The 115,068-nt window shown below is 70.1% G+C and carries 99 protein-coding genes, 1 pseudogene and 1 riboswitch (2 of these 101 only partly in view); of the genes and pseudogenes, 57 read left to right on the forward strand and 43 right to left on the reverse strand.

The window, feature by feature from the left end; all coding sequences use genetic code 11:
* From C5H89_RS07180 to C5H89_RS07190, 3 genes are all read left to right on the forward strand, one after another.
* Positions 1–378: the end of an ABC transporter ATP-binding protein gene (locus C5H89_RS07180; protein WP_104106356.1), read on the forward strand. 441 nt of this gene lie to the left of the window's left edge; the window shows 378 of its 819 coding nt (coding positions 442–819); its start codon lies beyond the left edge, outside the window; its stop codon occupies positions 376–378.
* Entirely contained in the window at positions 375–1,988 is a 1,614-nt protein-coding gene (locus C5H89_RS07185) for an ABC transporter permease subunit (protein ID WP_104106357.1), read from the forward strand. Before C5H89_RS07180 ends, C5H89_RS07185 begins: the two co-directional genes overlap by 4 nt.
* Positions 1,989–2,922: 934 nt before the next feature.
* On the forward strand, positions 2,923–4,275 hold the full coding sequence (locus C5H89_RS07190; RefSeq protein ID WP_104106358.1) for a carotenoid oxygenase family protein: 1,353 nt from the start codon (positions 2,923–2,925) through the stop codon (positions 4,273–4,275).
* A gap of 454 nt (positions 4,276–4,729) precedes the next feature.
* On the opposite strand, the gene C5H89_RS07200 is transcribed toward C5H89_RS07190, so the two are convergent.
* The 6 genes from C5H89_RS07200 to arsM all read right to left on the reverse strand — a co-directional run bounded on the left by C5H89_RS07200 (position 4,730) and on the right by arsM (position 14,077).
* Entirely contained in the window at positions 4,730–6,751 is a 2,022-nt protein-coding gene (locus C5H89_RS07200) for a GAF domain-containing hybrid sensor histidine kinase/response regulator (RefSeq protein WP_104106359.1), read from the reverse strand.
* Positions 6,752–6,826: 75 nt separating this feature from the next.
* Complete coding sequence (locus C5H89_RS07205) at positions 6,827–8,524, reverse strand: S8 family serine peptidase (RefSeq protein ID WP_205304910.1); 1,698 nt, start codon at positions 8,522–8,524, stop codon at positions 6,827–6,829.
* Between the two features lie 147 nt (positions 8,525–8,671).
* Entirely contained in the window at positions 8,672–11,617 is a 2,946-nt protein-coding gene (locus C5H89_RS07210; RefSeq protein ID WP_104106360.1) for a M1 family aminopeptidase, read from the reverse strand.
* Positions 11,618–11,712: 95 nt separating this feature from the next.
* Positions 11,713–12,189 carry a heat-shock protein HtpX gene (locus C5H89_RS07215; protein WP_104106361.1) on the reverse strand — a complete coding sequence of 159 codons (477 nt, stop codon included), beginning with the start codon at positions 12,187–12,189 and terminating at the stop codon, positions 11,713–11,715.
* Entirely contained in the window at positions 12,186–13,265 is a 1,080-nt protein-coding gene (gene arsB / locus C5H89_RS07220) for an ACR3 family arsenite efflux transporter (RefSeq protein WP_104106362.1), read from the reverse strand. The genes C5H89_RS07215 and arsB overlap by 4 nt, the downstream gene beginning before the upstream one ends.
* On the reverse strand, positions 13,262–14,077 hold the full coding sequence (gene arsM / locus C5H89_RS07225) for an arsenite methyltransferase (RefSeq protein ID WP_104106363.1): 816 nt from the start codon (positions 14,075–14,077) through the stop codon (positions 13,262–13,264). The genes arsB and arsM overlap by 4 nt, the downstream gene beginning before the upstream one ends.
* A gap of 94 nt (positions 14,078–14,171) precedes the next feature.
* On the opposite strand from arsM, the gene C5H89_RS07230 reads away from it, so the two are divergent.
* From C5H89_RS07230 to C5H89_RS07275, 11 genes are all read left to right on the forward strand, one after another.
* On the forward strand, positions 14,172–14,525 hold the full coding sequence (locus C5H89_RS07230; protein ID WP_205304911.1) for a metalloregulator ArsR/SmtB family transcription factor: 354 nt from the start codon (positions 14,172–14,174) through the stop codon (positions 14,523–14,525).
* 158 nt (positions 14,526–14,683) lie between these two features.
* A complete protein-coding gene (locus tag C5H89_RS18680) occupies positions 14,684–14,776 on the forward strand; it encodes a potassium-transporting ATPase subunit F (RefSeq protein WP_114149414.1) in 93 nt (30 codons plus the stop codon).
* Complete coding sequence (gene kdpA / locus C5H89_RS07235; RefSeq protein WP_104106364.1) at positions 14,773–16,431, forward strand: potassium-transporting ATPase subunit KdpA; 1,659 nt, start codon at positions 14,773–14,775, stop codon at positions 16,429–16,431. Before C5H89_RS18680 ends, kdpA begins: the two co-directional genes overlap by 4 nt.
* The gene (kdpB, locus tag C5H89_RS07240; protein ID WP_104106365.1) at positions 16,428–18,560 is read left to right on the forward strand and encodes a potassium-transporting ATPase subunit KdpB; all 2,133 of its coding nucleotides are present in this window, start codon (positions 16,428–16,430) and stop codon (positions 18,558–18,560) included. The genes kdpA and kdpB overlap by 4 nt, the downstream gene beginning before the upstream one ends.
* 5 nt (positions 18,561–18,565) lie before the next feature.
* Positions 18,566–19,141: a potassium-transporting ATPase subunit KdpC gene (gene kdpC / locus C5H89_RS07245; protein WP_104106819.1), complete on the forward strand. Its 576-nt coding sequence runs from the start codon at positions 18,566–18,568 to the stop codon at positions 19,139–19,141.
* 63 nt (positions 19,142–19,204) lie between these two features.
* Positions 19,205–21,700 (forward strand): DUF4118 domain-containing protein, encoded by a 2,496-nt coding sequence (locus tag C5H89_RS07250; protein WP_104106366.1) that lies wholly within the window; start codon positions 19,205–19,207, stop codon positions 21,698–21,700.
* Positions 21,697–22,404, forward strand: a complete 708-nt coding sequence (locus C5H89_RS07255) for a response regulator transcription factor (RefSeq protein ID WP_104106367.1) — start codon at positions 21,697–21,699, stop codon at positions 22,402–22,404. The genes C5H89_RS07250 and C5H89_RS07255 overlap by 4 nt, the downstream gene beginning before the upstream one ends.
* Before the next feature lie 105 nt (positions 22,405–22,509).
* Positions 22,510–23,871 carry a hemolysin family protein gene (locus C5H89_RS07260; RefSeq protein WP_205304912.1) on the forward strand — a complete coding sequence of 454 codons (1,362 nt, stop codon included), beginning with the start codon at positions 22,510–22,512 and terminating at the stop codon, positions 23,869–23,871.
* Complete coding sequence (locus C5H89_RS07265) at positions 23,868–24,908, forward strand: hemolysin family protein (RefSeq protein WP_104106368.1); 1,041 nt, start codon at positions 23,868–23,870, stop codon at positions 24,906–24,908. The genes C5H89_RS07260 and C5H89_RS07265 overlap by 4 nt, the downstream gene beginning before the upstream one ends.
* Before the next feature lie 121 nt (positions 24,909–25,029).
* Positions 25,030–27,489 (forward strand): phosphoketolase family protein, encoded by a 2,460-nt coding sequence (locus tag C5H89_RS07270; RefSeq protein WP_240181750.1) that lies wholly within the window; start codon positions 25,030–25,032, stop codon positions 27,487–27,489.
* 68 nt (positions 27,490–27,557) lie between these two features.
* The gene (locus C5H89_RS07275) at positions 27,558–30,338 is read left to right on the forward strand and encodes a cation-translocating P-type ATPase (protein WP_205304913.1); all 2,781 of its coding nucleotides are present in this window, start codon (positions 27,558–27,560) and stop codon (positions 30,336–30,338) included.
* A 16-nt stretch (positions 30,339–30,354) separates the two neighbouring features.
* Here the strand turns inward: C5H89_RS07275 and C5H89_RS07280 are convergent, their stop codons facing one another.
* Complete coding sequence (locus C5H89_RS07280; RefSeq protein ID WP_104106369.1) at positions 30,355–31,374, reverse strand: zinc-dependent alcohol dehydrogenase; 1,020 nt, start codon at positions 31,372–31,374, stop codon at positions 30,355–30,357.
* A gap of 275 nt (positions 31,375–31,649) precedes the next feature.
* On the opposite strand from C5H89_RS07280, the gene C5H89_RS07285 reads away from it, so the two are divergent.
* Entirely contained in the window at positions 31,650–32,150 is a 501-nt protein-coding gene (locus C5H89_RS07285) for a DUF1269 domain-containing protein (RefSeq protein ID WP_104106370.1), read from the forward strand.
* A gap of 65 nt (positions 32,151–32,215) precedes the next feature.
* Here the strand turns inward: C5H89_RS07285 and C5H89_RS07290 are convergent, their stop codons facing one another.
* From C5H89_RS07290 to C5H89_RS07300, 3 genes are all read right to left on the reverse strand, one after another.
* Positions 32,216–35,644, reverse strand: coding sequence for an FUSC family protein (locus C5H89_RS07290; protein ID WP_162799277.1), 3,429 nt, complete (start codon positions 35,642–35,644; stop codon positions 32,216–32,218).
* 117 nt (positions 35,645–35,761) lie between these two features.
* Positions 35,762–36,139, reverse strand: a complete 378-nt coding sequence (locus tag C5H89_RS07295) for a CrcB family protein (protein ID WP_104106372.1) — start codon at positions 36,137–36,139, stop codon at positions 35,762–35,764.
* Positions 36,136–36,591 carry a CrcB family protein gene (locus C5H89_RS07300; RefSeq protein ID WP_205304914.1) on the reverse strand — a complete coding sequence of 152 codons (456 nt, stop codon included), beginning with the start codon at positions 36,589–36,591 and terminating at the stop codon, positions 36,136–36,138. Before C5H89_RS07300 ends, C5H89_RS07295 begins: the two co-directional genes overlap by 4 nt.
* 298 nt (positions 36,592–36,889) lie before the next feature.
* Here C5H89_RS07300 and C5H89_RS07305 point away from each other — a divergent pair, with 298 nt between their 5' ends.
* The 11 genes and pseudogenes from C5H89_RS07305 to C5H89_RS07355 all read left to right on the forward strand — a co-directional run bounded on the left by C5H89_RS07305 (position 36,890) and on the right by C5H89_RS07355 (position 46,932).
* A complete protein-coding gene (locus C5H89_RS07305) occupies positions 36,890–37,195 on the forward strand; it encodes an urease subunit gamma (RefSeq protein ID WP_104106373.1) in 306 nt (101 codons plus the stop codon).
* The gene (locus C5H89_RS07310; RefSeq protein WP_162799278.1) at positions 37,192–38,055 is read left to right on the forward strand and encodes a cobalamin biosynthesis protein CbiX; all 864 of its coding nucleotides are present in this window, start codon (positions 37,192–37,194) and stop codon (positions 38,053–38,055) included. Before C5H89_RS07305 ends, C5H89_RS07310 begins: the two co-directional genes overlap by 4 nt.
* 36 nt (positions 38,056–38,091) lie before the next feature.
* Positions 38,092–38,397 (forward strand): annotated as a pseudogene (gene ureB / locus C5H89_RS07315) (urease subunit beta); the annotation flags it as partial.
* Positions 38,398–38,531: 134 nt separating this feature from the next.
* Positions 38,532–40,256 (forward strand): urease subunit alpha, encoded by a 1,725-nt coding sequence (ureC, locus tag C5H89_RS07320; RefSeq protein WP_104106376.1) that lies wholly within the window; start codon positions 38,532–38,534, stop codon positions 40,254–40,256.
* Positions 40,253–40,948: an urease accessory UreF family protein gene (locus C5H89_RS07325; protein WP_205304915.1), complete on the forward strand. Its 696-nt coding sequence runs from the start codon at positions 40,253–40,255 to the stop codon at positions 40,946–40,948. The genes ureC and C5H89_RS07325 overlap by 4 nt, the downstream gene beginning before the upstream one ends.
* 79 nt (positions 40,949–41,027) lie before the next feature.
* Entirely contained in the window at positions 41,028–41,663 is a 636-nt protein-coding gene (gene ureG / locus C5H89_RS07330) for an urease accessory protein UreG (protein ID WP_104106378.1), read from the forward strand.
* Positions 41,660–42,643, forward strand: a complete 984-nt coding sequence (locus tag C5H89_RS07335) for an urease accessory protein UreD (RefSeq protein WP_104106379.1) — start codon at positions 41,660–41,662, stop codon at positions 42,641–42,643. Before ureG ends, C5H89_RS07335 begins: the two co-directional genes overlap by 4 nt.
* A 37-nt stretch (positions 42,644–42,680) precedes the next feature.
* On the forward strand, positions 42,681–43,613 hold the full coding sequence (locus C5H89_RS07340) for an urea transporter (RefSeq protein WP_104106380.1): 933 nt from the start codon (positions 42,681–42,683) through the stop codon (positions 43,611–43,613).
* A complete protein-coding gene (locus C5H89_RS07345; protein ID WP_104106381.1) occupies positions 43,610–44,515 on the forward strand; it encodes an ATP-grasp domain-containing protein in 906 nt (301 codons plus the stop codon). Before C5H89_RS07340 ends, C5H89_RS07345 begins: the two co-directional genes overlap by 4 nt.
* A gap of 3 nt (positions 44,516–44,518) precedes the next feature.
* The gene (locus C5H89_RS07350; RefSeq protein WP_104106382.1) at positions 44,519–45,802 is read left to right on the forward strand and encodes a glycosyltransferase family 2 protein; all 1,284 of its coding nucleotides are present in this window, start codon (positions 44,519–44,521) and stop codon (positions 45,800–45,802) included.
* Positions 45,799–46,932 (forward strand): hypothetical protein, encoded by a 1,134-nt coding sequence (locus C5H89_RS07355; protein ID WP_205304916.1) that lies wholly within the window; start codon positions 45,799–45,801, stop codon positions 46,930–46,932. Before C5H89_RS07350 ends, C5H89_RS07355 begins: the two co-directional genes overlap by 4 nt.
* On the opposite strand, the gene C5H89_RS07360 is transcribed toward C5H89_RS07355, so the two are convergent.
* Positions 46,927–48,669, reverse strand: coding sequence for an ATP-binding protein (locus tag C5H89_RS07360; RefSeq protein WP_104106383.1), 1,743 nt, complete (start codon positions 48,667–48,669; stop codon positions 46,927–46,929). The genes C5H89_RS07355 and C5H89_RS07360 overlap by 6 nt on opposite strands.
* Entirely contained in the window at positions 48,662–49,750 is a 1,089-nt protein-coding gene (locus C5H89_RS07365) for a PIG-L family deacetylase (RefSeq protein WP_104106384.1), read from the reverse strand. The genes C5H89_RS07360 and C5H89_RS07365 overlap by 8 nt, the downstream gene beginning before the upstream one ends.
* 155 nt (positions 49,751–49,905) lie before the next feature.
* On the opposite strand from C5H89_RS07365, the gene C5H89_RS07370 reads away from it, so the two are divergent.
* A complete protein-coding gene (locus C5H89_RS07370) occupies positions 49,906–50,352 on the forward strand; it encodes an Hsp20/alpha crystallin family protein (protein WP_205304917.1) in 447 nt (148 codons plus the stop codon).
* Positions 50,353–50,432: 80 nt separating this feature from the next.
* On the opposite strand, the gene arcC is transcribed toward C5H89_RS07370, so the two are convergent.
* From arcC to arcA, 3 genes are read right to left on the reverse strand one after another with little or no spacing between them, the layout of a single operon-like run.
* Positions 50,433–51,359, reverse strand: a complete 927-nt coding sequence (gene arcC, locus C5H89_RS07375) for a carbamate kinase (RefSeq protein WP_104106385.1) — start codon at positions 51,357–51,359, stop codon at positions 50,433–50,435.
* 1 nt (position 51,360) lies between these two features.
* Positions 51,361–52,362 (reverse strand): ornithine carbamoyltransferase, encoded by a 1,002-nt coding sequence (argF, locus tag C5H89_RS07380; RefSeq protein WP_104106386.1) that lies wholly within the window; start codon positions 52,360–52,362, stop codon positions 51,361–51,363.
* Positions 52,363–52,367: 5 nt separating this feature from the next.
* Positions 52,368–53,591, reverse strand: a complete 1,224-nt coding sequence (arcA, locus tag C5H89_RS07385) for an arginine deiminase (RefSeq protein WP_104106387.1) — start codon at positions 53,589–53,591, stop codon at positions 52,368–52,370.
* 156 nt (positions 53,592–53,747) lie between these two features.
* Between arcA and C5H89_RS07390 the strand changes: the two genes are divergently transcribed.
* Positions 53,748–55,316 (forward strand): YfcC family protein, encoded by a 1,569-nt coding sequence (locus C5H89_RS07390; protein ID WP_104106388.1) that lies wholly within the window; start codon positions 53,748–53,750, stop codon positions 55,314–55,316.
* A 91-nt stretch (positions 55,317–55,407) separates the two neighbouring features.
* Positions 55,408–55,596 carry a hypothetical protein gene (locus tag C5H89_RS07395; RefSeq protein WP_104106389.1) on the forward strand — a complete coding sequence of 63 codons (189 nt, stop codon included), beginning with the start codon at positions 55,408–55,410 and terminating at the stop codon, positions 55,594–55,596.
* On the opposite strand, the gene C5H89_RS07400 is transcribed toward C5H89_RS07395, so the two are convergent.
* Positions 55,582–57,345: a GAF domain-containing protein gene (locus C5H89_RS07400; RefSeq protein ID WP_104106390.1), complete on the reverse strand. Its 1,764-nt coding sequence runs from the start codon at positions 57,343–57,345 to the stop codon at positions 55,582–55,584. The two genes, C5H89_RS07395 and C5H89_RS07400, sit on opposite strands and share 15 nt — an antisense overlap.
* Before the next feature lie 116 nt (positions 57,346–57,461).
* Positions 57,462–58,142: a response regulator transcription factor gene (locus C5H89_RS07405; RefSeq protein WP_104106391.1), complete on the reverse strand. Its 681-nt coding sequence runs from the start codon at positions 58,140–58,142 to the stop codon at positions 57,462–57,464.
* Between the two features lie 206 nt (positions 58,143–58,348).
* On the opposite strand from C5H89_RS07405, the gene C5H89_RS07410 reads away from it, so the two are divergent.
* Positions 58,349–58,627 (forward strand): hypothetical protein, encoded by a 279-nt coding sequence (locus C5H89_RS07410; RefSeq protein WP_104106392.1) that lies wholly within the window; start codon positions 58,349–58,351, stop codon positions 58,625–58,627.
* Positions 58,628–58,857: 230 nt separating this feature from the next.
* Here C5H89_RS07410 and C5H89_RS07415 read toward each other — a convergent pair whose 3' ends face one another.
* The gene (locus tag C5H89_RS07415; RefSeq protein WP_104106393.1) at positions 58,858–59,907 is read right to left on the reverse strand and encodes a CDP-glycerol glycerophosphotransferase family protein; all 1,050 of its coding nucleotides are present in this window, start codon (positions 59,905–59,907) and stop codon (positions 58,858–58,860) included.
* Positions 59,908–60,068: 161 nt separating this feature from the next.
* Between C5H89_RS07415 and C5H89_RS07420 the strand changes: the two genes are divergently transcribed.
* The 4 genes from C5H89_RS07420 to C5H89_RS07435 all read left to right on the forward strand — a co-directional run bounded on the left by C5H89_RS07420 (position 60,069) and on the right by C5H89_RS07435 (position 64,064).
* On the forward strand, positions 60,069–61,586 hold the full coding sequence (locus C5H89_RS07420) for a mannitol dehydrogenase family protein (RefSeq protein ID WP_104106394.1): 1,518 nt from the start codon (positions 60,069–60,071) through the stop codon (positions 61,584–61,586).
* Positions 61,583–62,365: an HAD family phosphatase gene (locus C5H89_RS07425; protein WP_205304918.1), complete on the forward strand. Its 783-nt coding sequence runs from the start codon at positions 61,583–61,585 to the stop codon at positions 62,363–62,365. Before C5H89_RS07420 ends, C5H89_RS07425 begins: the two co-directional genes overlap by 4 nt.
* Positions 62,362–63,093 (forward strand): hypothetical protein, encoded by a 732-nt coding sequence (locus C5H89_RS07430; protein WP_205304919.1) that lies wholly within the window; start codon positions 62,362–62,364, stop codon positions 63,091–63,093. Before C5H89_RS07425 ends, C5H89_RS07430 begins: the two co-directional genes overlap by 4 nt.
* 74 nt (positions 63,094–63,167) lie before the next feature.
* Positions 63,168–64,064, forward strand: a complete 897-nt coding sequence (locus tag C5H89_RS07435; protein WP_104106396.1) for a hypothetical protein — start codon at positions 63,168–63,170, stop codon at positions 64,062–64,064.
* Positions 64,065–64,140: 76 nt separating this feature from the next.
* Here the strand turns inward: C5H89_RS07435 and C5H89_RS07445 are convergent, their stop codons facing one another.
* Positions 64,141–65,121 (reverse strand): sulfotransferase, encoded by a 981-nt coding sequence (locus C5H89_RS07445; RefSeq protein WP_104106397.1) that lies wholly within the window; start codon positions 65,119–65,121, stop codon positions 64,141–64,143.
* A 195-nt stretch (positions 65,122–65,316) separates the two neighbouring features.
* On the opposite strand from C5H89_RS07445, the gene C5H89_RS07450 reads away from it, so the two are divergent.
* Positions 65,317–65,697, forward strand: coding sequence for an MmcQ/YjbR family DNA-binding protein (locus tag C5H89_RS07450; protein ID WP_104106827.1), 381 nt, complete (start codon positions 65,317–65,319; stop codon positions 65,695–65,697).
* A gap of 23 nt (positions 65,698–65,720) precedes the next feature.
* Here the strand turns inward: C5H89_RS07450 and C5H89_RS07455 are convergent, their stop codons facing one another.
* Positions 65,721–66,527 carry a SigB/SigF/SigG family RNA polymerase sigma factor gene (locus C5H89_RS07455; protein ID WP_240181751.1) on the reverse strand — a complete coding sequence of 269 codons (807 nt, stop codon included), beginning with the start codon at positions 66,525–66,527 and terminating at the stop codon, positions 65,721–65,723.
* Between the two features lie 158 nt (positions 66,528–66,685).
* Positions 66,686–66,982 carry a DUF4193 family protein gene (locus C5H89_RS07460; protein ID WP_101524403.1) on the reverse strand — a complete coding sequence of 99 codons (297 nt, stop codon included), beginning with the start codon at positions 66,980–66,982 and terminating at the stop codon, positions 66,686–66,688.
* Between the two features lie 185 nt (positions 66,983–67,167).
* Here C5H89_RS07460 and C5H89_RS07465 point away from each other — a divergent pair, with 185 nt between their 5' ends.
* Positions 67,168–67,797: a hypothetical protein gene (locus tag C5H89_RS07465; RefSeq protein WP_162799279.1), complete on the forward strand. Its 630-nt coding sequence runs from the start codon at positions 67,168–67,170 to the stop codon at positions 67,795–67,797.
* Here the strand turns inward: C5H89_RS07465 and C5H89_RS07470 are convergent.
* Positions 67,786–68,502, reverse strand: a complete 717-nt coding sequence (locus tag C5H89_RS07470) for a helix-turn-helix domain-containing protein (RefSeq protein WP_104106400.1) — start codon at positions 68,500–68,502, stop codon at positions 67,786–67,788. The two genes, C5H89_RS07465 and C5H89_RS07470, sit on opposite strands and share 12 nt — an antisense overlap.
* Before the next feature lie 103 nt (positions 68,503–68,605).
* Here C5H89_RS07470 and C5H89_RS07475 point away from each other — a divergent pair, with 103 nt between their 5' ends.
* Positions 68,606–69,790 carry an acyl-CoA dehydrogenase family protein gene (locus tag C5H89_RS07475; protein ID WP_104106401.1) on the forward strand — a complete coding sequence of 395 codons (1,185 nt, stop codon included), beginning with the start codon at positions 68,606–68,608 and terminating at the stop codon, positions 69,788–69,790.
* A gap of 16 nt (positions 69,791–69,806) precedes the next feature.
* Here the strand turns inward: C5H89_RS07475 and C5H89_RS07480 are convergent, their stop codons facing one another.
* Entirely contained in the window at positions 69,807–70,697 is an 891-nt protein-coding gene (locus C5H89_RS07480) for a Gfo/Idh/MocA family oxidoreductase (protein WP_104106402.1), read from the reverse strand.
* A gap of 33 nt (positions 70,698–70,730) precedes the next feature.
* Here C5H89_RS07480 and C5H89_RS19490 point away from each other — a divergent pair, with 33 nt between their 5' ends.
* A complete protein-coding gene (locus C5H89_RS19490) occupies positions 70,731–71,423 on the forward strand; it encodes an acyltransferase (RefSeq protein ID WP_275887107.1) in 693 nt (230 codons plus the stop codon).
* Positions 71,424–71,471: 48 nt separating this feature from the next.
* On the opposite strand, the gene C5H89_RS07490 is transcribed toward C5H89_RS19490, so the two are convergent.
* Together C5H89_RS07490 and C5H89_RS07495 are read right to left on the reverse strand one after the other, a co-directional pair.
* Positions 71,472–72,950 carry a gamma-glutamyltransferase gene (locus C5H89_RS07490; RefSeq protein WP_104106403.1) on the reverse strand — a complete coding sequence of 493 codons (1,479 nt, stop codon included), beginning with the start codon at positions 72,948–72,950 and terminating at the stop codon, positions 71,472–71,474.
* 10 nt (positions 72,951–72,960) lie between these two features.
* A complete protein-coding gene (locus C5H89_RS07495; RefSeq protein WP_104106404.1) occupies positions 72,961–74,433 on the reverse strand; it encodes a sulfatase in 1,473 nt (490 codons plus the stop codon).
* Between the two features lie 187 nt (positions 74,434–74,620).
* On the opposite strand from C5H89_RS07495, the gene C5H89_RS07500 reads away from it, so the two are divergent.
* The 13 genes from C5H89_RS07500 to C5H89_RS07560 all read left to right on the forward strand — a co-directional run bounded on the left by C5H89_RS07500 (position 74,621) and on the right by C5H89_RS07560 (position 87,282).
* A complete protein-coding gene (locus C5H89_RS07500; RefSeq protein WP_104106405.1) occupies positions 74,621–75,982 on the forward strand; it encodes a hemolysin family protein in 1,362 nt (453 codons plus the stop codon).
* Positions 75,979–77,028, forward strand: coding sequence for a hemolysin family protein (locus tag C5H89_RS07505; RefSeq protein WP_104106406.1), 1,050 nt, complete (start codon positions 75,979–75,981; stop codon positions 77,026–77,028). Before C5H89_RS07500 ends, C5H89_RS07505 begins: the two co-directional genes overlap by 4 nt.
* 85 nt (positions 77,029–77,113) lie before the next feature.
* Positions 77,114–77,719 (forward strand): CDP-alcohol phosphatidyltransferase family protein, encoded by a 606-nt coding sequence (locus C5H89_RS07510; protein ID WP_240181752.1) that lies wholly within the window; start codon positions 77,114–77,116, stop codon positions 77,717–77,719.
* Complete coding sequence (locus C5H89_RS07515) at positions 77,716–78,591, forward strand: DUF881 domain-containing protein (protein ID WP_104106407.1); 876 nt, start codon at positions 77,716–77,718, stop codon at positions 78,589–78,591. The genes C5H89_RS07510 and C5H89_RS07515 overlap by 4 nt, the downstream gene beginning before the upstream one ends.
* Positions 78,588–78,920: a small basic family protein gene (locus tag C5H89_RS07520; RefSeq protein ID WP_101524413.1), complete on the forward strand. Its 333-nt coding sequence runs from the start codon at positions 78,588–78,590 to the stop codon at positions 78,918–78,920. Before C5H89_RS07515 ends, C5H89_RS07520 begins: the two co-directional genes overlap by 4 nt.
* The gene (locus C5H89_RS07525; RefSeq protein ID WP_104106408.1) at positions 78,913–79,704 is read left to right on the forward strand and encodes a DUF881 domain-containing protein; all 792 of its coding nucleotides are present in this window, start codon (positions 78,913–78,915) and stop codon (positions 79,702–79,704) included. Before C5H89_RS07520 ends, C5H89_RS07525 begins: the two co-directional genes overlap by 8 nt.
* Positions 79,705–79,747: 43 nt before the next feature.
* Positions 79,748–80,134: a glycine cleavage system protein GcvH gene (gene gcvH / locus C5H89_RS07530; RefSeq protein ID WP_104106409.1), complete on the forward strand. Its 387-nt coding sequence runs from the start codon at positions 79,748–79,750 to the stop codon at positions 80,132–80,134.
* Positions 80,135–80,249: 115 nt separating this feature from the next.
* Positions 80,250–80,765: an FHA domain-containing protein gene (locus C5H89_RS07535; protein WP_104106410.1), complete on the forward strand. Its 516-nt coding sequence runs from the start codon at positions 80,250–80,252 to the stop codon at positions 80,763–80,765.
* Between the two features lie 58 nt (positions 80,766–80,823).
* Positions 80,824–81,522: a MerR family transcriptional regulator gene (locus C5H89_RS07540; RefSeq protein WP_104106411.1), complete on the forward strand. Its 699-nt coding sequence runs from the start codon at positions 80,824–80,826 to the stop codon at positions 81,520–81,522.
* A gap of 33 nt (positions 81,523–81,555) precedes the next feature.
* Positions 81,556–82,032: a bifunctional nuclease family protein gene (locus C5H89_RS07545; protein WP_104106412.1), complete on the forward strand. Its 477-nt coding sequence runs from the start codon at positions 81,556–81,558 to the stop codon at positions 82,030–82,032.
* Between the two features lie 194 nt (positions 82,033–82,226).
* The gene (locus C5H89_RS07550) at positions 82,227–82,829 is read left to right on the forward strand and encodes a MerR family transcriptional regulator (protein ID WP_240181753.1); all 603 of its coding nucleotides are present in this window, start codon (positions 82,227–82,229) and stop codon (positions 82,827–82,829) included.
* Positions 82,830–82,929: 100 nt separating this feature from the next.
* A riboswitch (glycine riboswitch) is annotated at positions 82,930–83,026 on the forward strand.
* A 96-nt stretch (positions 83,027–83,122) separates the two neighbouring features.
* Positions 83,123–85,999, forward strand: a complete 2,877-nt coding sequence (gene gcvP, locus C5H89_RS07555; protein WP_104106414.1) for an aminomethyl-transferring glycine dehydrogenase — start codon at positions 83,123–83,125, stop codon at positions 85,997–85,999.
* Positions 85,996–87,282: a serine hydrolase domain-containing protein gene (locus tag C5H89_RS07560; protein ID WP_104106415.1), complete on the forward strand. Its 1,287-nt coding sequence runs from the start codon at positions 85,996–85,998 to the stop codon at positions 87,280–87,282. The genes gcvP and C5H89_RS07560 overlap by 4 nt, the downstream gene beginning before the upstream one ends.
* On the opposite strand, the gene C5H89_RS07565 is transcribed toward C5H89_RS07560, so the two are convergent.
* On the reverse strand, positions 87,270–88,658 hold the full coding sequence (locus C5H89_RS07565) for a metallopeptidase TldD-related protein (RefSeq protein ID WP_104106416.1): 1,389 nt from the start codon (positions 88,656–88,658) through the stop codon (positions 87,270–87,272). The two genes, C5H89_RS07560 and C5H89_RS07565, sit on opposite strands and share 13 nt — an antisense overlap.
* A complete protein-coding gene (locus C5H89_RS07570; RefSeq protein ID WP_104106417.1) occupies positions 88,655–90,199 on the reverse strand; it encodes a TldD/PmbA family protein in 1,545 nt (514 codons plus the stop codon). Before C5H89_RS07570 ends, C5H89_RS07565 begins: the two co-directional genes overlap by 4 nt.
* 37 nt (positions 90,200–90,236) lie before the next feature.
* On the opposite strand from C5H89_RS07570, the gene C5H89_RS07575 reads away from it, so the two are divergent.
* Positions 90,237–90,935 carry a sulfotransferase gene (locus C5H89_RS07575; RefSeq protein ID WP_104106418.1) on the forward strand — a complete coding sequence of 233 codons (699 nt, stop codon included), beginning with the start codon at positions 90,237–90,239 and terminating at the stop codon, positions 90,933–90,935.
* Here the strand turns inward: C5H89_RS07575 and C5H89_RS07580 are convergent.
* The 3 genes from C5H89_RS07580 to pepN form a co-directional block, all read right to left on the reverse strand.
* Positions 90,925–93,948 carry an SMC family ATPase gene (locus C5H89_RS07580; RefSeq protein ID WP_104106419.1) on the reverse strand — a complete coding sequence of 1,008 codons (3,024 nt, stop codon included), beginning with the start codon at positions 93,946–93,948 and terminating at the stop codon, positions 90,925–90,927. The two genes, C5H89_RS07575 and C5H89_RS07580, sit on opposite strands and share 11 nt — an antisense overlap.
* Positions 93,948–95,126 carry an exonuclease SbcCD subunit D gene (locus tag C5H89_RS07585; RefSeq protein ID WP_104106420.1) on the reverse strand — a complete coding sequence of 393 codons (1,179 nt, stop codon included), beginning with the start codon at positions 95,124–95,126 and terminating at the stop codon, positions 93,948–93,950. Before C5H89_RS07585 ends, C5H89_RS07580 begins: the two co-directional genes overlap by 1 nt.
* 91 nt (positions 95,127–95,217) lie before the next feature.
* Positions 95,218–97,671 (reverse strand): aminopeptidase N, encoded by a 2,454-nt coding sequence (pepN, locus tag C5H89_RS07590; protein WP_104106421.1) that lies wholly within the window; start codon positions 97,669–97,671, stop codon positions 95,218–95,220.
* A gap of 55 nt (positions 97,672–97,726) precedes the next feature.
* Between pepN and C5H89_RS07595 the strand changes: the two genes are divergently transcribed.
* The gene (locus C5H89_RS07595; RefSeq protein ID WP_104106422.1) at positions 97,727–98,188 is read left to right on the forward strand and encodes an OsmC family protein; all 462 of its coding nucleotides are present in this window, start codon (positions 97,727–97,729) and stop codon (positions 98,186–98,188) included.
* Positions 98,189–98,206: 18 nt separating this feature from the next.
* Here C5H89_RS07595 and C5H89_RS07600 read toward each other — a convergent pair whose 3' ends face one another.
* The 3 genes from C5H89_RS07600 to C5H89_RS07610 all read right to left on the reverse strand — a co-directional run bounded on the left by C5H89_RS07600 (position 98,207) and on the right by C5H89_RS07610 (position 100,555).
* Positions 98,207–98,863 (reverse strand): peptidylprolyl isomerase, encoded by a 657-nt coding sequence (locus C5H89_RS07600; protein WP_104106423.1) that lies wholly within the window; start codon positions 98,861–98,863, stop codon positions 98,207–98,209.
* Positions 98,864–98,925: 62 nt separating this feature from the next.
* On the reverse strand, positions 98,926–99,903 hold the full coding sequence (locus C5H89_RS07605; RefSeq protein ID WP_104106424.1) for a matrixin family metalloprotease: 978 nt from the start codon (positions 99,901–99,903) through the stop codon (positions 98,926–98,928).
* Positions 99,904–99,988: 85 nt separating this feature from the next.
* Positions 99,989–100,555, reverse strand: coding sequence for a hypothetical protein (locus tag C5H89_RS07610; RefSeq protein ID WP_104106425.1), 567 nt, complete (start codon positions 100,553–100,555; stop codon positions 99,989–99,991).
* Between the two features lie 85 nt (positions 100,556–100,640).
* Between C5H89_RS07610 and C5H89_RS07615 the strand changes: the two genes are divergently transcribed.
* The gene (locus tag C5H89_RS07615) at positions 100,641–101,084 is read left to right on the forward strand and encodes a GNAT family N-acetyltransferase (RefSeq protein ID WP_104106426.1); all 444 of its coding nucleotides are present in this window, start codon (positions 100,641–100,643) and stop codon (positions 101,082–101,084) included.
* A 139-nt stretch (positions 101,085–101,223) separates the two neighbouring features.
* Here C5H89_RS07615 and C5H89_RS07620 read toward each other — a convergent pair whose 3' ends face one another.
* Positions 101,224–102,315 carry a hypothetical protein gene (locus C5H89_RS07620; protein WP_162799280.1) on the reverse strand — a complete coding sequence of 364 codons (1,092 nt, stop codon included), beginning with the start codon at positions 102,313–102,315 and terminating at the stop codon, positions 101,224–101,226.
* A gap of 450 nt (positions 102,316–102,765) precedes the next feature.
* Positions 102,766–103,830 (reverse strand): alpha/beta fold hydrolase, encoded by a 1,065-nt coding sequence (locus C5H89_RS07625; protein ID WP_345840640.1) that lies wholly within the window; start codon positions 103,828–103,830, stop codon positions 102,766–102,768.
* A 162-nt stretch (positions 103,831–103,992) separates the two neighbouring features.
* Between C5H89_RS07625 and C5H89_RS07630 the strand changes: the two genes are divergently transcribed.
* The gene (locus C5H89_RS07630) at positions 103,993–104,454 is read left to right on the forward strand and encodes a VanZ family protein (protein ID WP_104106428.1); all 462 of its coding nucleotides are present in this window, start codon (positions 103,993–103,995) and stop codon (positions 104,452–104,454) included.
* 16 nt (positions 104,455–104,470) lie between these two features.
* Here C5H89_RS07630 and C5H89_RS07635 read toward each other — a convergent pair whose 3' ends face one another.
* From C5H89_RS07635 to C5H89_RS07645, 3 genes are all read right to left on the reverse strand, one after another.
* Positions 104,471–105,139 carry an RES domain-containing protein gene (locus C5H89_RS07635; RefSeq protein ID WP_104106429.1) on the reverse strand — a complete coding sequence of 223 codons (669 nt, stop codon included), beginning with the start codon at positions 105,137–105,139 and terminating at the stop codon, positions 104,471–104,473.
* The gene (locus C5H89_RS07640; RefSeq protein WP_104106430.1) at positions 105,140–105,775 is read right to left on the reverse strand and encodes a hypothetical protein; all 636 of its coding nucleotides are present in this window, start codon (positions 105,773–105,775) and stop codon (positions 105,140–105,142) included.
* 96 nt (positions 105,776–105,871) lie between these two features.
* Complete coding sequence (locus C5H89_RS07645; protein ID WP_240181754.1) at positions 105,872–106,756, reverse strand: aminoglycoside phosphotransferase family protein; 885 nt, start codon at positions 106,754–106,756, stop codon at positions 105,872–105,874.
* Positions 106,757–106,914: 158 nt separating this feature from the next.
* Between C5H89_RS07645 and bsh the strand changes: the two genes are divergently transcribed.
* Positions 106,915–107,862, forward strand: coding sequence for a choloylglycine hydrolase (bsh, locus tag C5H89_RS07650; protein WP_104106431.1), 948 nt, complete (start codon positions 106,915–106,917; stop codon positions 107,860–107,862).
* 16 nt (positions 107,863–107,878) lie between these two features.
* Here bsh and C5H89_RS07655 read toward each other — a convergent pair whose 3' ends face one another.
* The 4 genes from C5H89_RS07655 to C5H89_RS07670 all read right to left on the reverse strand — a co-directional run bounded on the left by C5H89_RS07655 (position 107,879) and on the right by C5H89_RS07670 (position 113,548).
* A complete protein-coding gene (locus C5H89_RS07655; RefSeq protein WP_104106432.1) occupies positions 107,879–108,619 on the reverse strand; it encodes a GAF and ANTAR domain-containing protein in 741 nt (246 codons plus the stop codon).
* 85 nt (positions 108,620–108,704) lie between these two features.
* On the reverse strand, positions 108,705–109,715 hold the full coding sequence (locus C5H89_RS07660) for a cytochrome d ubiquinol oxidase subunit II (protein ID WP_104106433.1): 1,011 nt from the start codon (positions 109,713–109,715) through the stop codon (positions 108,705–108,707).
* Entirely contained in the window at positions 109,712–111,133 is a 1,422-nt protein-coding gene (locus C5H89_RS07665; protein WP_240181755.1) for a cytochrome ubiquinol oxidase subunit I, read from the reverse strand. Before C5H89_RS07665 ends, C5H89_RS07660 begins: the two co-directional genes overlap by 4 nt.
* 57 nt (positions 111,134–111,190) lie before the next feature.
* Positions 111,191–113,548: an excinuclease ABC subunit UvrA gene (locus C5H89_RS07670; RefSeq protein WP_240181756.1), complete on the reverse strand. Its 2,358-nt coding sequence runs from the start codon at positions 113,546–113,548 to the stop codon at positions 111,191–111,193.
* Between the two features lie 103 nt (positions 113,549–113,651).
* On the opposite strand from C5H89_RS07670, the gene C5H89_RS07675 reads away from it, so the two are divergent.
* Entirely contained in the window at positions 113,652–114,647 is a 996-nt protein-coding gene (locus tag C5H89_RS07675; RefSeq protein WP_205304920.1) for a superoxide dismutase, read from the forward strand.
* On the opposite strand, the gene C5H89_RS07680 is transcribed toward C5H89_RS07675, so the two are convergent.
* On the reverse strand, positions 114,628–115,068 hold the 3' end of the coding sequence (locus tag C5H89_RS07680) for an alkaline phosphatase D family protein (RefSeq protein WP_240181757.1). It continues 1,293 nt past the right edge of the window; the window shows 441 of its 1,734 coding nt (coding positions 1,294–1,734); the start codon falls outside the window, past its right edge — the gene reads right to left on this strand; its stop codon occupies positions 114,628–114,630. The genes C5H89_RS07675 and C5H89_RS07680 overlap by 20 nt on opposite strands.

Here is a 115,068-nt window from a genome sequence, read left to right on the forward strand (position 1 = left end):
GTGGCCATCGCTCGGGCGCTCGTCCACGAGCCCGACGTGCTGCTCCTCGATGAGCCGTTCGGAGCACTCGACGAGATGACCCGCCAGCGCATGAACCTCGAACTGCTGCGCATCTGGACGGCCCGGCGGACCACGACGATCCTAGTGACCCACTCGGTTGCGGAGGCCGTCTTCCTGTCCGACTCGGTCGCAGTGATGGCCCCACGCCCGGGCCGCGTCGTCGAGACGATCGACATCAACCTGCCCCGTCCGAGGACGCCCGAGATGCTGCTGTCGCCCGAGTTCCACCGCCTGACCGACGAGCTGAGCACCGTGCTGGCGACGTCCCAGCCTCGCTCCGCCCAGCTGGTGCCGACGGCTCGGGGGATGATCGGATGAGCGCGATTCCAGCCATCGCCGTCCGACCGCTCAGCCGGGTGCGTAGTCTTCGACTCCCCACCTTGGGGCTGACATGGCTGACCCCCGTGGCGGGACTGGCGGTCCTGCTGCTGGCCTGGGAGGTCGTGGCCCGGACAGTGGCAGCCGACAAGTTCATCGTCCCGACCATTCCCAACGTCATCAGGACGATGGTCGACGACGGCTTCTACCAGGCCGGTGTCGCCACCACGCTCAGCGAAGCCGGCCGCGGCTTCCTGTGGGGCAACCTCGCTGCACTGGCTGTCGCCGGACTCTGCCTGGTGGCTCCTCCGCTCAGGGGCTTCCTGACCAAGGTGGCGTTGGCCACCTACTGCACGCCCACCATCGCCATCGCCCCCCTACTGATCGTGCTCTTCTCACCCGACGGCGCAAAGGTGGCCATGGCCGGCCTCTCGGTGTTCTTCCCAACCTTGCTCGGCGCTCTCCTGGGGCTCGAGGGGGCTCCTCGAACGGCGCTGGAGTTCGTGCACGTGTCAGGAGGGTCGCGGGCGTTCGCGCTGGCGCGGGTCCGACTCCGCGCCTCGGTCCCGGAGATCGCTGCGGCCCTCAGCCTGGCGGCGCCCGCCGCCGTGGTCGGGGCGATGATCGGGGAGTACCTCGGTGGGGACCAGGGGCTCGGTGTCGTGCTGGTCCAGGCCCAGCAGTCGCTCAACGTGGCCCGCGCCTGGGCCGTGGCCATCGAGGCCACCGCGATCTCTGCTGCCGCCTACCTCGCGATCGGTGCGATCGCCCGCAAGCTCGCCTACACCGTGACCTCGACGGAATTCGGTGTGCTGCCGCCGAAGCCGAGGCAGCGCGGTCCGCGGCAGGTGGCGCTGGGCGCCCTGCGGCTGTTGGGGTCCGTGGCTGCGGTCCTGGCCGTATGGCACCTGACCATCCAGCTCTCCGGCATGGACACCTTCATCGCCAAGACCCCGGTCGACGTGTGGGGCTACCTGTTCACCGGCCCCGACGTCAGCGCGAACCGGGCGCTGATCGCGACCGGCCTCAAGGAGACGGTGCTCGACGCCTCGGTCGGCTACGTGGCCGGGACCGTCCTCGCCATCGTCGCCGCCCTGCTGTTCCTCAGCTCGCGCCTGCTGGAGGGCATGTTCCTCCCGGTCGTCATGACGGTGCGGGCCGTGCCGCTCGTGGCCATGACCCCGATCGTGGCACTCGTCTTTGGGCGGGGCCTCGCGACGGTGGCCGTGCTCGCCGGTGCGGTGACCTTCGTCCCGACCCTGGTGATCGTCCTCGCGGCACTGAGGTCGATTCCTCGGCCTGCGACCGAGCTGCTGCACGTCTACGCGGTCAGCCCGGTCCGCTCCCTGCTCACCGTCCGCCTCGCGTACGCGATCCCGGCCCTGGCCGCCAGCGCGAGGATCGCCATCCCCGGGTCCATCCTGGGTGCCGTGCTCGCGGAGATCCTGGTGACCGGGGACGGCATCGGCTACACCGTGGCCACCAGCATCGGACGCTCGGACTACGTCGTCCTGTGGACCGCGCTGTCCGCGCTGACAGCGGTGACCGCCACGTTCTACGTGCTGCTCTCGCGTCTCGAGAGCGCGCTGCTAAGCCGCGTGTCGCAGTGACCTGAGTCCCGCGGTCAGGCGTCCGCGGTCAGGCGTCCGCGGTCTCGCACCCCCCACGTGCACGGGCACAAGTGTCGGCCACGTCGAGGTCGTTGACGGCGCTCCGGGGGAGGGCAGCTCTAGGGCGTTGGTCCAGGTCCATGGTGCGAAGCGGAGAGACGGCAGGATCGGTCCAGAGGATTGAGTCGGTCCGGCCCGGTCCGGATTGCCGCCGCCGGCCCTGTAGCTCGTGCGAGGGTCGGGCCCGCTGGGCAGAGGTAGGCAGCTACGGCCCGCTCCGGCCGTGTGCGCGGCGGAGTCGAGGGCCTGGCTCGCCATTCGCAATCCCTGCGCGACCGGCGCGGGGAGGGGGACGGTTGGGTCTGCTGCATGATCTGGTGACAGGTGGGGGTCGACGCGCGTAGCCGGGGGGACGGCCCGGGGGAGCGGCGCATCGTCCGCGCCCCTGCACGCTCCCTATCGCGTGCTGGCGGGCGAGAGCAAGCCCCGCGTTTTGAGCGTGACGCTGCACTCTCCTCATGCTGGTCTGAGACGGCCCGTCCCCTGATGTGGTGTGCGGGTGAAGCAGGGGAGGGGACCTGGTTCAACGGGGTACCGGAACGATCACGCCCACGCTGGGACGCGGAGCGTGAGGCATTTTCACGGCTCGACGGTCATACGCGGGGATAAGACGCGATGCCCTTCGGCCCGGAAATTTGTCTGATCCTGACGTCAGGTGCATCGAGGGCCCAGTGGGGGTCGTGGGTCTCGTCGCCAGCTGGTGTGGAGAGGAGGTTCCCGATGGGCGATCCCTCACCGGGTAGTCGGTGGGGATCCGCGGTGAAGACGGCCAAGGAGCCGTGTGACGTGATCACGCCAAAACAGATTGACGCGTAGCGGCAGCGGGTGTCTATTGGTGGGGTCGACTCGGCGGCCCGATTCCAGGGAGTAGACGATGACTGCAGCGACGTACCTCGACGGCAACTTTGCGCCGGTGGCCACTGAGTTGACCGCCACGGATCTCGAGGTCACGGGCGCGGTGCCGCCGGACCTGGCGGGCAGGTACATCCGCACCGGGCCCAACCCGTTCGCAGCGCAGGCCGACACGTACCACTGGTTCGCGGGCGATGGGATGGTGCACGGCGTCGACCTGCACGGCGGCCGGCCACGCTGGTACCGCAACCGCTGGGTGCGCAGCCCCGAGGCCAGCGTGCACCTCGATGAGTCCCCTGTGCCCCACGAGGACGGCGGATGGTATTCCGGCTCGGGCAACACCAACGTGTTCGCCCACGCCGGCCGGATCCTGGCCGTGACCGAGGGCTCGCTGCCTTACGAGCTGACGGGGGACCTGGACACGGTCGCCACGCGCAATTTCGGCGGCCCTCTGCCTGCCGGCATCAACGCGCACCCCAAGTTCGACCCGAACAACGGCGAGATGCACGTGATGAGCTACGGCTTCGACAACCCCGCGTTGCGCTATCACGTGATCGACTCTTCCGGGGCGCTGGTCAGCACCGTCGACATCGACCTTCCGGCTCCGGTCATGCTCCACGACATGGGCCTGACCGGCTCCCGGGTCGTGCTCTTCGACCTGCCTGTGCTCTTCGACCTGGAGCTCGCCCTCCGCAGCGTTGCCCTGCCCTTCCGTTGGCGCCCCGACAACGGGGCCCGGGTCGGGCTCCTGCCCCGGGCCGGCACCGGGTCCGATGTCGTGTGGATCGACGTCGAGCCGTGCTTCGTCTACCACCCCCTCAACGCCTTCGACGACGGTGATCGAGTGATCATCGACCTGGTGGTGCACGACCATGCCTTCGCCGAGGACGGCGAGCCCGTGTCCGATCGTCCCCGTCTGGAGCGCTGGACGATCGACCCGCGGACACGCAAGGTCCTCACCGAGACGATCGACGATCGCGGCACGGAGTTCCCACGCGGGGACGAACGACTCACTGGCCGTCGCCACCGCTACGGCTACACGATCGGCGCATCCTCGGTCCGCGACCTGGGCGCCCTGGGCGATGACCCTCGGACCGCTGTGCGCAAGCACGACCTTGTCGGTGGCACCACCGTCGAGGTGGACCTGGGCTCTGGTCGCATCGCCAGCGAGATGGTGTTCGTCCCGGCCGGCAGCTCGGCTGGCGAGGACGACGGTTGGCTCATGGGCTACGTGTACGACGCCGAGCGCGACGCCAGCGACCTGGTGATCATCGATGCCCACGACTTCGGACATCCCGTGGCCACGATCCACCTGCCGGCCCGGGTGCCGCAGGGATTCCATGGGAACTGGATCCCCGACTCCGCCCTCGCTTGAGCATTGAGTCTCGGGATGCGAGCGGGTCGTCCGGTTGGGCCGCGGAGCGTGCGTAGTACCCCGATGGAGATGGACTCGTGGAGAGTTCCCCAAGGGCACCGCACCTGACGAACGCGCAGTTCAACGGGCCTAGCTTTCGTGACCCGAGGAGGGCGTTGGCCTTGGACTCGAAGAGCTCGACGGCGTCAGCGCCGGCAGCGAACCGCACGGAGGGCTCGTCGAGGGCGATGAGCTGGACCAGAGCCGCGGAGAGCTTTGCGGGGTCGCCGCCCTGCTTGCCGTCTCTGCCAGCTCGCGACCGTGGCGCGGGTGATCCCGAACGGGGTGACCTCAGGGGACAGCGCCTCCATGACCCCTCGACGCCGAACTTGGAGGTGGCGTAGGCGGTGAGGAAGTCAGGGGAGCATCCAGGTTGAACGCGTTGGATGGCGTTGATGACGCGGATGCCGCGCTCTCACGCCTCCCTGCTCGCGCGGTCAAGCGAGGGCGGTCTCGTCGCGAGAACAGCGGGGGGCTTCGCGGGTACTGCCAGCGGGAGCTGGAAGGTGAAGGTGCTCCCCACATCGAGCTGTCCGGTGACGGTCATGTTCCCGCCCATCAGGTCGGTCAGCTGTTTGCAGATGGCCAGTCCCAAGCCGGTTCCTGCGTAGTGTCGGGTGGCGGAGCCGTCCACTTGGCGGAAGGCCTCGAAGATGGACGCCTGGTCCTTCTCGTCGATACCGATGCCGGTGTCGGAGACTTCGAACTGGACGGCGCGGCTGCCGGCAACGACGGCGGCACCGACCTCCACGTGCACCCGTCCGTTCGCGGTGAACTTGAGCGCGTTGTCCACGAGGTTGCTGAGCACCTGGACGACCCTGGTCCGGTCACCGATAACGGTCCGAGGCACCAGGGGATCGATCACCCAGTCGAGGGTGTTGCCCCGTTGCTGCGCGCGCGGCAGGCTGGCGTCGACGATGTCCCTCACCATGGCGTGCAGGTCGAACTCCACCTGCTGCAGCGACGCGTGCCCGGCCTCGATCCGGGAAAAGTCGAGGAGGCTCTCCACCAGTGACAGCAGCAACCCGCCGGACTGACGCATCCGGTCGAGGAGCTTGGCTTGCATCTGGTCCAGCGTGGTCTCCTCCAGCAGCTCACCGGCGGCGAGCACCGTGGTGAGCGGCGTGCGGATCTCGTGACTCATGTTGGCCAGGAACATCGACTTGGCCTCCGACGCCGCCAGGGCCGCGTCGCGGGCGCCCTTCAGCTCCTCCGCAAGCTCCTCGAGGTCGTTGACGCTGCGCGCTCGCTCCACAGCCACACCTGCGTGCGCAGCGAGCGCCTCGAAGACCTGGACGTCCTCGGTCCCGAAGGTCTCCTTCTCGAAGGACCGGTCGCACACCACCAGCACGTACCTGGTCGGTTCCGCCGTACGCAAGGGGGCAGCGAGCCCGTCCCGGGGTGCAGACATCACCGCCGGCCCGACGGTCGGTGCCGGGTCCTCACGCTGTCCGTGGCCGCGGGGCGTCTCGTAGCGCACGACGCCCCTCTCGATTGCGCTCCACCACCACGTCCGCGGTTCGGGGAGCTCGAGGGACTCGGTACGCAGCGAGCCGTCGGCGTAGGCGGTGCACCGCACCTCGTGATCGCCGACGAGCTCCACGAGGTAGGCGCGCTCGGCGTGCATCAGGTCGGCTGCCTCCCTGACGACGATGCCGATGATCTCCTCCGGTGTCCCCGCCGAGGCAGTGCGGTCGACGAACCGGTACAGCAGGTGCGTGCGCGCGTGCCCGCGGGCGAGCGAGATGTAGACGCGGTAAGCCATGACGAGGAGAACGATGACGACACCCAGGAGGGGCAGGGCCGAAGGTTGGACCAGCACGAGGGTGGCGAAGAGGAGGGCCACGCAGGTGTTGATGAACGCGGCGAAGGATCCCGACCGGAGCGCCTCGTGCAGGACCTCTCCGTCGAAGACCCCCTCGGTCAGACTGATGGCCGCGGTGACCGCGCCGGCGGATATGAGGTCGGTGACCAGCACCGCCAGGAGGACCGCGAGCCACCCGGTCATCGACAGGGGGTCGCCTCCTTGCAGGATCGCGTGGTACACGAGTGCCCCGAGCGCCGCCTCGAGACTGAACATGGCCGCGTTGAACGCCAGCTTCACGCCCCGCATGCGCGCTGCGAGCACGAGCGCCAGAACCGCGCCCACGACGTAGGCCGTGACGTACTGCTGCGGCACCATGAAAGTCAGGCCGAGCACTGCCGGGATCTCACGCATGGTGTGGCCGTGGGCGTTGCGCTGGGTCGGCAGGTGGATGACCACCACCTCGGCGAGCGCGAACAGGGGCACCAGGACTAGCCACTCCAGGCCCGGCACCGCTGCCTCGGGTTCCGCCAGGATCGCCGGTGCGGCGATCAGCAGGGCCAATCCGGCCATCACCGCCGCAAGCAGCGAGATGAGCAGCGCGGGGGTACGCGCAGGACTACCGGTGTTCACGGGTTCCTATCCCTTCAAGACGCCACGCCGCAGTATCTGTTGTGCGACGAGGCGATGACCGTGGTCGACCCGTGGCTACCAGGCCGGTCCCGAGCTCGACGCGACGCCGCGCCACGACCGGGCCCCCCAGGTGTCCTGGGACCAGCTGCGGGACGCCACGCTCATGGTCGACCAGCCGTCGGAGGTCCACACGTCCCCGCGCCAGCTCCGGGCCAGCCAGTCTCCGCCGGCCCAGGAGTTGCCGGACCAGGTGGCGGAGCGCCAGGACCGTGCGGTCCAGGAGGTGCCGGACCAGTCCGAGCCCGTCCAGGTCCTGCCGTTCCAGGTGCCTGCGGACCACGCCGTGCCAGCGGCCGTGGCCTCGCGCCAGGAGCGGGCGTCCCAAGGGTTGCCCATGGCGTCGACCTCGCCGCTGAGGACGGTCCCGTTGGTGGGGTCCACGACGTGGCTGCCGCCGCGGGCAGCCTCGAGCGTGCCGGTCCCGGTGGCGGCGGGCCAGCGCTGGGCTGCCACCGTGGTGGACGGCGTCGCTGCCCGAAGCGCGGCATGGACGTCGAGGACGCCGGCCCCCTGGGCAGGGTCGTCGGTGGCGAGAGGGTCCGCGGTCGAGCGCAGCAGATACTTGACCTGGTCGGGGCTGAGCTGCGGCCTCGCCTGGAGGAGGAGTGCCGCGGCACCGCTGACCATCGCGGTGGCTTGCGAGGTGCCGCTGCCTCGGAAGAACCGACGTGCCGCGTCGCCGGTGACCAGGCCCTCGGGGTGGGTCAGGTCGGAGTACGAGCCGGGGGTGCGCAGGGAGACCACCGACTTGCCCGGCGCGATGAGGTCGGGGCGCCGGTCAGCGGTGCCTGAGTTGGTGAAGCTCTCGGTGACGTCGTCGTGGGGGGACTGCGTACCGAGGTGGTCCACCGCCCCGACCGCGAGCACGTGCGGGTTGGCCGCGGGCATGTTGAGCCGGTTGTCGGCACCGTCGTTGCCTGCCGCCACGACCACGACGATGCCCTTTCGCCAGGCGTTCTCCACGGCGTAGGCGAGCGGGTCCACGGTGTACGGCTGGGTCGAGTGCGTGCCGTAGGACAGGTTGATGACCCGGATGTTCAGGCCTGCGTCGTTGCGGTGCTGCACGACCCAGTCGATGGCAGCGATGATCTGGCTGACGTCGGCACCGCCGTCCGCGGTGGCCACCTTGACGTTGACGATCCGGGCATCTGGCGCCATGCCCACGAAGTGGTCCGGGTCGTTCTCCTTGCCGGCGACGACCTCGGCGTCCCGCCCGGCGATGATGCCGGCCATGTGGGTCCCGTGTCCGTAGCCGTCGAGGTGCCTGGTGTTGGCGTGCTGGCTCTCGAAGGACAGGTCGGGACCGTTGACCACCTTCGTGGGGTTGTTCAGTCCGGAGACCGGGGACACGCCAGTGTCGATCAACGCGACGTCGACGCCGCGACCGGTCACGCGTGCCTTCGAGGCGTCCTTCGACTTCCACACCTTCTGGGCGCCGGACCGCTTCGTTGAGGAGTACATCGAGCCCAGGTCGTGCTTCGCCTGCCAGAGCCCGGTGGCCCGCGAGGCTTGCTCGTCCTCTCGGGTGGCGTCGTCGCCCCATGCCTTGTCCAGGAACGAGGTCTGACCGGTGGCGGCTCGGGAGTCCTCGTGCGAGGAGAGGGCCGCACCGTGCCACGGCCCTGAGGTGGCGGCCACGATGGCCAACGGTCCCAGCAGCAGCCCCGCTGCCCGTTGCCAGCCGCGACTCTTCGAGCAGAAGTTGATTCCCATGTGGTCCCCTCGTGCGTTCCCGCACGTAACTGAAGCTCCGAGTTGCTTACCCAAAATTGGGGAGCAGTCAGCATGCTATGGCTTTGCCAGGGCGACCGCAGCAGTGTGACCGAGTTGTCCGCAGCAGTGTGACCCAGGCGACAGGCGTCAGCGCCTGACGCGCTTGGCCCTACTGACAGTCTTGACGCTCACGTAGCCAGCGCGCGTCACGGTGACGGTCACCTTGATGGGCTTGCCGCGAAAGGCCCTGCGCACCTTGAGCTTCGCCGTGGAGCCCACCGACTTGCCCGCCACGGTCCAGCGGTACGTGAACTTCGTGTCAGGAGCCCGTACACCCAGGATCGCCTTGAGCGTCTTGCCTACCTTAAGGGTGCCCTTCATCCTCGGCTTCTTCGGGGCGAGGGTCGCGGGGACCGCAGCCGCGGTGGCCGAGCTGATGTGGGCGAGCGCCGCGTAGCCGGGCTTGGTGCCGGTGACCCGGACCGACAGTGCGGCACCGAGGTCGGCCAGGCCGACGACGTACGTCGCCCGGTCGGCGCCGGCGATCGGGGCACCGCCCCGCAGCCACTGGTAGGAGATCGCCACCCCCTCGTCCCACGTCCCGGCCCCCACAGACAACGTGGACCCGAAGACGGGGGAACCGGCGATGGTGGGCTGTGGAGTGCGACTGAGCGTTCCCTGGTCGACGGTGACGACCGGGCTGGTGCTGGCGACGACGTCGTAGCCGGGCTTGGTGCCGGTGACGGTCACGGTCAGGTTCTTGTCGGCGTCCGCGGCGGTGGGCGTGTAGGACCTGCTGGTCGCCACCTCGACGCCGGCGACCCGCCACGCGAACGTCAGCTCGACGCCCTCGTCCCACGTCCCGGTGAGGGGCCCGACTGGTACGCCGACCTGGGCGGCGCCATCGAGGGCCGGGGAGGGGGTGCTGTCCAGGGTGCCTGCCGCGACTACAGCGGTAGCGGCACTGACTCTGGTGAAGGAGTCATGGCCCGGCTTCGTGCCGGTGACGGCGACCGTCACGGTCCTGCCGACGTCCACTGGACGCGGGGTGAAGGTGGCCTCGGTGGCGTCCGCGACCGGGACTGCGTCGACCGACCACTGCCGCGCCAGCGTGGTGCCAGCGGGCCAGGTGGCGGGGGCCACCGTGAGGGGTCGCCCCACCACGGGGTCGCCCACGATGACCGAGTCCGGCACCGGAGCCAGCGGGCTGCAGGATGCGCAGCCCCCTCCGAGGGAGGCCGGGAACGCCGTGGCCCCCATCGACGGGGAGCCGTCTACGGCGCTCGCCGTGAACGTGATGGTCGCTGCTTCACCGGCGGCCGTCTGCGGGACGGTCCAGATCAGCGTGTCCACGTCCCTGGTGAGGCCGCCCGGCAGCGGGCTGAGGGCGGCGTCGTCGGTGATGTCGTGCACGTCGACCTCGACGACGCCGTCGACGAGCGTCACCTTCCCGACATTGGCGGCACGCAGCGTGTAGGTGACGGTCGTGGAGTTTCCCAGGTACGTCGGGTCGCTCGCGGTCAGGCTCACGTCGTACTTGGCCGGCCAAGCGGGCTTGTCCCCGTCGAGGATCCAGTCCTGCCAGAACGCGTCGAGGTCGCGACCGGAGATCTCCTCGGCCAGCTCCTTGAGCCGCACAGCCGGAGGGCTGTCGCCGTTGTAGCGGGAGGTCCACTCCTGGAGGATCTCCTGGAACGCCGCGTCGCGGACGACCGTGCGGAGCGCCTCCCAGAACTGGGCACCGCGGGTGTAGGTCTGGTAGCCGTACAGGCTGCCGGGGTCGGTCTGGTTCCCCGGAGGGGTCCGCCAGCTCGCGCTGGTTGGCGCCGTGGCGTTCCAGCTGTTGAAGTAGGTGGTCTCGACCGCTGCCGGGTTCGGGGTGACCGCAGCGAGGACACTGTCGTGCCATCTCGGTCCCCAGGTGCCCATGCCCTCGTTGATCCAGATGTCGGTCCAGGTGCGAGGTGACACGGCGTCGCCGTACCACTGGTGGACGAGCTCGTGGAGAAGCGTGGTGCCGTTGATCGAGCTCGCGCTCGGAAAGAAGGGCCGGTCCTGGGTCTCGAGGGCGTAGTTCACGCTAGCGGGCACGGTGTCGACGACGACGCCGATGCTGTTGCCGGGGTAGGGGCCGTAGAGCTGCTCGAACCGGTCGATGGTGGCAGCGAGGACGGTGCGGCGGTTGTTGATGGTGGTCTTGTTCGCGGCGCTGAGGGAGGAGTCCACGAAGGACCATTCCGGCAGCACCCGGCCACTGGCCAGCGTCACCTGGCTTTCGAGGACGTCGTACTTGCCGATGGAGATCAGCGCCAGCGAGCTGGCCATCTGCTCCTGCTGCACCCAGGTCCAGGTGGTGCGCGTGCCGTCGGAGCTCGGTGTCCTCGAGTGCAGCTCGCCGTTGCTGGCCACCCCGGCGGGGCCGGTGCCGTTCGCGCTCGTGATCAGGGTGGGGGCGTCCACGGTGAAGATGTAGGTGGCCTTGTCGCCGGGCGTGTTGTTGTGCGGGAACGCCGTCATCGCACCGATCGGCTGCCCCAGGAAGATCGCCCCGTCCGTGGTGGCGCTCCAGCCCTCCCAGGACTTGTCGACGTCGACGTGGGTTTGCGGCACTCCGGAGTAGCGGACACGAGTGGTGAACTCACCGTCGACGGGCGTGGCTGGTGTGATGATCAGCTTGAACCTGATGGCGGCCGGGTCCTGCACTCGCTCGTACGTCGCGGCGACGCCGTCGACGGTGACAGACTCGACCTGGAGACCCTCGAGGTCGAGGGAGAACGAGCGCAGCGGAGCCCCCGTGGTGCGGGCCTGCATCGTGGTTGTCGCGCTGGTGAGCTCGCCCGTCATGTAGGTGCCCACCACGCCGGTGGAGGCCCACGCAAGGCCCACGTCGTAGTGGAGCGCGTCGTAGCCGCCGTTCCCCACGTGGGGGAACATCGAGTCACCCGCGGTCTGCGCGCCGTCGACCGCCTCGGGTGCGGCGTGCGCCGGCGACGTGGTCGCCAGCCCGGTCGTGCCGCCCGCTGCCAAGGCGACTGCCAGGGTCCGCGCCGCCGCTCGGTAGCGCCAGTTCTTCGGTCGTGCCGCGTTCCTCACGTGGTGCCTCTCGTCCCTGCGCCCGGTCGGACATTGGAGCACAGGAGGACCCGCCGCCGAAACGTGTCACCGGTACGCGCCGCCAGGCGCTGGAGTCAGGGGATGAGAACGCTGGGTGCGAGGGGGAAGTGGGGTGCGAGCTCGTGGAGCAGGTCGCGGACGCGGGTGTCCAGGTCGGTGATGATGCGCCGCACGGTGGCGTCGTCCTGACCGCCGGGGTCGCCCACGGGCCAGTCGCGATAGGTGACGCCGGGGACATAGGGGCATGCCTCGCCGCAGCCGAGGGTGATGGCGAGGTCGCTGGCAGCGACGATCTCGGGGGTGAGCTGCTGGGGGCGCTCGCGGGAGGTGTCGAGCCCGAGCTGCGCGAGCGCGTGGGCGACCTCGGGGTGGATGCGTTCCCCGGGCTGGGTTCCGGCTGACAGTGCGATGACCTGGCCACGGGCGTAGTGCTCGGTCAGCACGCGCGCGATCACGGAGCGACCGCCGTTGCGGACACACGCGAAGACCACCCGCGGTGTCCGGTCCTCGCGCGGCTGACCTGTGGCCGGGTCGGTCGTCTGGCCGTTCATGGTGCTGCTCCCTGCGGGACGTCGGGGAAGTAGCGGCGGGCCCAGAGGCTGACGTACACCAGAGCGACGAGCACGGGGACCTCGATGAGCGGGCCGACGACGCCCGCCAGGGCCTGGCCGCTGGTGACGCCGAACACGGCGATGGTGACGGCGATGGCAAGCTCGAAGTTGTTGCCGGCGGCGGTGAAGGCGACGGTGGTGGCGCGGGCGTAGCCCAGCCCCGCGCGGCGCGCCAGCAGCAGCGAGCCGCACCACATGAGCGCGAAGTAGATGACCAGCGGTACGGCGATGCGCGCCACGTCGAGCGGCTGGCGGGTGATCGTCTCGCCCTGGAGGGCGAAGAGGACGACGATGGTGAACAGCAGTCCGTACAGGGCCCAGGGGCCCAGGCGTGGCAGCAGGCGCTGCTCGTACCACTCGCGCCCGCGCCGTGCCTCCCCGATGCGCCGGGTGAGGTATCCGGCGGCCAGGGGAATCCCGAGGAAGACCAGGACGCTCCAGGCGATCTGCCACGCAGAGACGTCGAGGCCCGCGGTGGACAGGCCGAGCCAGCCGGGCAGCAGGTCGAGGTAGAACCAGCCGAGCACGGCGAAGGCGAGGACCTGGAAGACCGAGTTGACCGCTACCAGGACGGCGGCGGCCTCCCGGTCGCCGCAGGCCAGGTCGTTCCAGATGATGACCATCGCGATGCAGCGGGCCAGGCCGACGATGATGAGACCCGTGCGGTACTCGGGCAGGTCGGGGAGGAGTAGCCAGGCCAGGGCGAACATGAGCGCCGGCCCGACGAGCCAGTTGAGGACCAGGGAGAGGGCCACCATCCGCCGGTCGCGAGCGACGTGGCCGACCTCGTCGTAGCGGACCTTGGCCAGCACCGGGTACATCATCACGAGCAGGCCGAGCGCGATCGGGAGCGAGATCGACCCGACGGTGACGGAGTCCAGGACCTCTGAGATCCCGGGCACCCACCGGCCGGCCAGCAGTCCGGCGACCATCGCGGCCCCGATCCAGACCGGGAGGAACCGGTCGAGGGTGGAGAGCCGCTGGCCCACGGGGGCGTCGGTGAGGGCAGGGCTCATGCGGTGGGCTTGGTGGCGCGGATGATCGCGCCGTGCATGCCCGGAACGGCCTCGTGGGTGAACTCGATGGCCGCCTCGGAGAACCCGGCAGCGGCGAGGCCGTCGAGGTACTCGCTGCGCGAGAGGGCGCCGGCGATGCAGCCGACGTAGGAGCCGCGATCCGCGCGGTCCTGGACGGTGAGGTGGTCCTCGGCGACGACGTCGGAGATGCCGATCCGACCGCCCGGCGTCAGGACGCGGTACATCTCGGCGATGACCTTGGACTTGTCGGTGGAGAGGTTGATGACGCAGTTGGAGATGACCACGTCCACCGCGGCGTCAGGCAGGGGGAGGTCCTCGATGGTGCCCTTGAGGAACTCGACGTTGGTCGCGCCCGCCTTGGTGGCGTTGGCGCGAGCAAGGTCGAGCATCTCCTCGGTCATGTCGACCCCGTAGGCGAACCCGGTCTCACCCACCCGCCGCGCGGAGAGCAGCACGTCGATGCCGCCACCCGAGCCCAGGTCCAGGACCCGCTCTCCGGGGCGCAGGTCCGCGACGGCGGTGGGGTTGCCGCAGCCCAGGCTGGCCGCCACCGCTTCCGCGGGCAGTGCCTGCTGGTCGTCGCCGCTGTACAGCGCCGCCCCGAACGCCTCGACCACCGCCACGTCGTCGCCGCAGCACGACGAGGGGCCACAGCTGTCGTCGAGCTGCAGGGCGCTGTTCAGCTCGGCGTTGCCGGTGCCACGGGCCACGGACGTCGCGGCTTCGGCGTAGCGACTACGAACCTCCTCGCGGACCTGGTCCGGGGTCTGGGCGCTGCTGTCGGTGGTCATGAATGCCCATCCTTCTCGTCGTGGCGAAGACTGTTGATGCATCGATGCTGGTCGATGTATCGACGTTTGTCAATGTGTCTGGCACACTGAGCTGATGGCCACCCGCACCCCTCTCCCTGTCATCGACGCGCCGACGACGGCCTGTTGCTCGACCGTCACCGGCGGCGTGCTGGAGGCCGGGGAGGCACTGCGCCTGGCGCGAATGTTCAAGGCGCTCGGCGACCCCACGCGGGTCCGCCTGTTGTCCCTGATCGCCGCGCAGCCCGACCGCGAGGCCTGCATCTGCGACCTGACCGAGCCAGTCGGTCTGGCGCAACCGACCGTCTCCCACCACATGAAGCAACTGGTGGATGCCGGACTCGTGATCCGTGAGCAGCGCGGACGCTGGGCGTTCTACCGCCTCGTCGAGGACACGCTCACCGCCCTCAGTGACGCCCTGAAGCCCTAGGCGTCGTGCCCCCAAGTCCTCACCTGGTGGCTGGTTCGGCGTCGCGACGTGGTCTGAGGCCGATCACACGATCCTGAGGTGGCAAAACCGCGTCAACGCCCGTCAAGACGGCGACAAGATCAGGGTTCTCGTGCCGCGCGGGGTCTTGGGTTAGCGGCATGAGTGTTGAAAGTGGTCTTCTCGTCCTGGCGGTCATCGCCGTTGCCGTCTACCTGCTCGCCGCGCTGATCTGCCCGGAGCGCTTCTCATGAGCGACACCGTGGCCGGGCTGCTGCAGATCGCCGCCCTGGTCCTGCTGCTGGCCAGCGTGTACGTGCCTCTGGGCGACTACATGGCGCGGGTCTACACCGGTGCGTCGCACCTGCGGGTGGAGCGGGTGGTCTACCGGCTCTCCGGAGTGAACCCCGAATCCAGCCAGAGCCCCAAGGCGTACGCGCTGAGTGTCGTGGGCTTCTCGCTGGTGAGCATCGTCGTGCTCATGGGGATCCTGCTGGGTCAGGCCCACCTGCCGATGAGCCGTGACCTCGGCGGCATGGATCTGTGGATGTCCCTGAACACCGCGGTCTCGTTCGTGACGAACACGAACTGGCAGTCCTACGGCGGAGAGTCGACGCTGGGCTTCACGGCCCAGATGGCGGGGCTCGCGGTGCAGAACTTCCTGTCCGCCGCGGTGGGCATGGCCGTGGCGGTCGCGCTGATCCGGGGGTTCGTCCGGACGCGCAGCTCCGAGCTGGGCAACTTCTGGGTGGACCTGGTCCGCGGCACCCTGCGGATCCTGCTGCCGATGGCACTGCTGGGTGCGGTGCTGCTGATGGCCGGTGGGGTGGTGCAGACCTTCACCGACTCCACGATGAGCACGCTCGCGGGCCACGACCAGGTCCTCACCGGCGGCCCGGTCGCCAGCCAGGAGGCCATCAAGGTCCTGGGCACGAACGGCGGCGGCTTCTTCAACGCCAACTCCGCCCACCCGTTCGAGAACCCCAACGCTGTCACCAACCTGCTGCAGATCTTCCTGATGCTGGTGATCCCGATCAGCCTGACCCGGACCCTCGGCACGATGCTGGGCAACCGACGCCAGGGCCTGGCCGTGCTGGGCGCCATGGGTGCCTTGATGGCGGTCTCCCTGGCCGTCATCACCGCTGCCGAGGCAGGGGCGCGCTCCCAGGCCGCCCGGGCTGCCGGCGCCGCCATGGAGGGCAAGGAGACCAGGTTCGGTGAGTGGTCCTCGGCCCTGTTCGGCATGGTCTCCACCGGTACGTCGACCGGTGCGGTCAACGCCGCCCACGACTCCTTCACCCCGGTCGGCGGAGGCGGAGTGCTGGTCAACATGATGCTCGGGGAGATCACTCCCGGCGGCGTCGGCTCCGGGATCTACGGCATCCTGATCATGGCCATCGTGGCCGTCTTCATCGCCGGCCTCATGGTCGGTCGCACTCCGGAGCTGCTGGGGAAGAAGATCGGTGCCCGGCAGATGACCTACGTCGCCCTGTACACGCTGACCACGCCCACTCTGGTGCTGGTCGGCACCGGGGCCGCGATAGCGCTCGGCTCAACCCCCGACGCCATGGGCAATGCCGGAGGACACGGCTTCAGCGAGGTGCTCTACGCCTACACCTCCGGCGCCAACAACAACGGCAGTGCCTTCGGTGGTATCACCGTGACCTCGGCGTTCTTCCAGATCACGCTGGCCCTGGCCATGCTCCTGGGTCGCCTGGTGCCCATCGTGCTGGTCCTGCTGCTCGCCGGGTCCCTCGCCGAGCAGACGAAGGTCCCCACCAGCGCCGGGACCCTGCCCACCCACAAGCCGCTGTTCGTGGCGCTCCTGGTGGCCGTGATCTTGATCTTCGGCGGCCTCACCTACTTCCCCGCTCTTTCCCTCGGACCCATCGCGGAGGCACTCGCATGACCACCACGTCCACCCCGTCGTCCACCCAGCCGAGGCCGCCCGACCGGTCCACGCCTCCAGCGGTCCCCGAGCAGGCGCCCACGCGTCGCCACGCGCCAGGCCTGAGCCTGCGGACCCTGGCCGCACAGGGGGTCGAGCAGTTCCCGGAGGCGCTGCGCAAGCTCGACCCCCGTCACCTGTGGCGCTCGCCGGTGATGTTCCTGGTCTGGCTGGGCTCGGTGGTCACCACCATCGCCGCCATCGCCGATCCCAGCGTGTTCGCGATCCTCCTCGCGCTCTGGCTATGGCTCACGGTCATCTTCGGCAACCTTGCCGAAGCCGTGGCCGAAGGACGGGGTAAGGCCCAGGCGGCCTCCCTGCGGGCAGCCCGCAGCGACACCGTGGCCAGGCGGCTCGACCAGGCCGGCGTCGAGGCACGCGTGCCGGGCACCCAGCTCGAGGTCGGGGACCGGGTCGTGGTCGAGGCGGGAGAGGTCATTCCAGGTGACGGGGACATCGTGGAAGGCATCGCCTCGGTCGACGAGTCCGCGATCACCGGTGAATCCGCCCCCGTGATCCGAGAGGCCGGAGGAGACCGCAGCGCGGTCACCGGTGGCACCAAGGTGCTCTCGGACCGGATCGTGGTCCGGATCACCGCCGCCGCCGGCGAGACGTTCCTGGACAAGATGATCGCACTGGTCGAGGGGACCTCGCGTCGCAAGACCCCCAACGAGATCGCGTTGTCGATCCTGCTGACCAGCCTGACGCTGGTGTTCCTGGCCGCCGTGGCCACGCTCGCCCCGATGGCCGACTACGCCGGTGCGCCGCAGGACGTGGTGGTGCTCGTGGCACTGCTGGTCTGCCTGATCCCGACGACGATCGGAGCCCTGCTCTCCGCCATCGGCATCGCCGGCATGGACCGTCTGGTGCGGGTCAACGTGCTGGCCATGTCGGGTCGTGCCGTGGAGGCCGCCGGCGACGTGAGCACCCTGCTGCTGGACAAGACCGGCACCATCACCTACGGGAACCGGCGTGCCACCAGGTTCGTCGCCGCCCCCGGGGTGAGCGAGACCGAGCTGCGGGACACCGCGCGGCTCTCCAGCCTGGCCGACCAGACGCCGGAGGGACGCTCCATCGTCGAGCTGGCGCTGGCCCAGGGCGCCGACGACCGGGCACTGCCAAGTGGCGCGAGCTTCGTGGAGTTCACCGCGCAGACCCGGATGTCGGGTGTCGACCTGGCTGACGGCACCGAGATCCGCAAGGGGGCCGCCTCCGCGCTGGCGGCCTGGGGCGAGGCCACGCCCGCGCCCGAGGTCCTTGACGCCATCGACGAGATCGCGCGTCAGGGCGGGACCCCGCTGGTCATCGCGGTAAAGGACCGAGCCTCGGAGCTCGGGTCCGCGCAGCACCGGGTGCTGGGTGTCGTGCATCTCAAGGACGTGGTCAAGGAGGGCATGACCGAGCGGTTCGCCGAGCTCCGGTCGATGGGCATCCGCACGGTGATGATCACCGGGGACAACGCCCTCACCGCCAGGGCCATCGCGGAGGAGGCCGGGGTGGACGACTTCCTGGCCGAGGCCACCCCCGAGGACAAGATGGACTACATCCGCAAGGAGCAGGCCGGGGGCCGGTTGGTCGCCATGACCGGTGACGGCACCAACGATGCTCCGGCCCTGGCTGCCGCTGACGTGGGAGTCGCGATGAACAGCGGCACCGCGGCTGCCAAGGAGGCCGGCAACATGGTCGACCTCGACTCCGACCCCACCAAGCTGATCGACATCGTCGAGATCGGCAAGCAGCTGCTCATCACGCGCGGCGCGCTGACCACCTTCTCGATCGCCAACGACGTGGCGAAGTACTTCGCGATCATCCCGGCCATGTTCGTGGTGGCCTACCCGTCGCTGGACCTGCTCAACGTGATGGCGCTGGCCACGCCCGAGTCCGCGATCCTCTCCGCGGTGATCTTCAACGCCCTGGTCATCGTCGCCCTGATCCCGCTCGCCCTGCGCGGCGTGAGGTTCCGGGCGACCTCGGCCACCAGCGTCCTGCGCCGCAACATGCTCGTCTTCGGCCTCGGCGGTGTCCTCGTGCCCTTCCTCGGCATCAAGCTCCTTGACCTGCTCGTCTCCACCATCCCCGGAATCGGTTGATCATCATGCTCACAGACCTTGCCCGCCAGTCCTGGGCCGGACTTCGCGCCCTGCTCGTACTCACCGTCGTCCTCGGCGTCGGCTATCCGCTGGTCGTGTGGGGGGTCGGACAGCTCCTCGGCGACCGAGCCGCGGGGCAGCCCGTGCACCGGGACGGAGAGATCGTCGGGTCCCGGCTCCTGGGCCAGGCATTCGAGGGGGAGGAGTGGTTCCACTCCCGCCCCTCGGCCAACGACTACGACAGCCTCGCCTCGGCGCCCAGCAACCTCGGCCCCTCCAGTCCCGACCTGTTGGCGCTGATCGAGGAACGACGTGCCGAGGTCGCCGACACCGAGTCGGTGGCTGGAGCCGACGTACCCCCGGATGCGCTGACGGCGTCGGGCTCGGGGCTCGATCCACACATCTCCCCCGAGTACGCCGCGCTACAGACACCCCGGGTGGCCAGGGCGACCGGTCTGAGCCAGGAGGAGATCACGGCTCTCGTCCGGGAGCACACCTCCGGCCGCGCCCTGGGGTTCCTGGGGGAGCCTTGGGTCAACGTGCTCGAGCTCAACCTGGCCGTGCTGGCGCAGCGATCGTGACCGTGTCGCGACCTGACTGCGCGGCGGCGCGGAAGTGAGGGGATGAACAGCGAGACTGGGCCCATGGAACGTGGGCACCTCCGGGTCTACCTCGGCGCGGCGCCCGGGGTCGGGAAGACCTTCGCCATGCTCGACGAGGCGCACCGGCGGGTCGCCCGCGGCACCGACGTCGTCGTGGCCTACGTCGAGACCCACGGCCGCAGCGGCACCGAGCGAGAGCTCGAGGGTCTCGAGGTGGTGCCGCGGCGCCGGGTCCGCTACCGGGGAACGCAGCAGGAGGAGATGGACCTGGCCGCCGTGCTGGCCCGGAACCCCGCCGTGGCGCTCGTCGACGAGCTGGCGCACACCAACGTGCCCGGAAGGGGGTTCGCGAAGCGATGGCAGGACGTCGAGGCGCTGCGCGACGCGGGGATCGAGGTGATCACCACGGTCAACATCCAGCATCTCGCCTCGCTCAACGACGTCACCGAGGCCATCACGGGCGTGCGTCAGCGCGAGACCGTCCCCGATGCGGTGGTGCGGTCCGCCGACCAGATCGAGCTGGTCGACATGAGCCCCCAGGCGCTGCGCCGCCGGATGGCGCACGGCAACATCTATGCCCCCGACAAGGTCGACGCGGCCCAGTCCCAGTTCTTCCGTGAAGGCAACCTGACGGCGCTGCGCGAGCTCGCTCTGCTGTGGCTGGCCGACCGCGTCGACGAGGGGCTGGAGCGTTATCGCGACCAGCACCGCATCGCGTCCAGCTGGCCGACCCGGGAGCGGATCGTGGTGCCCGTCGCGGGTGGACCGGAGTCGGTGACCCTGATGCGTCGCGCAGCCCGGATCGCCTCACGTGGCTCGGGCACCCAGTGGCTGGCGCTCTACGTGTCACGGCACGACGGGCTGACCGCGCTGGCGCCGGACCAGCTGGCCCAGCTCCGGGACCAGACCGAGGAGCTCGGAGGCACCCTGCACACCGTCGTGGGCGACGACCCCGCGGAGGCCATCCTGGCCTTCGCCCGCGGCGAGAACGCCACCCAGCTCATCGTGGGTGCCAGCAGGCGGGGCCGCGGCTCCACCCTGCTGCGCCCGGGTGTGGGGGAGCGGGTCATCGCCGGTGCCGGGGACATCGACATCCACATCGTCACCCACGACTATGCACGCGCCGGTACGCGCTGGCGCGCAGCGGAGAGCCTCAGCAGCCATCGGCGGCGCCTGGGGTTCGTCTTCGCCGTCGTGGCTCCGGCGGTCCTCAGCGCCTTGCTGATCTGGACCGCCGACGTGCACGGGCTGCCCACCGAGTCCATGGCCCTGATGGTGGTGGTGGTGGCCACCGCCCTGATCGGGGGGCTGGTGCCCGCGGTGGTCGCGGCGCTGACCAGCGGAGTGCTGCTCAACCTGCTGTTCACCCCGCCGTTGCACACCCTGACCATCAGGGAGCCGGAGAACGCGTTCGCCATCCTGCTCTTCGTGGTGGTCGGCATCGCGGTCTCCACCGTCGTGGACACCGCTGCCCGCCGTACCGCTCAGGCGGCGCGGGCGCGGGCGGAGGCTGACGCGCTCACCGTGCTGTCGCACAGCGTGCTCAACGCCGACGACGACCTGGACGGACTGCTCGCCTCAGCCTGCGAGCTGCTGAACGCCCGCGGCGCCTCCCTGCTCCGCGCAGGATCGGGCGGGGTCGAGAAGGTCCTTGCCAGCCACGGCTCCAGCCCGGACAGCGCCGAGCAGGCAGACCTGGTGGCGACGGTCGACGCGAGGACCACACTGGCGCTCAGCGGAACCAACCTGCCCGCCTCCGACCGGGGACTGCTCAACGCGTACGCCGCCTACGCCAGGGTGATGGACGAACGGCGGACGGCCCGCGCCGCCGAGGCCGAGCGGCGGCAGCTCGCCGAGACCGATCGGACGCGCACCGCGCTGCTGGCGGCGGTCTCGCACGACCTGCGATCTCCCCTGGCCGCGGTCAAGGTCGCGGTCTCCAGCCTGCGGAGCCCCGACATCGTGTGGTCCCAGCAGGACGAGGCAGACCTGCTCGAGACGATCGAGGAGTCCACGGACAAGCTGACCGCCCTGGTGGCCAACCTGCTGGACATGAGCCGCATCAGCACCGGGACCCTGCGCGTGTCGTTGCTGAAGGTGTCGTTGGCGTCGGTGGTGCGCAACGCCGTACGGTCGCTGGAGGGTGGGGACCGGATCGAGGTGGACCTCGACGACGAGACCGACGTCATGGCCGACCCGGGGCTGCTGGACAGAGTGGTGGCCAACGTGTGCGAGAACGCCCTGAAGTACACCCCGCGCGGGGCATCCATCATGGTCGACTGCGCGGTGACGTCCCATCGCACCCTCCTGCGCATCGCGGACGGCGGGCCTGGCGTCCACGACCGCGATCGGCACCTGCTGTTCGCGCCGTTCCAGCGGCTCGGCGACGTCCCCGGTCCTGACGGTGTGGGGCTCGGGCTCGCCGTGGCGCGCGGGTTCACCGAGGCGATGGGTGGCACCATCACCACCGAGGAGACCCCCGGTGGGGGACTCACCTTCGTCCTCGAGCTGCAGTCACCCGTCCAGGAAGCCCCATGACCTTCGTCCTCGTCGTCGACGACGACCCCGCCATCCGTCGCACCCTGTCGATCAACCTCAGGGCCCGCGACTATGACGTGGAGACGGCAGGGGATGGACGCTCTGCGCTGCAGATCGTCGAGGAACGGACGCCGGACGTGATCCTGCTCGATCTCGGACTGCCCGACCTCGACGGCGTCATGCTGCTCCAACGGCTCAGGCTGATGACGCGCGCGCCCGTGATCGTGGTGTCCGCACGCACCAGCTCCGACGACAAGGTGGAGGCGCTGGACCTGGGGGCCGACGACTTCATCACCAAGCCCTTCTCGATCGAGGAGCTGCTCGCCCGGATCCGCGCCGCGGCCCGGCGTACCGCAGGCGAGCGGACGTCGGCCTGCGTCCAGGTGGCGGGGCTGGTGCTGGACGTCGGTGACTCGCGGGCCTCCCGGGAGGGGACGGAGATCCACCTGACCCCGATCGAGTGGAAGATCGTCGACCATCTCGTGCGCCGCCGGGGGCGGCTCGTCCGCCAGACCGAGCTCCTGCAATCGGTGTGGGGTCCCAGCTACGAGCGGCAGACCAACTACCTGCGGGTCCACATGTCCAGCATCCGGCGCAAGCTGGAGAGCGACCCCACCAGGCCCGTCCTGTTCGTGACCGAGCCCGGCATGGGCTACCGGTTCGCTCCCGACGCCGGGAACCAAGTCGGGGCCGGGGACGTTTGACGTCCTGACACCCCCTGCAGCGAAAAGAGTCATGGAGCTTCAAAGAACGCCGTCGCACTGTCCGCATCCGATGTCCGACAACGTCCTGAGCTCTGAGGACCGGCCATGGTGAGCGCGTTGCTGACCCTGGGCGTCGGGCTGCTGGTGGTGGTGCTGATCACCGTGGTCACGGGCTACTTCGTGGCCCAGGAGTTCGCCTACATGTCGGTGGACCGGTCCCGGCTGGGCGCGCGTGCGGCATCCGGCGACGGCGCCGCCGCCCGGGCGCTGCGCGTGACCGGTCGTACGTCGTTCATGCTCTCCGGAGCCCAGCTCGGCATCACGGTCACCGGGCTGCTCGTGGGCTATGTCGCCGAGCCGCTGATCGGGGAGTCACTGGGCACCCTGCTGGGCGGGGTGGGCGTCCCCACCGCGGTGGGCCTGGCCGTCGGGACCATCCTGGCGCTGCTCGTCTCGACCGTGGTCCAGATGGTGTTCGGCGAGCTGTTCCCCAAGAACCTCGCGATCGCCCGACCCGAGCCGCTGGCCCGGTGGCTGGCGACCTCCACCCTGGTCTACCTCAAGCTGGCAGGGTGGCTGATCGCGGTCTTCGACCAGTCCTCCAACCTGCTCCTGCGCGCGCTGCGGATCGAACCGGTGCACGACGTGGAGCACTCCGCGACCGCGCGGGACCTGGAGCACATCGTGGCGTCCTCCCGCGAGACCGGTGACCTGCCCGTCGAGCTGTCGATGCTGCTGGACCGGGTGCTGGACTTCCCGGGCGAGACGGTGGAGCACGCGATGATCCCCCGGGTGCGCGTCGACGCCGTGCTGGACAGTGTCGGCGTCGCCGAGCTGCGCCGGGTCATGGCTGGGGGACACTCCCGGTACCCCGTGCTGGACGGGGACGGCCGGGTGGTGGGCGTGGTCCACCTCGTCGACCTCCTGCACGTGGCCGAGGACAGCACAGACGTGACGGCGCGCGACCTGGCGCGCCCGGCCCTGATGCTGCCGACGCTGATGCGGTTGCCCGATGCTGTCGGGGAGCTCGCGCTGAGTCGCAACCAGCTCGCCTGCGTCCTGGACGAGCACGGCGGCTTCGCCGGTGTGCTGACGGTCGAGGACCTGGCCGAGGAGCTCGTCGGCGAGATCACCGACGAGCACGACCGGCAGCCCGCCCTGGAGGTCGCCCCCGTGCCCGGTCAGCGTGTCTGGACCGTCTCCGGGGACTCGCACGTCGACGAGGTCGAGCGGTCCCTGGGTCGCGACCTGCCCGACGGGGACTACGAGACCCTCGGTGGGCTGGTCATCGCCCACCACGGCCGCTTCCCCGAGGTCGGCGAGATCGTCCGGGTCCCGCTGCCCATCGATCCTGGCAGCTGGGCCCAGGCCGTGGACCCGGTGCCCGAGCACGCACTGCTCGAAGTGCTGGAGGTCGTGGACCACATCCCCGCACGGGTCCGCATCACGTGGGAGGAGCACCGATGACCGACAACCCCCTGATCGTAACGTGCGCGACCGCGGCGATCATCGCGCTGAGCGCCTTCTTCGTGGCGGTCGAGTTCGCTCTGATCGCGGCTCGCACCAACCGCCTCGAGGACGCCGCGGCCACCAGCCGGTCCGCGCGGGCGGCACTGCGCAGCTCCTCCGAGCTCACCCTGCTGCTGGCCGGGTCCCAGCTGGGCATCACCGTCTGCACGCTGGCCCTGGGCGCACTGACGAAGCCGGCCGTGCACCACTGGCTGACCCCGGTCTTCGAGACCTGGGGCCTGCCCGCCTGGGGTGCTGACGCCGCAGGCTTCGTGCTGGCGCTGGCGATCGTCACCTTCTTGCACCTGGTGGTGGGGGAGATGGCACCCAAGTCGTGGGCCATCGCCCACCCCGAGCGGTCGGCGATCATGCTGGCCCTGCCGATGAGGGCGTTCATGTGGGCGACCAGACCGGTCCTGCGGGCACTCAACGAGTCGGCCAACTGGTGCCTGCGCAGGGTCGGAGTCGACCCGGACGAGGATGCCTCGCCGGGACAGGACCCCGCAGCACTGCGTCATCTGGTCGAGCACTCGGTCAACGTGGGTGCCCTGGATGCCAGCTACTCCGGCCAGTTCTCCAGCGCTCTCGACCTCCAGACCATGACCTTGGACGAGCTCGTGCCACGGGTACCGCTCAGCTTCGTGAGCCAAGGCGCCACGGTCGCCGAAGTCCAGGCGGTGTCACGCGAATCGGGTCATCTGCGGATCCTGGTCCGGGACGCGGGGCCCGGGCAGGCGCACTACGGCGCGGTGATCCACGTGCGCGACACCCTGGTCCGTCCCGCGGGCGAGCGCATCGACCACCTGGTACGCCCGGTGCGCAGCCTGCCGCACAGCACCTCGATCTATGAGGCACTGGCGCACATGCGGCGCACCGGCAGCCAGCTGGTGCTCGTGACCCAGGACGGGTCCACGGTGGGTGTGATCACGATGGCGGACCTGCTGGCCCGGCTCTTCCCGCACGACCAGGGCGTGTCGGTGGCTCCGGGAGCCTGAGGGCCTGGCCGCCGGGCGCTGACCGGAACGGCTGGGAGAACTCGTCACCGCCAGCGGTCGACCTGAGGCGTTCCATGGGTGATGCTGGAGGAGCCCCTACCCCAACTCTCTGGGGGAACCCGTGAGCGATGCCCAGCAGCTCGAGACCGCCACGACCATGGAAGACGCCGAGATCCACCTCGTCGACGCGTGGTGGCGCGCTGCCAACTACCTCTCGGTGGGGCAGATCTATCTCCTCGACAACCCCAGGCTGCGCAGACCTCTGGAACCGGGCGACATCAAGCCCCGTCTGCTCGGCCACTGGGGGACCACCCCGGGACTCAACCTGGTGTGGGCACACCTCAACCGGCTGATCCGCGCGCGGGACGTCGACGCGATCTTCCTCGCCGGACCCGGTCACGGCGGGCCGGCGGTGCTGGCGAACGCGTGGCTGGAGGGCACCTACTCCGAGGTCTACCCTCACGTCGGGCAGGACGAGGCGGGTCTGAAGGCGCTGTTCCGGCAGTTCTCCTTCCCCGGCGGCGTCCCCAGCCACGCCGCCCCGGAGACTCCGGGATCGATGCACGAAGGCGGGGAGCTCGGCTACGTGCTCTCCCACGCCTACGGCGCCGCGATGGACAACCCCGGCCTGCTGGTCACGGCCGTGGTCGGCGACGGGGAGTTCGAGACCGGGCCGCTCGCGACCTCGTGGCACGCGAACAAGTTCGTCGACCCGGTCCACGACGGCGCGGTGCTGCCGGTGCTGCACCTCAACGGCTGGAAGATCGCGAACCCGACGATCCCGTCGCGCATCTCGCGTCCCGAGCTGCTGAGCCTGCTGAACGGCTACGGCCACGAGGTGCTCACCGTCGAGGGCGACGATCCCGAGGACGTGCACCGCCAGCTCGGGCGTGCGCTGGACGTCGCTCACGACCGCATCGTGGCCATCCAGCGGGCGGCGCGTGAGGACGGCGATCTGGAGCGTCGTCCGTGGCCGATGATCCTGCTCGTCACCCCCAAGGGGTGGACCGGACCGCACGAGGTCGACGGGGTGCCGGTGGAGGGGACCTGGCGTTCCCATCAGGTGCCCCTGGCCGAGACCCGGAGCAACGACGCGCACCGCGCCCAGCTGGAGGAATGGCTGCGCTCCTACCGCCCAGGCGAGCTGTTCGACGACGTCGGTCGCCCGGTGCCCGTGCTGCGGGAGATCGCGCCCCGGGGGCACCGTCGGATGAGCGACAACCCGCACGCCAACGGAGGGCTGCTGCGACGGCCGCTGGACCTGCCCGACATCCGGACGCACACCGTGGAGGTGTCCTCGCCGGGTGCCTCGATCCACGAGGCCACCCGCGTGTTCGGGAAGTACCTGGTCGAGGTGCTGCGCGAGAACCCCGACAACTTCCGCATCTTCGGCCCCGACGAGACCGCGTCCAACCGGCTGGACGCGGTCTACGCGGTGACGGACAAGGTCTTCGCCGGCGAGCTGCGGCCTGGAGACCCGCAGCTCGGGCGCTCCGGCAGGGTGGTGGAGATGCTCTCCGAGCACACGTGCCAGGGGTGGCTGGAGGGCTACCTGCTGACCGGGAGGCACGGCGTGTTCAACTGCTACGAGGCGTTCATCCACATCGTCGACTCGATGCTCAACCAGCACGCCAAGTGGCTGAAGACGACTCGGGAGATCGAGTGGCGTCCGCCCGTGGCCTCCCTCAACTACCTGCTCACCTCGCACGTGTGGCGCCAGGATCACAACGGGTTCTCCCACCAGGATCCCGGGTTCATCGACCACGTCGTCAACAAGAAGGCTGAGGTGGTCCGGGTCTACCTGCCGCCGGACACCAACACGCTGCTCTCGACGATGCGCCACTGCCTGGCCAGCACCCACTACGTCAACGTCGTCGTGTCGGGGAAGCAGCCCTCCTTCGACTGGCTCACGGCCGACGAGGCGGACCTGCACTGCGCCCGCGGTGTCGGCATCTGGGAGTGGGCGTCGAACGACGACGGCGATCCCGACGTGGTGCTCGCCAGCGCCGGTGACGTGCCGACCATCGAGGCGCTGGCTGCCGCCAGCATCCTGCGCGAGCACCTGCCCGCGCTGCGGATCCGTTTCGTCAACGTGGTGGACCTGATGAGGCTCCAGGACTCTGGCGAGCACCCGCACGGGTTGTCCGACAGCTCCTTCGACAGCATCTTCACCACCGACCGCCCGGTGATCTTCGCCTACCACGGGTATCCGTGGCTCATCCACCGCCTCACGTATCGCCGCGCCAACCACCGCAACATCCACGTACGCGGCTACAAGGAGGAGGGCACGACCACCACGCCCTTCGACATGGTGATGATGAACGACCTGGACCGCTTCCACCTGGTCCTCGACGTCATCGACCGGGTCCCGTCCCTGGCGTCGCGGGCGGCGGCCCTGCGTCAGCAGATGATCGATACCGGGCGTCGCGCCCACCTCTGGACCAGGGAGTACGGGGAGGACCTGCCGTTGGTGCGGGACTGGTCCTGGCAGTCCCAGCCCTCGCCGGGTGCGGCCGGCTCGCCCAGCACCACCGCTGACCCCGGCATGACCGGCCTCGACGCCACGGGGGGCCAAGCCTGACCGGACGGCGCAGCGTGGAGGGCGCAAGGCGAGGGCGCAGGCCGATCGGCGCGGGGACTGGAGGCTCGATGACCGACGAGGCGCTGGTCCCGGCGAGGGGCCGGGCGTGGCACGCCATGACGCCCGACGAGGTGCTGGCCGAGCTCGGCGTCCGCCCCGCCGACGGACTCGGCCTCGACGAGAGCCGACGTCGCCTGGGGGAGTGTGGTCCCAACGTGCTCGCCGACCCTGCGAGCCCACCGATGTGGCGCCGGGTCCTGTCGCTGGCGACGGAGCCGATGACGGTGGTGCTGATCGCCGCTGCCCTGGTCAGCGCGCTGGTCTCCCGCGAGGTAGGTACCTCCGCGGTGATCCTGGTGGTGGTGGTGCTCAACTCCGTCCTCAACCTGGTGCAGGAGGGGCGTGCCCGGAGCAGCCTGCAGGCGCTGCAGGAGCTCACCGTGGTCCAGGCGCGAGTACGGCGGGCAGGGCGGGTTCGGTTCGTCGATGCCGCGGAGCTCGTGCCGGGTGACGTGGTGCTGCTCGAGGCGGGTGACGTGGTGCCGGCCGACGGCCGCCTGATCGAGACCGCGGGCCTGGAGGTGCAGGAGGCCGCACTGACGGGCGAGTCGATCCCGGTGGTCAAGGAGGCCGCGGCTGTCGCGGAGACCGCTGCCGGCCTCGCGGACCGGTCCGGGATGGTCTTCACGACCACGGCGGTCACCCGAGGACGTGGCGTGCTCGTGGTCACCGCCACCGGCATGGGGACCCAGATCGGCAGCGTCGCCCGGCTGCTGCAGAAGGCAGGTGGGCAGAGCACCCCGCTGCAACGCCAGATCGCGGGTCTGGCCAGGGCGTTGGGGGCCATCGCAGCCGTCGTGGTCACAGTCGTGTTCGTGGCAGGTCTGCTGCGCGGCGTACCGCTGGGGGAGGTCGCGCTGAGCGCCGTCGCTCTGGCTGTCGCCACCATTCCGGAGGGCCTCACCGCCGTGGTCGCCTTCACCCTGGCGATGGGGGCGAGCCGGCTGGCGCGGCGCGGCGCCATCGTCAAGGACCTGTCGTCGGTGGAGACGCTCGGGGCCACCCGGCACGTCGCGACCGACAAGACGGGCACCCTGACGCTCAACGAGATGACGGCGCGTGAGCTCTGCGCCCAACTGCGCGTCTTCCAGGTGTCTGGGCACGGGTACCAGGCGGACGGCCAGATCACGGTCGTCGGTGACGAGCCGGCTCCGGACATCAGCAGTGTCCTGCTGGCCATGGCGCTGGCGGGCGACGCGGTCCTGGACGGGACGGACCTGATCGGCGACCCGACCGAGGGGGCGCTGGTGGTCCTGGCCGGCAAGGGCGGACTGGATGTCATGGCCGCACGCCACGACCTGCCCCGGGCCAGCGAGGTGCCCTTCGACTCCGACCGCAAGTACATGGCGACCGTGCACGCGATGGATGAGTGGGACCCCGAATCCGTCACCCACCGGTGGGCCCGAGGACACCGCGCGGAGCGGAGAGGGGAGGCCGGCCGGATGTACGTCAAGGGGGCGCCCGACGTGCTGCTCTCCCGGTCGACCCGGATGGAGGTCCCCCAGGGGGTGCGCAGCCTGGACGAGGAGCAGCGCGCTGCCCTCGACGCCCTCAACTCGCACCTGGGATCCCGCGGCCTGAGGGTGCTGGGTCTGGCCCAGCGCGAGCTGGACGAGGTGGAGCTGCGGGCGGCTCGCGACGCGCCGCCGGAGGAGCTGGACGCCATGGTGGCGGGACTGACGCTGCTGGGGTTGGTGGGGATCGTGGACCCGCCGCGACCGGAGGTCCGCGACGCCATCGCCGAGGCCCAGGAGGCGGGCATCGTCGTCCACATGATCACCGGCGACCACGTCGGCACTGCGGCGGCCGTCGCACGAGACCTCGGCATCGAGGGGGAGGCGCTGTCAGGTCCGGAGCTGGACGGGTTGAGTGACGAGGACCTCTCGGTCCGTGCCGCCACCGTGGGGGTGCTGGCCCGGGTGAGCCCCGAGCACAAGATCCGCATGGTGCGAGCACTCCAGGCCGACGGGTCCGTGGTGGCGATGACCGGCGACGGGGTCAACGACGCCCCGGCCCTGAAGGAGGCCGACATCGGCATCGCCATGGGCGTCACCGGGACGGAGGTCTCCAAGGGTGCGGCGCGGATGGTCCTGACCGACGACAACTTCGCGACCATCATCGCGGCGGTGCGCGAGGGCCGCGGCATCTATGACAACGTGGTCAAGTTCGTCCGGTTCCAGATCGCCACAGCCTGGGGCTTCGTGCTCATCTTCCTCGCCTCTGCGGGGGTGGGCGTGGCATCGGGGGCACCCTTCACCCCGCTGCAGGTGCTCTGGGTCAACATCATCATGGACGGCCCCCCGGCGATGACCCTGGGCTTCGACCGGCCCGACGACGAGGTGATGAGCCGGCCGCCGCGCCGCGTGGGCGAACCGATCCTGACCCGGGCCAGGCTCGGTCAGATCGCACTCTCGGCACTGGTCATGGCGGCAGGCACGCTGGGCGTGCTGCTGCTGGGACCGGACGAGGCGCAAGCCGGGGAGCCGACCCGGACGGGGACGCTGGCGTTCACCACGTTCGTGCTGTTCCAGGTCTTCAACCTGCTCAACGTGCGTGAGGGGGTCACCTCGGTGTTCAACCGGCACACCTTCACCAACGCCAGACTCTGGTGCGCACTCGCGGCCATCGTGGTCCTGCAGGTCACCACCGTGCATCTGCAGGCCCTCGGTGGCGTCTTCGACACCACCGACCTCTCCGCGGCTCAGTGGGCGGTCGCGGTGGCCGTGGCCTCCTCGGTCCTCTGGGTCGAGGAGCTGCGCAAGGTCTGGGTCCGTCGCCGCGTCCGATGAGCGAGGGCGGCGGGTCCTAGAACTCGAACACCAGCCGAGCGGGCACCTTGCCGGCGAGCACCTCGTCGAAGCACTCGTTGACGTCCTCGATCCGCCTGCTCTCGGTGATGACCCTGGTCAGCCCCCGGGCGTGGAACTCGAAGCAGTCCGCCACGTCGTTGCGCGTGCCCACCAGCGAGCCGATCACGGACTTGCCCGAGAGCACGGTCTCGAAGATCGGCAGGTCCAGGTGGTTGTCGGAGGGCAGCCCGACGATGACGAGGCGTCCGTTGGGATTGAGGGCCGCATGGGCAGCACGCATCGCCTGTGGTGAGGGGACCGTCACCAGCGCGACGTCGATGCCCCCGAGCGCGGCGAGCTCTGCCTGCTGGTCACCGCGGGCGTTGACCACGTGGTCAGCCCCCAGCTCCGCGGCCAGCTCGAGCTTCTCGTCGTACATGTCCACGGCCACGGTCCGGGCTCCGAAGAGGCGGGCGTACTGCAGGCCGAGGTGCCCCAGGCCGCCTATCCCGACCACCATCGCGGTCTCGCCAGGCCGTGGGTTGGCCACCTTGAGGCCTTTGTACGCCGTGACTCCGGCACAGGTCAGGGGCGAGGCGTCCATCGAGCTAATCGCATCGGGCACCGGCACCACGTGGCTTGCCCAGGCCACCGCGTGCTCGGCGTAGCCCCCGTCCATGGTGTAGCCCATGTAGGCGGGCGCGGTGCAGTAGGTCTCCCAGCCGGCCACGCAGTAGCGGCAGTGCCCGCAGGCGTAGCCGAGCCAGGGCAGCGCGACCCGTTGACCGATTGCGACCAGGGGCCTGCCGGCGGTGAGCGACGGACCCAGGGCCTCGATCACTCCGACGCCCTCGTGGCCGGGGATGAGCGGGATCTTGGGCTTGACCGGCCAGTCGCCCCGGGCGGCATGGATGTCGGTGTGACACAACCCGCACGTCTCGATCCGCACCAGGACCTGACCCGGCCCGGGCTCGGGGACGGGCACGTCCCGGATGACCAGAGGCGCCCCCAACGCTGGTACCACTGCTGCCTTCATGGGTCCTCCAGGGGAACGGACGGATGCTCGCGGGGTTTCTGGCGCGGGAGGCGCATCAGCAGCATCTCGCTGTGGGACGAGGCGAGCGCAGGGCCATGGGTCCCCGCCCGGTAGACCATTGGTCACCGGCACGTCGGCAAGTCCCGGGGGTCCTGCCGCGCCCGGGTCCAACGACTCTGCCGACGGTGGCTCCCGCCGTCCTAGCGTCGAGCGCGCCGGGCACGCCCATCGTGCCGGGCTTTGCCTGCGACCCGACGACGATGTAGGAGCACGACGTGGCAACTCTGACAGTGTGGAAGTTCGACAATCCCGAAGGCGCGAAGCGAGCCGAGGACGCCCTCATCAGCCTGCAACGCCAGCAGCTGGTGCAGGTGCTCGACGCAGCGACCGTGTCGTGGCCGGAGGGGAAGAAGAAGCCCAGGACGCGGCAGGCCAACGACCTGCTCGCTCCCGGGATCCTCGGTGGCATGTTCTGGGGTCTGCTCTTCGGGATCATCTTCTTCATCCCCCTGATCGGCCTGGTGGTCGGCGCCGCCTCAGGTGCGCTGATCGGGGGGCTGACCGACATCGGGATCAGCGACGACTTCATCAAGGACGTGCGCGCCAAGGTGACGCCCGGGACCTCCGCGCTGTTCGTGCTCACCTCTGACGTGGTCATCGACCGGGTGCACGAGGCGCTCCGCGAGGAGGGCATCCACGGGGAGCTCATCGAGACCAACCTGTCGGCCAAGGACGAGGAGAACCTGCGCAAGATGCTCCAGGAGGAGGACGCCTGAGGGTCCTTCGTCCAGCACCCACGGTTTCGGGGCCTGGCCAGATGGCCGGGTCCCGAACCATTTCCTCAGCTCCGTCTCGACGATCGTCGCTCGTCGTCGCTGGTGTCTGGCGAGACGTAGCTCAGCAGCGCCAGCACGGTGCGATCGATGTGGTCCACCCGCTCCAGGATGTCGACGACGCCGGGGGAGGTGTCCTCGCCGCCGAGCTCCAGGTCGTCGTCCTCGACCTCGCCCGGCACCCGTCCGGAGACGGCCGCGAACAGCGTCGCCAGGTGCTGGTCCAGCCTGCGGCGCAGTCCCTCCCAGTCAGGGCCAGTGGTGTCCAGCCCGTCCTCCACAGCCCGTTGCACGGCGGCGGCCAGCCGCCGAGCGGAGTAGGTCAGAGACCACACAGCCGTCAGCTGCGACTCGATGCCACCGTCCTCCAGGGTCCCGGTGGTGCGCCTGAGCGGTGCCGAGGCCGCGGTGATCGCCCGGACCTCGCCGTCCAGGGCCAGCAGTCCCTGCTGCAGGGCTCCGGGCGAGATCTCCTCACGACCTGAGAGTCGCTCCAGGCTGCCGGCCACGACGACTTGGACGTCCTTCACCAGGGTCCCCATCTCCTGGTCGAGCTTGCTGCGGGTGCGGGTGGGAAGGAGCTTCCACGCGACCAGCAGTGCGATCAACGCACCGAGCAGGGTCTCCAGGATCCGGATCTCCAGGGCCAGGGTGGTCAGCCGCCCGAGGAACTCGTAGATGCCGGCGAAGATCAACGTCGTCCAGAACGTGGAGATGCCGTTGGCGACCGGACGGTAGTAGACCGAGCCGAAGACCGCCACGGCCAGGACCGGAAGCATCACTTCGGGCGGCGCGTCCGTGGCGATGGCGACCCCGAACCCGACGGCGGCTCCGGCGACCGTGCCAAGGATGCGCTTGACCCCGTTGACGAAGGTCTCACCGTCCGTGGTGCCGAGGACCTGGAAGGCCGCCAGTGAGGCCCAGTACTGGTGGGTGCCGGAGATGGCTGAGCCCACGGCGAGCGCCAGCGCGGTCGAGACGGCGGCCTGCACGGCGCGGCGTTCGGGTGGCCGCACCCGTCTGGTCTCCGGGGTGGCACCGGAGCCATCCCCGGTGGCACCCGCTGCGGACGCGGCCGAAGGGACGGGCATGGACAGGCCCCGCAGTGCCTCCTCGTCCTCCGGGCCGTAGGAGTCCAGAGGCCGGAGTGCTCCGTGGTCGGCATCCCAGTCCAGCAGCACGGTCGCGATCTGGTGGAAGTCGTCGATGGCGCGGAGCAGCCGCCGGGCGACGCGCGGCCAGTGCTCGGGGGCGGGCGCGGCGTCCCAATCCGGGATCGGCGTCGGTGGGCTGGCGCTCCGCTGGTCGGCCGGGGACGCCTGGGCGGCCTGGCCGGAGAGCGCGAGCTGGAGGTGCGAGCGAAGCAGCTCCAGACGCCCTGCGAGTCGACCTCGCAGCTCCAGCGGCAGTGCCGTGCCAGTGACGTCGCGGACCGCGTCCTTGAGAGTGACCGTGGCCAGCTCTGCGTCGAAGACTCGCAACCGCAGGCCGCCGCCGTGCGCCGGATCCAGGCCCGTGGCCTCCACCTCACCGGCAAGCTGGCCAGCGACGAAGGCCGCTGCTCGGTGCACCCGACGCGTGTCGAGCGCGACTTTCCTTCGTGTCTCGGGGTCCCAGCGAGCCCAGGAGACCGCGTCGACGAGGGTGTCCACGGTGGCGACCATCTCGTCGGCCAGGGAGTGGATGCCGATGCGCAGCTGGTGGTCGTGGCGGTCCGGGAGCAGCACGTAGCTGCACACGAAGGCCCAGGCCATGCCGACCAGGGCCGCGGCGGCGAACCAGGGGACGTCGCTCAGGTCGAGCCGCAGGAGCAGTGCGAAGTAGTAGGCCATGAACGTGACCCGGCCCAGGGCTCCCCACCGGGCGCCGAACCGGCTGGCCCCGACGCCGATGCACGCCACCAGCACCAGCAGTGCGTCACCGGCCAGGGCGGAACCGGACACCAGGGCGCCCAGGAGCACCACCGCACCCACGGGGAGGACCATCATGACGCTGGTGAGCTTGCGGTCGTGGAGCGTCCGGTCGACGGCGATCCCGGCTGCGAGCATGGCCACGAAACCGCCGAAGATCGCCGGTGGGACTGCCTGTTCCCCGAGCGCGTCGAAGACCAGGTGGAGCGACACGAAGGCCGCCGACGCGGCCAGCACCGCCCTGCCTGCGGTGCGAGCGCGCGCGTGCCCCGGATCGACAGCGCCCGATCGTCCTAGCACCAGACGCGTCCAGTCGCGCGGACTCGCGGCAGTGGGGTGCGCGGATCGCTCCGTCCAGCGGGCCGCTTCGGGGACCTCCTCCACGCTCTCCAGGACCACGGCGTCCCGTTCCCCCAGCATGGAGACGGGACCGGCGGCGACGATCACCGGCTGGTAGTCGAGGTCGGCGCTGACCGCGAGGGTGACCTGCTGGGCGCGATACGCGAAGGGCAGCCAGGCGGTGTAGCGCTGGTAGGCGTCCTCGACATCGGCCAGCGGGTCGACCCCGGCGAGTCCCTGGATCGCGTGCTCGAGCTCGATGAAGGCACGGACCCAGCCATCGGGCCGGTCCACGCGGCCGCCGCTCAGGTGTGCCACGAAGGAGTCTCGCGAGACGACCTCCGGAACATCGACGTCAGACCAGCGCACCCGGCTCTGCAGGTAGTCGGCGAACTCCAGGAACTGGAAGGTCAAGGGAGCAAGAGCCGGCTGGGTGGCGCCCGGATGGTCCGAGGGCAGCCCCCACCGGAGAGCGCTCAGTGTCCCGCCCATCATCCGCAGGGCGTAGGGGAGGGCGAACTGGTCACGGCCGCTCTGGAAGTAGTAGGCCGAGTGGTGCAGGCGCAGGCCGTCCGTGTAGGCGGCGAACGCATCGGCGATGCCGTCGAGGTGCCCGTCGAGCCCGTTCACCTGCCCGTCCCTGAACCACGGGGTCAGGCTCGCCAGCGCCGTGCCGGCCCCGCGTTCGGCTGCGGAGAACTGACGGCACAGTGCGTTGAGGTTCCCCACGACGTCGTAGACGCCGAGCAGGAAGGTCAGGATCAGGGAGAGGAGGAGAACACCGGTCAGGGACTCCACGATGCTGAGGAACCGCAGCGCGTCGGTCTCAGCGGTGAGGGCCGAGCCGCCCACGGTCGCCAGCTGTGCGGCACTGAAGTACGTGGCGTCGAAGAAGTCGAGGCCTGCGCCTCGTCCCGAGACCGAGAACGAGGACCGCGACATCTGGGCGAAGTAGAGGAGTGCGTATCCGAGGATGGTGCCTAGAAGCCAGACCAGCACCACGACCACGATCTGCAGACCCGTGACCTGGCGAAGCCCCACGGGACGCCATCTCCGAGGCAGGCGCCGCGTCACGTTGCGCAGCAGGCGCCACTGCACCGTGGACACCCGGCTGGCCAGGAACCCCGCCTCGTCGTAGTTCAAGGCGGTCAGGAAGACATCGAGCAGGGTGGCGCCGAGAACAATCACGCCTAATGCCAACCACACGGTCTCCAAGGCCCGTCTCCCTCATTTAGCAACTGCAATGCGGCTCGCATTCGACAAAAGCGCAGGAAATAGCGCCTGAGGCCTCACACAACGAAGGGCCTAAGCATCAACTCCCCAGGAATAGCCCAGGTATGCCAGTGCCACAGAGGCGGCCAGCACACCGAATGCGTAGAGGGCCGCAACCGCGTAGTGCCTCGCGCGGACGAGGTCCACCGTCTCGTAGCTCGCGGTGCTGAAGGTGGTGTACCCGCCGAGGAAGCCGGTGCCGAGCACGGCGCTGACCGCAGTCGAGGCAAGGTCGCCGGCCACCAGACCGGTGATGCCTCCCAGGACCAGGGACCCCGACATGTTGATCAGTGCTGTCGGCCAGGGGAACAGGGTCTTGATCCTGGAGCGGATGGCCCCGTCCACGACGTACCGCACTCCCGCGCCGACGCCGCCGGCCAGGACCAGAAGGGTGAACAGACCGGGGCTCACGACGTCGCTCCGTCTCCGGGTGTCCGTGAGCGAGTCGCGGCGCTCGCCACCACGATGCCGAGGAAGGTGGCTCCCGCGCCCAGCACCACGGTGCCCAGGCAGTACAGGGCTCCGACTCCGACCCTGGAGTCGTCGAGGAGCACTGCTGTGTCGGTGGCGAGCGAGCTGTAGGTGGTCAACCCCCCGCAGAAGCCCGTGCCGAGGACCAGCTTCAGGTGACTCGTGGTGCGCGGGTCTGGCTTGGTGCGGGAGAGGGCCTCGTAGAGCAGGCCAAGCACGAAAGCGCCGATCAGGTTGACCAGTGGGATCACCACGGGGACGTCATCGAGGTCGGGCACGGCCAAGGAGAGCCCCTCGCGGGCTGCGACGCCGAAGAGTCCACCTGCCACGACCAGTGCGATCGATGCGACGTGCAGGTAGCTGGGCACGTGGTGGTCCTCGGCTGCACTCATGACTGTGACCGTATGGCGGGCGGCAAGCCGCCCACCAGAGCCTCTGGGCTCCGTCAGGGGTCGAAAGGTCCCGGTCCAAGTGGGTCACAAGACCCTGTTGAATTCGCCGCTAATCGTTTATCAAGGGACAATTCAGACATTGCCACGAATTGTCTCAACATCCCCGCTGCGCGCTTCAACAAGTTCGCGGTAGTGAATACCAAAGGGTTGCGACAATCGATGTCATGAGTATGGTGGAGATACGACCCGGCCTCGTCGCCGGGAGTTCATGCCGAGAGTTCCAGAAAGGCCCCAAATTATGGATCTCACTCCTCGAGAGATAGAGAAGCTCTACATCTACCAAGTTGCCGAAATCGCCAGAAGGCGTCGAGATCGAGGCACCAAGCTGAACGTCTCGGAGGCTCAGGCGCTGATCAGCGAGGCCATTCTCGAGGGCGCGCGCGACGGCAAGTCGGTCGCGGAGTGCATGGAGCTGGGCAAGCACGTCGTCGCTGTGGGGGACTGCATGGACGGCGTGCGGCAGCGCCTGTCGCTCCTGCAGGTGGAGGCGACCTTCCCGGACGGGAGCAAGCTGGTGTCGTGTCATGACCCAGTGGCGGCATGACACGTTCGTCTGCGTCGTCCGGCCCGCCCTCCCTGGTGTTGGTCACCGGGCACGAGGGCGGTGAGTCTCGGGACCTCCCGGGCCTCGCCGCGGTCGTGCCGGCCCGCGTCGTCGTCTCGACCCGTCGGTCCCTGCACCACCAGGTCACCAGCCTGCTCGACGCCACCGACGGGGTGGTGGCGGTGCTCCCGATGACCTGGGGGCGTGACCCGGTGCTGGTCGCCGAGAGCGCCAAGTCGCTGCACTGGCTTGCCACCACGGTCGAACCAGGACGCCTGCTGCTGTGCGATGCCTTCGGCACCCCCGACCACCTGGTCGCCCACCTTCGCCGCGCGGTACGCGAGACGTCGGTGAGCCGTCCCGAGGCGGGCGTGGTGGTGGCCGCCCCCGCGGGCAACCCGTTCGACGACGCCGAGCTGCACCGCCTGGCCCACCTGGTCCGGGCCCATGGCGCCGGCACGCAGGTCGAGGTGGCCTGCACGGGCGAGGGGGGCGACGCGGGGGAGGCCTTGCGCCGATGTCGTCTGCTCGGCCTGCAGGAGGTCGTGGTGGTTCCGGCGGGATTCGACCGCTGGCCCGGGTCTGATGCGCCCGGAGTGACGTCCTACGGACCGCTCCTTTCCGCACAGGCAGCCGGCCGCGTCTTCGCGCAGCGGTTGTCGCAGGCCCGGCACCGGGCCGAGCACGGGGACGACGGCATCGCTGAAGGCCTGTCGGCCGACCACGGCCACGGGTACGCGCACTCGCACGACGTGGGCGGCGCGCCGAGCGCGCCCACGCACGCCCATCACCACCCACACGCTCACGCACCCGGGCATCCGCATCCGCACCCGCCCGCGCCTGCGTCTGCACCCCGATGACCCGCCCAGCACCCAAGCCCCTCTGGAGGTAGCACGATGCTAGGAAGCCCGAAGTACGACCACCACGATGCCGACATCGAGATCAACGCCGGACGAGCCACCGTCACGTTGAGCGTGACCAACACCGGCGACCGGGGCATCCAGATCGGCTCCCACTTCCACTTCTTCGAGGTGAACCGAGCCCTCCTCTTCGAGCGCGAGCTCGCCTACGGGATGCATCTGGACATCCCCGCCGGCACCGGCGTCCGGATCGAGCCGGGGGACACCCGTGAGGTGAACCTCACCGCGTACGCCGGGACCCGCCGGGTGATCGGTTTCAACAACCTTGTGGACGGCGGGCTGGACGCGCCGCACACCCGGACCCGTGCCATGACCCGGATGGTCGAGCGCGGCTTCCAGAACGGCAAGCCCACCCAGGGCGACGGCAAGGCTTCGCGGAGCGGCAGCGCGAGCAAGACTCAGAAGGGGAACAGCTGATGGCCATCATCTCCCGCAGGCAGTACACCGACCTGTTCGGCCCGACCGTCGGGGACAAGGTGCAGCTGGCCGACTCCAACCTGGTCATCGAGATCGAGAAGGACTTCAACGAGGGCAACTACGGCGACGAGGTCGTCTACGGCGGCGGCAAGACCGCCCGTGACGGAATGGCTGCGGACCCGGAGTCCTCAGGTGCCCGGGGAGGCCTGGACCTGGTGATCACCAACGCCATCGTCCTGGATCCGGTCCTGGGGGTGCTCAAGGGCGACATCGGGGTCAAGGACGGGAAGATCGTCGGGATCGGGAAGGCGGGGAACCCGCACCTGCAGCGGAACGTCGACCCGCGGCTCGTGGTCGGGCCGGGCACCGAGCTGCTCGCCGGCGAGCACCTCATCGCCACCGCCGGAGGCTTCGACAGCCACGTCCACTACATCTCTCCCCAGCAGGCCTATGCCGCGCTCTCCAACGGCATCACCACGCTCTTCGGGGGAGGGACCGGTCCCACCGACGGCACCAACGGTGTCACCACCACGCCGGGGGCCTGGTACATCCAGCGGCTGCTCGAGGCGGCCGAGGACGTTCCGGTCAACATGGGCTTCCACGGCAAGGGCAACGGGTCCCTTCCCGGGCCCCTCATCGAGCAGATCGAGGCCGGGGCTTCCTCTCTCAAGGTCCACGAGGACTACGGCACCACCCCGGCTGCCCTCAGCTGTGCCCTGACGGTCGCGGACGACTACGACATCCAGATCTCGGTGCACACCGACAGCCTCAACGAGGCCGGCTACGTGGAGGACACGATGTCGGCCATCGACGGCCGGACGATCCACACCTACCACACCGAGGGCGCCGGAGGCGGTCACGCACCGGACATCATGAAGGCGGCCGGCTACCCGAACGTCCTGCCGTCCTCGACCAACCCGACGTTGCCCTACACCGTCAACTCGGTGGACGAGCTCCTCGACATGGTCATGGTCTGCCACCACCTCTCCCACGACGTGCCCGAGGACGTCTCGTTCGCGGACTCCCGGGTGCGCGCCGAGACGATCTCGGCGGAGACGGTCCTGCACGACGAGGGCGTGCTGTCCATGGTCTCCTCAGACTCCCAGGCGATGGGCCGGATCGGCGAGAGCTTCATGCGGGCGTTCCAGATCGCCCACCACTGCAAGGACAAGCGCGGAAAGCTGCCCGAGGACGCGGAGGGCAACGACAACTTCCGAGTCCTCCGCTACCTCGCGAAGGTCACCATCAACCCGGCCATCACCCAAGGGGTCTCGGACTACGTCGGGTCCCTGGAGGACGGGAAGATCGCCGACATCGTGCTCTGGCCGGTGGGGTCGTTCGGAGCCAAGCCCAAGATGGTCATCAAGGGCGGCGTCATCAACTGGGCGTTGATGGGGGACCCGAACGCCTCGCTGCCCACGCCGCAGCCGGTCTTCTACCGGCCGATGTTCGGGATGTACGGCCGAGCCCTGCAGAGCACCCGGGTGACCTTCATGTCGCAGGCGGCCATCGACAGGGGAGTCCCGGAGAAGCTCGGTCTGGAGAGCCAGGTGCTGCCCGTCAAGCGATGCCGCAGCATCGGCAAGGCGCACATGGTGCTCAACGACCGTGCGCCCAAGATCGACGTCGACCCGGAGACCTACAAGGTCACCTTCGACGGGCAGCCGGCGCACATCGAGCCGGCGGAGAGCCTGCCCATGACCCAGCTGTTCTTCCTCACGTGAGCGTGTCCACCAGCACCAGCCTGCTGGCGAGCCTGCAGCTCTCCGACTCGGCGTTCCCCAGCGGCTTCTACACGATGTCGCACAGCCTCGAGGGCTTCGCCCAGCTCGGCCGGGTCGACCGTGAAGGGCTCGGTGACCTGCTGCACGGTCTGCTGCTGCACTCGGTGGGACCCGGGGATGCGACGGCGCTGGCCCGGGCGCACGAGGCGGTCCGGGCCGGAGACTGGTCGCAGGTCACCCTGGTGGACCAAATGCTGTTCGCCGCCAAGCTGAACAGCGAGATGCGCAAGGCCTCGGTCCGCAGCGGCCACCAGCTCACGGACGTCACCCGGGAGGCGTTCGGCGGCGAGCAGCTCCAGGAGTGGGCTCGGCGGGTGGCAGCCAAGGAGACGCCGGGCTGCCAGCCGGTGGCCGCGGCAGTGGCCTACGCGGCAGCCGGGGTGGCCGCGGAACAGGCGGTTGTCTCGGACATGTCGGCCTTCGCCGTCAGCTTCCTCGGCGCTGCCCTGCGGCTGCGCCTCACCGACCACAGGCACCTGCAGGTGCTCCTCCACGCCGCGGCGCCGGTCATCGCGGACGCGGCACGTGCGGCGATCGAGCGACCCTTGAGCGACCTCGGCGGCTTCGTGCCGATGGCGGACGTGATGTCAGCGCAGCACGAGCGGGCGCCCGCCCGGCTGTTCGCGAGCTGAGGCCCGTGGCCCCAGCGCCGGGCCACCGGGGCGGCGAACCAGAAGAGAACGTCCAGACACGAGCACACGAGGGGTTGGCATGACGGAGAACGTCCTGAGGATCGGCATCGGCGGCCCGGTGGGGTCCGGCAAGACCGCGCTCACGGAGGCGCTGGTGCCCAGGCTCATCGCGGCAGGCCGTGAGCCGGCTGTGATCACCAACGACATCTACACCCAGGAGGACGCCCAGCACGTGCGTCGGGAGCTGGCCGGGGTGCTCGACCCGGAGCGGGTGGTGGGGGTGGAGACGGGAGCCTGTCCGCACACCGCTGTGCGGGACGACCCGACCATGAACCTCGCTGCGGGAGCCGAGATGCTGGAGAGGTTCCCCGAGGTCGACACGCTGCTCTACGAGTCGGGAGGCGACAACCTCACCCTGACCTTCTCGCCCATCCTGGCCGACGTCTTCGTCTTCGTGCTGGACACCGCCGAGGGGGAGAAGATGCCCCGCAAGCGGGGCCCGGGGATCACCGAGTCCGACATCCTGGTGATCAACAAGGTCGACATCGCCCAGTACGTGCGCACCGATCTCGACGTCATGGAGTCCGACGCCCACCGGGTCCGCGACGGGAAGCCGGTCATCCTGACGAACTCCCTGACCGGACTGGGCGTCGACCAGCTCCAAGCACAGATCCTGTCGATCTGGAACGAGCGCATGGGTGCCCTGCTGACATGAGCGCGGTCGCGACGTCCCTGCAGGCTGTCGATCACCAGTACGGCGGTCCCCGGCTGTCGCCCGACCACTACGAACCCGGTTGGGTGCCGCCCGACGTGGCGCGGCACAACGGGGTCCCCGACACCCTGCCGACCGGCAGCCCCGGGAAGATCGGACTGCTGGAGCTGGAGTTCGGCCGACGCGGGGACGGCACGGAGCTGGTGGGGCACTACCAGAAGTCGCCGTTGCAGATCATGCGTCCGCTCTACTACGACCCGCTGCGCCCCGACATGCCCTACACCTACTTGATGTCGACCGGCGCGGGGATCATGCAGGGCGACCGTCTGCGCAGCGACCTCACGTTCGGCGAGGGGACCTCGTCCTACGTGACCACCTCGGCCTACACCAAGGTGCTCAAGATGGAGCACGACTACGCGGTGGCCCAGATGAATCTCGACCTGCGGGCCGGGGCCTACGTGGAGTACCTGCCCGATCCGCTGATCGCCTTCGGCCAGTCCCGGCTGTACCAGCGCACCCGGGTGGAGCTGGCCGAGTCCGCCACGCTGATCGCGGGGGAGACGGTGGTGGCTGGCAGGCTCGGTCGGGGCGAGCGGCACCAGTACACCATCCTGGCGAGCGACTTCGAGGTCCGTCGTCCATCCGGCCAGATCCTCGCCCTGGACCGGGTGCGGATCTCTCCCAGCGCCGGCGACACGGGGGGACTGGCGGTCATGGGTGACCGGGACGTGCTGTCGATGCTCTACGTCCTGACGCCCGACGCGCCCGCGCAGGAGCTCAACGACCTCCTGCACTCGGTCCTGGTGCCGGAGTTCGGCGCCTCGGTGGACATCGGGGTCAGCGCTCTCCCCGCCGATGCCGGGGTCTGGGTGCGCATGGTGGGTGACGACGTCATGGGTGTCAGCCGCGCCAACACCGCCGCGTGGCGAGCTCTCCGGCGGCGGCTGACAGGGACCGAGGCTCCGCTCATCCGGAAGTCCTGACCGACCGGGGCTCGAGGGCCTCGACCTAGGAGACGACATGAATGCGTCGAAGACGTCACCCGATCTTTCCGCCGACCTCCGCGCCATGACCTGGCGTTCGCTGTGTCATGGCGTCTCCCAGATCTTCTTCCAGGCGAACCCGTGGACGGGCCTCCTCATCCTCGCGGCCTTCGCGGTGGGGGACCTGAGGATGGCGATCCTGGCGGCCGTGGGGACCATCCTCTCGACGCTCGCCGGGTGCCTGATGCGGGTCCCCACCGAGGGGGTGGCGCTGGGCATGCAGGGCTTCAACGGGTGCCTGGTCGGCGCTGCGGTGTACGCAGCGCTGGGTGGGCAGGCTTGGTCATATGTGCTCACGGTGGTCGGGGCGCTGCTCTGCGCGCCCGTGACGGTGTTCTTCGGGTGGCTGCTGGCGCTGCCCGCGCTCAAGGGCTTTAACCTGCCCTCCACCACCGCGCCGTTCTGCACCGTCGCGTCCATCCTCTACGCGGTGTCCTGGGACCTGCACGTGGCGGGCTCGACCAAGCACGTCACCGACGGCGCCGGCGATGCCCTCGCCCGTTCCTTCCTCTCCAACGTCTCCGAGGTGGTGCTGGTCAACAGCGCACTGGGCGGTCTGCTGATCCTGATCGGCCTGTTCATCGCGTCGTGGCGCGTGGGCCTGGCGGCCGTGATGGGCAGCGCCATCGGGAGCCTCTGCGCGCTCGCCCTGGGCGAGACCACGACCACGATCGAGGAAGGACTGGCCGGATACTCCGGTGTGCTCACCGCCATCGCGCTGGCGGTGGTCTTCCACCACAGCAGCATCGCCTCCTGGTGCTATGCGGCCGTCGGGACGGTGATCACCGCCGTCGTCACCCTGCTGATGAACGACGCCACCTCGTTCCCGCACTACACCTGGCCCTACATCCTCACCACCTGGGTGCTGCTGGTCGTCGGTGCGCGCATCCCGGCTCTCCGTCGGACGTGACCCGGGACCGCGGGACCCGCACCCTGCTGGTCACCGGCGCCGCCGGACCCGCTGGTCGCAGCCTGGGCGTCCAGCTCGCCGCCCGATCGGCGCGCTCGCCGCTCCGGGTGATGGGCGTGGACCTGGCCCCCAGGGAGGTGCTGGGCATCGACTCCATGGAGGCCGTGCCGGCGGCCCAGGACGCCGCGTACGAACGGACCCTGCTGGAGCTGGTCTCCCGTTACGACCCGGACCTCATCATCCCGACCGTCTCCGAGGAGCTGCCGGCGCTGGCCGTGCTGGGAGAAGCGGTGGGACTGGGTCGGCGGCTGGTGCTCTCGGACGCGGCCCCGACGGCGATCGCGGCCGACAAGCTCCTCACCATGTGGGCGCTGGACCACCGGGGCGTCCCCGTGCCGCAGCACGCGGGAGTCGAGGAGCTCGCCACCGCGGCCGAGGCGCTCTCCTGGGCGGGAGGGCCAGTGGTGGTGAAGCCCCGTCGTGGGCGGGGAGGTCGCGGCGTGCACGTGCTGGAGGATCCCGACGACCCGACGTGGGGCCAGCTGAGTGCCGGGTGGGTGGTCCAGGTCTTCGCACCTGGCGTCGAGTACAGCCCGCAGGTCTACCGCTCGCCCGCCACCGGTCGGTGCGTCGTGGTGGTGCTGGAGAAGAGCGGGCGCAAGCAGGGCCGGGTGGGCAACGCCACGGGAGTGACGCGCCTGCCCCAGGACGCGGCCCGGGACGTGGCCGAGCTGGCTGCGCACGTCGTGCAGGCGCTCGACCTGGTCGGCCCCGTCGACATGGACGTACGCCGGCTCGACGACGGCACGCCGGTGGTCCTGGAGGTCAACAGCAGGTTCGGCGCGGTCTCCGCCGACGCCCCCGAGCTGCTGGACGCCGTCCTCCACGAGTGGCCCGAGTGACCCGTGACGTCGATCGCGGGGGCGCTGCTCTTCCTCCTGACCCTGCCCCTGCTGCTCATCGGTGCGACCCGCCTCGCCTTCGTCCCTTTCGCCCTGACGTTCGTGCTGCGTGAGCGGCGCCACCAGCGCGACCAGGCGGGGGCCGAGCCGGTCTTCGCGGAGCCGCCCTTCGTGAGCGTCGTGGTCCCGGCGTTCCAGGAGGCGAAGGTGATCGACAACTGCGTGCGCTCGGTGCTGCGCAGCGACTATCCCCGACTGGAGGTGATCTGCGTCGACGACGGCTCCGCAGACGGCACCTACCAGCGGATGCAGGATCTGGCCGCCGCCCACCCGCAGGTGCGGGCCGTGCGCCAGGACAACGCGGGCAAGGGGGCTGCCCTCAACACCGGGATCGCCCAGGCCCGCGGTGACGTCCTGGTCCTGGTCGATGCCGACGGCGTCTTCCGGTCCGACACCGTCACGCGGCTGCTGTGCGGTTTCCGCACCCCGCGGGTGGGTGCGGTCTGCGGCAACGACCGTCCGGTCAACCTGGATCATGTGCTGACGCGGCTGCTCGCCCTGATCAGCCACCTCGGCACGGGGCTCATGCGGCGGGCGCTCCACGTGCTCGGCTGCCTGCCCGTGGTCTCGGGCAACATCGGCGCGTTCCGCCGCGAGGTCCTGGACCGCACCGGTCCACTGCGCACCGACACCCTGGGCGAGGACTTGGAGCTGACCTGGCGGTTGCACCTGGCGGGCTACCAGGTCGCGTTCGCTCCCGACGCGCTGGTCTACGCCGAGTCGCCGTCGACCCTGTCAGGCCTGTGGCGGCAGCGGGTGCGGTGGGCTCGCGGACTGCTGCAGGCGACCGCTCTGCACTGGGGGGCGGTCGGCAGGCTCCGCTACGGGACGTTCGGGTTGTACCTGCTGTTCAACACCGCCTCGCAGGTGGTGGCACCCTTCATCCAGATCGCGGCAATCCTCAGCCTGGCGGGACTGGTGGCGACCGAGGGGCCGGCCGCCCTCCCCGGGACCCTGATGGGCTGGATCCTGCTGCTGGGGCTGCCACTGTCGCTGGGCCTGCTCCTGTTCGCCAACTGGCTGGACGGCTCGCTGCGGGACCTGCGCTACCTGTGGACCGTCGTACTGTGGCCCTTCTACTCCACGTTGATGACCCTGGTCATGCTGGAGGCGGTCCGACTGGAGCTCGCGAACGCGGAGAACCGATGGAACAAGCTGGAGCGAACTGGGACGGTGTCCGTCCGCGGCCTCCTGGACGAAGACGACCGTGGCTCCTCGTCATCGTGATCCCGCTCGCGGCAGCGCTCATCGGCGCTGCCCTCATCGTCCGTCCCTGGGAGGATGAGGTGCTGCCCACGATGCGTCCGAGCCAGAGGCCTGAGCTGGTGCGCTCGCTCAGCGTCGACTTCGCCACCATCACCGATCCGGACACCGAATGGGGTGAGGTCGACGACCGGTTCGACTCCGTGGGTGCCACGGCCGCCGAGCTCAGTGCCGGTCGGGTCGAGTTCACCGCCTTCGACTGGGCCGAGCACCCTGAGGACGCGGCGGAGCCAGGGACCGATCACCTGGCCAAGGCCGCCAGAGCTCTGGTGCAGACCGCGGAAGGGGAGCCGAGGCAGGTGGGGCTCATCGTGGACGCCTACGTGCCGGAGTGGATCAAGGAGGACCCGTCCATCGCGGGTGTCTCGGCTGACGGACGCAGGTCGGCGTACCAGGCTTCCGCCACCCAGCTGACCACGGGAGCAGTGGGACGGCGCCTGGTCGACTACGTGGCAGCACTGGGGGAGCGGTACGACCCGGCCTCGATCGAGATCACCGAGCTCTTCCTGTCGAGCTCGTTCGGGGATGACGACCTCGAGCTCTTCGAGGAGATGACCGGGCAGACCGGTTGGCCCCGCACCGCCACCGGAGAGCTGGACCCGGATGCGCCCAGTGTCGCCGCCTGGCGCTCGGCGGTGGTCTCCGGGGTGCTCCAGCGGATGCGGACTGCCCTGGACAGGGTGCGCGACGGCGACGGTGCGGCGATCGAGCTCGGCATGGACGTCCGGGTGAACTGGGGGGACCCGGCCGCGGGCGTCCCGGCCAGCGGCCACGGCTACCGCTCGCTGCTGCGGGCCGCCGACCTGCTCGTGGTCTGGGCCTATCTTTACCAGGACAGACCTCCCAGCGCCGTACGGCGCCTGACCTCCGGGCTCATCGCCGGCGGCCTCGACATCTCGCGGTTCGCCGTCTCGGTGGGACTGTGGGCCGACGGACCGAACGACGGCCCCCGCGAGGCCATCACCCCGGCCCGGATGGCCGCCGCCGTCCGGGCGGCCGGAACGAACGGGGTCACCAACGTCAACGTGACCCCGTACTCGTTGATGGCCGAGGAGCACTGGAAGGCCCTGGCCCGGGTGTGGCAGGGGTCATGAGGGCGCGCCCGACTGCACCCCGGCGGGCTGCAGATCGGGGATGACCGCCTCGACCACGGTGCCGCGGCCCGGCTCGGAGTCGATGGTCAGGACCCCTCCGTGCTCCTCGATGATCGCGTGCACCAGGGAGAGACCGAGGCCGATGCCCTGGACCCGACGGCGGCGGGTGTCCCGGGTGCGGTAGAACCGCTCGGTGATCCGACCGAGCTCGTCCCGCTCGATGCCTGTTCCCTGGTCCGCCACCCGGATCCGGGCCTGCCGCGCTCCGTTCGCGGCCTCCTCCTGCACCGTGGTGATCTCGACCCGGCCGCCGCTGCGGCTGTACTTGACGGCGTTGCTGAGCAGGTTGTCCACCACCTGCCCGAGTCGCTGTGGGTCGGAGATCAGCCTCACGACAGGGTCTCCGGCGACCTCGACACGCACGCCCAGGTCCCGGGCCGCCGGCTGCTGGGTCTCGACCGCTGCTCGCACCACGTCGGTCACCTCCACCTCGGTGGCCGTCATCGGTGCGCCGAAGACGAGCTGTGCGCTGGTCAGCAGGTCGTCGACCAGCGAGCGCAGCCGCTCGGTGTTGCGCACGAGGACGTCGAGATAGCCCAGCTGCTCCTCGTCCAGCGCACCGGACTCCAGGCGCAGCAGGTCCAGGTATCCCAGGATCGAGGCCAGAGGGGTGCGGAACTCGTGACTCACCAGGCTGATGAACTCGTCCTGGCGGCGCTCGTGCTCCCAGACCTCGGTCACGTCGGTGACCACGAAGAGATATCCCGCCGGGAGCTCGGGATCGGCACCCTCGAGCGCGGGGCGCGGCGTCACGACGTACGCCAGGTGCTGGACGGAGCCGTCGGCCCGGCTACGCCGAAGCTCACCGGAATGCGAGCCTCCGGTTGCCGCCTCTCCCACCTCCGCTGCCAGCAGCTGTTGGGCGGTCCCGGCGGGCTCCTGCGCGTCGGTGCCCTCGACGGGCAGGAGCGCGGTGATCGCACTGCCCACCAGCTCGTCCTCGGCGCGCGCGAACATGCGCTCGGCCCCGGCGCTCACCATCCGCACCACGCCGTCCAGGTCGGTGCCGATGATCGCCTGCTCGGTGGCTGCCCGCATGACGCTGCGCAGCGCGTCCCGCGAGGCTCGGAGCTGACCCACCCGGGCGGCCACCTCGTCCCGCGCCTGCCGGAGCTCCTCTGCCTGCTGGCGGGTGATCCCGAGGATGCCGTGGGCCCGCACTGCCACCGCGGCGATGATCGGGAGCGTCACGACGACGTGCAGCAGCGGGTGGACGCGCCCGATGTCGAACACCACGGGCGCGAGCAGCACCATCGCGGAGACGAAGAGGGCGATGCCGAGCCCCCACGGGCCAGGCTCCAGGGCGAGCGTGACCACCGGCATGAAGAGCAGCACGTCCAGGCTCACCAGGTCGATGCCCGCCCCGAGGTCCATCAGCGCGACAGCAAGCATCTGCACCACGGGCACGGCATAGCGCCACGCCGGTGCCAGGTCCGTCCAGTCGGCGCGGCTGGCCACGGCCTGGACTCCGAGCACCAGGGCTGCGGCGGTGGCGAGCATGGTGCGACTGGCGGGCTCGATGGTGACCCAGAGAATCAGGGCCGAGGCCAGGACCGACACGGTGACCGGCACCTGGCGAAGACCCACCGCCTCCGGGGCGAACCAGCGTGCGGCGAGATCGCGCCCCAGGCGCTGGGCCCAAGCGCGCGCCTGCTCGAGCGGCTCGGCGTCAGTCACCGCGATCGACCAGGTCTGCGTGCCCGGCTCCTGCCTCGGTCCGAGCCGCCTGAGGAGTGACTCCCCTCGCTGCGGCTTCCGTCAGGTTCTCGGTGGCGCGGACGGTCTCCAGGGGCTCCACCTCATGAGCCGGGCTGAACCTCGCCCAGTACCTCGCGGTCGCCCGGACCACGTCCGGCTGCATGTACTCCCGGTGCGACTGGGAGGCGAAGGCGGCCAGCATCCGCAGCTTGATGTCGACGAAGCCGTCCACCGCCACGAACCGGTTCGGGGCGAAGTCCACCGTCGAGGACGGGCTCTGGAAGCACCACAGGCTGGGGACCTGCCGGGCGGCGATCTGCACCGCCTCGTGGACAGCCCGGTGGTCCTGGTGACGGTCGTGCGCGCCGTGGGTGTAGATGCGGTCGGGGTGGGTCTCGGCGATCGCCTCCTCGATCGCGGTGATCACCCCCGATGCAGGGTCGAGCATGGTGTCGGGGAAGTCGAGGTGCACCAGCCGAGCGCCCACCACCGCCGCGGCCTGCGCGGCCTCGCCGCGCCTGCTGTCGGTGTTCCCACCGACCGCACCGCCGGAGAGGGTGAGGATGACGAGCTCGTCCCCGGCGGCGGCGTGCACCGCCAGCGTGGCCCCGACGCCGATCTCCACGTCGTCCGGGTGCGCGCCGACGGCCAGCACCCGCTGACGCGAGGCCTGCCGCCCGTCCCTGGTCCGCTGGGCCAGCTCGGTGGCCCGCTCCACGACCTGCGAGGCGGTGACCGGCTTCACCAGGAACTCGTCCGCGGACTCCCGCAGCGCCTCCACGGCGTGGCTGAAGGTGGGGTAGGCGGTGATGATCATGACGCTGAGCGCGGGATCGATGGCGCGTACCTCCGGCAGGATCTGCAGTCCGGAGCGGCCCGGGAGAGCGATGTCGCTGACCAGCAGGTCGTAGCTGCGACTCCTCAGTGCCGCCAACGCCTCGTCTGCGGTCCCCGCCAGGTCGACCACCATGCCGCCGTACCGCTCGAGGGCGATGCGGTCGAACTCGGCCGCGTCTCGGTCGTCCTCCAGCACCAGGGCGCGGAACGGCTCCTCGCTCATCGTCCGGCCTCCCTGTGCCACGGTCCGAATCGGCCGGCCTCGCCAACCCGGTGCCATCTGACCGGACCGGCTAGGGACCTTGTCCTCTGGGACCTGCGCCGGAGCGCGGGCTTGGCTGGGCAGCGACCAAGGAAACCCACGAGAGGACTCCCACGATGACCAAGCAGATCCAGCCCGACACCCAGTCCGTGTTTACGGAGCTGATGAACTGGGTGGGCTCGCCGCACCTCGAGCCGCAGGTCAAGGTCGAGGAGTGGGTGGACGGTGATCGTCGAGTGATCCGGGCCGACCTGCCCGGGATCGACCCCGAGCGGGACGTCGAGCTGTCCCTGGACGGCAGCACGCTGCACCTTCGTGGCCAGCGGCGCTCCGAGAAGCACGACCACCACCGCACGGAGATCCGGTACGGCAGCTTCGCCCGCGCGCTGACGTTGCCCCCCGGCACCCGGGTGGAGGACATCAAGGCCGAGTACGACAACGGTGTCCTCACCGTCTCCGTGCCGGTGGGCAGCGGCTCGGGCACGACGACCATCCCGATCACCCGAGGCGGGGCCGACCAGTCCGGAAGCGACCAGTCCGGAAGCGACCACGCCGGGAGCTGAGCGCGCCGTCGGCGCGCGGCTCGCTGTACGTGCGGAGGTCACGCCGCCGCGGCGTGACCTCCGGGGACTCGCAGGTCGCGTCACTGTCCGTCGTACAGACCGGTGGCGGTGACGATCGTCCCGGCCGTGCCGGCCAGGATCGCCACCGCCTCGTCCAGGCTGCCGATCGCGGCGACTCCGCCGGTGACCTCCACGAACCGGCTGACCGCCTCCACCTTGGGCCCCATGGAGCCGGCAGCGAACCCGAGCGCACGCAGTGCCGGCGGCGTGGTGCGGCGCAACGGTGTCTGGTCGGGCGTCCCCCAGTGCTGCATGACGGCGGGGACGTCGGTCAGGACCAGCAGCGCGTCGGCGTCCAGGGCCTCTGCCAGCACCGCGCTCGCGAGGTCCTTGTCGACCACCGCCTCCACGCCGCGCAGCTCGCCCTGCTCGTCGCGCACCACCGGGACCCCGCCGCCCCCAGCGCAGATCACCACCGCACCGCTCTCCAGGAGCAGCCGGATCAGCCGCGTCTCGACGATGCGCTGGGGCCGGGGCGAGCCGACGACGCGCCGCCACGTGTCGCCGTCCCGAGCCATGTCCCAGCCCCGGGACTGGCTCAGCTTGTGGGCGGTCTCCTCGTCGTAGGTCTCGCCCACGAACTTCGTGGGGTTCTCGAACGCGGGGTCCCCAGCCTCCACCAGCGTCTGGTTGATGATCGCGGCCACCGGCTTCAGGGTCAGCTCGTTCTGCAGCGCCTGCAGCAGCCAGTACCCGATCATCCCCTGCGTCTGTGCTCCGAGGACGTCGAAGGGGTACGGCGTGCTCAGGCGCGGGTCGGAGGCGCTCTGCAGCGCCAGCACGCCGACCTGCGGACCGTTGCCGTGGGTGATCACCAGCTCGTGCTCCTTGGTCAGCGGAGCCAGGGAGGCGACGGCGCGGCGCACGTTGGCCTGCTGGACATCGGCGTCCGGACGCTGCCCGCGCTGGAGCAGGGCGTTGCCACCGAGGGCCACCACGATCCGCATCTCAACCGCCCAGCGTGGCCACGAGGACCGCCTTGATGGTGTGCATCCGGTTCTCCGCCTGGTCGAAGACGATGGAGCTGCGCGACTCGAACACCTCGTCGGTGACCTCGAGGGCGTCCATGCCGGTGCGTTGGAACAGCTCCTCGCCGACCTTGGTGTGACGGTCGTGGAAGCCGGGCAGGCAGTGCATGAACTTGACCTGCGGGTTCCCGGTGGCCTCGAGGACGCCCATCGTGACCTGGTAGTCGCGCAGCAGGGCGATGCGCTCGTCCCAGACCTCGGGCGGCTCGCCCATCGAGACCCAGACGTCGGTGTAGATGAAGTCGGCGCCGGCAACCCCCTCGGTGACGTCCTCGGTCTGGGTGACCCGGGCGCCGGTCTGCTCGGCGACGGTGGCGGCCTGCGCGACGATGTCCTCGGCGTTCCACAGTGCTGAGGGAGCGACCATCCGCACGTCCATCCCCATCATCGCGCCCGTGACGAGCAGGGAGTTGCCCATGTTGTTGCGGGCATCGCCGAGGTAGGCGAACGTGATGTCGCGGTCCTGCTTGGCGCAGTGCTCGCGCATGGTGAGCATGTCGCAGAGCATCTGGGTCGGGTGCCAGTCGTCGGTCAGCCCGTTCCACACCGGCACCCCGGCGTACTTGGCCAGGGTCTCGACGTTGTCCTGGCTGGCCCCGCGGTACTCGATGCCGTCAAACATCCGGCCCAGCACCCGGGCGGTGTCCTCCATCGACTCCTTGTGGCCGATCTGCGACCCGGAGGGGTCGAGGTAGGTGACCTGGGCGCCCTGGTCGTGGGCGGCCACCTCGAAGGCGCAGCGGGTGCGGGTCGAGGTCTTCTCGAAGATCAGGGCGATGTTCTTCCGGATCAGCCGGGGCTGCTCGGAGCCGGCGTACTTCGCCTGCTTGAGCTCGGCGGCGAGGTCCAGGAGGAACGACCATTCCTTGGGGGTGAAGTCGAGCTCCTTGATGAAGTTGCGGTGTCTCAGGTTGAAGGCCACGGTGATCAGATCCCTTCCCGCTCGATGGGGCACGACATGCAGCGCGGTCCGCCGCGTCCGCGGCCGAGCTCGGCACCGGCGACGGTGATGACCTCGATGCCCTTCTTGCGCAGGAAGGTGTTGGTGGTGACGTTGCGCTCGTAGGCCACGACGACGCCGGGGCGCAGCGCCAGCACGTTGCACCCGTCGTCCCACTGCTCGCGCTCGGCTGCGCGCACGTCCTGGCTGGGGGTGAGCACCCGTATGTCGTCCAAGCCCAGCGCGTCGGCGATCGCCCGGTGCATGTCGTCGGGCTCGTGCGCGGTCACGGTCAGCTCACCGTCCTGCTCACCGGACTGGATCGTGAACGAGGGCAGCATGCCGAGCCCGGCGTACTTGGTGAAGGTGTGGTCGTCGACCATCGTCATCACCGTGTCCAGGTGCATGAAGGCTCGGGCCTGGGGCAGGGACAGGGCCACGACCGTGCTGGCGCTGCCGGCGTCGAACAGCCGTCGGGCAAGCCGCTCCACCCCCTGAGGGGTGGTTCGTTCGCTCATCCCGACCAGGACGACACCGCGGCCCAGCACCAGGAGGTCTCCGCCCTCCGTGGTCGCCGTCCCGTTGGCGGTGGCGTCGCCCCACATCCGGAAGTCCTGTCCGGCGAAGAGCGGGTGCCACTGGTAGATGGCCTCGTAGTGGACGGTCTCGCGCATCCGGGCCCGCTTGCGCATGGCGTTGATGGAGACGCCGTCGTATATCCACGCCGAGGTGTCGCGGGTGAAGAGATGATTGGGCAGGGGCGGCAGCACGAAGTCCTCGGCGTCCATGGCCTGGATGACCACGGAGACCGGTACGTCCGTGCGCTCCAACAGCTCCGACTTCGTCATTCCGCCGATCAGGATCTCGGTGAGCTCGCTCTCGGGCATCAGGGAGAACAGGTCCTGGATGAGATTGGCCGCCAGCGGTCCGTAGGTTCGCTCGTCCACCGTGCTGTTGACCACGTGCGCCCGCGCCTCGGGGATGGCCAGCGTCTCCCGGAGGAGGTCACCGAGCAGGTGCACCTCGACCCCGCTGTCGCGCAGCGTGCTGGAGAACGCGTCGTGCTCCTGCTGTGCCCGCTTGACCCACAGCACGTCGTCGAACAGGAAGTCGTCCTTGTTCGTGGGAGTCAGCCGTTTCAGCTCGAGTCCCGGCCTGTGCAGGATCACCCTCTTGAGAGCGCCCACCTCGGATTCCACCTGGAGCGCCATGGCCCCTCCTTCTGGTTGTGTGGTCCCAGGCAACCGCGCCGCGGTGACGTTGCAAGAGGGCACATGGTCCCGGCACCGGAATGACTATCGGCAGGTCTCACGACCACGGGCGAGTGTTTCGTTGGGTGGGTTGCCACCGCGCAGAAAGGCTTGGTCATGCCTCCTACCCATCGGGCTGATCCACCCGCCGAAGAGCCGTCCGAAGAGCCGTCCGCCGCCGTGGACGAGACCGGTGCGGAGCACGAGCAGAAGACGTTCCGCTTTCCCAGTGCCCTGACGGTGCTGGCCGCGGTCACCCTGCTGGTGTGGCTGCTGGCGTTCGTGGTGCCGACCGGCACTTACCAGACCGACGCCGACACGGGCCGCCCGATCCCGGGTACCTATGAGCGCATCGACTCCACGCTCTCCTTCGGGGATCGCCTGATGCAGCTGTTCCTCGCCCCGGTCAACGGGCTCTACGGCATCTTGAACGGGGAAGGCTTCGTCGGGCCCAACGAGAGCGGCGAGCTCTACGGAGCGGCCGGGGTGTTCCTGTTCGTGATCGGCATCGGCATCTTCATCACCATGGCGATGCAGACCGGTGCCATCGAGCACGGCATCGGCCGGGTCGCGATCAGGATGAAGAGCCGCAGCGCGGCCCTGATCGCCGTGCTGATGGTGCTGTTCTCGATCGGGGGTACGACCGAGGGGATGGCCGAGGAGACCCTGGGCTTCTACATCCTCGTGGTGCCCCTGATGCTCGCGCTGGGCTACGACCGGATGGTCGCGGTCGGCACGATCATGGTCGGTGCCGGCATCGGCGTGCTGGCATCGACGGTCAACCCGTTCGCCACCGGCGTGGCCTCGGCTTCTGCCGACATCTCGATCGGTGACGGCATCGGGTTCCGACTGCTCATGTACGTGGTGCTGGTCCCGGTGGGGATCTGGTGGGTGCTGCGGTACGCCAAACGGGTGCGTTCGGACCCGTCGGCCTCGATGGTCAGTACGCTCCCGGAGGACGAGGAGCTCAAGGCCCAGGGGGTGGGCGATATCGCCGCCCTGACCGGGCGGGACAAGCTGGTGCTCAGCATCGTGGGACTGACGTTCGTCTTCATGATCTTCGCCATCGTGCCCTGGGCCCAGATCTTCGATGGGCCGGAAGCCGAGAGCTACGGCTGGCAGCTGGACTGGTACTTCCCGGAGCTCGCAGCGCTGTTCATCGTGATGGCGCTGGTGGTGGGAGTCATCGGCGGGCTGGGCGAGAAGGGCGTGACCGACGCTGTCACCCAGGGGGCCGGGGACTTCATCGGAGTCGGTCTCGTCATCGTCCTGGCACGAGGGGTGACGGTGATCATGAACAACGCGCAGATCACCGACACGGTGCTGCAGTCGATGGAACGAGTTGTCTCCGACACCTCGTCCTGGGTCTTTGGTGGACTGATGTTCCTGGTCAACGTGCCCTTGGCGTTCCTGGTCCCCTCCTCGTCCGGTCACGCCGCCCTGGCGATGCCGATCTTGGCGCCCCTGGCGGACTTCGCGGGCGTCTCACGCGCCATGGTGGTGACCGCGTACCAGTCCGCCTCGGGAGTGGTGAACCTCATCACCCCGACCTCTGCGGTGGTGATGGGCGGCCTGGCGCTGGCGAAGGTGCGCTACGACCAGTACCTGCGGTTCGTGCTGCCCCTGGTCGGCATCCTCTTCGTCGCTGCCCTGGCCCTGAGCGCACTGGGGGCGGCGCTCTCCTGACAACGGGCCTCGCGGCGACTGGGCCCTAGGTCCCCACCCGGACGGGCGCAGTGCCCTGCACCGGGTGCGCGGTGCCGACCACGCTGGGAGAATGACCAGCCCACACCCCGTCGCGCGGCGCACCGTCGAACCCAGCTTCTTCGAGCGCCGGCGGCGAACCGGGATCGTGCTGAGCCTGCTGGTCCTGGTGGCCTGCGGGGCGCTGGTCGGAGCCGCCACCGGGGTGGTCATGGCGGAGGTGTGCCGGATGGTCCTGTCCCACGTGCTAGCGGACCTGTGAGGCCCGGGGAGCGGCGGCGGCACGTTTCGGCCGTTGCACGGGCACCCGCCAGACCACGCTCGTGCCCTGTCCCAGCGCTGAGACGACCTTGAGCTGACCCCCACGCAGCTCGGCGCGCCTGCGTAGGTTCGCCAAGCCGCTCTCGTGGCCGACGGCGTCCATGCCCTTGCCGTCGTCCGTCACCCGGACCGTGATCCCGTCGACGACACTGACCTCGACGGCGCACAACCCCGCCTCGGCATGCCGGGTGGTGTTGGCCAGGGTCTCGGACACCACTGCCACGAGGTCCTCGAGGAGGTCTCCGTCGATGAGCGCGCGTACCGGGCCGCGGAAGCGCAGCGTGGGGCGCAGCTTCATGGTGCGTGCCGCACGCTCGACGACGGCCCCGAGCGCGCGACGGGGATCGGTGTCGTCCTGGCCCGAACCCAACTCGAAGATGCTTCGCCGGATGTCACGGATGGTCACGTCGATGTCGTCGACCGTGTGGTCCAACCGGTCCCGCATCTCCTGGGGATCCTGGCCGGCCGCGATCGACTGCAGCTCCAGGCCCACGGCATACAGGTGCTGAATGACCAGGTCGTGCAGGTCTCGGGCGATCCGGTCCCGGTCCTCCACGACGGCCAGACGCTCCTGGTCCCGGCGGGCCTCGGCCACCTGCAGGGCGGAGGAGGCCTGGTCGATCAGCAAGGAGGGGAGCGAGGCGTCCTGCAGGACGGCGGCAGGGTCGACGTCGCGACGCCAGGCGAGGCAGACCACGCCGGACTGGCCGTCCGGCAGGTGCAAGGGCACCACGACGCCCCGCTCGGCCGGCTCGGTGCCCAGGGTCCGTGCCACGTCGGCGCTGCGGGGGTGCCGGCCCAGGTCCTTGACCGTGAGGGGTCGACCGGTCGCCGCGACGCACCGCTCCAGGGACGAGCTGAGATCCACGCTCGCCATGGTGGCGGGCGACACGGTGGCGCCAGCGACCGCCTGCAGGCGGAGCTTCGTGGGATCCGCCCCCGTTGCGACCCACACGAGGTCGGCCCGGGAGATCTCCTGTGCCCGGTCGGCCAGGATCTGGGGCGCTGCGGCGTCCGCGTCGGGACGCAGGATGGCGGTGGTGAGGTCTACCGCTGCGGCCAGCCAGCGTTCCCGCCTCGAAGCCTCCTGGTGGAGGAGCGCGTTCTCGATCGCGACCCCGGCCGCTGCGGCGAGGGCGGTCGCGACCTGCTCGTCGACCTCGGTGAAACCCGCGCCGGCGAGGTTGTCCTTCAGGTAGAGGACGCCGAAGGCGTGCTCCCGCACACCCACCGGGACGGCGAGGACCGGGCGGGGACCGGACTGGGCGCCGGTCCAAGTGGCGGGGGCGGCCCCGCCGGGCAATCCGTCGGCCCGGGCCTTCCGGTCCAGCAGCATGCCCAGGACGCCACGCCCCTGCGGGAACTCGGTGCCCACGCCCGGCAGGCCCGTGACCCTGTGGGTCACCAGCGTTCGCAGACTCCGGCCGCCCGGGGGATCGGGGACGCCGAACGCGGCATGGCGTGCGCCGGCCAGGTTGGCTGCTGCCTCCACGATCCTGGCCAGCAGGTCATCCAGCGACAGATCCGCGGCCAACGTCGCGAGAGTAGCGAGCAACAGGCGCCAGCGTCGCTCGTCATGACCGTGGTGGTCCTGATGAGTGGCGATCTGCATCAGATCGTCGAACGACGGGTCCCTCGCACCGAACGAAGGCCTGCTCTCCCCGTCGAGCTCTCCCGAGAACTCGCGCATGCGCACTCCTTGGCAACGAAATGTGATTCAGGTTACCAACAGATCTCTCCGTTTCACCAGCGTCATCCTGCCCTGGCACAAATGCCGCGCCATCGCTCGCGACCGTGCAGCGTAGGTCACCTGGGTTGGCTGGACTGGCGGGCCGCGATGATGGCCGCCTGGGTCCTGGTAGCGACCCCGAGCTTGCCGAGCATGATGGAGACGTAGTTCTTCGTCGTCTTCTCGGCCAGGCCCAGGTGCTCGGCGATCTGGCGGTTGGTCAGCCCGCGCCCGACGAGCTCGAGCACCTGCTGCTCCTTGGGTGTCAGGTGCTTGGTCAGTGGATCCTTGGGGGGTCCGTTCCGCAGCCGCTCCAGCACGTGGGAAGTGGCCACCGGGTCCAGCATCGAGTGCCCGGCCGCGACTCGGCGAACCGACTCCACGAAGTCAGCGGCCTTGACCTCCTTGAGGACGTAGCCCGCGGCCCCGGCCATGATCGCGGCGAAGAGTGCCTCGTCCTCGTCGTACGAGGTGAGCATCAGGACCGCTATCCCGGGGTCGATCGACCGTACTTGGCGGCAGACCTCCACCCCCGTCCCGTCGGGGAGGCGGACGTCGAGGATCGCGACGTCCGGCCTCAGGGCGGGGATGCGGCGGGCTGCCTCGACGGCGGAGCCGGACTCTCCGACCACCAGGATGTCGCCCTGGCGCTCCAGCAGACTGCGGATGCCGTGGCGCAGCAGCTCATGGTCGTCGAGCAGGAACACCTCGACGGGCGGCCGCGCCCCCGGCTCGGTCTCGCTCGATGCTTCCCACATGCAGTGAGCGTAGGCCCGGCGCCGCGCCCTGTCGTGGTCCGAAGTCCCATCCGCCCCGGGTCTTTGTGCCCTGTCGTGGCACTTCCGCGAGTGTGTCGAAGATCACAGGATTGGCCTGCCGTCCCGGGGTACGGACGGCGAGCGCCAGAAGGCGTGACTCAGCACCTGGGACTCCAGATGCCACCAATTGAGGGGATTTACCAAACATGTCCACCACCGTTCACTCCGACAACGCGCGACAGTCCAACGCCCGGCCCGAGCGCCGCGTGAGCACCGAGACCAAGGCCTCCTTCAAGTCCAGCGAGCTGATCGCCTACGTGCTCGCGGTGCTGGGGGTGCTGATCGCGTCGGCCGTCGTGGATGCGAGCGACTTCGGCCCTCAGGAAGCGTGGTTCTACGTCACCCTGCTCACGATCGGCTACATGGTCAGCCGCGGGCTGGCCAAGTCCGGCAGCCGGGAGTTCTTCGACGACGACAACCGGTAAGGCACCGCACCGCCCTGCCGGGCCCGAACGCCGTTCCCGCTCGCGGGGGCGGCGTTCGGGGCCCAGCCCTCGAGCATCCCCAAGGTGGACCCATGTTCTTGCTCTTCAGCAACCGCCTCGGCTGCGGCGGCTCGCTCCTGCTCTCGCTTGCCGTCACAGCGGTGCTCCTGCTGGCCCTTTTCCGGTGAGGCTCAGGCCCTTGCCCTTGCCCCTGCGCGGGCCAACCTGCCTCAGAGGCCCAGGCGATCCAGCAGCCGGTCGGTCGCCCGACCGTCCTCGAGGCAGCAGTACGTCTGTTGGAACTCGGTGTAGCGCCGGGACCTGACGGGCAGCTCCCTCAGCGTCGCCACAAGCTCCTCTTCGGTGGTCACCACCGGGCCCGGCGCCTCGGCCAGGAGGTCGAAGTAGAAGCCTCGTACCGAGTCCCGGAAGTGGTCCAGGTCGTAGGTGAAGAACACCAGCGGGCGCCCTGTGATGGCGAAGTCGAACATCGTGGACGAATAGTCGGTGACCAGCACGTCCGCCACGAGGTAGAGGTCCCGCACGTCGGGGTGCAGGGACACGTCCCGCAGCCCGGGCCGCGACGGGATCGGGCTGCGGCCGGTCATCAGCGGGTGCAGGCGGGCCAGCACCACGTGGTCGGGACCCAGGCGCCGGCTGAGCTCGGCGAGGTCGAGCCCCAGCGGAATCTCCGGGGTGCCCTTCTGGAACACCTCGTCGTCGCGCCAGGTCGGGGCGTACAGGACGACCGTGGCGTCCTCGTCGATGTCGAGCTCCTTGCGGACCCGGGCGGCGACCAGGTCGGCGTGCGGAGCCAGCAGCACGTCGTTGCGGGGATAACCGATCTCCAGCACCTCCCCGTCGTAACGGAACCCGTGGCGCAGCCTGGGTGTGCTCGCGGGGTTCGGGGAGACCAGGAGGTCCCACTTCGCCACGTCGAGGTCCAGTCGGTCCAGACGCCCTTCCGGTGCCCACAGCACGTCACGGTGGATCCGCTTCAGCGGAGTCCCGTGCCACGTCTGGACGTATGTCGTGGACTCCGGCTTGGTCCACTCCACCTCGGTGTGGGTGTTGGCGATGACCACGTCGGCGGACTCCAGCGCCGCCGTGGCCTCGGCACTGTCGATCGGCACCGTCCGCGTGCCCGAGGGGAACGAGGCCAGGTGCTCGGGGTCGGCGAGCCACAGCTGGTCCAGGGACGGGCGTCCTGCGAGTCGCTCGTACACCGCGCGCGGGTTGTCGGAGTAACGCCCGTGGAAGCTGTTGTAGACGATCTGCACCGGGGCAGTCTGGCAGAGCCACCTGGCCTGAGGTTTCGGCCGGGCGTCGTCTGGGTATCTGTGCAGCACCTCAGCCCGTGGTTGACCCGCAGCGGGTGAAGCAGGAGGTTCGACGGCACGTCGACCCGGGACCGTCCTTCCCTGCTCGGAGATTGGCATTCATGGATCTGTGTGACAAGACCCTTCCGGCCCTGCATCCGCGGTTGGCCGCCCCCGGTTACGACCGGTCGGCCCTGCGTCGCTCCATCGTGCACATCGGCGTGGGCGCCTTCCACCGTGCCCACCAGCTGGTCTACCTCGATGCCTTGGCGCGTGCCGGGAACAGTGAGTGGGGCGAGACCGGGGTCGGTCTCGTGTCGGACACCATGAAGGGCGCGCTCCTGCCCCAGGACAGGCTCTACACCGTGGTGGAGCGTGCGTCCGGGCAGGAGGCGGCGACCGTCGTAGGTGCCATGAGTGACTACCTCTTCGCCCCGGACGACCCGCGGGCAGTGCTGGGCCGGCTCGCCCACGCGGAGACCCGGATCGTGACGCTCACGATCACCGGGGACGGCTACAACCTCGACGCGAACGGCGACTTCGACGACCGCGGGGCCACGGTCCGGGCCGAGGCACTGCGGCTGGAGCGCCCCACGACGTGGTTCGGGTTCCTGGTCGCGGCACTCGCTCGTCGGCGTACCGCGGGGCTCGGTGGCTTCACCGTGCTGTCCTGCGACAACCTCGCGAACAGCGGCGCCGCCGCCGAGTCCGCCGTGGTCGGCTTCGCGCAGATGGTCGACCACACCCTCGCCCGCTGGATCAGGCGTCACGTGAGCTTCCCCAACGGCATGGTCGACCGGATCACCCCGGTCCCGGGCACAGCCGCTCCCCAGCTGGTGAGCCAGCGCTTCGGCCTGGTCGACCGGGCACCGGTGCTGACCGAGCCGTTCCGCCAGTGGGTGATCGAGGACAGCTTCGCCGCTGGCCGTCCGCCACTGGAGGACGTGGGAGCCGAGCTGGTCGCCGACGTGGCGCCGCACAAGCTGATGAAGTCCAGGCTGCTGAACGGGACGCACAGTGCCATGGCGTACCTCGGCCACCTGGCCGGACACCGCACGACGGCACAGATGGCGGCGGATCCGATCATGCGGGACTACCTGGTCCGGCTGATGCGGGACGAGATCGCCCCCCTGCTGCCTCCGATCCCGGGAGTGGACCTGGGCACCTACCGCTCGACGGTCCTGGACCGTCTGGGCAACGAGAACATCAGCGACGACCTGGCCAGGCTCGCTGCCCGGGGTTCCACGAAGATGCCGGCCTACCTCCTGCCCTCCCTCGTCGAGTCCAGGCGAGCGGGACGACCGAACCCGCTCCTGATCCTGGCGGTGGCGGCGTGGTTCCGCTATCTCCGGGGCCACGACCTCGCCGGTGAGTCGATCGACGTCACCGACGTGCGCCGCGACGAGCTGGTACCGCTGGCGCTCGCCGGCGGCACGGATCCGGGACCGCTGCTGGGTCTGCGCTCCGTGATGGGAGGTCTCGGCGATGACCTGTGGGTGCGCAGCGAGATCAGCCGCGCCCTGCGTGACCTGGAGCGCCTCGGCGTGCACGGTGCCGTGCGCATGCGACTCTCCGCGAGCCACGGTGCTGTGCTGCGACCGCGGCTCAGCGACGAAAAGGAAGGAAGCCTCATCTCGTGAGCACCCACCTGGCCGCCCCGGAGTCGGAACCGGTCGACCTGAGCGAGGTGACGACCCTGCTCTGTGACGCCGACGGCACTCTCTTCGGTTCCGAGGAGCCTGCGTACGCCGCCTCGGCCGACGTCACGAACAGGTTCCTGGCCGCTCTGGGAGCCGGGCGCTCCTTCTCGGCGCAGGAGCTGCAGGAGACGACGAACGGCAAGAACTTCCGTGCCACGGCGAGTGACTTCGCCCGGCACTACTCGGTGGAGCTGTCGGACTCCGAGCTGGACGCCTGGGTGGCGCAGGAGCGTGCCGTGGTCACCGCACACCTGCGTTCCGTGCTGGCGCCGGGGGCCGGCGTCAGGGAGGCGATCCAGGTGCTGGACGCGCGCTACCAGCTCGCGTTGGTCAGCTCGAGCGCCCTGTCGCGCCTCGACGCGTGTCTTGAGGTGACGGGACTGAGTCGCCACTTTCCCAGCGACCGCAGGTTCAGCGCCGAGGACTCTTTGCCCCAGCCCGTCAGCAAGCCCGACCCGGCGGTCTACGAGGTGGCGGGGCGTTGTCTCGGCATCTCCGGACGCCAGGGCCTGGCCATCGAGGACTCGGTGAACGGCACCCTCTCGGCCGTGGCTGCCGGCTTCCCCACGATCGGGACCGTGCAGTTCGTGCCTGCTCGCACCAGGGCACGGCGGGCGCGGGAGCTGATGGAGGCCGGCGCCTTCGCGGTGGTCTCGGACCTGTCGGAGCTGGTGGCGAGGTTGTCCCGGAGTGACGAGGGAGCGCGGTGCCCGGGTTGAGGCCTCGACGGATCCTTGCTGCGCTGACCGGCTGCGTCGTCCTCGCGGTCACGGCCCCGGCCGGCGCCGCCCCGCAGGACCGGGACAACGAGTCCTATCCGTGGCACACCTCGATCGTGGCCACCACGTTCTGGGTCGGGGAGATCTTCGATCCCCAGGCGCCCGACGGCAGCCAGATGATCTCCACCTACGACGACCACTGGTACGGCAGCTACGGCGGGTGCGACGGACGCGTCCGGGGCGGGGTCTGCACCACGGAACGACGCCTACGACGCGATGGCTGGTTCCCCCGCCGCATGGACCCGCTGCAGAACCCGTTCTACCTCGATCTTCCCTACGACGACCTCAACGACCCGATCGGTCACCAGCGGCGCGGCGAGCTCGTGCCCTGGGCCACGCGCCCACGGTACGCAGCGTTGGTCGCCGACCCCCAGGTCAGCATCATGAAGAACCGCTGGGTGCAGATCACGTCACGAGGCCGCACCTGCTACGGCCAGATTCAGGACGCCGGCCCGGGCAAGTACCACGACGCTCGGTACGTCTTCGGGTCGGATGACGCTCGGCCGGCGTCCAAGCGCTACAACAACGCCGGGATGGACGTGTCGCCGGCACTGAACGGCTGCTTGGGGTTCCGCTCGCTCAACGGCAACCGGGACCGCGTGGACTGGCGCTTCGTGGACCGCAAGGACGTCCCCGCAGGCCCGTGGCTCAGGATCGTGACCCGGTGACGGCAGGCAACCGGCATCCGGACATCCTGGCCCAGCGCGAGCGCTAAACTGGACCAATCCAGTAGGCTTTAGTCATGGCCTTGGACACTCTTCCGCTCCCCGACCTGACCGACGCCGAGGTCGTGGTGCCAGCTCCTGGCGCGGGCGCCGGGAACTGGGCCGGCGCCGCCAGCGTGACCCTGGTGGACGGCACGTTCTGGCTCGCCTACCGCTTGCGGCGCCCCCTGCATGCTGGACGGGGAGTGGCGACCGTGGTGGCGCGGTCCGAGGACGGGATCGACTTCACCGGCGTGACCGAGGTCCTTCGTGACGACTTCGGTGCCGAGTCCTTCGAGCGGCCCTCGGTGCATCGCCGTCCGGACGGCGGCTGGCGGCTCTACCTCTCCTGCGCGACGCCGGGCTCCAAGCACTGGTGGATCGAGGCGCTGGACGCGGATCGACCCGAAGACCTTGCGGAGGGCCGCCGCACCGTCGTGCTCGCTGGTGACGACTCCGTCGCGGTCAAGGACCCGGTGATCACCGAACGCGATGGGCGCTGGGAGATGTGGGCCTGCGAGCACCCCCTGACCGAGGCGGGGGAGGAGGACCGGATGACCACGTCCTACCTCACCAGCGACGACGGGTTGCGCTGGGTGCGACAGGGCACGGTGCTGCTCCCCACCCCCGGCTCCTGGGACCAGCGGGGGGCCCGTGTCACCGCGGTGCTGTCGCACGACCCCCTCGTCGTGCTCTACGACGGCCGCCCGACGGCACAGGACAACTGGCACGAGACCACGGGGCTCGCTCGGGCCGGGGCGGACGGGGTGCTGGTGGCAGACGCGGCATTCGCGCCGTTGCGCTCCCCGCACTCCGACGGCGCTCTGCGGTACGCGTCCGCCGTGCCGCTGTCCGACGGGTCGACGCGGTTCTACTTCGAGGTTGCTCGCGCGGACGGGGCGCACGACTTGGTCACTTCGCTCAGTCGGCCCTGACCCAGTCGGCCCGGACTCAGTCGGCCCGGACTCAGTCGGCCCGGACTCAGTCGGCCCGGACTCAGTCGGCCCGGACTCAGGCCCCGGCCGAGGTCATCGCCGAGTGCCTGCTGGAGAAGGTGCCGCCGTCGCGATAGGTCTTCCAGTCAGCGAAGGACTCGCCGGTGAGGCGCTCGAGGAGGTCGATGTCGCCCAGGTGGGGCTCGAGCAGCGCCTGACGCTGCCGGGGGGTCAGGGTGGGCCGTGACTCGTCCCCGCCGCGGTGCAGTTGGGCGATCAGGGGACGACTCACCCGGCGCCAGACCTCGGGCGGCAGGAACTGCGCCACCGTCGCCCCGGCCCGGATCACCGGGGCGATCGCTCGCACCCGGGGGCTGTCCCGGACGAAGGGCCGGGAGTTGTCGCGGGGAATCCGGTCGACCTCGGCGGAGTCGACCCCGAGGAAACCGAAGACCCGGTGCAGCGTGGCACCCGGGGACTCCACCAGCTCGCGGTAGCGCAGCAGCAGCACCTGCTCACGCGGGAAGTGGTCGAGGAGGTCCTGCACCTGGCGGCCGTACATCCCCAGACCTCGGTAGTGCCAGAACGGCGCCCAGCCGGCGTCGATGCGCTGCTGCTCCCGGCTCACGGCCTCGAGGATGTCGGAGCGGGGCTCCAGGCCGTCCATCCACAGGTGCATCCAGTTGGAGTAGGCGCGGTCCACGGGATCGCGCAGGACCGCGACCAGTCTGGCGTCCGGGCGGTCCGCCGCGATCCGCCGTCGTGCGTCGCGGTTGTAGAGGTAGAAGGGGGTGCTCTCCCCGACGAGCGCCCCCGGTGGCGCGTCGGCGAACAGGCGGAGGTACCGCTCACGCTGCCAGATCCACTCCTGGTTGCTGTGGGCGTCCCCGGGACCCTTGTACGCCGGCGGCGGGGAGTCGCCGCACATGTAGTACTTCGGCTCCTTGACCCCGGAAAGGTAGAGCTGTGGGTGCTGGGCGAGTGCGGCGTGCAGCGCGCTGGTGCCCGCCTTGGGTGCGCCGATCAGGAAGAAGTCCGGCAGCCGGTCCACGGTCATGGTGAAAGACTATTGAACTGGGGGTCTTTGACAAGGGCCGCTGCGACGAGGAACTGACGAGTGGTCGCTCAGCGGATCCGCGTGCCCCGCCCGGCGCCAGGCACCGAACGCGGACGCCGGCCTCCCTGGGTGAGGATGAGGCCGGCCCCGTGACACGGAGCACCCCCACACGAGTGGCAGGCTCGGGTCATGGCCATGGCAGAGCGACCCCCGGTGCCGGAGACGATGCTGACCCCGCTCCGCCGGATCCTGGGCGCCTTGGAGCAGTGCGGGGAGGAGGTCGCGTGGGTCGGCGTGAGATGGCGGGTCGCGGGCGCCACTGTCGCCCATGTCTTCGGGGGAGAGGACCAGCTCTTCCGGATCACCTTCCGTGCCGATCCGGACGAGGTGATGGCCTTCGAGCACCTCGGAGCGCCGTACTTCCGCACCGGGTGGGGGAGCAACGTCGTCGGCCTGGTGCTCGACGAGCACACCGACTGGGAGGAGGTCCGGGAGCTGCTGACCGACTCCTACTGCCTCCAGGCGCCCGCCCGGCTCGCCGAGCGGGTGCCGAGACCAGGAGCTGCCCAGACCTGAGGCCCCCAGACGGAGGTCTGGACTCAGGCGGCTGCCGGCTCCAGCGCGGTGCGAAGCTTGGCCAGGGTCGCCGAGAGCAGTCGGGAGACCTGCATCTGCGTCACCCCGATGGCGGCACCGATCTCGGCCTGCGTCCGGTTCTGACCGAAGCGCAGCTCGATGATGGTGCGCTCGCGCTCGGTCAGTCCGGCCAACACGGGCCCGAGCTGGGCCCGGGCCTCGGCGCTCTCGAAGCCGAGCTCGTCTGCTCCCAGCATCTGCCCCAGCTCGGAGGACTCGCCAGGCGAGAGGGGGGCGTCCAGCGAGGAGGGTACGTAGCAGCCCGTGGCGCCGAGCGCCTCGAGCACCAGGTCGAGGTCGGCCTCGAGGTGCTCCGCGATCTCACGAGGCCGGGGCGAGCGGCCCAACTGCTGCACCAGAGCCTCCTCGGCACCGCTGATCGCAGCCTGCATCTCCTGGATGGAGCGCGGGGGGCGGACCATCCAGGCGCGGTCGCGGAAGTGACGACGCAGCTCGCCGCGGATCGTGGGCACCGCGAAGCTCAGGAACTCCCGGCCCTTGTCGGCCTCGAACCTCTGGACCGCCTTCACCAGGCCCATGCAGGCCACCTGCTCCAGGTCGTCGAGGTCGATGCCCCGGCCCCGGTAGCGCCGGGCCACGTCCTTGGCGAACTGCACGTTCAGCTCGACCACCAGGTCCTGGATGTCGCGCCGGGCCTGACCGGTGGCTTCCGCTGCCTGCTCCAGCAGCCGCATCGTGGCCGCTCGCCGGTCTGCCGGGTCAGGCCAGATGCCGTCTGCCCCGGCCCTGCTTGCCAACTTCTGCAACATGGACGTTCACACCTGTCGAATGAGGGGGTTGTCTTGCGGCCCGGGCCGAACGTTCCGGCTGCCTAGTGCGACATACCCGGCGTGAACCTCACGAAACATACGATCTTCAACAATCTTGGCGCAGGCAAGGACCAGGGAGCAGGCGGCCTCAGGGACGATCAGGCGCAGTCCTGACAGACCGTGGGGTCCTCGGCTGAGCGCATCGTGTGGTGGTGCAGCAGGAAGCATCGACTGCAGGTGAACTCGTCATCCTGCTTCGGTCGAACCTCGACCACGAGCTCCTCGTGGGAGAGGTCGGCACCGGGGAGCTCGAAGGACTCAGCGGCCTCCGTCTCGTCCTCGTCGACCTTGCCGGAGTTCTTGTCCGCGTTGGCGGGAGCGAGGCGGAGGGCCTCGATGCTCTCTTCCTTCTGCTCTTCTTCGGACTTGCGGGACGCGTCGTAATCGGTTGCCATGTAGCGGTGCTCTCTCTTCTCGCGGGAGCGCGAATGGTAGCGGGACGTGGAGGTCGTGGCCTCGTCCGGGTCCGGCGCGGCGCGGGCCGCCTCCCTGCCCGCGTGGTGCTGACCCCGGGCCGAGGTGCCTCGGGTGATGCTGTCAAAGGTAGGCTGCGGCTCAAATGGAGACCCAGACTGGCCCCGTGCGCCACCCCGTGCCGCAGGGCGTGCGGCGTCTCAACCTCACTCTCAAGGCCGCTCTCACGTTCATGCTGGCGCTGGTGGTGATCAATCCGGAGTGGGCGCACCTGGAGGGCAAGGCGGCCCATCTGCGTGCCTTGACCTACCCGGTGCTCGCCTTCACGGTGCCCGTCATCTGGCTCACGGCCTGGCGCGAGCGTGCCTCGTTCCCCTGGCTGGCCGACACCCTGGTCACCGTCACGTGCTTCTCCGACATCCTGGGCAACCGGCTGGACCTGTACGACCAGATCGGCTGGTTCGACGACTGGATGCACTTCATGAACGTCGGCCTGCTGGCAGCCGCCGTTGTGCTGCTCACCATGCACCGCAGCGCGGGACTGCTCTCGGTGCTGGAACGCGCCCTGGCGGTCGGATCGACTGCGGCGATCGGCTGGGAGATCGCGGAGTACTTCGCATTCATCAGCGGCTCCGACGAGCGGCGCTTCGCCTACGCCGACACGTTGAGCGACCTCGGCCTGGGGGTGCTCGGTGCCGTCGTGGCAGCCCTCGCCATCCACCTGCTTTGGCGCCGCGGCGCACTGCGCGAGACCGCGCCACAGCTGGACCTGCCCCTCCCGGTCTCAGTGTCCTGAGGCGGGTGCGCCGGTAGCCAGCCGGGAGAGCCGTGCGCGCGTCGCCTCGGCGAAGGGACTCCACACGAACCAGCGGGGGAGCGCTGCGGCCAGGCGGACCTGGCCGAGCACCTCGATGTCGTCCACGGCCACGGCGGCGGTCCAGCTGCGCCTGCCGTGGAAGACGTCGGAGAGAGTGGGGATCGTGGTCACCACGACCACGTCGTCGTCGAAGCCCGGCGAGGTGAGACACACCGATGGCTCGCCCCGGTCCAGCAGCATCCAGAGCGACTGCGGCTGCTCGCCGGTGAAGTGGAACCGGACGACCACCCGGTGCGGCGGCAGGGCCGAGGGATCGACCCTGCGGTGCATCCACCAGACCAGGGTCACGGCGTCCACTTCCTCTGGGCGGACCTCGTCGAAGAACCAGTCGATGGCCCAGGTACCGAGCACCTCGATGACCCGTTCCAGGTCCCTGCCCGCGGCGGTGAGGTGGTACTCGCGGCCGTGCCCGGCCGGCGACGGCCAGGTGTCGAGGATTCCGCGGCGCTCGAGATGCCGTAGGCGGTTCACAAGCAGCGTGCGCGAGATCCCGGGCAGGCCACGTGCGATGTCGTTGAAGCGGGTGTTCCCCAGCACCAGCTCGCGCACGATCAGCGGTGTCCACCGGTCCGCGAGGATCTCGGTGGCGATGGAAACCGGGCAGTATCGACCGTACTCAGCCATCCTCCATGGTGCTCTCCGGCCGGGGTGGGAGTCCAGATCTTGTACTGGCCAGGTCACGTTCGTGCACTGGGCGGGCCTGCCAGCGGATCCCTAGCGTCGAGCCATGACCAACACACTGACGAACGACACCGGCAGGTCCACCGACATCCACACCGACAACGACACAGCGCTGCGCGAGCTCGCGGCGGGGGTGGGGCGGGAGATCGCCGGCCACGCACGACGACACGACGAGGACGGGACCTTCGTCGAGGAAGGGCTGGCCCTGGTCCGGGATAGGGGTCTGCTCGCGCTCGCGGTGCCCCAGGAGCTGGGTGGCATGGGGGCGACCCTGCGGCAGGTGACCATGGTGCAGCGGGAGCTCGCCAAGTACTGCGGATCCACCGCCCTGGCCACGTCGATGCACCAGCACGTCGCCGCTTTCGTGGCGTGGCGGCACCGGCGGGGACTGCCCGGGGCCGAGGCGACCCTGCGGCGGATCGTGGCCGACGGCATCGTGCTCGTCTCCACGGGTGGCGCCGACCTCACCGCGCCCCGCGGTGAGGCGATCAAGGTGGACGGAGGCTACCGCGTCTCGGGGCGCAAGATCTTCGCGAGCCAGTCGACCCACGGCACGGTGCTGTCGACGATGTTCGCCTACCAGGATCCGGATCAGGGGCGACGCGTGCTCAACGTGGCCGTGCCGATCGGCGCCGACGGCGTCACGGTCCTGGGCAACTGGGACACCCTGGGGATGCGTGGGACGGCGAGCAACGACATCCTGATCGAGGACGTCTTCGTGCCCGAGCAAGCCGTGCTGGCCAACCGCCCGTGGGGAATGGTGGACCCGCCGCTGCAGGTGATCCTGAGCATCGCGATGCCCATCATCTCCGGGGTCTACCTCGGCATCGCGGAGGGTGCGCTGTCCTCTGCCCTGGAGACGGCGGGCGCCCGGGCCGACCGGGTGCTGGTGCAGCGCCAGATCGGGCTGATGGAGCACCGCGTCCAGGTGGCCGATTGGGCGCTGGCGGGCGCAAGCGCCGTGGTGGGCGACGATCCTGAGCCCTCGCTGGAGACGCTGCGGGCGGTGATGATCGCCAAGCGGGAGGTGGCGCTGGCCGGGCAGGAGGTCTGCGACCGGGCGATGGACGTCGTGGGGGGCCAGGCGTTCTTCAAGGGCCACCCTGTCGAGCGCGCCTACCGGGACGTCCGGGCCGCCAAGTTCCACCCGTTCTCACCCGAGCTCACGCTGGCCCACACCGGGTCACTGGCGCTGGGGCTCCCGGTCGACGAGCTGGCGAGCGTGGGCTGAGGGCGACCCGCCGGGCTCAGCTCCCGGTGCGGGTGTCGAGCTGGACCTGGGCTCGGCTGAGCCACCCCACCACCTCGGCACCGAAGGCGACGTCGAGCGGGTGCCTCTCGCCCGCGTCGGCGGCGTCGACGAGCTGGCGGGCAGCGCGGGCCAGGCAGGCCGGGTCCTCACCGGGCCGACGGCCGGGCATCGTGGAGAATCCGGACTCGCCCCACAAGGTGGTCTCGCGGTCGTTGGCGGCCGGCGGCGCGAAGAGCGACAACGTGGCGGTGCTGGTGGCTCCTCCCTCGTGCGTCATCGAGAGCGTCACGGTGTCGGCTGCTCCACCGACGGCGTGCAGCGACGTCAGCGGTCCCAGGGTGGCGCTCAGGGTGGACAGCACGTGCGGACCGATGTCCCACAGGGCGCCCCGCTCGCGCCGCCAGGCCGACTCGCGGAACGGGTTGGTCCCCGCGTCCAGCGACGTGAGCCACCGGGACCAACCGCCGCGCCAGCCGCCGGTCCGCACGGTCTCGTCGTGCCAGGCCTGCCACTGGGGTGCGAAGCGGTCGGTGAAGAAGACGACGGTGGTGACTCCGGCCGCCTCGACGGCCTCGACGAGCTCGCGGGCGGTCCCGGGGTCGGTGGAGACCGGCTTGTCCAGCAGCAGGTGCTTGCCAGCGCGGGCGGCGCTCAGGGCCAGGGCGACCTGCACGTCCGGGGGTACGGCGAACGCGACGGCGTCCACGTCGGCCAGCAGGTCGTCGTACGACGGGTAGCTGGCGGTGCCCAGGTCCGCGGCGAGCCTCCCGGCGCGCTCGGTCGACCGTCCCCACACACCCCCCAGCTCCAGGCCCGGAGCCGCCACGAGGCCGGGGCCGTGGGTGAGACGGGCCCAGGGTCCGGTGCCCACCAGTCCGAAACGCATCTGCCTCCTCCTACCTGCGGGTACCGTGCGGCCGTGCCCCCCTCCTCCCGTCGTGTACTCAACCGTGCCCTGCACCGGCTGCGCAACTGGGTGGAGGTGATGGCCGCGATCCATCCGGACACCGACGCCGCGGACCGGTTCGGCCGGTTCGGGTTGGGCAGCTGCATCGCCTTTCCCGCGGCCGCGCTCTTCGGGGAGCCGGCGATCCACCTCGGTGAGAACACGTTGGTCGGCCGGCACTGCTCGCTGAGCGTGGGCTACTTCCCCGACCAGGACGACCTCCCCGAGCGTGGCCTGGTGATCGGCGACCGTTGCGTGATCGGCGCCCGCACCACCATCACCGCCCACGAGTCCGTGGTGATCGGTGACGACGTCTGGTTCGGGCAGAGCGTCTTCGTCTCCGACGCCAGCCACGGCTACCAGGACCCCGGGATGCCGATCGGGCTGCAGCTCGGCCGTCACCAGCCGGTGAGCATCGGCTCAGGCTCCTGGATCGGGAACGGGGCAGTGATCCTGCCCGGGGCCACCGTGGGACGCCACGTGGTGGTCGGGGCGGGCTCGGTGGTCCGAGGTCACGTCGAGGACCACGCCGTGGTGGCCGGGGTGCCCGCCAGGACGGTGCGGCGCTACGTCCCGGAGGTGGGCTGGGTCGCCACCGACGGCTCGGGAGAGGTGCGGCCGCCGTTCACGGCAGCGGAGGTCGAGGCAGTCCTCACCGGTGCGTGAGTCCGGACCTCGACCCGGTCCGAAGCCCGGGCGGCCCGGCCGGCCTAGCTAGGTGCGGCGAACGGTGCGCACCGCTCCCTCGCGGCGGGGATCGGCCGCGGCCAGCAGGTGGCCGTCCGGGCCGGCGAGCGCGGCGCCCACCCCGCCGAAGTACATGGACAGCGTGGTCTCGTGCTGGACCTCCTCATCGGGGCGACCGGCACGGTGCAGGTGAACCCGAGGCTGCTCGATCGCGTCCTGCAGGCTCATCCCGCCCACGAAGCCCGCCAGCGCGGTGACGATCGCGGTGGAGATGCGGCTGGCGCCGGGGGAGCCGATCGCCAGCACGGTCCCGGACTCGTGGCGGGCCACGGTGGGCGCCATGTTGGACTGGAGCCGGGTGCCCGGCCGAGCGGCGTGCAGGCCCTGGGCGTTCAGCTCCTGCTCCCCGAGGGTGTTGTTGAGCCAGATGCCCGTCCCCTCCGCGATCATCCCGGAGAAGTAGCCGGACGAGACCGTCACCGCACACGCGCGACCGTCGCTGTCGGCGGCTGAGACGTGAGCGGTCGAGCCCGACTCGGCCACGGTGAGCCCCGACGACCCCGCCAGGGCCAGCAGTTCGCGAGAAGCCTGCTCGAGGTCGGGGGAGTGGTCCAGGTGCTCCAGGCGGTAGCCCAGCACGGCGCGCTGCACCTGAACCATGAGTGCCACGTCCTCGGGAGCCCAGCCGCCCTTCGGCCGGCCGTCGAGCAGCCGCAGCATGGCCGCGACGCACACGCCCCCGACCGAGGGAGCCGGGGTCGTCGAGAGGCGCCACCCGGCCGCGTCCGCGCGCAACGACGGTCGGGTCAAGGGCTGGTAGGCCACCAGGTCGTCCAGGCCGAGCAGGCCGCCCCGCTGCGTGACGTCCCGGGCGATCAGCCGGCCCAGGTCACCGGTGTGCAGCGCCGAGGGGCCGTGCGCGGCGATCTCCTCCAGCGAGTCCGCCAGGTGCGGGACGGAGACGAGGTCGGCGCTCACCTGGCCGTTCGCGTCGTGCACCGCGACCCGGCTGACCGGGTCCCATCCGAAGATGCTCTCGTGGACGTGGTGGAGGTAGTAGCGCGACGCGGTGCCGAGCCGGAAGCCGCCGCGGGCCACCTCCAGGGCCGGTGCCACCACCTCCGACCAGGGGAGGGCGCCCTCGCGCCGGTGGGCGACACCCAGGGCGGCGACGGAGCCGTGGACCGCGACCGAGCCCGGGCCGATGGTGATGTCGACGCCGCCGCCGTACTCGGTGTGGATGTCCCAGGTGCCGGCCCCGGGCGTGAACTTCCGGCCGCGCCCGGGCATGTCCATCCACCCGTCGACCGTGTACGGCGTCCCGTCGCCGGGGGGCTGCACGGTGACGAAGCCACCGGAGCTCAGCGAGACCAGGCCCACCTCGTTGACCATGGTCACCAGGACGGCCGCGACGGCGGCGTCCACCGCGTTGCCGCCCGCTTGGGCCACCCGCTCGCCGGCGTCTGCGGCCGCGGCGTTGGGGGCGGCCACCGCCACGTCAGTCATGAGCCGCAGGCTACTGCCCGGCCGGGTCGGGCGGCTGGCCGAAGCTGCGATTGCAGGTCCAGCCGGTGCACTCCAAGAGCTGGCGCCTTCGGGACTCCAGGCTCTCGCGCACCCCGGCGTACCGCGGGTCCTCGGCCACGTTCCGGGTCTCGAAGGGGTCGAGCCAGCGGTCGTACAGCACCGCGTCGGAGCCACCGGAGCGGGTCGCGTAGAGGTACCTCGCGGTCCGTACGCCCCGTTGGGCCCAGCCGTCTCCCTGGTCGGTGCCAGTCTGGACCAGCGTGGTGTCCCGCACGCTGGCCGTCTCGCCGCGCAGCACCGGCACCAGCGAGAGGCCGTCGAGCACCCGGGACGGCTGCAGGCCCGCGAGGTCCGCGAAGGTGGCGGGCAGGTCGACCAGCGAGGCCGGAGCCGCCGAGGTCGACCCCGGCTCGATCCCCGGGCCTGCCACCAGCAGCGGCACCTGCAGTGCCTCCTCGACGAGGACGTTCTTGCCGATGAAACGGTGCTCGCCCAGCAGGTAGCCGTTGTCGGAGAGGAAGAACAGGTAGGTGTTCTCCAGCTCGCCGGTGGTCCGCAGGGTCCTCACCAGGGACGCCACGGCGCGGTCCACGGACTGCAGGCTCCTGAGCCGGGCCCGGAACTCAGCCCGTACCTGGGCGTCGTCCGGCCGCCTGCGGACGGTGAAGGCACGTGGCTGGTCGCAGAGGTCCTGCTCCGCGTAGCTCGGCTTGTCCAGGGACGGCGGCCGGCTCCGCGTGAACCGGTCCTTGTCCTGGGGGGCCGGGGCAGGCAGGGCCTTGTTGTTCCTCTTGTCGAGCCGGTAGTGGGGGGCGAGGTGCCACGACATCAGCAGGAACGGCTCGTCGGCCGCCGAGAACGCACGCACCGCTGCGTTGGTGCGCTCCTCGATGGCCTGCGTGACGTAGTCGTTGCGGTAGGACTGAGGGCGGCCGTCGTTGAGGAACGTGAAGTTCCGGTAGTCGTAGACCCCTTGGACCAGGGGGTCCCACCGGTCCCAGCCGGGCGGGCGGGCCTGCTTCGCGCCGTAGCCGTTGAGGTACTTGCCGATGAAGCCGGTCCGGTAGCCGGCCTCGGAGAACCACGAGGCGATGGTGTCGGCCGGGTCGAGTGCCGCATTGCCGCCGTACCGGCCCTTGTTGTGCCGCACCCCGTTGTTCTGGGCGTACTGGCCGGTGACCAGCTCGGCGCGCGCCGGACAGCACAGGGGGTGGGGCGAGATGGCGTCGGTCAGGTCCATGCCCCGGTCGGCGAGCAGGGCCCGGGTCCGCGGCATCCAGGCCAGCTCATAGTCGTTCTGGTCGTCGGTCATCACCACGACGATGTTGGGCCGGTCATCGGAGGAACCGGCGGCGCGCAGGGCCGAGGAGGTCCCGGACGAACCGGCCACCCCGGCGGCCAGGGCTCCCAGGAGGCCGATCAGAACGAGGGCGAGCATCCCCTGCCGCCAGGCTCGTGCCATCGTCCCTCTGCTCCGCCCCGGTCCTCGGTCCACGGTCGTGGACCCGACGGCGTGGCGATCCCAGCCTAGTCTTGCCCGTTAGAGTGTGGACATCGTTGCCGAGATCGAAGGAACAGTCTCCACCCATGGACGGGCCTCAAAGTAGTTCTCATCCCAGCCCCTGCAATCGTGACCTGGCGACCGGCCGATGACGCCGCTGATCCTCCTCGGAGTCTCCCTCCTGCTGATCGCGGCGTGTGGTGTCTTCGTGGCGGCGGAGTTCTCGCTGGTCACGGTGGATCGCACCGCCGTGGACCGGGAGGCCGAGAGCGGTGACGCCGGCGCGGTGGGCGTGCAGCACGCCCTGCGCAGCCTCTCGACCCAGCTCTCCGGCGCGCAGGTGGGCATCACCATCACCAACCTGGCCATCGGCTTCCTGGCCGAGCCGGCGATCGCCCGGCTGGTCGACGGTCCGCTGGAGCGCGTAGGAGTCCCCGACGCCCTCGTCTCCCCGATCGCGGTCGGCATGGGCCTGGTGCTGTCCACGTTCCTGACCATGCTCTTCGGTGAGCTGGTCCCCAAGAACCTCGCCCTTGCGCTGCCGATGGCCACCGCGCGTGCCACGCAGAGGGCGCAGCGCGGCTTCACCAGGGCGATCGCCTGGCCGCTCCGGCTGCTCAACGGCTCGGCCAACGCCATCGTCCGGCGCCTGGGCATCGAGCCCCAGGAGGAGCTGCGCTCGGCTCGCAGCAGCCAGGAGCTGGCCTCCCTCGTGCAGCGCTCGGCCGACGAAGGCACGCTGGACGCGGAGACCGCAGAGCTGATGGAGCGCTCGGTGGAGTTCGGCACTCGCACGGCGGGTGAGATCATGACGCCGCGGGTGCGGACCACCAGCATCGAGGCCAGCGACCGGGCGGCCACCGTGATCGAGCTGGCCCGACAGACTGGCCACTCCCGCTTCCCGGTCCTGGACGCCGACGGCGTCGTGGTCGGCACCGTGCACGTCAAGCACGCCGTCGCGCTGCCGGTGCACGAGCGCGCCACGACTCGGGTCAAGCACATCATGGTCAAGCCCATGGTCGTCCCCGACTCGCTTCGCCTGGACCCGCTGCTGGCCCTCCTGCGCCAGGACGGGTTCCAGATGGCGGTCGTCCTCGACGAGTACGGCGGCCAGGCCGGGATCGTGACCCTGGAGGACGTGGTGGAAGAGATCGTGGGAGACATCTCCGACGAGCACGACCGGCTCGGTGAGCGGGCCCGGCAGCGCCGGGACGGGACGTGGTCGCTCTCGGGGCTGCTGCGCCCCGACGAGGTGGAGGACGTCTCGGGCATCGAGCTGCCCGAGCACGAGGACTACGACACCATCGCCGGTCTCGTGGTGCGGGAGCTGGGGCGTGTGCCGGCCGCCGGCGACGTGGCCGAGCTCGTGGTGCCCTTCCGCACCGAGGACGGCGAGGCCGAGGAGCGTGAGGTGACCCTGACCGTCGAGCGGATGGAGGGCCTGCGGGTGGACCGGGTAGCACTGCGACTCTCGGCGACACCTCGCGACCAGGACGGGGAGGCGTCATGAGTGACTTCGGCGCCCTGTTCGTCGCGATCGTGCTGCTGGCCTTCAACGCCTTCTTCGTCGGCGCCGAGTTCGCACTGATCTCCGCCCGCCGCAGCCAGATCGAGCCGCTGGCCGAGGCCGGGTCGAAGATGGCGCGAAGCACCATCCGCGCGATGGAGCAGGTGTCCATGGTGATGGCCGGTGCCCAGCTCGGCATCACGATCTGCTCGCTGGGTCTCGGTGCCGTGGGTGAGCCCGCGGTGGCCCACCTGATCGAGCCGCTGCTGGAGGTGGTGGGACTGCCTGGCGAGCTGTTGCACCCGATCGCCTTCGTCATCGCGATGATCGTGGTCGTCTACCTGCACGTGGTGCTGGGCGAGATGGTGCCCAAGAACATCGCCATCGCCGGCCCGGAGCGTGCCGCGCTGCTGCTCGGTCCGCCCATGGTGGTGATCATCACCATCCTTCGCCCGGTCATCGCCGGCATCAACACGTGCGCCAACGGCGTGCTCCGGCTGATGCGCATCGAGCCCAAGGACGAGATCGCCTCCACCTTCACCCGCGAGCAGGTAGCGGCCCTGGTGGAGGAGTCCCGGGGCGAGGGCATGATCGAGGCCCACGAGTACGACCGCCTGGCCGGGGCGCTGGGGTTCACCGAGAAGACGGTGAGCTCGGTCCTCATGCCGGCCGAGAGCCTCAGCACGGTGCGCCGCGGGAGCACCGTCGCCGCCGTGGAGGACCTGTGCGCCGCCACCGGCTTCTCGCGCTTCCCGGTGGTCGCCGACGACGGCGAGCTGCTCGGCTACCTGCACATCAAGGACGTCCTGGAGAGCGACGAGTCGCGTCGGGGGAGGGCGGTCGACGACAAGTGGATCCGGCCCTTCGCCAGCGTCCGCGCCACCGACCCGCTGCACGGCGCCCTCGAAGGGCTCCAGCGCAGGGGCGCCCACATGGGGCGGGTGATCTCCGAGGACGGCAGCGTGCTGGGTCTGGTCACGCTCGAGGACGTGCTGGAGGAGCTGGTGGGCGAGATCCGTGACGGGGCTCACCACGAGGAATCGGTGTGACCCTCGGCCAACCTGGGGCTCGATAGGCTGTCGGGGACCTGCGAGCAACCGCAGCCGACGAGAGACCTCGAGATCAGGAGAGCGAGTGCCCGACCAGCCCCAGCGCGCGGCGCGCATGTGGACGGTGCCCAACCTCCTGAGCCTTGCCCGGCTCGCCACGATCCCGCTCTTCCTCTGGCTCGTGCTCGGGCCGGAGGCCGACGGCTGGGCACTGGTGCTGCTGATGGTGTCCGGACTCACCGACTACCTCGACGGCTACCTGGCGCGGGTGCTGGACCAGCGCTCGCCGCTCGGTGAACTGCTCGACCCGATCGCGGACCGGCTCTACATCCTCGCGGTGGTCTTCGGGCTCGCGATGCGCGACATCGTCCCTTGGTGGGTGGCGGCGATCCTGCCCCTGCGCGACCTGCTGCTGTGGGGCCTGGTCCCGGTGCTGCGCACCCGCGGGTTCAGCGCCCTGCCGGTGCACTTCCTGGGCAAGGCCGCGACGTTCAACCTGCTCTACGCGTTCCCGCTGCTGCTGCTCGGCGAGGGGTCGGGCACGATCGCCACGCTCGCCGACGTGTTCGGCTGGGCCTTCGCGATCTGGGGCATCGGTCTGTACTGGTGGGCCGGAGTGCTCTACGCCTGGCAGGTGCGGACGCTCCTGATCGAGCTGCCGCCGCTGCCGCGAGCCGGTGAGCGGGCATGAGCGCCGAGGAGCCCCGGTCCTCGGACCTGCCCCAGCACGTGACGCAGCCGCTGCTGTCGCTGATCACCTCCCAGTCCATGGACGAGGACTACCAGCACGTCGCGGCGCGCCGGGCTGCCGGGGAGGGCCAGGTGCCCACCCGGGGGCGCGGTCGTCGAGTCGCCACCGGCGCCGTGATCGCGGTCTTCGGGATCCTCGTCGCGGTGGCTGCGGTGCAGACCTCGCTCAACGCCGACGTCGACGCCCTGGGCCGGGCCAGCCTCATCTCCCGCATCCAGGACGAGAAGGAGGACGTCACCGTGCTGCGCGCCCGTGCCGGCGAGGTCCGCGACGACAACGTGGAGGCGGACGACGAGCTGCGCCAGCTGAGGCAGACCGAGCAGGAGGTCGGACAGCGGGTGAGCCGGCTCGGCGTGCGGACCGGCTACCTGGCGGTGCGCGGTCCTGGGGTCCGGATCACCGTGGACGACGCGCCGGAGGGCGACGAGGACCCGCTCGTGCGGGCCAGCGATCTCGGCATCCTGGTGGACGGGCTGTGGGCTGCGGGGGCCGAGGCCGTGGCCATCAACGGTCAGCGGCTCACCGCACTGTCCCCGATCCAGAACACCGGCCCCGCGATCCACGTGAACTTCCGGCCGCTGAACGCGCCGTACACCGTGCTGGCCGTCGGGGATCCCGACACGCTGCAGGCGCGCTTCCTCGACAGCACCCACGGCTCGGTCTGGTTCAGCCTGGCGCGCTCGCTGGGTTTCGTGTTCGAGATGGAGAATGATGACGACCTGGAACTGCCCGCCGCGCGGGTCCGCACCCTGCGGGCAGCGGTGACCAAGACTCTGGACGAGGACCGCATGGACAAGGAGATCAATCCGTGATCGCCGCTCTCGGGCTGCTGCTGGGCATCCTTGCCGGCCTGCTGCTCCAGCCCGACATCCCGCTGGGTCTGGAGCCCTACCTGCCGATCGCCGTGGTCGCTGCCCTGGACGCGGTGTTCGGCGGGCTGAGAGCGTTCCTGGACGGCATCTTCGACGACAAGGTGTTCGTGGTCTCGTTCGTCAGCAACGTCGTCCTGGCCGCCACCATCGTCTACCTCGGCGACAAGCTCGGGGTGGGCAGCCAGCTCTCCACCGGCGTCATCGTGGTGCTGGGCATCCGCATCTTCTCCAACGCCGCCGCGATCCGGCGCCACGTGTTCCATGCCTGAGCCCCAGGAACCGTCCCGCGAGCAGCCGCCCGGCCCGGGGGAGAAGGAGCCGCAGGTCCCCGCGTGGAGCCGGCGACTTCGTCTGGCGCGGGCCATGGGGCGTCCCACCCGCTCCCAGCTGATCGTCGCGGTGCTGCTCGCGACGTTGGGGTTCGCCACGGTGACCCAGGTGCGCAGCACCGAGCTGGACGACACCTACCAGGGCCGCCGCGAGGAGGACCTGATCGAGATCTTCAACGGTCTCACCGGGGCCTCGGACCGGGCGCGCAGCGAGATCAGCCAGCTCGAGCAGACCAAGCGCGACCTCCAGACCGACTCGAACGCGCGTCAGGCCGCCATCGCGCAGGCCGAGCAACGCCTGGAGACGCTGAACATCCTGGCCGGCACCGTCGCTGTCACCGGACCCGGGCTGCGCATCACCATCACCGAGCAGACCGGCCGGATCCGCACCGACTCCCTGCTCGACGTCGTGCAGGAGCTGCGGACCGCGGGCGCGGAGGCGATGGAGTTCAACGACCAGGTCCGTCTGGTCGCGCAGAGCTCCTTCTCGGTCGTGGACGACCGCATCGCGGTGGACGGGGAGGTCCTGCCGTCGCCGTACGTCCTGGAGGTGATCGGGGAGCCGAACACCATGCAGACCGGACTCACCTACGTCACCGGCCCCGTCTCCCAGCTGGAGGAGGAGGGCGCGCAGGTGGTCATCGAGCGTCTCCCGGCGGTCGAGATCACCACGGTGCGAGACCTCCCGAGGGCCGACTTCGCCGAGCAGGCGGAAGGGCAGTAGCCTCGGCGCACACCGTGACCGCCCAACCCAGGAGGAGCCCGCGATGTATCCCGAGGACTTGCACTACACCGCGGAGCACGAGTGGGTCCGCCGTCCCGAGGCGGGCGGCACCTCAGCGGTCCGCGTGGGGATCACCGACTTCGCCCAGGACGCCCTCGGAGACATCGTCTACGTCTCGCTCCCCGAGGTCGGGCAGAGCGTCACCGCCGGCGAGGCCTGCGGCGAGCTGGAGTCGACCAAGTCGGTCAGCGACATCTACGCCCCGGTGTCCGGCGAGGTCGTTACCCGCAACGATGCGCTGGACTCCACTCCGGAGCTGGTGAACAACGACCCCTACGCGGCCGGATGGCTGTTCGAGGTCGCGCCGAGCGACCCCGCGCAGCTCGAGGCACTGCTGGACGCAGCCGCCTATCAGGCCGGACTCTCCTGATCCGGGTGACCCCGCCGCGGTGTGACTGATAGGTTCGTCTCACACCTCAAGCCTCAGCCCTGCCTTGAGAGTTCTCAGGGCAGGAGGGACCCACAACCTGCGAAGCGGAGGACAGATGCCGTTCTGCACGGCCTGCGGAAAGCAAAACCCGGACGAAGCTCGCTTCTGCTCACAATGCGGTGCGCGCCTCGGCGGCGAGTCCACTCCCGAACCGAGTGTCGTTTCCGACTCCACCGCCACCATCAGCATCACTCCCGAGCGCGCCGAGAGCTCTGACCGGGCCCTCAGTGCGGTGGACGCGGCCGCGGTCGACGCCCTGCCGACGGGCTCGGCGCTGCTCGTGGTGCAGCGGGGACCGGGCGCGGGAAGCCGCTTCCTCCTCGACACCGACCTCGTCAGTGCCGGTCGGCACCCCGACTCCGAGATCTTCCTCGACGACGTCACGGTCTCGCGCCGGCACGCGGAGTTCCGGCGCAACCCGGAGGGCGGCTTCACGGTCAGCGACGTGGGCAGCCTCAACGGCACCTACGTCAACCGGGACCGCATCGACTCGGTCGAGCTGACGGACGGTGACGAGGTGCAGATCGGCAAGTACCGACTGGTCTACTTCACCAGCCACGTGAGTGGCTGAGCAGGCGTCGGACGTGGTCCCCTCCTCCGCCGCGACGTCGCACTCCGACCGGGGGCGAATGAACATCGGGCAGGTGCTCGACGTGCTGCGCCCCGACTTCGGCGGCGTCACCATCCCCAAGATCCGCTTCCTCGAGGACAAGGGTCTGATCAAGCCCGAGCGCACCCCGTCCGGCTACCGCAAGTTCTCGGTCGCCGACGTGGAGCGGCTGCGCTACATCCTGCGCATGCAGCGTGACCACTACCTGCCGCTGAAGGTGATCGGCGAGCACCTGGACGCCATAGACCGGGGCCTGGAGCCGCCGCCCATCGAGGCCGTGGTCCCGACGGTGCCCACCGTCGCCCTGAACCGCGACGGCCTGCCGTCGGCAGAGTCCTTCGCCCGTCGCTCCGACGTCCGGCTCTCGCGTCGCGAGCTGATCAAGATCGCCGAGATCAGCGAGGAGCTGCTGGCACAGCTGGAGCAGTTCGGCCTGATCAGCCCGCGGCCAGGCACCGGGCACTACGACACCGACGCCCTGGTCATCGCGCAGACGGCCCGCGAGCTGGCCGACTTCGGCTTCGAGCCCCGCCACCTGCGCGCCTTCAAGACCGCAGCCGACCGCGAGGTCGGCCTGGTCGAGCAGGTGGTGGCCCCGCTCAAGCGAGGTCGCGACTCCGCCGCCCAGGGTCGGGTCGCCGACGCCGTGAGCGAGATCGCCGCTCTCTCGGTGCGGTTGCATGCCACGCTGGTCAAGAACGGCCTGCATGGGGCCTGACCCGGGCAACCGACCCAGAGTAGGGTTGCAGACGTGCGAGAGGTAGACGTCATAGGAGTCCGGGTGGAGATGCCCTCCAACCAACCCATCGTGCTGCTGCGCGAGGTCACGGGGGAGCGGTACCTCCCGATCTGGATCGGCGCTGTGGAGGCCACCGCCATCGCGTTCGCCCAGCAGGGTGTCGTGCCGCCCCGCCCGCTGACCCACGACCTGTTCAAGGACGTGCTCGAGGCGACGGGGTCGGCGCTGAGCGAGGTGCAGATCACCGACGTCAAGGACGGCGTCTTCTACGCCACCCTGGTCTTCGGGTCCGGCGCTCAGGTGAGCGCCCGTCCGTCGGACTCGATCGCGCTCGCGCTGCGGACGGGGACCCGGATCGTGGTCGCCGAGGACGTGCTCGACGAGGCCGGCCTGGCGGTTCCGGCCGAGCAGGAGGACGAGGTGGAGGCCTTCCGCGAGTTCCTCGACCAGGTCACCCCTGAGGACTTCGAGTCCCCGGAGGAGCACTGAGCCCTCACCCTCAACCTGAAGGTGAGAGTTGGCGACACGCCGGGGCTGGGCGTTGACCGGCCTCGAGTAGGCACCTACCTTGAACTGTCTCCGTTGTAACTCCACCGTTGTGGTTGCCTCCCGGCAGCCGCCACCTCACTTCCCCCGAGGGAGCTACGATGAGCGGAGTAGACGACGGAGGGTCCCCAGTGGGCGTGAACGACAACGAGCAGCAGGGCAAGCCGCGTCAGGTCGAGGTGGAGCACGCGACCGTGGCGGCCGAGGAGCAGGGTCTCCTGTTCACCGATGACGTGTCCCCGCTGCCCAGCGACGCCGGCTACCGCGGACCCACCGCGTGCAGTGCCGCCGGCATCACCTACCGCCAGCTCGACTACTGGGCTCGGACCGGTCTGGTCGACCCGACCGTGCGCGGCGCCTCTGGCTCCGGCTCGCAGCGCCTCTACTCCTTTCGCGACATCCTGCTCCTCAAGGTCGTCAAGCGCCTGTTGGACGCCGGTATCTCGCTGCAGCAGATCCGCACCGCGGTCCAGCACCTCCGTGAGCGCGGCACCGACGACCTGACCCGCGTGACCCTGATGAGCGACGGCGCCTCGGTGTACGAGTGCACGAGCAACGACGAGGTGATCGACCTGCTCCAAGGTGGTCAGGGCGTCTTCGGGATCGCGATCGGTGGAGTGTGGCGCGAGATCGAGGGCACCCTCGCCGAGCTGCCCAGCGAGCGGACGAGCGCCGAGCCCGCCGACGACGTCGCCGGCGACGAGCTGGCTGCACGCCGGGCCGCACGCAAGATCGGCTGACCTGCACCGCACCGGCTCTGGGCCGGTCACGATCACGAGGCCGTCCGGCATCCGGGCGGCCTCGCGTCGTACCCGCCCCACGGTATGCTCGAAGGGCTGACGATCCCGCGCGGGAGAGTCCTGGTGGGGCCGCCACCAGCGCCGAAGGGGCAATTCCTCCCCGGAACCTCTCAGGCACCAAGGACCGCGCAGGGCAGGCGACTGTGAAGCCGGTGGCATGGCCACCGGTGACAGAGGGGGAGGCGACCTGTTCGTCTGACCCTGACCTGTTCGCCCGAACCTGGAGTGTGGCCATGTCCGACCTGCCCAGTCTGTCCGAGCTCGACGCGGCGCTCCCGTTCTCCGATCGGCACATCGGGCTCCGCGACTCCGACGTGGCCATGATGCTGGAGCACCTGGGCTTCGCCTCGCTCGAGGAACTGATGGCTGCTGCCGTGCCCGGGGGCATCCGGTCCGCTGGTGGACTGGCCCTGCCGGCCGCGGTCACCGAGGCGGCCGCAGCCAAGGAGCTGCGCGAGCTGGCCGGGGCCAACAAGCCCGCCGAGGCGATGATCGGGCTCGGCTACCACGCCACCATCACGCCCCCGGTGGTGCGGCGCAACGTCCTGGAGGACCCGTCCTGGTACACCGCCTACACGCCGTACCAACCGGAGATCTCCCAGGGGCGGCTCGAGGCCCTGCTCAACTTCCAGACCGTCATCGGCGACCTCACCGGACTGCCCACCGCCAACGCGTCGCTGCTGGACGAGGGGACCGCGGCGGCCGAGGCGATGACGCTGGTGCGCCGCGCCAACCGCAAAGCCGCGGGTCCGTTCGTGGTCGACGCCGACGCACTGCCGCAGACCATCGAGGTGGTCCGCACCCGCGCGGAGGCCATGGGCATCGAGGTGGTGGTCGCCGACCTCGCGCAGGGGCTCCCCGAGGGCCAGCTGAGCGGGGTCCTGGTGCAGTACCCCGGTGCCTCCGGCCGGGTCCTCGACCCCCGGGCCGTCATCGAGGCCGCGCACGCCCGCAACGCGCTCGCCGTGGTCGCCGCCGACCTGCTCGCGCTGACCCTGCTCGAGGCACCGGGGGCGATGGGTGCCGACGTGGTCGTCGGCTCCTCGCAGCGGTTCGGCGTCCCGCTCTTCTACGGCGGGCCCCACGCGGGCTTCATGTCGGTCGCCAGTGGCCTGGAGCGACACCTCCCCGGGCGCCTGGTGGGGGTCTCGGTGGACGCGGAGGGACGCCCGGCGTACCGGCTCGCGCTGCAGACCCGGGAGCAGCACATCCGGCGGGACAAGGCGACCTCCAACATCTGCACCGCGCAGGTCCTGCTGGCGGTCGTGGCCGGCATGTACGCCGTGCACCACGGGCCCGACGGACTCCGCGCCATCGCTCAGCGCACCCACCGGTACGCCGTGCTCATCGCCGCCGCGCTGACCCGCGCCGGACTGGCCCTGCAGCACGCGGAGTTCTTCGACACCCTCGGTGTGGTGGTGCCTGGCCGCGCCGCCGACGTGGTGGCCCGGGCCCGGGAGCTGGGCCTCCACGTTCGCCTGGTGGACGAGGACCGGGTTGGGCTGTCGACCTCGGAGGTCACCACGGGTCGCACCGTGGAGGCGGTGCTCACCGCGTTCGGGGTGGAGTCGGACGTCGCGGGGCTCGACGAGATCACCGCCTCGGCGCTGCCAGGCGGACTCCACCGGGAGACGCCGTACCTGACCCACGAGGTGTTCTCGACCCATCGCAGCGAGACCCAGATGCTGCGGTACCTGCGTCGGCTCTCGGCTCGGGACTACGCGCTGGACCGGGGGATGATCCCGCTCGGCTCGTGCACCATGAAGCTGAACGCGACCTCGGAGATGGAGCCCATCAGCATGCCGGGCTTCGCCGACCTGCACCCGTTCGCACCGGCCGAGGACGCCACCGGCTACCGCCGTCTGGTGTCGGACCTCGAGGGGTGGCTCGCGGAGGTCACCGGCTACGACCGGGTCTCGATCCAGCCCAACGCCGGATCCCAGGGCGAGCTGGCCGGCCTGCTGGCGATCCGCGGCTACCACCGGGCACGACAGGTCGAGGGGGCGCCGCTGCGCGAGGTGTGCCTGATCCCCTCCTCCGCGCACGGCACCAACGCAGCCTCCGCGGTCATGGCGGGGATGCGTGTGGTCGTGGTCCGTGCCAGCGAGGACGGCTCGGTGGACCTGGACGACCTCAAGACCAAGTGCGCGGAGCACGCGGACACGCTGGCCGCGATCATGGTGACCTACCCCTCGACCCACGGTGCGTACGAGGACACGATCACCGAGCTGTGCCGGATCGTGCACGACCACGGTGGCCAGGTCTACGTCGACGGCGCGAACCTCAACGCCCTGCTCGGCTACGCCAAGCCAGGTGAGTTCGGGGGAGACGTCTCCCACCTCAACCTGCACAAGACCTTCTGCATCCCGCACGGCGGCGGCGGCCCGGGGGTCGGCCCCGTGGCGGTGCGAGCCCACCTGGCGCCCTACCTGCCCTCACACGCCAACCACCCCGAGCCGGAGAAGCGCCGAGGCATCGGCCCGATCAGCGCGGCGCCGTACGGCTCGGCGGGGATCCTGCCCATCTCCTGGGCCTACGTGCGGATGATGGGTGCCGAAGGGCTGACCCGCGCCACCGCCTCGGCGGTGCTGTCGGCCAACTACCTGGCCTCCCGGCTCGACGAGCACTTCCCGGTGCTCTACCGAGGGCACTCGGGCCTGGTGGCGCACGAGTGCATCCTCGACGTCCGCGGCATCACCAAGGCGAGCGGGGTGAGCGTGGACGACGTCGCCAAGAGGCTCGTCGACTACGGCTTCCACGCGCCCACGATGTCGTTCCCCGTCGCCGGCACCCTGATGGTGGAGCCGACCGAGTCCGAGGACCTGGCCGAGATCGAGCGGTTCATCGAGGCGATGATCGCCATCAAGGCCGAGATCGACCGGGTCGCCGCGGGGGAGTGGACCCCGGAGACGTCGCCGCTGCGGATGGCTCCGCACACCTCGCGGGCGCTGGTCGGCGAGTGGGACCGCAGCTATTCCCGGGAGCTGGGGGTCTTCCCCGCCGGGGTCGACCCCGACAAGTACTGGCCGCCGGTCGCGCGCATCGACCAGGCCTACGGCGACCGCAACCTGGTGTGCTCCTGCCCCTCCCCGGAGGCCTTCGCCGAATGATCGACCGGCGCCAGGCCCGACTCGAGCTCGCCCAGGGCCGCGGTCGGCTCCCGTCCGTGGTGGGCGCGGTCTTCGACCGCTACGGGGTGGTCTGGGCAGGCCGTGCCGGCGGCGGCGCGGACCTCAACGCCCAGTACCGGATCGGGTCGATCACCAAGACGATGACCGCCGTGCTGGTGATGCAGGCGCGTGACGCCGGCCTGGTCGACCTCGACGACCCCGTGGGACGTCACCTGGGCGACATCGGCTACGCCGAGTGCACGCTGCGGCAGCTGCTCTCCCACACCTCCGGCATGCAGAGCGAGCCCGCGGGGCCGTGGTGGGAGCGCACCCGGGGCTCGGACTTCACCACGCTCGCCGCCGCCAACGACGGCAGTGGTCGGGTCGCGGCCGCGGGGGAGTGGTTCCACTACTCCAACCTCGGCTTCGCGCTGCTCGGCGAGGTGGTGGCTCGAGTCACCGGCACCCCGTGGCGGCAGCTCGTCACGCAGTCGCTGCTCCTGCCGCTCGGCATGACCCAGACCTCCTACCTGCCCCGTCCCGGTGCCCAGCCCGGGTTCAGCGTCGGGCACTTCACCGGAGTGCCACAGCTGGAGCCGCTGGCCGACACCGGCGCGATGGCGCCCGCGGGGCAGCTGTGGTCGACGCTGGCCGACCTGGTGCTGTGGGGGCAGTTCCTCGCCGGGGCCCGCCCCGACCTGCTGGCGCCGGAGTCCCTGGCCGAGATGACCTCGCCCGTCACCGCCGACTACGGACTGGGTCTGCGGTTGACCACCGGCACCACCGGGACCCTGGTCGGACACAACGGCTCCATGCCGGGTTTCCTGGCTGCCGTCCTGGTCGACTCGGCGTCGGGCATCGGTGGGGTGACCTTGATGAACGCGACCACGGGCGTGGACCAGGCAGCGCTCCTGCTGGAGCTGATCGACGGGGACCTCGACCACGACGGTGTCGAGCCCTGGGTCCCCTCCGGCGAGCTGCCGGAGGCGATCCGCGGAGTCCCCGGGCTGTGGTTCTGGGGGAACACCGCCACCGAGGTCCGCTGGCACAACCGCCTGCTGGAGCTTCGCCAGCTGGCCGTGCCCGACGACGTCGAGCTGTTCGGGCTGGGCGACGGAAGGATCGTCGGGCTCCAGGGCTACCACCGCGGCGAGACCCTGCACGTCGTACGACGTCCGGACGGGGAGGTCGACCATCTCGAGGTGGCCACGTTCGTGCTGACCCGCACCGCCTACGACCCGGCGGCGCCCATCCCGGGCGGCCCGCACCGTCAGCGCGCCTGAGAGACGCTCGACATGTTGAAGTCCGGGACCCGCAGCGCGGGCATCGCGGTCCGGCTGAAGTAGTCCTCGCCCCACTCCCGGCTGAACGCCGGCTCGGTGGCACCGGCGGCGGTGAACCGCCCCAGCAGGTCGACCGGGCTCTCGTTGAACCGGAAGTTGTTCACCGACCCGGTGATCTCGCCGTTCTCGACCAGGTAGACGCCGTCCCGGGTGATCCCGGTCAGCAGCAGGGTCTGCGGATCCACCTCGCGGATGTACCACAGGCAGGTGAGCAGCAACCCGCGTTCCACGTCCGCCACGAGCTCGGCCACCCCACCGGAGGAGCCCTCGACCGCCAGCACCAGGTTGTCGACGGCCGGGGTGGCGGGCTGGCCGGTCAGGACCGCGGAGTGCCGCGTCTGCAGGAGCGCCGACAGCCGGCCGTCGGCGATCCAGTCGGTGCGCGCGAGCGGCAGGCCGTTGTCGAAGACCGAGGAGGTGTTGCTGGAGGCCGGAGCGACCACGAACGGCTCGCACTCAAGTCCGGGGTGCGTGGGGTCCGAGGAGAGGGTGACACCGGCGCGGGCGACCCGGTCGCCGATCCGGGTGCCGCCCCCGCGCCTGCTGAAGACCGACTGCCCGTCGTGGGCCACCCGGGCGCCGGCGCTCCAGTAGGTGTCGACCATCAGGTCCGCCACCGCGGTGGGGGGCAGGATCGTGTCGTAGCGCCCGGCCGGCAGAGCCACCTCGCGGGCACCCCACGCCAGCCGGGTCGTGAGCTCGGCCTCCATTGCCAGGGGGTTCACCTCGGCGAAGTCCCTGGTGGCTCCGCCGACCCACGCGCTCTGGGTGAGGTCTGCGGTCTTGGCGGTGCAGCCGTAGTGCCCGGTGGGCTGCACGTGGCGGCGGCGCAGCCCGGTGCTGGAGCCCAGGTAGGTGGTGGTGACCTCGTGGTTGACGAAGCCGTAGAGCAGCCGGCCACCGCCCTGGGCCGTCCCGAACGCCTCGCCCAGCATCGGAGCGACGTCGGCGTAGACCCCGATGTCGGTCTCCGCCGGCGGCTCTGCCCAGTCCGGGTCCGCGTCGCCGACCACCAGGTCGACCGCGTCCTCGGCCGGGGAGGAGTCCCGGGCTGCGCCGTCGGCGGCGGCCACCAGGGCGGTGACCTGGTCCGGGGTGGTGGCAGCGCCCGAGACCGAGCCGGTGCGCGTCCCGTCCCGGCCGGCGACGAAGGAGATGACGGTCACCGACAGTCCGTGGGCGACGCCGTTGGTGGTCAGGGAGTTGTTGGCCCAGCGGAGGTTGGCGCTGGTGTTGTTGCCCACGATCACCACGCAGTCGTCGGCGGTCGTGGTGGCGAGCGCGTGCTCGACCAGGTCCTGGGGTGAGGTGCTCATGCCGTGCCTGCCTCGTCGGTGGTGTTCAGGATGCGGACGGAACGGAACAGCGCGGAGGGACAGCCGTGGCTGACCGCCGCGACCTGACCCGGTTGCGCCTTGCCGCAGTTGAAGGCGCCTCCCAGCTCCCAGGTCTGCGGACCGCCCACTGCCTCCATCGAGCCCCAGAAGTCCGTCGTGGTGGCCTGGTAGGCGGCGTCCCGGACCTGGCCGCTGATCTGGCCGTTCTCGATGCGGAAGAACCGTTGGCCGGTGAACTGGAAGTTGAACCGCTGCATGTCGATGGACCAGGACTTGTCGCCCACCACGTACAGCCCACGTTCCACCCGGGAGATGAGCTCGTCGGTGCTCGGGCCCTCGGCGTCGGGCTGCAGCGAGACGTTGGCCATCCGCTGGATCGGGTTGTGGCCGGGGGAGTCGGCGTAGGCGCACCCGTTGGACCTGCCTGCGCCGGTGCCTGAGGGATCGGGGTTCAGCTCCGGCTTCTGGTGTGCCATCGCCCGGTCCAGCTGGTAGCCCACCAGGACCCCGTCCCGGATGATGTCCCAGCTCTGCGTCTGCACCCCTTCGTCGTCGTACCCGATCGTGGCCAGGCCGTGCTCGACGGTCCGATCGCCCGTGACGTGCATCGCGGGGGACCCGTAGACCAGGGTGCCCAGCTGGTCGTAGGTGGCGAACGAGGTCCCGGCGTAGTTGGCCTCGTAGCCCAGGGCGCGGTCCAGCTCGGTGGCGTGTCCGACCGACTCGTGGATGGTGAGCCACAGGTTCGAGGGATGGATCACCAGGTCGTAGCTCCCCGGCTCCACGGACGGGGCCTGGAGCTTCTCCGCCAGCAGCTCCGGCACCTCGGCCAGCTCGGAGTCCCAGTCCCAGAACCGTCCGGTGAGGTACTCCCAGCCCCGGCCCACGGGGGGCGCGATGCTCGTCATGGAGTCGAAGGTGCCGGTCGCGGAGTCCGACCCCATCGCCTCGAACGACGGCATCATCCGCACCCGCTGCTGGGTCGTCCTGGTGCCGGCCAGGTCCGCGTAGTACTTGTTCTCCTGCACCTGCTGCAGGCTGGCCGCGGCGTGCTCGACGACCGAGTGCCGGACCAGGCGCGCCGTCCAGTCGGAGAGCACCGCGACCTTGTCGGAGGTCGCGACCTCCCAGGGGTTGACCTCGTACGCCGAGACCCAGGTGACGTCCTCGTGCACGGGCTCGGGGGCCAGCTCCACCGGCGTCGGGGTCATGGTCGCCGCGATCTCCGCCACGGCCAGCGCCTGGTCGGTGACCCGGCGTACCTCCTGCGCCGTCAGCACCACGCCGCTGGCGAAGCCCCAGGCGCCGCGGTGGATGACGCGCACCGCGAAACCGAGGTCCTCGGAGTCCTGGGCGCCCTGGAGATGGCCGTCCCGCACCGCGAGGTGCTGGTAGCGGTTGCGCTCGAACCGGAAGTCGGCGTGCTGCACGCCTCGTTCGGCGGCTCGCGCCAGGGCCACCTCGCCCAGCTGGCGGTAGCCCAAGGCGAGGAAGGAAGGATCGAGACCGGGCTTGCTCATGGGCCGAACCTAGTCCCTGACAGGTAGGGTCGCGCGCATGACGGCACCGGCATGGCTGGGGATCGGCGCCCAGCGCTCCGGGACCACGTGGTTCACCGACCTGCTCTGCCAGCACCCGAGCGTGGGGCTGGGCACCAACGGCAAGAAGGAGCAGCACCTCCTGCACAAGGTGGGGGACGGGCTGGAGAGCCCGGCCACCTACCTCGACCTGTTCCCCGCCGACGGCGTGGCGCGGGGGGAGTGGACCCCGCAGTACCTGCGGCACTCCTCGGCACCGTTCGCGGCGTCGGGTCTGCTGGCCCCCGATGCGCCGGTGCTGGCGATCCTGCGCGACCCGGTCGAGCGCTTCCTCTCCGCCATGCGGCTCGCCGCGACCAGGGCCAAGTCGCCCTGGCCCTACCCGGTGCCGATCACGGTGCAGACGTTCAGCGGGTTCTATGCCGACCAGCTGGCGATGTGGGCCAACGCCGTGGGCCGCGAGCGGATGGTGGTGATGGTCTACGAGGAGGTCCGTCGCGACCCGCAGCGTGCCGTGGACGCGGTGTGGCGTCGTCTGGGTCGGGCACCGGTGCCGCTGGTCGACGTGGACCGTCCGTCGCGCTCGAGCAGCGCGGCCAGCTGGGAGCCTCCGGCCGGCCAGGTGGAGTCCCTGCGGGTGCTCTACCGGCCGCAGCTCGCGCGGCTGGCCGAGGAGTGGGACCTGGACCTGAGCAGCTGGACCACTCTCACCCGCTGACCGGAGCCAGCCGGGAGCCGTGGCGGTCCTTGATCACCTGGAGCTGCGTCGGGATCCGCTCCCGCATCTCCGTCACGTGGCTCACCACCCCCACGACGCGGCCGCCGTCCCGCAGGGCGTCCAGGGTGTCCAGGACGTCGTCGAGGGTGTCGGCGTCGAGGCTGCCGAATCCCTCGTCGACGAACAGCGTGCCCAGATCGGCTCCGCCCGCCTCCTCGGTGATGACGTCGGCCAGTCCCAGCGCCAGGGCCAGGGACACCACGAAGGTCTCACCGCCCGAGAGCGTGGCAGGGTCACGGGTCTCCCCGGACCAGTCGTCCCGGACCAGCAGGCTCAGCCCACCCCGGGTCTCCCGGGTGCCGCGCTGGCCGGTGTGCTCCAGGGTGTAGCGCATGCCGCTCATGCCGCGGAGCCTGGCGTTGGCCGCCTGGACCACCTGGGAGAGCCGGTAGCCCAGGACGTAGGCCGCCAGTCGCATCTGGAGTCGGTTGTCGGCCGACTTCCCCTCGGCGAACGAGCTCAGGTCCACGGCCACCCGCAGCTCCTCGCGCAGCGGCCTCCACTGCTGCAGGGCAGCGGCGAGCTGGGCGCCGAGGTCCTGCAGCCGGTCTGCGTCCTGGCGGGCGCGGTCGGCAGCCGCTCGCACCCGGACCAGCTCGGCGCGGGCCTCACGGTGGCTGCGGGCCAGCCCATCGAGATCGGGGACCGGGGCCGCTGCCGCGGCCCGCAGCTCGGCGTCCTCCAGCAGACCGGTGAGCCGGTACTCCTCCTGCGCGTACTCCTCGATCAGGGTCTCCAGGGCCTGACAGGTGTCCTGGTCCCGGTGTGCCCGGCGTACGGCGTCCGCATGGGGCAGCTCGCACTCCTCGAGTACGCGGCGCAGGGCCTCCTCGTCGACCCGGAGCCGGTTGGTCGCGCGCTCGGCGGCGGCCTGCAGGGTCAGGTAGCGCTTGCCGAGGGAGGCGCTGGTCTCCAGCGCCTGCAGCAGCGAAGTCACCGAGGTGTGCGTGCTGCCGGCGAGCGCGGCGGTGCGGGCCGCGTCGAGCGTCTCGAGGTCGCTCTCGCAGACCTGGAGCCCCGTCTCGATCCGAGCCACCTCCACCTCGGCCTCCCGGGACGCGTGGTGGGCCGCCGTCAGCCGGCGCTCGAGGTCGACGAGCTCAACGCGGATCGCCACCGCGCGACGCTCCGCCTCCTCGGCTGCCGCCAGCTGCTCCTGGCACTGCGTGAGGCGCTGGCGCAGCGACTCGTGCGGCTCCTCCCCGGCTCGGGCGGCCGTCGCGTCCCGCTGGGAACGCAGCTGCTGGACCCGGTCGTCGTGGACGTGCAGCAGAGCCTTGGCGTCGTCGACGGAGCGCATGGCGCCGCGCTCGGCGGCGCCGTCGGGGGAGCCGGGAGACGGGCTGGCGCGGTGCGGGTGACTGCACGAGCCGCAGACGGGACAGGAGTCGCCGACCGCCAGCGCACCGGCGATCTCCGCCGCCATGCCCTGGATCCGGGTCTCCCGGATGTCCAGCCAGGTCTGGGTCAGGTCCTGCACACGCTCGCGGCACTCGGCACGCTCCGAGGCTGCCTCGGCCAGCTCGGCCTCGAGAGCGACGAGCAGCTCCTTGTCGGTCAGCCGGGTACTCAGCACGGTCACCTCGGCCTCGAGCTGGGCCGCCGAGCCGGCTGCCTGCTGGCTGGAGGTGAGGGCGCTCTGCCGGTGCTCCAGCCGAGCTGGCAGCTCCGCGAGCTGGGCGTGGGCGGACTCCACCCGGGCGCGGGCGTCGGCCAGCCGCCGCCGCGCGTCGGCCCGGGCCTCGTGCAGCTCTGCCAGGCGCCGGTCCGAGTCGCGCAGCGGCCCGAGGGCCGAGCACTGCTGCTGGACCGAGCTCAGCAGCGCGTCGACCGCCTCCGCGGCGGCGTCGTCGCGGGGTAGTGCCACCGCCCGGTCGGCACCGAGGTGCTGTGCCAAGGACTCCAGGGCCGAGTCTGCCCGCAGGCGCGCCGCACTGGCCTCGAAGGTCGCTGCGTCGACGAGCTTCAGCACGGGCATGGCGCCAGCGGCGCGGCGCGCCTCGCGCAGCTCGGAGACCCTGCGGCCGTGCTGGTCTGCGGCGGCGAGGTGCGCGCCGAGCTGGGCCCGGGCCGCGGCGTGCCGCTCCTGGAGCTCGTGAGTCCGGCGCCCCAGGGTGTGGCGCTGCTCCGCCTCGCGCTCGGCCGCCTCGGCCCCGGGCAGGAGAGCCGCCGCCCGTCGGGCAGTGGCGGCGGCATCGGCGGTGACCGCAGCCGTCCACGCGCCCAGCTCACCCGATCCGGCCACCGGCTCCAGGGACTGCAGGTCCCACTCGTCGGGCACCGCAGCGGTCGAGACCTCGCACACGCGGCTGACCAGGGCGGCGACCGCGTCGTGGTGGGTGCGCGAACGCCGCGCGAGCTGGAGCCGGTGCTCGCGCAGCCAACCCTCCATCCGCGAGAAGCGGCTGGTGTTGAAGAGCTGCTGCAGCACCGCCTGACGTTCGTCCGACTTGGCCCGCAGGAACGCCTGGAAGCGGCCTTGGGGGAGCATCGCCACCTGGCAGAACTGGGTGAGGCTCATGCCCAGCAGCGCCCCGACCAGGTCGCCCACCTCGTCGAGCCTGGTGGAGACGGGCTGCCACCCGCCGTCGCGATGCTCCGCCAGCGCCACCGACGCCTGCTGGTTGGTGGTGCCGGTGCCCCGCTTCTTGGGTCGTTGCCATGCGGGGGACCGGACGAAGCGGAACCGGCGGCCCGAGAGCGTCGCCTCCAGCGTGACCTCAGGCGCCACGGAGGGTGCGGCGTGGTCGGAGCGCAGCCGCTTGGCGGCACCGCGCTCGCCCGGCACGTCGCCGTACAGGGCGAAGCAGACGGCGTCGAGGACGCTGGACTTGCCGGCTCCGGTCGGCCCGGTCAGCAGGAACAGGCCGGCCTCGCTGAGCTCGTCGAAGTCGACGGTGACGGTCTCGGCGAACGGACCGAAGGCGGTGACCGTCAGGGTGTGCAGCCGCATCAGCGCCCCGCCTCGGAGACGGTGAGCAGGGAGTCGACGTCGGTGTCGTCGCAGCAGGCCTCGCTGGCCTCGCGCAGCAGCAGCGACTCCGCCTCGGTCGCCGGTGCGCCGCGCAGCTCGGACATGAAGGCGAGCGTGATCTCGTGATCGGTCAGACCGGTCGTGGGTCGGCGCGAGGAGTCGGGATCGGCACCGCTGCCCTCGGGTGCGAACCCGATGACAAGCGTGTGCGGGAAGCGGGTGCGCAGCCTGTCCATGGCACGCAGCGGCCGCACGGCGTCGGTCAGGGTGGCGTGAACCCAGGACTCCTGGTGCTGCGCCAGCGCCGGCTCACCGAGCAGCTCCTCGAGAGTCCCGGTGATCTGGGACAGCGGTCGCGGCACCGGCGCCGGCACGAACTCGGCGGCGCTCATGCCGCTGCGGTCGAGATCGATGAGCCACGACCCCTTCGTGTGGCCGGCCTCGGAGAACGAGTAGGCGAGCGGGGAGCCGCTGTAGCGCACCGCCGCCGACAGCACCTGGGCGCCGTGCAGGTGGCCCAGGGCGGTGTAGGAGATGCCGTCGAAGAGAGCGCCGGGAACCATCGAGATCCCACCCACGCTGATGTCGCGCTCGGACTCCGAAGGCGCGCAGCCGGTCACGAACGCGTGGGCCAGCACCACCGACCGCGAGCCTGCCGGCCGGCGGTCCAGATCGGCACGGACGCGGCGCATCGCCTCCGAGAGCGCGGCCTCGTGGCTACGGACCGGCAGCCCCCAGGGCTCTCTGACGCTCTCGGGGTCGAGGTAGGGGATGCCGTAGACCAGCACCGGGCCGTGCTCGTCGCTGAGCTCGACGGGGGATCCGACGCCCGAGGCGTCGGTGCGGATGTGGACCCCGGCCGCGTCGATCAGCGTGGAGCCGAAGCCCAGGCGCAGGGCGGAGTCATGGTTGCCGCTGGTCACCACCACCCGGGCCCGTGAGCTCGCCAGTGCCGCGAACGCCTCGTCCGCGACTCGGACCGCATCGACGTGTGGCAGTGCCCGGTCGTAGACGTCGCCGGCGACCACCACCAGGTCGACCGACCGGCGCTCGACCACCTCGAGCAGGTGCTCGAGGAAGGCACGCTGGTGCGCCAGCATGCCTTCGCGGTGGAAGGACCGGCCCAGATGCCAGTCTGAGGTATGAAGGATGCGCACGGGTCGACCATAGGAGTCGGGTCCGACAGTCCTGAGCAGCCCACGCCGCAGCGGCAGAGACCGTGACCAGGACAGGGACCGTGAGCGGGTCTCAGCGCGGGCCGAAGGTCTCCCGGACCGCGATTCGCCGCTCGAGGGAGTCGACCAGGTCGAGCAGGTTGCGGTGCACCGTGGGGTCCAGCGTGCCGGAGCCGGCGAGCTGCCGTGCGGAGGCGACCAGAGCAGGGTCCAGGCAGGTGCCGGGGAAGAACGCCTTCACGGCCGTCCCCAGGACCCAGCCCGCGTGCGTCAGGGGCAGGTCGGGCAGGGCGTCGAGGTAGCGCTGGGCGAAGGCCTCGGTGACCTTCTCCTGGCCCGCGCGCCACATGCCGCGCCCCGCGGCCTCCAGCTCGTAGTTCGCCACGTCCGCGTCTCCGGTGAACCGGCGCCATGCCCACTCCTTGGCCTCCACGGTGGGCAGGGACGCCACGGCCCGCGAGTGCTCGACCCGGGAGCGCGCCGTCGGCTCGGACGCCAGGGCGCGGTCCAGCTCATCGGGATCGCTGGAGCCCAGCACCGCGAGGCGCACCAGGAGGGCCCAGCGCAGGTCCAGGTCCAGCTCGAGCCCCTCGGGGAGCCCGCCCGCCAGCCAGTCCCGCAGCCGGGACTCGTCCGCGGCCGTGGCGACCGCGGACTGGAAGGCGGCCAGCTGCAACGTGCTGCCTGCGGGTGCCGACCGGGCGCGAGCCAGCATCGTGCGGTGGATCCGGGCAGCACTGGCTGCGGGGTCAGGTCCCAGCTCCACGCCCGAGGCGATCGCCCAGGGGAGGGTGTAGTTCACGGCGTCGTCGTTGTCCTCGTGAGGCATCGCGGCCTCCACCAGGTCCAGCACGTCGGAAGGGTCGACGGCGACCTGGTGGAAGGAGCTGCGCAGACCGTTCCAGGCGCCCGCACGCACCCGGGCGTCGGAGACCGTCGGCAGCAGCGTCTTCAGGCTCTGGACCGTGGCAGGGTCGAGCAGGGTGGCGGCCCAGGTGTCCTCGTAGGCGTCCAGGACGACGGCGGGGGCCTCGGTCCGGTAGGGCGTCTGGTCGCCGACGATGGTGACGGGGGAGGTCTCCCACCCTGAGGCCGAGACGGTGGTGACGCCGAAGGTGTGGGAGCGGTCCGCCGGGTTCCCGCGCGGGGGAGTACGACGGATGGTCCCGGCGTCCCGGTCGAGGACGATCGTGTCGGGCCCGGCCGTGCGCAGCCAGCTGTCGGTGAAGTCGGCCAGGTGCTGTGCTCCGGCCCGCTCCCAGGCTCCGAAGAGGTCGCTCATGGTGGCGTTGCCGAACCAGTGGGAGTCGAAGTGGTCGATGACGCCGGCGAAGAAGACCTCGTCCCCGAGCCGGGCGTTGAGCTGCTTGAGCACGCTCGACCCCTTGGCGTAGGAGATCCCGTCGAAGTCCTGGAGCGCCGCCCTGGCGTCCACCGCCCCGTTGCCGGCCACCGGATGGGTGCTCGGGCCCTGGTCCGCGACCAGGCCCCACTGCCGACGTGCGTACGCCGCATGCGTCCAGGCGTCGCCGTACTCGGTGACGTCGGCGGTGACCCGGTTGCCCATGTACTCCGCGAAGCTCTCGTTGAGCCACAGGTCGTCCCACCACTTCGGAGTGGTGATGTTGCCGAACCACTGGTGGGCCATCTCGTGCGCCACGGTGGTGGCGCGCTGGATCCGCATGCCCCGGGTGACCCGGCTGGAGAACACCAGCGGGTCGCGGAAGGTGACGCACCCGGGGTTCTCCATGGCGCCGGCGTTGAACTCCGGGACGAACGCCTGGTGGTAGTTGCCGAAGGGGTAGCGGGTCCCGAACAGCCGGTGGTACTCGTCGAAGCACGCCTTGGTGATGGTCAACAGCTCGTCGGCGTCGGCGTCGAGGTCTCGCGCGATGCTTTGCCGGGCGCTCAGGCCCAGGGGGATCCCGTCGTGCTCGTCGTGGATGAGGTGGTAAGGACCCGCGACCAGGGTGACGAAGTACGTGGAGAGCGGGGGAGTGGGCTCGAACTCCCAGACGCCGGCCTCGACCTGCGCGCCCGGAGCGTTGCCGATCACGGTCCAGTCGGCCGGGGCGGTGACGTGGAAGGTGTACGGCGCCTTGAGGTCGGGCTGGTCGAAGCAGGCGAAGATGCTGGGAGCGGCGTCCATGAACGACATGCCGTACACGTAGCGACGGCCGTCGGCCGGGTCGACGTGCTGGTGCAGCCCCTCGCCGTCGTTGCGGAAGGCCATCACGGCGTCCACCACGACCTCGTTGCGCCCCGCCACCGTCGACAGGGGCACTCGTCCGGCCTGCAGGGTGTCGTGGTCGAGCTCGGTGCCGTTGAGCCGGAGGCTCTTGACGCCGGCGGGCTTGAGGTCCAGGAAGGTCTCACCGCCCTGACTGTCGAACAGGATGCGGGTGAGGGACCCGAAGGTCGCCTCATCACTGGCCAGGTCGAGGGTGACGTCGTAGGAGATGACCCGCAGGAGGTCGAAACGGGTGCGTGCCTCGGCGTGCTGGAGGCTTCGGTAGCTCGTGCCCATCGCGTCAGCCTAGCCAGGTGCCCCGCTGAGCCCGCAGGCTCCATATGCTCGTGGCATGACGCAGACGCCTGGTTCCTCGACCGAGTCCGAGAATTCCCGCAGCGTCACCTTGACCCGGATCGGGGACGGCCGGTTCAAGGCGATGAACGCGCGCGGGGGAGAGACCTTCTTCGGAACGGGGGGCCTCGACCCCGACTTCACCCCGGTGGAGCTGCTGCTGGCCGCGATCGCGGGCTGCAGCGCCATCGACGTCGACCTGATCACCGGCAAGCGCTCCGAGGCGGTCTCCTTCGACGTCGCGTGCCACGGCGAGAAGGTGCGCGACGAGCAGGGCAACCACCTGCGCGACATCCGGGTGGTGTTCGACGTGCGGTTCCCAGACGGGGACGCCGGCGACCAGGCCCGGGCAGTGATGCCGCGTGCCATCGCCCAGACCCGGGACCGGCTCTGCACCGTGAGCCGGACCGTGGCGCTGGGGGAGCCGGTGGTCTTCGAGGACGTCAACGCCCAGGACTGAACCCGGTGGCCCGTCCCTCTACTTGAGGGTGACGCCGGTGATGGTGATCTTCTCCTTGGGCGGGCCGTCGGGCGCGCCGTCGGCCGCGCCCTTCGCTGCGACCTTCTCGACGACGGCGAGCGCGTCCTCGTCCAGGGTGCCGAAGACCGTGTACTGCGGCGGCAGTTCGCTGTCGGCGTAGACGACGAAGAACTGCGAGCCGCCCGTGTCGGGCTGACCCGTGTTGGCCATGGCCAGGGTCCGGGCCGGGTAGGTCTCGTCTCCGGTGAGCTCGTCCTCGATCGTGTAGCCCGGGCCGCCCGTGCCGGTGGCGGTGGGGTCACCGCACTGCAGGACGTAGATGCCTTCGGTCACCAGACGGTGGCACTGGGTGTCGTCGAAGTAGCCCTGCTCGGCGAGCGAGAGGAAGCTGTTGACCGTGCAGGGCGCGGAGCCGGCGTCCAGGGTGATGCCGAGTGCGCCGACGTTGGTCTCGATGGTGGCAGGGACGTTGTCTCCCTCCTCGGCCGTGGACGGCGGGAGCTCGACCTCGCGGGCCGCCTGCGCGCCGTCCTCGGCGTACTCACAGGCGACCTCGCCGGCCGCTGGATCCGGTGCCGTGTCGTCGTCATCGCCGCACCCGGCGAGGGCGGCGAGGCAGAGGAGGGGTGCCAGGGCGAGCTTGAGGGAACGCATGGCACCGATGCTAGGTGAGGGGACTGCCTGCGGGACACCGGGTGGCCCCGCAGGCAGTCGCGTCAGCGGCGCAGCGGCCGGACGCAGCCCGCCTGACGCCCGACCTTGGCCAGACCCGTCAGGTCACCGGCCCCGAGCTGCAGCGGCGAGTAGTAGCCCTCCGCCGTGCCGTTCATCTGCTGCGACACGTCCCCGGTGTGACCCAGTCCCACCGCGTGACCGATCTCGTGGATGACGACCCGGGTGGCCTGGGCGGCGTCGAGGGGCTTGACCGTGTCGATCACGACGCCGGCGCGCTTGATCAGGGCCAGCCGGCCCCGGCGGTCGCGCCCCCACACCATCTTCGCCGCTCCGCCGCGGCCCTGCTTCCCGGTGATGTCCTCCTTGGTCTGGGACTGCGGCGCGAAGGCGATCAGCAGGTCGGTGCTGCGAGTCTGCTTGGGCGTGCCCTTGGTGGCCCAGGGGACCGCGCTGGTGGTGCCGCGGTACCGGAACCGCAGTCCGGTGCCGAGGGCGATCGCGGCGACTGCCGTGTCGATGGTGGAGGCAGCCCAGGGGGCGGCCTGGGCGATGTTGATCCGGTAGTCGATGGGCTTGCACGGGTTGAAGCGTGCGCGCAGCTTGGGACTGATGTAGGCCCACGAGTCGGGGCTGCCCTGCGGTGTCCAGCTGGGGACGACGCTGACGCGCTGCGGCTTGGTGCGGACCGCGCGGTTCTTCCGGGTCCCGGCGACCACCACGCGGGTCTTGGCCGAGTAGAGCCAGTGGGTCGGCAGCGCCAGGCTGAACGTGCCGTCACGACCGGTCTTGCTTCGGGCCACCTTGGTCCAGCCGTCGGGGAAGCGCTGCTGCAGCACCACGCGCCGTCGGTTCTTGCCCTTGTCCTTGACGACGCCGGTAATCGCGGTCGGAGTGGTGGCCACCACGCTGCTCACCCAGGCCACCTGGACCTTCGACTTGGCGGGACGCGCGGACGGCGGCTCGGCCGCGGCCGTGGAGAGGCCGGTGGCCATCGTGGTGGCGATGACGGTCAGCGTCACGAGTGTTCGTCTTGCGGTGTTCTTCACGGTTCCCCCAGGTGAGTGCGTCGAGTGCGGGGGAGTATATGTACTTTCACGACGTGCGCTAGTGGGCTCCGAGCCAGGAGTTGAAATGGCGGACGAACTGGTCGTGGCTGGCCACCATCGCGACCGGGTTGCCAGGGACGCCCAGCACGTGGTCGCCCGGCACGAGCAGGTGCTCCCCGGGAAGCGCGGCGAAGACGTCGGGGTCCAGGCAGGGGTCGCTGGACCCGATGACGCTGAACTGCCTGGCCGGATAGGCCAGGAGCGTGGCGGCCAGGTCCGGCTCGGTCAGGAGCGGGGTGAGCCACGCGGCCTCGTAGCCGCGCGAGGCCGCGCGTGCGGCCGCGAGGGATCCCAGCGACTTGGCGACCACCAGCACGCGTCCGTCGTACCCGTCGACAGCCTCATCGAGCTGGTCCCCGACCCAGGTGATCTCGTCCTGGACCGCCCGGACCGTGCCGGCTGAGGGCGCCTCCCACCAGACCTGCCGCACCGACCAGCCGCGGGCCAACGCCGTATGGGTGGCGAAGAACAGCAGGGGGCCGTCAGCGGTGTAGCGCCGGCCCGGAAGTACGACGCAGCGGCCGACCGGCGTCTGTTCGGGGGCGTAGTCGACGTACCGGCTCATGGCGACATGCTTCTGGGCGCCTGGAACGGGGTCAACCCCGTCTGCCCGAGGGCGGGGCGTCAGCTGAGCGGGCTAGGGTCGATCGGTGACCTCGTTGCGCAGCGGCACCCTGTCCGACCTCACCGCTCGAGAGCTGCACGCCATCCTCAAGCTGAGGGTCGACGTCTTCGTGGTCGAGCAGCAGTGTCCCTACCCGGACGTGGACGACCGGGACGCCGAGCCGACCACCGTGCACATGTGGCTGGCCGCCGACGACGGACGACCGCTCAGCGTGCTGCGCATCCTCCAGGACCCGGACGCCGCCGTGATCGGACGAGTGGCGACCGCGCGGGACGCCCGCGGCCACGGGTACGCCGCCCGGCTGGTGGCCGCGGCACTCGAGCGCATCGGCGACGGGCCGGTGCGCATCGGCGCGCAGGCGTACCTGGAGGAGTGGTACCAGCAGTTCGGTTTCCAGCGCACCGGGCCGAACTACCTGGAGGACGACATCCCGCACCTGCCGATGCGGCGCCCCGGGACTGCGGGTTGACCAGGGGACAGGTGTGCACGATTGCGGCCACGGCTCTTGCGGGACGTGGTCTATACGCCGAGTGCCGACTCACGAGAGGCTGAGCTCCCACTGGCCGACCGCCGACCAGCAACCTCGCATTTCCGGCGACGATCAGTCGTTACGGGAATCGCTCCACAAGACGAGCTCGCAGAACGGCGGTGCGGTTCTGGCCGAGGGCGTCCCACGCGGTCTTCGTGCGCCCAACTCGGGTACGCGGGTCGAACTGCGGGTGGGCGAGCAGGACGTCGTACAGGGGAAGCCGGCTCTCCTCGTCCAGGTTGGTCATCCTCGCGAGGCAGTTGAGCGGCGTTCCGACCTTCTCGGCGACTGCGTTCGGGTCGGCTCCGGCGTCGAACAGACGTTGCAGGAGCGCCGCCTCGCGTGCGTGGTCGCGGGTGCCGTGCTCGCGGAGCAGGATGTGCGGGGGAGTGAGGCCCTCCGGCGTGGTCGTCGCCGGGTCGGCGCCGTCCTCGAGGAGCCGGGCCGCGACGTCGATCCGGGCGTCCACGTCCGGGTTGTCCAGGACTGTGTGCAGCAGAGGCCAGCCGGTGGCCGGGTCACGTGTGAGGAGGTCGCCGGGCTGGTAGGCGGAAAGGATGCGGTCGGTGCTGGCCCATTTCGCCAGGGAGAAGACGGTCTCGGCCGGCAGGCCCGGGCCATGGATGTGGAGGCGCTCCTCGAGGAGCTCGACGAGGTGGGCGCGCTTGATCCGCCAGCGCCGAATGGTCTCCAGGGTGGATCTGCCGTAGGTGGTCGGAGTGAGCAGGTCGAGGTCAGGTCGAGCAAGGAACACGGCGTAGTACGGCGCCAGGTCTTGGTCGCTGAACTGGAATCGCGCGGCCAGGGCTTCCAGGGCCACGCCTTCGCGGGGATGTGCGTGGTTGACGTCGCACCCCCTGTCGAACAATGCGGCGAGCAGCGGCGCTTCGTCGCCGGCGTGCTCGGGTCGCACGCGGGCCACGAGCAGGTGGGCCGTGGAGTAGCCGCCGGCGCTCAGCGCCGCCGCGTCTGCGCCGTCGGACAAGAGCAACTCGGCGATGCGCAGGCGCGTTGCCCGTTCGCTGTTGCACAGGGCGTGGTGCAACAGGGTTTCGCCCCGGGGATCGACCCACCTCGCGGCCGCGCTTGGTCGGTAGCAGGCGAGGAAGTCCTCGACGCTGCGGTACCGCGCCGCCGTGCTCATGGCCGTGCCCCGTCTCGCCGAAGTCATGGCGATCCCTCCGTCCCATCCGCATCGGTACCGCGCAGGTCCGGCAGTTTGCAGGCTACTGCTGGACGTCGGCACTGGTGTTCCGTCTCGCGGATGCGTCGCGTCTCACCGACTAGTCAGCGCGCGTGTGCAGGGAACAGGAGTTATGTCACCCAGTCGTAGGTGCAACCGACCAATGCACAGGCATGGGCGGTGGCCTCGAATGCCTGCGCACCCTCGCGAGCGTGCCGTGGGGAAGGACATCGATGACGAACGGACGTCGGTGACCCTGACCAGGTAGTTCGGAGTGCGGTGGTGACGGGCGGCCATCGAAAATGGGGATCCCACGACAGTGATTGACATAATGTAAGTTATCGGATCGCCCAAGTCCGACGAGTTCAAACAGCTGAGAGCTCGTCGTAGGCCGGGCTCGACGCTGACCGTTCCTGATCTTGGCAACCCCAGTCGCGCTCAACGCGGCGGTAGCCGGTCGAGCACTGCCAGTTGGGACAGGGCGCGTGTCACGAGTTGGTCGTTGGCGTTACGCCAGTGCTCAAGCATGGAGGCGCCTCCATGCCCGTCGCCCTCGTCGACGATGAGAGTCGACCCCGTCCAACGGCGATGTAGGTCCCAAGCGGTGACGAGCGGTGAAGAGATGTCGCGGCGTCCGTGGATGAGGACGCCAGGCATATTGAGCTTGTCGACTTGGTCGAGGATGGGCGGATCGCAGAACCCGTCGTGTGACCAGTAATGCGTGGCGAGTCGCACGAAGGCGTGCCGGAAGCGGTCGTCGTCCCAGCGGGGGTCTCGTTGGAAGCCACCGGCGCCGATGGAGATGTGGGTGTCCTCCCAGAGCGCCCATTCTTGGGACGCCGCTTCGCGTGTGGCCAGGTTGGGCGAGTTCATGAGGCGCGCGTACGCCGTCACAAGACGGCCTTCGCCGCGTCGGTAGCCGATGGCGGAATTCTCGGCGTGGGAGGCAAGGCGGTTCCAGGCCTCCGGGAAGAGCATTCCGACTCCCTCGGTGATCCAGTCCACCTCGCGGCGGCTCGTCGAGGTTACGGCGAACAGAACGACCCCGAGCACCCGCTGGGGATGGGTTTGCGCGTAGGCCAAGGCAAGAGTGGAGCCCCACGATGCGCCGTTGACGATCCAGGCTTCGACGCCGAGGTGTAAGCGGAGCCGCTCGATGTCTCGGACGAGGTATGCGGTCGTCTGGTCGCGCATCAAGGCCGATGGGTCGGATGCGTGCGGAGTGGAGCGACCGCATCCGCGCTGATCAAAACCCACGACCCGTGTTCTAGTGAGGTCGAACTTGTGGCGGTAGCGACTGGTGCCAAGGCCAGCTCCGGGGCCGCCGTGGAGGTAAAGCGCGGGGACTCCGCGTCGAAGTCCCCATTCCTCCCAGTACATCTCGTGGCCCCGCCCGAGGTCGAGCACTCCGGCGACGCGAGGGTGCCCCTCGGCATCTGGTGACGGGCTGGTCATGGTGAAGCACAGCATGACAGCAACAAAGGGCACCACTCCCGAGGCCATCGGCTCCGAAGCCCGAGGTGAGACCCGTCCATCCCCTCAGCGGGGCCGACTCGGCGCCCTCCACATGTCGCTTCGCCAGTTGAGTCCACAAGTACAAGCAGATGAGGTTGTCCGCCTGGGCCTCATACCTCGTACGTTCAGCGGGAAGGGCAGACTTGCGGGATGTTCCATCGGCATCCCTTCCTCAGCCTCCTCAGCGGTGGCTACCTGGTCTTCGTCGGGTGGCTGACCCTGACGCCCCAGGCGATCGGCGACCGCGAGACGAGGCTGGTCAACCGGGTGCTGGGCGCCCTGCACCGTCGCGGGATCGTCGAGTCGCTCGACTACTCACGCGTCGAGTTCCTGGCCAACATCGCCCTCTTCGTGCCCATCGGGATGTTCCTGCTCCTCCTCTTCGGCGCCGGGGGCTGGTGGCTGGCGGCCATCGGCTCTTTCGTCCTCACGGCCTTCATCGAAACCGCCCAACGGCAGATCCCCGGTCGTGTCCCGGACGAGCGCGACCTCTTGGCCAACACGGTCGGGGGTCTCATCGGCATCGCCCTGACCCTGGTGCTCGTGCTGCCGGCGACCCTGCGGCGCCGACGACGCCGACGGGGGCGACGCCAGGCCCGGCACGTCGTCTGAAGCCACTCGGCATCGATCACGGCGAAACGATGGTGACGGTGCCATAGGCCGGCGGGTCTTCCACTCCAATGCCCAGGCTCTCCACGACGTCGCGCACCGGTCTCGGGCTCGCATCGCCGGGCCAGGAGGGGTCTGGTGCCCCGGATATGCCAAAAAGTGCCAGCCCGCGAGTCGCCCCCAAGGTGAACCGCAGCACTGTGTACACACCCCCGAAGCCAGCTCGGTGCAGCGTGTCTGCCCAGGCCTGGGTGAGGTCGTAGCGCTCGGTGACAGGCAACTCGTTGGTTGCTCGGAACTCGCTGGCGCGCGCCGAGGTGGTGTCAGCGGCCTTCACATCCACCGGCAGGCGCAGTCGCGAGAGGAGGCGGTCGGCGACGAGGTCCGAGTCCACCCAGCCACGGTCGGCGCAGTCAGGGCCAACCAGTTCGTTGACCGCCCCCGTCTCGGTGCTCGCGAGGTAGCAGGTGCCATCCGGATTCGGCAGGTCGAACCGTCCTTCCCCCTCGTCGCCTGGCGCATAGGAGGCGAAGTGCCAGGCGCCCCTGTCGGGGGTAGGCCGGTCCCGGTGTTGGCGGTACCACTCTCCGTCGGCGCGCAGCGTTCTGCGCGGGAAGCGGGTGAAATCAAGCGCTGTCTCATCAGGGGCGCGCAGCGCAAGGCTGTTGCGGTGGTTGCTGCGACTCACTCAGGCGGCCCACCGGCGTGCGGTGTGTCGAGCCAAGTTCAGTAGTTGGTCGCGATCGCGGCCATCGTTGAGCCACTGAATGGCGGTGCATCCGTCGAGGTCCTCGCTGGGTGTTGTCAGCCAAGTTCCAACCGACCAACTGGAGCCCCCGGCAAAAACGGCGAGGACGTCGGCCAGGCCGGGCATGACCTCGTGGTCGCGGAACTGCCACGTGGGATAGATCCAGCGTCCATCCGACGTCCGCAGCGCTAGGACCGTGCCTCGCCTCCGGCGATGCTCGACCGCCTGCTTGGAGATCGGGTTCGCCCCCGGTTGCGCCAGCACGACCCTGACCCCAGCGGTGTCGTAGAACTCCGGCCCGACCTGCTCAGCCATCTTGCTGGCTGGCGCGGGAGCGGGGGCCACGGCCAGCATCCGCCTGGTCAGCTCCCGGGGGGACAGTCGAGGGGCGCCTTCACGCAGTCGCTGCACGATCGCGGGGACCAGGGTCGTATCGAGCTCAGCGACCAGCGCCTCGCGGTACTCCTGCAAGTCGCGCGACAGTCCCGAATGCTCCGCCGGCTGCTGGGCGGTCCCCCGCGTGGAGGTCTCGCGCGCGCTGTTGCCGCTGACACCGAGTGCCTTGTTGGCTGCCATGCGGCGCTCCCGGGAGGGTTCGGTACTGATTGTGAGGTCAAGTCGGTCAACCTCCAGCCTACCGCGCGACGCTCGCTGGCGGTCAACTCGGTCAAGTCAACGGGGAGCACCTCCGCGCGTGCGATCGACGCACTCGTCGCCTGGCACGAGGGTGGCCAAGAGGCGATGTCCGAATCGCTCGAACTCCTCGTCGCCTAGTCCGTACGCCCACACGGCTGTGCCCACCGCCTCCCCCAGCAGTTCGCGCCGCCACTGCTCGGGGTCGCGAGGATCGTCGCCATACCCGTCGAGAAAGGCTGCTTCGAGCCCGGGGTCACGTGAGAAGTCCTGCCTGGCCAGGCGGACGAAGTCTTCGGTTGGCGGCCGCAGGTCTGCCCGCCCGAAGTCGATCACCCGCACGACGCCCCTGTCGATCAGCCAGTTGCGCGGTTGCCAGTCGCCGTGAGTTGGTACGACGCGCGATCCACCGCCCGGCCATGTCGGTACCTCCGAGCGGACAGCCTCCTCGATTCCGGCATCGATTCGGTGAGGGAGATCGAGGAAGCGGAGGACACGAGCGCGGAACTTGTCGTGCCACTCGTGGTCGGTGGCCGACACCTGGCTGTGGTACTTGGCCAGAAGCTCGCCTGCCTGACGGTAGGTCTCAGGGTCGTCCTGCGCCGGCGTTCCTTCCAGCAATCGGCCGGACAGGTACCGGGTGACCAACACCTTGGTGACAGCGTCGCCGTACAAGAGCTCAGGCGCATGCCCCGTCGAGGCCCAGGGGCGGAGCCACTCCCGATGAGCCCGAAGCTCACGACCGATGTGGTGGTCCCCCGGCCCGCCAGCCTTGAGGACAAGACGACCCTGCTCGCTGCTCAGCTCGAGCACGACGGTCTCGACCAGCTCCCAGCTGTGATCGGCGACCACCTGTGCGTCTGGAACCCAGCGCGCCAACAGATCGCGCTGCTCGGAGCTGAGTCGGTTCAGTTCATCGACCACGGCGCGAGCCTACTGAGAAGAACGCCCGCGGCTCCCTGGCTATCCTGGGAAGGACAACCACCGTGGCACGATCGGGTCACGGCGCACCGGACGCGCGAGGCCGGCGGCGACTGTCACGTGAGGCCGTCGCAGCTTTGCCCATAGGCAGGGGCATCGACATGTGCACGAGCATCAGGTTTTCCGACGGAAGCAGCAATCTCTATCTCGCCCGCAACCTCGACTGGACGTACGGCTATGGGGAGCGGGTGGTAGTGACACCCACCGCATGCGACACGAATTCACCTTTCGGCGCGGTGCCGCGGATCCAGCACGCCGTCATCGGCATGGGGATCGTGGAGGAGGACACACCGCTGTACTTCGACTGCGGCAACGACGCGGGTCTGGCCGTGGCTGGCCTCAACTTCCCGGGCTACGCGAGCTACGCCCAGGAGCCGGTCGAAGGTGCGACGAACGTCGCCGCCTTCGAGTTCCCGCTCTGGGTGACCTCCCAGTTCGCCAGCGTCGACGAGGTCGAGGCCGCACTCGACGACGTCGTCATCGTCGACGAGCCGATCAACGACAAGTACCCGAGCTCGCTGCTGCACTGGATCATCGGCGACTCGACGCGCGCCATCGTCGTGGAATCCACGAGCGAGGGCCTGCAGGTCTTCGACAACGATGTCGACGTCCTTGCCAACCAGCCGGGGTTCTCGTGGCACCACGAGAACCTGCGCAACTACCTCAACACCTCACCCGCCTTTCCCGAGGAGACCATGCTGGGGCGGGCGCACCTGGGCCCGTTCGGCTCGGGGTCGCACATGCGAGGGATTCCCGGGGACTACTACTCGCCGTCTCGGTTCGTGCGCGCGGCCTACGTCAACGCCCACTACCCGGGCAAGGCCAGCGAGGAGGAGAACGTCAGCAGGGCGTTCCACACGCTCCAGCAGGTCGCGATGGTGGACGGCAGCGCAGCCATGGGCTCCGGCGACTTCGAGAAGACCATCTACACCGGGCTCTACTCGGGGCGGACCAAGACGTACTACTGGAACACCTATGACGACCCGGCGATCCAGAGTGTCGCGATGGCCGACCACGCGTCTGACGGAAGCAAGCTCATCGTCGTCTGAATGCGCGAACCCCGGGCTAGTCGTCGCTGCGGGACACCGCTGTCGGGAGCTCTCGGGTGCGCAGGAGCTCGGCGGCAATGAAGCGGATCTTGACGTTCTGCGTGGACGAGAGACGCGTGAGCAGGGAGAACGCGCTGACCGCGTCCACGCCGTACCTCTCCATCACCACACCACAGGCTTGGCCGATCAGCGTGCGTGAGTCCAGGGCCGACTCGTACTGGTCGATCTTCTGCGCCGCGAGCACGGCCAGGGCGATGTGCGCAGCAAGTGCCAGGCCCTCCGCCTTGTCCTCTTCGTCGAACGCGTCGACCTCGGTCGAGTACATGCTCAGGGCGCCGATGACGTCCTTGATCGTGAACAGACGGAACGTCAGGACGCTGCGTGCTCCCGTGGCCTCGGTCAGCCGAGGCCCCCAGGTGGGCCACCGGTCGTCGGCCGCAAGGTCGGGCACGTAGACGCTGTCCTGCTCCCACAAGGTGTCCAGGGCCGGACCCTGGGCCAGTTCTTCCTGGAGCCGGTCGCCGGTGGCAGCAAGGTCGTCGCTGGCTGCCGGGGTCTCCACGCGCTTCTTGCCATAGACCAGCGAGATGCTTGCCGAGTTGCAGCCTTCGACGTTGCGCACGAGCAGCTCCACGGCGCTCTTCACGGTCGCATGGGGATCACTTTGGTCCTGCAGCTCGCGCGCGGCGGCGGCCATGCGATCCGCGATCGACCCCTCCACCTTCGACTTGACGACGTCTTTCGCACCTACCGGCATGACGGTTCATCCCATTCCCTGAATATGGCTGACGGGCGCGACATCGTACCCAATCCCCCGTACGCGGCGTGCCTGGCGAAGCTGCTCATTCGTGCTCGGCCCGGCTCCATTCCTCAGTCTGGGTGAGGCGGAACAGGTAGTACAGCGAGGGTCCCACGATCACCACCGCCAGGCCGACCACCACGATCAGTCCCACCAGCGTAGCCTCCGCCCCCGCTGCGTCCTCGATAGTCACCTCATCGACCAGCAACCACGGGTACTGACCGAATCCCCAGCCGAACAGCACGGCCGCCACGGCGGAGACCGCCGTCACCCGGGCGACGGCGTAGCGCTCCTTGACGAGCAGCCACAGGGTGGCGAGGCCGCCCAGGGCCGAGACCACGATCAGCGGGGCCGCCTGTTCGGTGAGTCCCTCGGTGAGGGTCGGCGCGTCCCGGGAGATCGGCACCAGGGCGGCGAAGACCACCACACCGGTGATGACACCGCTGATGACCGTCCGCCGCCGGAGCTTGCGTGCCAGGCTGTCTAGCCCGGCTCGCTGGGCGTCGGCGGTCAGGAACACCCCGGCCAGGAAGGCGCACGTGAGCACCGCAATCACCCCGCCGAAGAACGAGGTCGGGGTCAGCCACGACGACCACAGGTCGCCCCGGCCCTGGGCAGGGACCCGGCCCGAGGCGATGGCACCGGCCACGGCTCCAAGGAAGAACGGGGTCACCACCGAGGAGGCGGCGAAGACGACCCCGAAGAACCGGGCCTGAGCCAGCGTCTCGGAGTACTTGCGGAAGGCGAAGCTCGCCCCTCGCAGCACGATCCCCAACAGCGCGAAGAGCATGGGCAGGATCAGGGTCGACATCGCCGAGGCGAAGGACTCGGGGAACCCTGTCCACCACACCACGAGCACGTAGATCAGCCAGACGTGGTTGGCCTCCCACACCGGGCCGATGCTGTGGTCGATCAGGGTGCGCTGCTCCGCACCCTCCACGTCTCCCCCGGCCGTCAGGTCGTAAGAGCCGGTCCCGAAGTCCGCGCCACCCAGTACGCCGTAGGCGACCACGCCCACGAAGAGCGCGGCAGCCACCACGAGCGCGAGGCTCACGAGTCCTCCATCTCCGGCTCGCTGGCGGGTTCGGAGTCACGGAGCCGGCGCGTGGGCCCGTAGGGGCTCGGCAGGTCCAGGTTCCCCGAGCGCCAGCGTCTCGTCATGGAGCGAATGACCAGGGTCGCCGCCACAGTGAGCGCGGCATAGACCAGCAGGGTCGCACCGAAGAGCCACCACAACCAGCCGTTGCTGTCCGCCGCATCGGCGGTGCGAAGCACGCCGTAGACCACCCAGGGCTGTCTGCCCACCTCCGTCGCGGTCCAGCCGGCCTCCACTGCCAGGACAGCCAGGGGGCCGGCGACCACGCCCACCCGCAGGAACCAGGGGTGGTCCAGCAGGTCACGCCCCCGCCACCGCATCAGCCAGAAGACCAGGGCCACGAGCAGCAGGAAGAAGCCGATGCCCACCATCAGCTGGAAGGACAGATGGGTGATGTTGACCGGCGGGCGGTCCTGGACCGGCACGGTGTCCAGTCCGGGCACGGGTGCGTCGAAGGAGTTCCGGGCGATCAAGGATCCGATGTAGGGGATGTCGATAGACCACCGCGCCTCGCCGTCGACGAGGAGACCGCCCAGCCGCAGGGGTGCGGGCGACTCGGTCGTGGTGGCCAGCTCGAAGGCGGCGAGCTTGGCAGGTTGGCGGTCGGCCAGGCCGCCGCCCAGGAAGTGACCGATCACCGGCTGCAGCACCGCAGCGACCGACCCGAAGACGAAGGGGATGGTGAAGCCCCGCCGGTGGTGCTCGTCACGGCGCCCGCGCAGCATCCCCACGGCGTACACGCCGGAGACCAGGAACCCCACGACCATGAAGGCCGCCACCCACATGTGCAGGAACTGCAGAAAGGCCAGGTCGTTGAACATCGCCCGCCACGGGTCGACGTCGACCACCTCGCCGTCCCGGATCCGGAACCCGGCCGGGGCGTTCATCCAGGCGTTCACCGAGACCACGCAGAAGGTCCCGAAGAGCCCGGCCGCTGCCATCGGCAGCAGGGTCAGCAGATGCCGTTTGGGTGGCATCCGTCCCCAGCCGTAGAGGTAGATGCCCAGGAAGATCGCCTCGGTGAAGAACGCCAGTCCCTCGAACGCGAAGGGCAGGCCCAGGACGTCGCCGAACGGGCCCATCAGCCCGGGCCACAACAACCCCATCTCGAAGCTGAGCACGGTGCCGGACACCGCACCCACCGCGAAGAGGACCGCGGAGACCTTCGCCCAGCGCTGGGCCAGGCCCAAGGCCACGGCGTCGTCGCGGTAGATCCCACGCCAGTGCATCACGAAGATCATCGAGGGCAGCGCAACGCCGAAACAGGCGAGCACGATGTGCCACCCCAATGAGAAGGCCATCTGCAACCGCGCCGGAAGCAGGCCCGCGGGTTCCTCCGCGGCGACCACCTGGAGGAGCACCTCGGGCAGGAGCACCCTCACCACGTTAGGCGCGGCAGGCCATGGCCGCCACCCTGTGCGTCCAAGGGACTCTCAACTGCCGACGTACGCCGCCAGGTGCTCACCGGTGAGCGTCGCGGCCTTGACGAGCTCGGCCGGAGGTCCCTGGAACACCACGTTGCCGCCGTCGTGGCCGGCGCCCGGGCCGAGATCGATGATCCAGTCGGCGTGCGCCATGACGGCCTGGTGGTGCTCGATCACGACGACAGACCGGCCCGCCTCCACCAGGCGGTCGAGCAGCCCGAGCAGGTTCGCCACGTCAGCCAGGTGCAGACCGGTGGTCGGCTCATCCAGGACGTAGACCTCACCCTTGTCCGCCATCTGACTGGCGAGCTTGAGGCGCTGCCGCTCCCCTCCCGAGAGGGTGGTCAAGGGCTGTCCCAGGGTGACATAACCAAGGCCCACGTCGACGAGCCGGTCGAGCACCTTCCCAGCAGCGGGAGTGCGAGCCTCGCCCGTGCCGAAGAAGTCCGCAGCCACCGACACCGACATCGCAAGCACCTCGGCGATGTTCCGACCGCCCAGGGTGTGCTCCAGGACGCTCGCCTGGAACCGCCTGCCCTCGCACTCCTCGCAGGGCGACTCCACGGTGGCCACTCCCAGATCGGTGAAGATGACGCCGGCGCCGTTGCAGGTGGGGCAGGCCCCTTCGGAGTTGGAGCTGAACAACGCCGGCTTGACCCCGTTCGCCTTCGCGAACGCCTTGCGGATCGGTTCCAGCAGCCCGGTGTACGTCGCAGGGTTGCTGCGCCGGGAACCCTTGATCGCGGCTTGGTCGATCACCACGACTCCCTCCCGCTGGGCCAGGGAGCCGTGCACCAGCGAGCTCTTCCCCGACCCCGCGACCCCGGTGACCACGGTCAGCACGCCGAGCGGGACGTCGACGTCGACGTGCTTCAGGTTGTGCGCCGAGGCGTCGCGGATCTCCAGCACCCCCGTGGGACTGCGTACCGCGTCCTTGAGTCGGGCGCGGTCGTCGAGGTGCCGACCGGTCGTGGTGTCGCTCGAGCGGAGACCCTCGACCGTGCCCTCGAAGCAGACCTCTCCCCCGGCGCTGCCAGCGCCGGGTCCGAGGTCGACGACGTGGTCGGCGATGGCGATGGTCTCCGGCTTGTGCTCCACCACCAGCACGGTGTTGCCCTTGTCCCGCAGCTGGAGCAGGAGCTCGTTCATCCGCTCGATGTCATGGGGGTGCAGGCCGATCGTGGGCTCGTCGAAGACGTAGGTGACATCGGTGAGCGAGGAGCCCAGGTGCCGGATCATCTTGGTGCGCTGCGCCTCTCCCCCGGATAACGTGCCCGCAGGCCGGTCGAGGCTGAGATAGCCCAGGCCGATGGCCTCGAAGGAGTCGAGCAGGTGCCGCAGCCCCTGGACCAGGGGCGCCACCGACGGGTCCTCGATCTCCCGGACCCACGGGGCCAGGTCACTGATCTGCATCGCACAGACGTCGGCGATGCTCAGGCCGCCGATCTTGGAGGATCGGGCCTGCTCGCTGAGCCGGGTGCCGCCGCACTCCGGGCAGGTCGTGAAGGTCACCGCGCCCTCAACGAACCGGCGGATGTGGGGCTGCAGTGCCTCGACGTCCTTGGACAGGAACGACTTCTTCAGCTGCGGGATCAGGCCCAGGTAGGTCAGGTTGATGCCCTCGACCTTGATCTTGGTCGCCTCTTTGTGGAGCAGGTCCGAGAGCTCCTTCGTGGAGTACTTGCCGATCGGCTTGTCCGGGTCGAACCAGCCGCACCCGCGGAAGATCCGGCCGTACCAGCCCTCCATGCTGTAGCCCGGGATCGTGATCGCGCCCTCGTTGAGGGACTTGGACTCGTCGTAGAGGGCCGACAGGTCGATGTCGTTGGTCGCGCCCATGCCGTCGCACCGGGGGCACATGCCTCCGGTGACGGAGAAGGTCCGCACCTCGTTCTTGGTCTGTCCCTCCTTCTCGTACTTCACCCGGCCCGACCCGCTCGCGGAGGCGACGTTGAAGGAGAACGCCTGGGGCGAGCCGATGTGCGGCTCCCCCAGCCTGCTGAAGAGGATCCGCAGCATGGCGTTGGCGTCGGTCGCGGTGCCGACCGTGGAGCGAGGATTGGCGCCCATCCGCTCCTGGTCCACGATGATCGCCGTGGTCAGGCCCTCGAGCAGATCGACGTCGGGGCGGGCCTGCTGCGGCATGAACCCCTGCACGAACGCGCTGTAGGTCTCGTTGATCATCCGCTGTGACTCCGCGGCGATGGTGGCGAAGACCAGAGAGCTCTTGCCGGAGCCGGAGACCCCGGTGAACACGGTGAGGCGCCGCTTGGGCAGCTCCACGTCGATGTTCTTGAGGTTGTTCTCGCGGGCCCCCTGCACGCGGATCAGGTCGTGGGTGTCGGCGGTGTGCGGTCTCGTCGTCACCCTGGTGATGCTCCCACGCCCAAGGCATCCCCGCAGCCCGCGTCTGAGGGATTGTCGACTCCGGTCGAGCGGGGCTAGCGTCGATAGGTCCCAGGAGGTAGCCATGACCCCTCGTAGATCCGCCCTCGTCCGGTCCACGTCCAGACGCCCCGGAGCGCGCCGAGCGGTGCTCGCCACCGCGCTGGCGCTGCTGGCCCCGGTGCTGGCCACCGGCCTGCTCGCTCCCGCCCCCGGCCAGGCTCGCCCGCACCATCCGGCTCCGTTCCCGGCCCGCATCGCGCTCCCCGACAACTTTGCGCCCGAGGGCATCGCGATCGGTCCCGGACCACGCGCCTGGCTCGGCTCCCGGGTGGACGGGGACATCTACCAGGTCGACCTGCGCACCGGGGAGGGCCGCACCATCTCCCAGGGACCGGGGACCCCCTCGATCGGCCTCAAGTCGGACCGGCGAGGGCGGCTCTTCATCGCCGGCGGGCCCTCCGGAACAGCACGGGTGGTGGATGTCCGGTCCGGCGGGCTCCTGGCCGACTACCAGCTCGCCACGGGTCCGACGTTCGTCAACGACGTCGTGCTGACCCGGCGTACGGCCTGGTTCACCGATTCGCAGCAACCGGTGCTGTACCGACTCCCGCTGGGCCGCGGCGGGGAGCTGCCGTCCCCGTCGGAGGTTCGGTCCCTGCCTCTCTCGGGCGACTGGGTCCAGGTGCCGGGAACCAACGCCAACGGCATCGCCACCACACCGGACGGGCGAGCGCTGCTGGTAGTGAACTCCACGAGCGGACTGCTGTACCGGGTGGATCCGGCGACCGGCGAGGCCGTGGCGGTGGACCTAGGGGGCTACTCGGTGGTCAACGGGGACGGGCTGCTCCGGTTCGGGCGAATCCTCTACGTGGTGCAGAACAGGCTCAACCGGGTGGCGGTGCTGCGGCTGGACCGCAGCGGCACTCGCGGCATGCTCGTCGACACCATCACCTCCGGGGACTTCGACGTACCGAGCACGGTGGCGGCCTTCGGGCGCTGGCTCTACCTGCCAAATGCGCGCTTCGGTCGCGAGACGCCCCCGGTCACCGAGTACTGGGTCACTCGCGTCCCGCGGTGAGCGCCTCTCGATCCTGCTCGTGCCGTCCAGCCGGGCGCTGGGTGGCGCTCCCTTCCACCCGTTCCACGATCTGCCGCAGCCGGGGGTGCGCGTGGTCCTCACCCACGATCTGGCTGGTGAACCACCGCAGGCGCAGCTGGCCGCCCGAGGTCTCCAGCAGGCCGATGTTGTTGTCGAACCAAGGTCCCTCGACGTTGCGCCACCGCAGCGGCGACGCCGGCACCTTGGCCGAGAGCGAGACCAGACGTCCCACCGGGCCGGCAACCCCGTAGGCCAGCGCCGCGGTCGCGAACCGCATCTTCAGCTCCAGGGGATTGCGGATCGGCGAGCAGACCGCCTGCAGCAGCGCGCTGTGCAATGGCTTCCGCCTGCGGGCCTCCTTGCGCGAGAGCCGGGCGCTGCTGAGATAGCTGTGGTGCAC

Origin of the sequence: Nocardioides sp. 616 (assembly GCF_002930065.1) — a bacterium.
GTDB lineage: Bacteria > Actinomycetota > Actinomycetes > Propionibacteriales > Nocardioidaceae > Nocardioides > Nocardioides houyundeii.

Bases quoted from the DNA above. Each gene is read 5' to 3' on its own strand.
- C5H89_RS07410 (WP_104106392.1), top strand. From the start codon at position 58,349: ATGTCCACCACCGTTCACTCCGACAACGCGCGACAGTCCAACGCCCGG.
- C5H89_RS18680 (WP_114149414.1), top strand. From the start codon at position 14,684: ATGAGTGTTGAAAGTGGTCTTCTCGTCCTGGCGGTCATCGCCGTTGCC.
- C5H89_RS07560 (WP_104106415.1), top strand. From the start codon at position 85,996: ATGATCGACCGGCGCCAGGCCCGACTCGAGCTCGCCCAGGGCCGCGGT.
- C5H89_RS07495 (WP_104106404.1), bottom strand. From the start codon at position 74,433: ATGGCACGAGCCTGGCGGCAGGGGATGCTCGCCCTCGTTCTGATCGGC.
- kdpA (WP_104106364.1), top strand. From the start codon at position 14,773: ATGAGCGACACCGTGGCCGGGCTGCTGCAGATCGCCGCCCTGGTCCTG.
- arsB (WP_104106362.1), bottom strand. From the start codon at position 13,265: ATGAGCCCTGCCCTCACCGACGCCCCCGTGGGCCAGCGGCTCTCCACC.
- ureC (WP_104106376.1), top strand. From the start codon at position 38,532: ATGGCCATCATCTCCCGCAGGCAGTACACCGACCTGTTCGGCCCGACC.
- C5H89_RS07230 (WP_205304911.1), top strand. From the start codon at position 14,172: ATGGCCACCCGCACCCCTCTCCCTGTCATCGACGCGCCGACGACGGCC.
- gcvP (WP_104106414.1), top strand. From the start codon at position 83,123: ATGTCCGACCTGCCCAGTCTGTCCGAGCTCGACGCGGCGCTCCCGTTC.
- C5H89_RS07205 (WP_205304910.1), bottom strand. From the start codon at position 8,524: ATGGGAATCAACTTCTGCTCGAAGAGTCGCGGCTGGCAACGGGCAGCG.
- C5H89_RS07370 (WP_205304917.1), top strand. From the start codon at position 49,906: ATGACCAAGCAGATCCAGCCCGACACCCAGTCCGTGTTTACGGAGCTG.
- C5H89_RS07280 (WP_104106369.1), bottom strand. From the start codon at position 31,374: ATGAAGGCAGCAGTGGTACCAGCGTTGGGGGCGCCTCTGGTCATCCGG.
- C5H89_RS07435 (WP_104106396.1), top strand. From the start codon at position 63,168: ATGGCCTTGGACACTCTTCCGCTCCCCGACCTGACCGACGCCGAGGTC.
- C5H89_RS07185 (WP_104106357.1), top strand. From the start codon at position 375: ATGAGCGCGATTCCAGCCATCGCCGTCCGACCGCTCAGCCGGGTGCGT.
- C5H89_RS07405 (WP_104106391.1), bottom strand. From the start codon at position 58,142: ATGTGGGAAGCATCGAGCGAGACCGAGCCGGGGGCGCGGCCGCCCGTC.
- bsh (WP_104106431.1), top strand. From the start codon at position 106,915: ATGTGCACGAGCATCAGGTTTTCCGACGGAAGCAGCAATCTCTATCTC.
- C5H89_RS07190 (WP_104106358.1), top strand. From the start codon at position 2,923: ATGACTGCAGCGACGTACCTCGACGGCAACTTTGCGCCGGTGGCCACT.
- C5H89_RS07455 (WP_240181751.1), bottom strand. From the start codon at position 66,527: ATGTTGCAGAAGTTGGCAAGCAGGGCCGGGGCAGACGGCATCTGGCCT.
- C5H89_RS07300 (WP_205304914.1), bottom strand. From the start codon at position 36,591: ATGAGTGCAGCCGAGGACCACCACGTGCCCAGCTACCTGCACGTCGCA.
- C5H89_RS07675 (WP_205304920.1), top strand. From the start codon at position 113,652: ATGACCCCTCGTAGATCCGCCCTCGTCCGGTCCACGTCCAGACGCCCC.
- C5H89_RS07595 (WP_104106422.1), top strand. From the start codon at position 97,727: ATGACGCAGACGCCTGGTTCCTCGACCGAGTCCGAGAATTCCCGCAGC.
- ureG (WP_104106378.1), top strand. From the start codon at position 41,028: ATGACGGAGAACGTCCTGAGGATCGGCATCGGCGGCCCGGTGGGGTCC.
- C5H89_RS07500 (WP_104106405.1), top strand. From the start codon at position 74,621: ATGACGCCGCTGATCCTCCTCGGAGTCTCCCTCCTGCTGATCGCGGCG.
- C5H89_RS07480 (WP_104106402.1), bottom strand. From the start codon at position 70,697: ATGCGTTTCGGACTGGTGGGCACCGGACCCTGGGCCCGTCTCACCCAC.
- C5H89_RS07390 (WP_104106388.1), top strand. From the start codon at position 53,748: ATGCCTCCTACCCATCGGGCTGATCCACCCGCCGAAGAGCCGTCCGAA.
- C5H89_RS07215 (WP_104106361.1), bottom strand. From the start codon at position 12,189: ATGAACGGCCAGACGACCGACCCGGCCACAGGTCAGCCGCGCGAGGAC.
- C5H89_RS07470 (WP_104106400.1), bottom strand. From the start codon at position 68,502: ATGGCTGAGTACGGTCGATACTGCCCGGTTTCCATCGCCACCGAGATC.
- C5H89_RS07505 (WP_104106406.1), top strand. From the start codon at position 75,979: ATGAGTGACTTCGGCGCCCTGTTCGTCGCGATCGTGCTGCTGGCCTTC.
- C5H89_RS07575 (WP_104106418.1), top strand. From the start codon at position 90,237: ATGACGGCACCGGCATGGCTGGGGATCGGCGCCCAGCGCTCCGGGACC.
- C5H89_RS07620 (WP_162799280.1), bottom strand. From the start codon at position 102,315: ATGACTTCGGCGAGACGGGGCACGGCCATGAGCACGGCGGCGCGGTAC.
- C5H89_RS07600 (WP_104106423.1), bottom strand. From the start codon at position 98,863: ATGCGTTCCCTCAAGCTCGCCCTGGCACCCCTCCTCTGCCTCGCCGCC.
- C5H89_RS07625 (WP_345840640.1), bottom strand. From the start codon at position 103,830: ATGGCCTCGGGAGTGGTGCCCTTTGTTGCTGTCATGCTGTGCTTCACC.
- C5H89_RS07460 (WP_101524403.1), bottom strand. From the start codon at position 66,982: ATGGCAACCGATTACGACGCGTCCCGCAAGTCCGAAGAAGAGCAGAAG.
- C5H89_RS07630 (WP_104106428.1), top strand. From the start codon at position 103,993: ATGTTCCATCGGCATCCCTTCCTCAGCCTCCTCAGCGGTGGCTACCTG.
- C5H89_RS07610 (WP_104106425.1), bottom strand. From the start codon at position 100,555: ATGAGCCGGTACGTCGACTACGCCCCCGAACAGACGCCGGTCGGCCGC.
- C5H89_RS07420 (WP_104106394.1), top strand. From the start codon at position 60,069: ATGGATCTGTGTGACAAGACCCTTCCGGCCCTGCATCCGCGGTTGGCC.
- arcA (WP_104106387.1), bottom strand. From the start codon at position 53,591: ATGGCGCTCCAGGTGGAATCCGAGGTGGGCGCTCTCAAGAGGGTGATC.
- C5H89_RS07565 (WP_104106416.1), bottom strand. From the start codon at position 88,658: ATGAGCACCTCACCCCAGGACCTGGTCGAGCACGCGCTCGCCACCACG.
- C5H89_RS07310 (WP_162799278.1), top strand. From the start codon at position 37,192: ATGACACGTTCGTCTGCGTCGTCCGGCCCGCCCTCCCTGGTGTTGGTC.
- C5H89_RS07450 (WP_104106827.1), top strand. From the start codon at position 65,317: ATGGCAGAGCGACCCCCGGTGCCGGAGACGATGCTGACCCCGCTCCGC.
- C5H89_RS07335 (WP_104106379.1), top strand. From the start codon at position 41,660: ATGAGCGCGGTCGCGACGTCCCTGCAGGCTGTCGATCACCAGTACGGC.
- C5H89_RS07640 (WP_104106430.1), bottom strand. From the start codon at position 105,775: ATGGCAGCCAACAAGGCACTCGGTGTCAGCGGCAACAGCGCGCGCGAG.
- arcC (WP_104106385.1), bottom strand. From the start codon at position 51,359: ATGCGGATCGTGGTGGCCCTCGGTGGCAACGCCCTGCTCCAGCGCGGG.
- kdpC (WP_104106819.1), top strand. From the start codon at position 18,566: ATGCTCACAGACCTTGCCCGCCAGTCCTGGGCCGGACTTCGCGCCCTG.
- C5H89_RS07655 (WP_104106432.1), bottom strand. From the start codon at position 108,619: ATGCCGGTAGGTGCGAAAGACGTCGTCAAGTCGAAGGTGGAGGGGTCG.
- C5H89_RS07580 (WP_104106419.1), bottom strand. From the start codon at position 93,948: ATGCGGCTGCACACCCTGACGGTCACCGCCTTCGGTCCGTTCGCCGAG.
- arsM (WP_104106363.1), bottom strand. From the start codon at position 14,077: ATGACCACCGACAGCAGCGCCCAGACCCCGGACCAGGTCCGCGAGGAG.
- C5H89_RS07365 (WP_104106384.1), bottom strand. From the start codon at position 49,750: ATGAGCGAGGAGCCGTTCCGCGCCCTGGTGCTGGAGGACGACCGAGAC.
- gcvH (WP_104106409.1), top strand. From the start codon at position 79,748: ATGTATCCCGAGGACTTGCACTACACCGCGGAGCACGAGTGGGTCCGC.
- C5H89_RS07535 (WP_104106410.1), top strand. From the start codon at position 80,250: ATGCCGTTCTGCACGGCCTGCGGAAAGCAAAACCCGGACGAAGCTCGC.
- C5H89_RS07475 (WP_104106401.1), top strand. From the start codon at position 68,606: ATGACCAACACACTGACGAACGACACCGGCAGGTCCACCGACATCCAC.
- kdpB (WP_104106365.1), top strand. From the start codon at position 16,428: ATGACCACCACGTCCACCCCGTCGTCCACCCAGCCGAGGCCGCCCGAC.
- C5H89_RS07540 (WP_104106411.1), top strand. From the start codon at position 80,824: ATGAACATCGGGCAGGTGCTCGACGTGCTGCGCCCCGACTTCGGCGGC.
- C5H89_RS07515 (WP_104106407.1), top strand. From the start codon at position 77,716: ATGAGCGCCGAGGAGCCCCGGTCCTCGGACCTGCCCCAGCACGTGACG.
- C5H89_RS07400 (WP_104106390.1), bottom strand. From the start codon at position 57,345: ATGCGCGAGTTCTCGGGAGAGCTCGACGGGGAGAGCAGGCCTTCGTTC.
- C5H89_RS07255 (WP_104106367.1), top strand. From the start codon at position 21,697: ATGACCTTCGTCCTCGTCGTCGACGACGACCCCGCCATCCGTCGCACC.
- C5H89_RS07260 (WP_205304912.1), top strand. From the start codon at position 22,510: ATGGTGAGCGCGTTGCTGACCCTGGGCGTCGGGCTGCTGGTGGTGGTG.
- C5H89_RS07570 (WP_104106417.1), bottom strand. From the start codon at position 90,199: ATGAGCAAGCCCGGTCTCGATCCTTCCTTCCTCGCCTTGGGCTACCGC.
- C5H89_RS07525 (WP_104106408.1), top strand. From the start codon at position 78,913: ATGCCTGAGCCCCAGGAACCGTCCCGCGAGCAGCCGCCCGGCCCGGGG.
- C5H89_RS07250 (WP_104106366.1), top strand. From the start codon at position 19,205: ATGGAACGTGGGCACCTCCGGGTCTACCTCGGCGCGGCGCCCGGGGTC.
- C5H89_RS07340 (WP_104106380.1), top strand. From the start codon at position 42,681: ATGAATGCGTCGAAGACGTCACCCGATCTTTCCGCCGACCTCCGCGCC.
- C5H89_RS07305 (WP_104106373.1), top strand. From the start codon at position 36,890: ATGGATCTCACTCCTCGAGAGATAGAGAAGCTCTACATCTACCAAGTT.
- C5H89_RS07275 (WP_205304913.1), top strand. From the start codon at position 27,558: ATGACCGACGAGGCGCTGGTCCCGGCGAGGGGCCGGGCGTGGCACGCC.
- C5H89_RS07445 (WP_104106397.1), bottom strand. From the start codon at position 65,121: ATGACCGTGGACCGGCTGCCGGACTTCTTCCTGATCGGCGCACCCAAG.
- C5H89_RS07395 (WP_104106389.1), top strand. From the start codon at position 55,408: ATGACCAGCCCACACCCCGTCGCGCGGCGCACCGTCGAACCCAGCTTC.
- C5H89_RS07490 (WP_104106403.1), bottom strand. From the start codon at position 72,950: ATGACTGACGTGGCGGTGGCCGCCCCCAACGCCGCGGCCGCAGACGCC.
- C5H89_RS07265 (WP_104106368.1), top strand. From the start codon at position 23,868: ATGACCGACAACCCCCTGATCGTAACGTGCGCGACCGCGGCGATCATC.
- pepN (WP_104106421.1), bottom strand. From the start codon at position 97,671: ATGGGCACGAGCTACCGAAGCCTCCAGCACGCCGAGGCACGCACCCGT.